Source organism: Sideroxydans sp. CL21, from assembly GCF_902459525.1.
Lineage (GTDB): Bacteria > Pseudomonadota > Gammaproteobacteria > Burkholderiales > Gallionellaceae > Sideroxyarcus.
This window is the reverse complement of record NZ_LR699166.1, coordinates 55540-170882: the sequence shown is the minus strand read 5'-3', so window position 1 is coordinate 170882 and position 115343 is coordinate 55540. Positions and strand designations below refer to the sequence as shown.

General features: G+C 55.9%; 106 protein-coding genes, 2 tRNA genes and 3 riboswitches (1 of these 111 running past the window's edge). Of the genes, 54 read left to right on the top strand and 54 right to left on the bottom strand.

Annotation, left to right across the window (positions count from 1 at the left end):
- Positions 1–47: 47 nt before the first annotated feature.
- The 4 genes from QOY30_RS00845 to QOY30_RS00830 form a co-directional block, all read right to left on the bottom strand.
- Positions 48–1310, bottom strand: a complete 1263-nt coding sequence (locus tag QOY30_RS00845) for a sensor histidine kinase (RefSeq protein WP_283742749.1) — start codon at positions 1308–1310, stop codon at positions 48–50.
- Positions 1294–1986 (bottom strand): response regulator transcription factor, encoded by a 693-nt coding sequence (locus QOY30_RS00840; RefSeq protein ID WP_283742748.1) that lies wholly within the window; start codon positions 1984–1986, stop codon positions 1294–1296. Before QOY30_RS00840 ends, QOY30_RS00845 begins: the two co-directional genes overlap by 17 nt.
- A gap of 3 nt (positions 1987–1989) precedes the next feature.
- The gene (locus tag QOY30_RS00835; protein WP_283742747.1) at positions 1990–2754 is read right to left on the bottom strand and encodes a LytR/AlgR family response regulator transcription factor; all 765 of its coding nucleotides are present in this window, start codon (positions 2752–2754) and stop codon (positions 1990–1992) included.
- Between the two features lie 163 nt (positions 2755–2917).
- Positions 2918–3988, bottom strand: coding sequence for a sensor histidine kinase (locus QOY30_RS00830; protein WP_283742746.1), 1071 nt, complete (start codon positions 3986–3988; stop codon positions 2918–2920).
- Between the two features lie 74 nt (positions 3989–4062).
- On the opposite strand from QOY30_RS00830, the gene argH reads away from it, so the two are divergent.
- Positions 4063–5454, top strand: a complete 1392-nt coding sequence (argH, locus tag QOY30_RS00825; RefSeq protein WP_283742745.1) for an argininosuccinate lyase — start codon at positions 4063–4065, stop codon at positions 5452–5454.
- 209 nt (positions 5455–5663) lie between these two features.
- Here argH and prmC read toward each other — a convergent pair whose 3' ends face one another.
- The 6 genes from prmC to QOY30_RS00795 form a co-directional block, all read right to left on the bottom strand.
- A complete protein-coding gene (gene prmC, locus QOY30_RS00820; protein WP_283742744.1) occupies positions 5664–6599 on the bottom strand; it encodes a peptide chain release factor N(5)-glutamine methyltransferase in 936 nt (311 codons plus the stop codon).
- A 4-nt stretch (positions 6600–6603) separates the two neighbouring features.
- A complete protein-coding gene (gene prfA, locus QOY30_RS00815; protein ID WP_283742743.1) occupies positions 6604–7686 on the bottom strand; it encodes a peptide chain release factor 1 in 1083 nt (360 codons plus the stop codon).
- Complete coding sequence (gene hemA / locus QOY30_RS00810; protein WP_283742742.1) at positions 7683–8936, bottom strand: glutamyl-tRNA reductase; 1254 nt, start codon at positions 8934–8936, stop codon at positions 7683–7685. The genes prfA and hemA overlap by 4 nt, the downstream gene beginning before the upstream one ends.
- A gap of 88 nt (positions 8937–9024) precedes the next feature.
- Entirely contained in the window at positions 9025–9417 is a 393-nt protein-coding gene (locus QOY30_RS00805) for a tol-pal system YbgF family protein (protein ID WP_283742741.1), read from the bottom strand.
- Positions 9418–9466: 49 nt separating this feature from the next.
- The gene (locus tag QOY30_RS00800; RefSeq protein WP_283742740.1) at positions 9467–13216 is read right to left on the bottom strand and encodes a tetratricopeptide repeat protein; all 3750 of its coding nucleotides are present in this window, start codon (positions 13214–13216) and stop codon (positions 9467–9469) included.
- A gap of 70 nt (positions 13217–13286) precedes the next feature.
- Positions 13287–15329, bottom strand: a complete 2043-nt coding sequence (locus QOY30_RS00795; RefSeq protein ID WP_283742739.1) for a CHASE2 domain-containing protein — start codon at positions 15327–15329, stop codon at positions 13287–13289.
- A 251-nt stretch (positions 15330–15580) separates the two neighbouring features.
- On the opposite strand from QOY30_RS00795, the gene QOY30_RS00790 reads away from it, so the two are divergent.
- Positions 15581–16006, top strand: coding sequence for a hypothetical protein (locus QOY30_RS00790; RefSeq protein ID WP_283742738.1), 426 nt, complete (start codon positions 15581–15583; stop codon positions 16004–16006).
- Between the two features lie 60 nt (positions 16007–16066).
- Here the strand turns inward: QOY30_RS00790 and QOY30_RS00785 are convergent, their stop codons facing one another.
- Together QOY30_RS00785 and QOY30_RS00780 are read right to left on the bottom strand one after the other, a co-directional pair.
- Positions 16067–16462: a TssQ family T6SS-associated lipoprotein gene (locus QOY30_RS00785; RefSeq protein ID WP_283742737.1), complete on the bottom strand. Its 396-nt coding sequence runs from the start codon at positions 16460–16462 to the stop codon at positions 16067–16069.
- Between the two features lie 239 nt (positions 16463–16701).
- Positions 16702–17370: an NYN domain-containing protein gene (locus QOY30_RS00780; protein WP_283746001.1), complete on the bottom strand. Its 669-nt coding sequence runs from the start codon at positions 17368–17370 to the stop codon at positions 16702–16704.
- A 623-nt stretch (positions 17371–17993) separates the two neighbouring features.
- Here QOY30_RS00780 and QOY30_RS00775 point away from each other — a divergent pair.
- Positions 17994–18575 carry a tyrosine-type recombinase/integrase gene (locus QOY30_RS00775; RefSeq protein WP_283742736.1) on the top strand — a complete coding sequence of 194 codons (582 nt, stop codon included), beginning with the start codon at positions 17994–17996 and terminating at the stop codon, positions 18573–18575.
- A 70-nt stretch (positions 18576–18645) separates the two neighbouring features.
- Here the strand turns inward: QOY30_RS00775 and QOY30_RS00770 are convergent.
- The 4 genes from QOY30_RS00770 to QOY30_RS00755 form a co-directional block, all read right to left on the bottom strand.
- Positions 18646–18721: transfer RNA gene (locus QOY30_RS00770), tRNA-Phe, on the bottom strand.
- 138 nt (positions 18722–18859) lie between these two features.
- The gene (groL, locus tag QOY30_RS00765) at positions 18860–20506 is read right to left on the bottom strand and encodes a chaperonin GroEL (protein WP_283742735.1); all 1647 of its coding nucleotides are present in this window, start codon (positions 20504–20506) and stop codon (positions 18860–18862) included.
- Positions 20507–20612: 106 nt separating this feature from the next.
- A complete protein-coding gene (locus tag QOY30_RS00760; RefSeq protein WP_283742734.1) occupies positions 20613–20903 on the bottom strand; it encodes a co-chaperone GroES in 291 nt (96 codons plus the stop codon).
- 180 nt (positions 20904–21083) lie between these two features.
- Positions 21084–22082: a TIGR01777 family oxidoreductase gene (locus QOY30_RS00755; RefSeq protein ID WP_283742733.1), complete on the bottom strand. Its 999-nt coding sequence runs from the start codon at positions 22080–22082 to the stop codon at positions 21084–21086.
- 70 nt (positions 22083–22152) lie between these two features.
- Between QOY30_RS00755 and bioA the strand changes: the two genes are divergently transcribed.
- Positions 22153–23502 (top strand): adenosylmethionine--8-amino-7-oxononanoate transaminase, encoded by a 1350-nt coding sequence (gene bioA / locus QOY30_RS00750; RefSeq protein ID WP_502958675.1) that lies wholly within the window; start codon positions 22153–22155, stop codon positions 23500–23502.
- Complete coding sequence (dacB, locus tag QOY30_RS00745) at positions 23499–24947, top strand: D-alanyl-D-alanine carboxypeptidase/D-alanyl-D-alanine endopeptidase (protein ID WP_283742731.1); 1449 nt, start codon at positions 23499–23501, stop codon at positions 24945–24947. Before bioA ends, dacB begins: the two co-directional genes overlap by 4 nt.
- A 169-nt stretch (positions 24948–25116) precedes the next feature.
- Here the strand turns inward: dacB and ubiD are convergent, their stop codons facing one another.
- From ubiD to QOY30_RS00730, 3 genes are all read right to left on the bottom strand, one after another.
- On the bottom strand, positions 25117–26580 hold the full coding sequence (ubiD, locus tag QOY30_RS00740; RefSeq protein WP_283742730.1) for a 4-hydroxy-3-polyprenylbenzoate decarboxylase: 1464 nt from the start codon (positions 26578–26580) through the stop codon (positions 25117–25119).
- Between the two features lie 156 nt (positions 26581–26736).
- Positions 26737–27606 (bottom strand): LpxL/LpxP family acyltransferase, encoded by an 870-nt coding sequence (locus QOY30_RS00735; RefSeq protein WP_283742729.1) that lies wholly within the window; start codon positions 27604–27606, stop codon positions 26737–26739.
- Entirely contained in the window at positions 27606–28469 is an 864-nt protein-coding gene (locus tag QOY30_RS00730; RefSeq protein ID WP_283742728.1) for a lysophospholipid acyltransferase family protein, read from the bottom strand. The genes QOY30_RS00735 and QOY30_RS00730 overlap by 1 nt, the downstream gene beginning before the upstream one ends.
- A gap of 85 nt (positions 28470–28554) precedes the next feature.
- On the opposite strand from QOY30_RS00730, the gene metK reads away from it, so the two are divergent.
- From metK to QOY30_RS00700, 6 genes are all read left to right on the top strand, one after another.
- The gene (gene metK, locus QOY30_RS00725; RefSeq protein ID WP_283742727.1) at positions 28555–29718 is read left to right on the top strand and encodes a methionine adenosyltransferase; all 1164 of its coding nucleotides are present in this window, start codon (positions 28555–28557) and stop codon (positions 29716–29718) included.
- A gap of 13 nt (positions 29719–29731) precedes the next feature.
- A riboswitch (S-adenosyl-L-homocysteine riboswitch) is annotated at positions 29732–29823 on the top strand.
- A gap of 25 nt (positions 29824–29848) precedes the next feature.
- Entirely contained in the window at positions 29849–31261 is a 1413-nt protein-coding gene (gene ahcY / locus QOY30_RS00720) for an adenosylhomocysteinase (protein ID WP_283742726.1), read from the top strand.
- Between the two features lie 76 nt (positions 31262–31337).
- Positions 31338–31721 (top strand): phage holin family protein, encoded by a 384-nt coding sequence (locus tag QOY30_RS00715; RefSeq protein ID WP_283746000.1) that lies wholly within the window; start codon positions 31338–31340, stop codon positions 31719–31721.
- Complete coding sequence (metF, locus tag QOY30_RS00710; RefSeq protein WP_283742725.1) at positions 31690–32529, top strand: methylenetetrahydrofolate reductase [NAD(P)H]; 840 nt, start codon at positions 31690–31692, stop codon at positions 32527–32529. Before QOY30_RS00715 ends, metF begins: the two co-directional genes overlap by 32 nt.
- Entirely contained in the window at positions 32526–33872 is a 1347-nt protein-coding gene (gene trhP, locus QOY30_RS00705; protein ID WP_349496668.1) for a prephenate-dependent tRNA uridine(34) hydroxylase TrhP, read from the top strand. The genes metF and trhP overlap by 4 nt, the downstream gene beginning before the upstream one ends.
- A 21-nt stretch (positions 33873–33893) precedes the next feature.
- On the top strand, positions 33894–34355 hold the full coding sequence (locus QOY30_RS00700; protein WP_283742724.1) for a NanQ anomerase/TabA/YiaL family protein: 462 nt from the start codon (positions 33894–33896) through the stop codon (positions 34353–34355).
- A 38-nt stretch (positions 34356–34393) separates the two neighbouring features.
- On the opposite strand, the gene QOY30_RS00695 is transcribed toward QOY30_RS00700, so the two are convergent.
- Genes QOY30_RS00695 through QOY30_RS00685 form a run of 3 tightly spaced genes read right to left on the bottom strand, consistent with a single transcriptional unit; the run spans position 34394 to position 37337 of the window.
- Positions 34394–35674, bottom strand: a complete 1281-nt coding sequence (locus tag QOY30_RS00695) for a hypothetical protein (RefSeq protein WP_283742723.1) — start codon at positions 35672–35674, stop codon at positions 34394–34396.
- Between the two features lie 60 nt (positions 35675–35734).
- The gene (gene ttcA / locus QOY30_RS00690) at positions 35735–36589 is read right to left on the bottom strand and encodes a tRNA 2-thiocytidine(32) synthetase TtcA (RefSeq protein ID WP_283742722.1); all 855 of its coding nucleotides are present in this window, start codon (positions 36587–36589) and stop codon (positions 35735–35737) included.
- A 7-nt stretch (positions 36590–36596) separates the two neighbouring features.
- Complete coding sequence (locus QOY30_RS00685) at positions 36597–37337, bottom strand: pteridine reductase (protein ID WP_283742721.1); 741 nt, start codon at positions 37335–37337, stop codon at positions 36597–36599.
- 45 nt (positions 37338–37382) lie between these two features.
- Between QOY30_RS00685 and QOY30_RS00680 the strand changes: the two genes are divergently transcribed.
- Positions 37383–38537, top strand: coding sequence for a class I SAM-dependent methyltransferase (locus QOY30_RS00680; RefSeq protein ID WP_283742720.1), 1155 nt, complete (start codon positions 37383–37385; stop codon positions 38535–38537).
- Between the two features lie 29 nt (positions 38538–38566).
- The gene (locus tag QOY30_RS00675) at positions 38567–39067 is read left to right on the top strand and encodes a DNA-deoxyinosine glycosylase (RefSeq protein ID WP_283742719.1); all 501 of its coding nucleotides are present in this window, start codon (positions 38567–38569) and stop codon (positions 39065–39067) included.
- 125 nt (positions 39068–39192) lie between these two features.
- On the opposite strand, the gene QOY30_RS00670 is transcribed toward QOY30_RS00675, so the two are convergent.
- The 4 genes from QOY30_RS00670 to QOY30_RS00655 all read right to left on the bottom strand — a co-directional run bounded on the left by QOY30_RS00670 (position 39193) and on the right by QOY30_RS00655 (position 43281).
- Entirely contained in the window at positions 39193–39732 is a 540-nt protein-coding gene (locus QOY30_RS00670; RefSeq protein ID WP_283742718.1) for a C40 family peptidase, read from the bottom strand.
- Between the two features lie 41 nt (positions 39733–39773).
- On the bottom strand, positions 39774–40988 hold the full coding sequence (locus QOY30_RS00665) for a multifunctional CCA addition/repair protein (RefSeq protein ID WP_283745998.1): 1215 nt from the start codon (positions 40986–40988) through the stop codon (positions 39774–39776).
- 4 nt (positions 40989–40992) lie between these two features.
- Positions 40993–42921 carry a lytic transglycosylase domain-containing protein gene (locus QOY30_RS00660; protein ID WP_283742717.1) on the bottom strand — a complete coding sequence of 643 codons (1929 nt, stop codon included), beginning with the start codon at positions 42919–42921 and terminating at the stop codon, positions 40993–40995.
- A 138-nt stretch (positions 42922–43059) separates the two neighbouring features.
- Positions 43060–43281: a hypothetical protein gene (locus tag QOY30_RS00655; protein ID WP_283742716.1), complete on the bottom strand. Its 222-nt coding sequence runs from the start codon at positions 43279–43281 to the stop codon at positions 43060–43062.
- A 353-nt stretch (positions 43282–43634) separates the two neighbouring features.
- Here QOY30_RS00655 and QOY30_RS00650 point away from each other — a divergent pair, with 353 nt between their 5' ends.
- The 3 genes from QOY30_RS00650 (at position 43635) to QOY30_RS00640 (ending at position 48111) form a co-directional block, all read left to right on the top strand.
- Positions 43635–44636 carry a cytochrome-c peroxidase gene (locus QOY30_RS00650; RefSeq protein ID WP_502958700.1) on the top strand — a complete coding sequence of 334 codons (1002 nt, stop codon included), beginning with the start codon at positions 43635–43637 and terminating at the stop codon, positions 44634–44636.
- A 267-nt stretch (positions 44637–44903) separates the two neighbouring features.
- Entirely contained in the window at positions 44904–45626 is a 723-nt protein-coding gene (locus tag QOY30_RS00645; protein ID WP_283742714.1) for a class I SAM-dependent methyltransferase, read from the top strand.
- 157 nt (positions 45627–45783) lie between these two features.
- Positions 45784–48111 carry a plasma-membrane proton-efflux P-type ATPase gene (locus tag QOY30_RS00640; RefSeq protein WP_283742713.1) on the top strand — a complete coding sequence of 776 codons (2328 nt, stop codon included), beginning with the start codon at positions 45784–45786 and terminating at the stop codon, positions 48109–48111.
- 144 nt (positions 48112–48255) lie between these two features.
- On the opposite strand, the gene QOY30_RS00635 is transcribed toward QOY30_RS00640, so the two are convergent.
- Positions 48256–48332 (bottom strand) — tRNA-Arg (locus QOY30_RS00635).
- 80 nt (positions 48333–48412) lie between these two features.
- Between QOY30_RS00635 and QOY30_RS00630 the strand changes: the two genes are divergently transcribed.
- From QOY30_RS00630 to QOY30_RS00605, 6 genes are read left to right on the top strand one after another with little or no spacing between them, the layout of a single operon-like run.
- Positions 48413–48838: a CoA-binding protein gene (locus tag QOY30_RS00630; RefSeq protein WP_283742712.1), complete on the top strand. Its 426-nt coding sequence runs from the start codon at positions 48413–48415 to the stop codon at positions 48836–48838.
- Positions 48835–49404 (top strand): DNA-3-methyladenine glycosylase I, encoded by a 570-nt coding sequence (locus QOY30_RS00625; protein ID WP_283742711.1) that lies wholly within the window; start codon positions 48835–48837, stop codon positions 49402–49404. The genes QOY30_RS00630 and QOY30_RS00625 overlap by 4 nt, the downstream gene beginning before the upstream one ends.
- Positions 49401–50231, top strand: coding sequence for a diaminopimelate epimerase (gene dapF, locus QOY30_RS00620; RefSeq protein WP_283742710.1), 831 nt, complete (start codon positions 49401–49403; stop codon positions 50229–50231). The genes QOY30_RS00625 and dapF overlap by 4 nt, the downstream gene beginning before the upstream one ends.
- A gap of 10 nt (positions 50232–50241) precedes the next feature.
- Positions 50242–50862, top strand: coding sequence for a DUF484 family protein (locus QOY30_RS00615; protein ID WP_283742709.1), 621 nt, complete (start codon positions 50242–50244; stop codon positions 50860–50862).
- The gene (xerC, locus tag QOY30_RS00610) at positions 50862–51761 is read left to right on the top strand and encodes a tyrosine recombinase XerC (protein ID WP_283742708.1); all 900 of its coding nucleotides are present in this window, start codon (positions 50862–50864) and stop codon (positions 51759–51761) included. The genes QOY30_RS00615 and xerC overlap by 1 nt, the downstream gene beginning before the upstream one ends.
- Complete coding sequence (locus QOY30_RS00605) at positions 51758–53095, top strand: class I SAM-dependent rRNA methyltransferase (protein WP_283742707.1); 1338 nt, start codon at positions 51758–51760, stop codon at positions 53093–53095. The genes xerC and QOY30_RS00605 overlap by 4 nt, the downstream gene beginning before the upstream one ends.
- Positions 53096–53584: 489 nt before the next feature.
- Here the strand turns inward: QOY30_RS00605 and QOY30_RS00600 are convergent, their stop codons facing one another.
- The 3 genes from QOY30_RS00600 to polA form a co-directional block, all read right to left on the bottom strand.
- On the bottom strand, positions 53585–54235 hold the full coding sequence (locus tag QOY30_RS00600; RefSeq protein ID WP_283742706.1) for an AbiU2 domain-containing protein: 651 nt from the start codon (positions 54233–54235) through the stop codon (positions 53585–53587).
- Between the two features lie 11 nt (positions 54236–54246).
- A complete protein-coding gene (locus QOY30_RS00595; RefSeq protein WP_283742705.1) occupies positions 54247–54669 on the bottom strand; it encodes a hypothetical protein in 423 nt (140 codons plus the stop codon).
- Between the two features lie 502 nt (positions 54670–55171).
- Complete coding sequence (polA, locus tag QOY30_RS00590) at positions 55172–57955, bottom strand: DNA polymerase I (RefSeq protein ID WP_283742704.1); 2784 nt, start codon at positions 57953–57955, stop codon at positions 55172–55174.
- A gap of 166 nt (positions 57956–58121) precedes the next feature.
- Between polA and QOY30_RS00585 the strand changes: the two genes are divergently transcribed.
- Genes QOY30_RS00585 through QOY30_RS00565 form a run of 5 tightly spaced genes read left to right on the top strand, consistent with a single transcriptional unit; the run spans position 58122 to position 61454 of the window.
- Positions 58122–58838, top strand: coding sequence for an LOG family protein (locus QOY30_RS00585; RefSeq protein WP_283742703.1), 717 nt, complete (start codon positions 58122–58124; stop codon positions 58836–58838).
- Positions 58839–58884: 46 nt separating this feature from the next.
- Positions 58885–59214, top strand: a complete 330-nt coding sequence (locus QOY30_RS00580) for a DUF2782 domain-containing protein (protein ID WP_283742702.1) — start codon at positions 58885–58887, stop codon at positions 59212–59214.
- Between the two features lie 15 nt (positions 59215–59229).
- Positions 59230–60171: a homoserine kinase gene (locus QOY30_RS00575; protein WP_283742701.1), complete on the top strand. Its 942-nt coding sequence runs from the start codon at positions 59230–59232 to the stop codon at positions 60169–60171.
- Positions 60172–60183: 12 nt separating this feature from the next.
- Positions 60184–60957, top strand: a complete 774-nt coding sequence (locus QOY30_RS00570; RefSeq protein ID WP_283742700.1) for a BPSS1780 family membrane protein — start codon at positions 60184–60186, stop codon at positions 60955–60957.
- 2 nt (positions 60958–60959) lie between these two features.
- The gene (locus QOY30_RS00565) at positions 60960–61454 is read left to right on the top strand and encodes a hypothetical protein (RefSeq protein WP_283742699.1); all 495 of its coding nucleotides are present in this window, start codon (positions 60960–60962) and stop codon (positions 61452–61454) included.
- A gap of 11 nt (positions 61455–61465) precedes the next feature.
- Here QOY30_RS00565 and QOY30_RS00560 read toward each other — a convergent pair whose 3' ends face one another.
- The 5 genes from QOY30_RS00560 to QOY30_RS00540 form a co-directional block, all read right to left on the bottom strand.
- Complete coding sequence (locus tag QOY30_RS00560; protein ID WP_283742698.1) at positions 61466–61810, bottom strand: carboxymuconolactone decarboxylase family protein; 345 nt, start codon at positions 61808–61810, stop codon at positions 61466–61468.
- Between the two features lie 324 nt (positions 61811–62134).
- Complete coding sequence (locus QOY30_RS00555; protein WP_283742697.1) at positions 62135–64372, bottom strand: UvrD-helicase domain-containing protein; 2238 nt, start codon at positions 64370–64372, stop codon at positions 62135–62137.
- A 33-nt stretch (positions 64373–64405) separates the two neighbouring features.
- Complete coding sequence (locus QOY30_RS00550) at positions 64406–64771, bottom strand: nucleotide pyrophosphohydrolase (RefSeq protein WP_283742696.1); 366 nt, start codon at positions 64769–64771, stop codon at positions 64406–64408.
- Positions 64772–64901: 130 nt separating this feature from the next.
- A complete protein-coding gene (locus QOY30_RS00545) occupies positions 64902–65795 on the bottom strand; it encodes a phosphoribulokinase (RefSeq protein ID WP_283742695.1) in 894 nt (297 codons plus the stop codon).
- A 66-nt stretch (positions 65796–65861) separates the two neighbouring features.
- A complete protein-coding gene (locus QOY30_RS00540; RefSeq protein ID WP_283742694.1) occupies positions 65862–66722 on the bottom strand; it encodes a FecR domain-containing protein in 861 nt (286 codons plus the stop codon).
- Between the two features lie 86 nt (positions 66723–66808).
- Here QOY30_RS00540 and leuS point away from each other — a divergent pair, with 86 nt between their 5' ends.
- The 19 genes from leuS (at position 66809) to infA (ending at position 86088) form a co-directional block, all read left to right on the top strand.
- Positions 66809–69412: a leucine--tRNA ligase gene (gene leuS / locus QOY30_RS00535; protein ID WP_283742693.1), complete on the top strand. Its 2604-nt coding sequence runs from the start codon at positions 66809–66811 to the stop codon at positions 69410–69412.
- Between the two features lie 8 nt (positions 69413–69420).
- Positions 69421–69924 (top strand): LPS-assembly lipoprotein LptE, encoded by a 504-nt coding sequence (locus tag QOY30_RS00530; RefSeq protein ID WP_283742692.1) that lies wholly within the window; start codon positions 69421–69423, stop codon positions 69922–69924.
- A 10-nt stretch (positions 69925–69934) separates the two neighbouring features.
- On the top strand, positions 69935–70948 hold the full coding sequence (gene holA / locus QOY30_RS00525; protein ID WP_283742691.1) for a DNA polymerase III subunit delta: 1014 nt from the start codon (positions 69935–69937) through the stop codon (positions 70946–70948).
- Complete coding sequence (gene cutA / locus QOY30_RS00520) at positions 70945–71277, top strand: divalent-cation tolerance protein CutA (protein WP_283742690.1); 333 nt, start codon at positions 70945–70947, stop codon at positions 71275–71277. Before holA ends, cutA begins: the two co-directional genes overlap by 4 nt.
- Positions 71274–73061 carry a protein-disulfide reductase DsbD gene (dsbD, locus tag QOY30_RS00515; RefSeq protein ID WP_283742689.1) on the top strand — a complete coding sequence of 596 codons (1788 nt, stop codon included), beginning with the start codon at positions 71274–71276 and terminating at the stop codon, positions 73059–73061. Before cutA ends, dsbD begins: the two co-directional genes overlap by 4 nt.
- A gap of 239 nt (positions 73062–73300) precedes the next feature.
- Positions 73301–73744, top strand: coding sequence for a type II 3-dehydroquinate dehydratase (aroQ, locus tag QOY30_RS00510; RefSeq protein WP_283742688.1), 444 nt, complete (start codon positions 73301–73303; stop codon positions 73742–73744).
- Positions 73745–73746: 2 nt separating this feature from the next.
- Entirely contained in the window at positions 73747–74196 is a 450-nt protein-coding gene (accB, locus tag QOY30_RS00505) for an acetyl-CoA carboxylase biotin carboxyl carrier protein (RefSeq protein WP_283742687.1), read from the top strand.
- 60 nt (positions 74197–74256) lie between these two features.
- On the top strand, positions 74257–75612 hold the full coding sequence (accC, locus tag QOY30_RS00500) for an acetyl-CoA carboxylase biotin carboxylase subunit (protein WP_283742686.1): 1356 nt from the start codon (positions 74257–74259) through the stop codon (positions 75610–75612).
- A 2-nt stretch (positions 75613–75614) separates the two neighbouring features.
- The gene (gene prmA / locus QOY30_RS00495; RefSeq protein WP_283742685.1) at positions 75615–76505 is read left to right on the top strand and encodes a 50S ribosomal protein L11 methyltransferase; all 891 of its coding nucleotides are present in this window, start codon (positions 75615–75617) and stop codon (positions 76503–76505) included.
- Positions 76502–77314: a DUF3426 domain-containing protein gene (locus tag QOY30_RS00490; protein ID WP_283742684.1), complete on the top strand. Its 813-nt coding sequence runs from the start codon at positions 76502–76504 to the stop codon at positions 77312–77314. Before prmA ends, QOY30_RS00490 begins: the two co-directional genes overlap by 4 nt.
- Positions 77315–77340: 26 nt before the next feature.
- Positions 77341–77429, top strand: a riboswitch (glycine riboswitch).
- A gap of 55 nt (positions 77430–77484) precedes the next feature.
- A riboswitch (glycine riboswitch) is annotated at positions 77485–77589 on the top strand.
- A gap of 129 nt (positions 77590–77718) precedes the next feature.
- Positions 77719–78804 (top strand): glycine cleavage system aminomethyltransferase GcvT, encoded by a 1086-nt coding sequence (gcvT, locus tag QOY30_RS00485; protein WP_283745997.1) that lies wholly within the window; start codon positions 77719–77721, stop codon positions 78802–78804.
- A 117-nt stretch (positions 78805–78921) separates the two neighbouring features.
- Positions 78922–79311 (top strand): glycine cleavage system protein GcvH, encoded by a 390-nt coding sequence (gcvH, locus tag QOY30_RS00480; RefSeq protein WP_283742683.1) that lies wholly within the window; start codon positions 78922–78924, stop codon positions 79309–79311.
- A gap of 121 nt (positions 79312–79432) precedes the next feature.
- Positions 79433–82282 carry an aminomethyl-transferring glycine dehydrogenase gene (gene gcvP, locus QOY30_RS00475; protein ID WP_283742682.1) on the top strand — a complete coding sequence of 950 codons (2850 nt, stop codon included), beginning with the start codon at positions 79433–79435 and terminating at the stop codon, positions 82280–82282.
- Between the two features lie 54 nt (positions 82283–82336).
- On the top strand, positions 82337–82882 hold the full coding sequence (tpx, locus tag QOY30_RS00470; RefSeq protein WP_283742681.1) for a thiol peroxidase: 546 nt from the start codon (positions 82337–82339) through the stop codon (positions 82880–82882).
- Positions 82883–83026: 144 nt separating this feature from the next.
- Positions 83027–83965: a carbohydrate kinase family protein gene (locus QOY30_RS00465; RefSeq protein WP_283742680.1), complete on the top strand. Its 939-nt coding sequence runs from the start codon at positions 83027–83029 to the stop codon at positions 83963–83965.
- Positions 83966–84017: 52 nt separating this feature from the next.
- Positions 84018–84455 carry a VOC family protein gene (locus QOY30_RS00460; protein ID WP_283742679.1) on the top strand — a complete coding sequence of 146 codons (438 nt, stop codon included), beginning with the start codon at positions 84018–84020 and terminating at the stop codon, positions 84453–84455.
- A complete protein-coding gene (locus QOY30_RS00455; protein ID WP_283742678.1) occupies positions 84452–85339 on the top strand; it encodes a fructosamine kinase family protein in 888 nt (295 codons plus the stop codon). The genes QOY30_RS00460 and QOY30_RS00455 overlap by 4 nt, the downstream gene beginning before the upstream one ends.
- A 183-nt stretch (positions 85340–85522) precedes the next feature.
- Positions 85523–85729: a cold-shock protein gene (locus QOY30_RS00450; protein WP_013030990.1), complete on the top strand. Its 207-nt coding sequence runs from the start codon at positions 85523–85525 to the stop codon at positions 85727–85729.
- A gap of 98 nt (positions 85730–85827) precedes the next feature.
- A complete protein-coding gene (infA, locus tag QOY30_RS00445; RefSeq protein WP_283742677.1) occupies positions 85828–86088 on the top strand; it encodes a translation initiation factor IF-1 in 261 nt (86 codons plus the stop codon).
- A gap of 7 nt (positions 86089–86095) precedes the next feature.
- On the opposite strand, the gene QOY30_RS00440 is transcribed toward infA, so the two are convergent.
- Positions 86096–86917, bottom strand: coding sequence for a symmetrical bis(5'-nucleosyl)-tetraphosphatase (locus QOY30_RS00440; protein ID WP_283742676.1), 822 nt, complete (start codon positions 86915–86917; stop codon positions 86096–86098).
- Between the two features lie 422 nt (positions 86918–87339).
- Between QOY30_RS00440 and msbA the strand changes: the two genes are divergently transcribed.
- From msbA to QOY30_RS00425, 3 genes are all read left to right on the top strand, one after another.
- A complete protein-coding gene (gene msbA / locus QOY30_RS00435; protein ID WP_283742675.1) occupies positions 87340–89088 on the top strand; it encodes a lipid A export permease/ATP-binding protein MsbA in 1749 nt (582 codons plus the stop codon).
- Between the two features lie 100 nt (positions 89089–89188).
- A complete protein-coding gene (locus QOY30_RS00430) occupies positions 89189–90676 on the top strand; it encodes an MBOAT family O-acyltransferase (protein WP_283742674.1) in 1488 nt (495 codons plus the stop codon).
- A gap of 1 nt (position 90677) precedes the next feature.
- Positions 90678–91673 (top strand): alginate O-acetyltransferase AlgX-related protein, encoded by a 996-nt coding sequence (locus QOY30_RS00425; RefSeq protein ID WP_283742673.1) that lies wholly within the window; start codon positions 90678–90680, stop codon positions 91671–91673.
- Between the two features lie 9 nt (positions 91674–91682).
- Here QOY30_RS00425 and QOY30_RS00420 read toward each other — a convergent pair whose 3' ends face one another.
- The 3 genes from QOY30_RS00420 to QOY30_RS00410 all read right to left on the bottom strand — a co-directional run bounded on the left by QOY30_RS00420 (position 91683) and on the right by QOY30_RS00410 (position 95172).
- Positions 91683–92597 (bottom strand): glycosyltransferase family 2 protein, encoded by a 915-nt coding sequence (locus QOY30_RS00420; RefSeq protein ID WP_283742672.1) that lies wholly within the window; start codon positions 92595–92597, stop codon positions 91683–91685.
- Complete coding sequence (locus QOY30_RS00415) at positions 92590–93885, bottom strand: O-antigen ligase family protein (protein WP_283742671.1); 1296 nt, start codon at positions 93883–93885, stop codon at positions 92590–92592. Before QOY30_RS00415 ends, QOY30_RS00420 begins: the two co-directional genes overlap by 8 nt.
- A gap of 108 nt (positions 93886–93993) precedes the next feature.
- On the bottom strand, positions 93994–95172 hold the full coding sequence (locus QOY30_RS00410; RefSeq protein WP_283742670.1) for a glycosyltransferase family 9 protein: 1179 nt from the start codon (positions 95170–95172) through the stop codon (positions 93994–93996).
- 183 nt (positions 95173–95355) lie between these two features.
- Here QOY30_RS00410 and QOY30_RS00405 point away from each other — a divergent pair, with 183 nt between their 5' ends.
- Positions 95356–96195: a glycosyltransferase family 2 protein gene (locus QOY30_RS00405; protein WP_283742669.1), complete on the top strand. Its 840-nt coding sequence runs from the start codon at positions 95356–95358 to the stop codon at positions 96193–96195.
- A gap of 215 nt (positions 96196–96410) precedes the next feature.
- Here the strand turns inward: QOY30_RS00405 and QOY30_RS00400 are convergent, their stop codons facing one another.
- From QOY30_RS00400 to QOY30_RS00330, 15 genes are read right to left on the bottom strand one after another with little or no spacing between them, the layout of a single operon-like run.
- On the bottom strand, positions 96411–97169 hold the full coding sequence (locus QOY30_RS00400; RefSeq protein WP_283742668.1) for a glycosyltransferase family 2 protein: 759 nt from the start codon (positions 97167–97169) through the stop codon (positions 96411–96413).
- Between the two features lie 2 nt (positions 97170–97171).
- Positions 97172–99007: a polysaccharide biosynthesis protein gene (locus QOY30_RS00395; protein ID WP_283742667.1), complete on the bottom strand. Its 1836-nt coding sequence runs from the start codon at positions 99005–99007 to the stop codon at positions 97172–97174.
- Positions 99000–99977: an MraY family glycosyltransferase gene (locus QOY30_RS00390; RefSeq protein ID WP_283742666.1), complete on the bottom strand. Its 978-nt coding sequence runs from the start codon at positions 99975–99977 to the stop codon at positions 99000–99002. Before QOY30_RS00390 ends, QOY30_RS00395 begins: the two co-directional genes overlap by 8 nt.
- A complete protein-coding gene (locus QOY30_RS00385) occupies positions 99974–100957 on the bottom strand; it encodes a UDP-glucose 4-epimerase family protein (protein ID WP_283742665.1) in 984 nt (327 codons plus the stop codon). Before QOY30_RS00385 ends, QOY30_RS00390 begins: the two co-directional genes overlap by 4 nt.
- A 7-nt stretch (positions 100958–100964) precedes the next feature.
- Positions 100965–102098, bottom strand: a complete 1134-nt coding sequence (locus tag QOY30_RS00380; protein ID WP_283742664.1) for a glycosyltransferase family 4 protein — start codon at positions 102096–102098, stop codon at positions 100965–100967.
- A complete protein-coding gene (locus QOY30_RS00375) occupies positions 102095–102991 on the bottom strand; it encodes a glycosyltransferase family 2 protein (RefSeq protein ID WP_283742663.1) in 897 nt (298 codons plus the stop codon). The genes QOY30_RS00380 and QOY30_RS00375 overlap by 4 nt, the downstream gene beginning before the upstream one ends.
- Before the next feature lie 16 nt (positions 102992–103007).
- Positions 103008–103892 carry an alpha-1,2-fucosyltransferase gene (locus tag QOY30_RS00370; protein ID WP_283742662.1) on the bottom strand — a complete coding sequence of 295 codons (885 nt, stop codon included), beginning with the start codon at positions 103890–103892 and terminating at the stop codon, positions 103008–103010.
- Positions 103893–104564, bottom strand: coding sequence for a class I SAM-dependent methyltransferase (locus QOY30_RS00365; protein ID WP_283742661.1), 672 nt, complete (start codon positions 104562–104564; stop codon positions 103893–103895).
- A 1-nt stretch (position 104565) separates the two neighbouring features.
- Entirely contained in the window at positions 104566–105285 is a 720-nt protein-coding gene (locus tag QOY30_RS00360; protein WP_283742660.1) for a class I SAM-dependent methyltransferase, read from the bottom strand.
- 10 nt (positions 105286–105295) lie between these two features.
- Entirely contained in the window at positions 105296–106072 is a 777-nt protein-coding gene (locus tag QOY30_RS00355) for a DUF268 domain-containing protein (protein ID WP_283742659.1), read from the bottom strand.
- Positions 106065–107339 carry a lipopolysaccharide biosynthesis protein gene (locus tag QOY30_RS00350; RefSeq protein ID WP_283742658.1) on the bottom strand — a complete coding sequence of 425 codons (1275 nt, stop codon included), beginning with the start codon at positions 107337–107339 and terminating at the stop codon, positions 106065–106067. The genes QOY30_RS00355 and QOY30_RS00350 overlap by 8 nt, the downstream gene beginning before the upstream one ends.
- Before the next feature lie 13 nt (positions 107340–107352).
- Positions 107353–108312 carry a GDP-L-fucose synthase family protein gene (locus QOY30_RS00345; protein ID WP_283742657.1) on the bottom strand — a complete coding sequence of 320 codons (960 nt, stop codon included), beginning with the start codon at positions 108310–108312 and terminating at the stop codon, positions 107353–107355.
- Between the two features lie 3 nt (positions 108313–108315).
- Entirely contained in the window at positions 108316–109410 is a 1095-nt protein-coding gene (gene gmd / locus QOY30_RS00340) for a GDP-mannose 4,6-dehydratase (protein WP_283742656.1), read from the bottom strand.
- A gap of 21 nt (positions 109411–109431) precedes the next feature.
- Positions 109432–110838 carry a mannose-1-phosphate guanylyltransferase/mannose-6-phosphate isomerase gene (locus QOY30_RS00335; protein WP_283742655.1) on the bottom strand — a complete coding sequence of 469 codons (1407 nt, stop codon included), beginning with the start codon at positions 110836–110838 and terminating at the stop codon, positions 109432–109434.
- Positions 110831–111178, bottom strand: a complete 348-nt coding sequence (locus QOY30_RS00330) for a MarR family EPS-associated transcriptional regulator (RefSeq protein WP_283742654.1) — start codon at positions 111176–111178, stop codon at positions 110831–110833. Before QOY30_RS00330 ends, QOY30_RS00335 begins: the two co-directional genes overlap by 8 nt.
- Positions 111179–111294: 116 nt before the next feature.
- Here QOY30_RS00330 and QOY30_RS00325 point away from each other — a divergent pair, with 116 nt between their 5' ends.
- The 4 genes in view from QOY30_RS00325 to rfbA are tightly spaced (at most 10 nt apart) and all read left to right on the top strand, a layout consistent with a single transcriptional unit that may run on beyond the window.
- The gene (locus QOY30_RS00325) at positions 111295–112347 is read left to right on the top strand and encodes a glycosyltransferase family 9 protein (RefSeq protein WP_283742653.1); all 1053 of its coding nucleotides are present in this window, start codon (positions 111295–111297) and stop codon (positions 112345–112347) included.
- Positions 112344–113642, top strand: a complete 1299-nt coding sequence (gene waaA / locus QOY30_RS00320) for a lipid IV(A) 3-deoxy-D-manno-octulosonic acid transferase (protein ID WP_283742652.1) — start codon at positions 112344–112346, stop codon at positions 113640–113642. Before QOY30_RS00325 ends, waaA begins: the two co-directional genes overlap by 4 nt.
- 10 nt (positions 113643–113652) lie before the next feature.
- Positions 113653–114720, top strand: a complete 1068-nt coding sequence (rfbB, locus tag QOY30_RS00315; RefSeq protein ID WP_283742651.1) for a dTDP-glucose 4,6-dehydratase — start codon at positions 113653–113655, stop codon at positions 114718–114720.
- Positions 114717–115343 carry the 5' portion of a glucose-1-phosphate thymidylyltransferase RfbA gene (gene rfbA, locus QOY30_RS00310; RefSeq protein WP_283742650.1) on the top strand. It continues 249 nt past the right edge of the window, so 627 of the gene's 876 nt are visible here — the first part of the coding sequence; the start codon lies at positions 114717–114719; the stop codon falls past the right edge of the window. The genes rfbB and rfbA overlap by 4 nt, the downstream gene beginning before the upstream one ends.

Here is a 115343-nt window from a genome sequence, read left to right as displayed (position 1 = left end):
AACAGAACTTTATTTGGGAAGCAGATTGCTGGAGAAGCTCATCAATACTAGCTGGCAGAGTAATCGATCACCGCTGAAGTACCTACACCTTCTTTGCTGTCGAGGGTTATGCGCCAACCGTAACGATCGCATATGCGTTTCACAAGCGACAAGCCGACGCCGGCGCCGGCGCTCGATGCCCCCTTGTAATAGCGCTCCATGGCACGTTCCAATTCTTCCGGGCGCATTCCGACGCCGGTGTCCGTTACTGTCAGCTTTTCCGCTTCGACCTTCAGCAAAACAGAACCGGATTTGGTATGGAACAAGGCATTGCGGATGAGGTTGCCGATCACGATCTCCAGCAGCGGGCGTTCGACGATCAGAGTGGCTTTGGCAATTGTTTCCACGTCAAGGCGTATCGGCCGTTCGCCGACCAGGTGCCGGTGCTTCTCGACGCAGGCAAGCGCCACGTCAGACACATCGCAAGGCTGTTCATCTGCCGCCCCCAGGTGTTCGCGCGCCATCAGGAGCAAGGCCGAGGTCAGGTCTATCATGTCCTGGGTGGCGCGATGGATGCGTGTGATGCGTTCCTTCTGTTTTGGCGAAAGCGACGCATCCTGCTCCAGCACTTCGACGGCGCCCAGCATGATGGCGAGCGGCGTGCGCAATTCATGGCTCACATCCGCGGTAAAGAAATTTTCCCGCTCGATGAATTCCCGCAAACGGCGCAGATAGCGGTCAAAGGCCCGCGCCAATTCCCCCACTTCGTCGTTGCTGGTCTCCTTGATCCAGGACAGGGACAGATCGGTATCGCCCGGCTCGGCCTGCCCGACCTGTCTGGCCAATCGGGTAACCGATGAGGTGACGCGGCTCGCCAGCCAATATCCTCCGGCGGCAGAACTGAAGATCATGAACAAGGCAAAGGTTTCCACATAACGGAAATACACCGCTTCGTGGAAGTGCTGCAGCTGCGTATCGAACATCATGATGTAACGCGCGCCATATTTGTCGACAACCAGAACGCGGTAGTCGATATTGCCGACCGTCATGTTGTATTTGCCCGGCGTCAGCGCTTCAACCTCGTAGGGGATGTTTGGGCTGCGCTTGGTGTCCGAAATAACGTAGCCCTTGATGGATACGGTATTCGGCTCGATGAATATCGATTCGCTGGCGTGCTTGTTCAGCTCCTCCAGCAATGCCTCGTCCATGAGCTGATGCCCGATATGCTCGACGGTCAGGTAGGCACCGGCGGCAAGCAGGATGCTGAGACCCGCCCCGAAGATCGCATAAAAAAATGCGACCCTGAAGCGCAGACTATTGGTCTGGAACATCCGGGCTGACCAACTGGTAACCAAAACCGCGCATCGTGCGCAGCAGCTTTTTCTCGAAAGGCTTGTCTATCAGTTCCCTGAGCAAATGCACATGCGCCCGCAGCGAATCGCTATCGGGGCGCCCTTCTCCCCATACGATATGCTCGATGTCTTCGCGATTGACCACCTGTGGAGAGCGCGACATCAGGATCTCAAGAATGCGGTAAGGGATAGGCGGCAGTTCGATCGCTTTGGTGCCGCGTTTCACGGAGCATGTGAAGGGATCAAGGGTGAGATCTTCCACTGTCAATTTCTTCTGTTTCTGGGTGTGGTCTCCGCCGCGCCTGAACAGCACGCGCAATCTCAATTCCACTTCGCGCAGCTCGGCCGGCTTGACCAGATAATCGTCCGCACCGGCTTCCAGGCCGGCGATCTTGTCTTCCAGCGAATCGCGCGCCGTGATCATGAGGACCGGCGTGTCCTTGCCGCCTTCTTCTCGCAGCTTGCGGCAGAGTGTGATGCCATCCATGCCGGGCAACATCAGGTCGAGCACGATCGCATCGTATTCATTGACCAGCGCCAGGTGCATGCCGGTGATGCCATCCCCGGCCGCATCCACGACATGACCTTTCGTTTCCAGAAAGTCGAACATGTTGGAAGCCAGGTCCCGGTTGTCTTCGATAATTAGTACGCGCATAGTTTATTTCCCGTATTCCTTCACAATTCCCATTTGTCGACGGCTGATTGGCAATTTCTCTTCCAGCCCCTTTACGTTCATCAGCCAGCCACTTTCGCCCTCATCGCCGCCTTTTTCAAACCCCATGACAGCGTCTCTTGCCACGAGACAGTTACGATGGATGCGCACAAAGCGTGTGGCGTATTCTTTTTCCAGCGCCGTGAGCGACTCTTCGATGAGATATTCGCGCTCGGCAGTGCGCACTGTAACGTATTTCAGTTCCGCCCGCAGGTAGAGTACCTGGTCGATGGGGATCAGCAGCACTTTGCCGCGCTCGTGGGCAGACAGATTGCTGCGCGCTTCCGGGGTGAGTTCACGCAGCACTTCGGTGCGTATCGGAACCAGATCGCGTGCCCTGGACAGCGCATCGAACAGGCGCCCCAGCCGGATCGGTTTGAGCAGGTAGTCTATGGCGCGCTGTTCGAATGCCTGTATGGCATAGGCGTCGTAAGCCGTCGTGAAGATGATCAGCGGAGGCTGTGCGAGTTTGTTCAGATGGCCTGCCAGCTCGATCCCGTCCATTTGCGGCATGCGTATGTCCATCAGCACAACTTCGGCGGGCGTCTCGGCAAGCTTGTCCAGGGCCTCTTGCCCGTTCGCTGCTTCGCCCACCAGTTGCAGAGGAAACTGGGCGGCGCAGTCGGCAAGCTTCTCCTTGAGCCGGTTGCGCGCGGGCGTTTCGTCATCCACGATGAAGACGGTGAGCGGCAAGGTGATCGTGTCGGTCATGCTGTCTGCCCCAGAGAAATGGATATTTCGCGTAGCGTCTCCCGGTACCCCTCTCCCCGCGGGATAACCAACGACTTGCCCGCTTTCGGGCTTAGTCGGATGGCTAGTAGTTCCACCAGAGGGGGCACGGAGGTGAGGGAACGATCATGGCGCATACGATTAATCATATTTCAGATTGCGCCTTGATTGTCACGTAAGGGATAAGGATATGAACAATATATCGATCCGCATCGGTCTCGACCTGGTATTTCGCTTCGACGTCAAACAGCAGGTCCAGACGTTCACGGATGTTGGAGAGCGCCATCTTGTTGCCCGAGGTGCGTGTCGCAGCCTGATTTTTAGCGGGGTTGCTCACTTCCATATGCAATTCGTCGCTCTCCCGATACACCCTGACATCAATGATTCCTCCTTCTGCCAGGGGTTCAATTCCGTGGTAAACAGCATTTTCCAGCAGTGGTTGCAGGATCAGCGGCGGAATGAGCGCGTCTGGCGGCATTTTTTGTGTATCCCAACGCACCTGAAGGCGTTCGCCCAAACGCAATTCTTCTATAGCCAGGTATTGCCGTGCAAGCTCCACTTCCTTGCTTAACAAGACCAGTTCTTTCTGATCCGTCATCGCCATACGGAACAGATCCGCCATGTCTTCCAGCGCAATTTCTGCACGCTTGGGATCGTCCCGCATGATGCTCAGCACGGTGTTGATGGTGTTGAACAGGAAATGCGGCCGGATGCGCGCCTGCAAGGCCTGCAGCCTCGCTTCATGCCGCGCCGGAGAGAGCGCCTCTGCCCGCAATCGGAAGTAATAGAGCAATATCAATGCAAAGGCGATGCTTATCAACGCATGGCGTATGTAGCGAAATGCCCCGAGTTCCGCTCCGGAAAACAGATCCCCGCCCAGCATATCGATCAATACGGTAACCGTCGCCACGATGGCTGATACGGCCAGCATGCCCTGCCAATAGGGCATCCGGCTTAACACAGGATTGAATGCATACAGCAACAGCAGGTTGGTAAGCAACACGGGTTGCAGCAGCGCAGAACCCCGAAGCAGGCTGTTCAGCAGATTGCCGAGTGAGATGGACTGCAACGCCAGACCGAACAGCGCAATGCCGTTGGCCAGCAACACGATGCGCAGAACCGTGCCCAGGTTTACGAAGCTGGGCAACAGCTTGGGGGGAATGTTTTGATTTATACTGCGCGTCTCACTCATAAGTATGCAAACTTTAAGGTTCATTCCCCCTTCCTAACCTTCCCCCGCAAGCGGGAGAGGAATGGATAGAAGGTTTGGCCGCTCATTCTGGACAAGACATGGCAACGATGCAAGACAATCAGACATGGTCGGGGCGCTTCAATGAACCCGTGGCGGAATTGGTGAAACGCTATACCGCTTCGGTGGATTTCGACAAGCGCCTGGCGCTGTTCGACATCCAGGGTTCCCTGGCGCATGCTCAGATGCTCGCCGGCTGCGGCATCATCTCCGCGCAGGACCTGAAAGATATCCAGCGCGGCCTTGGGCAGATCGAGAGCGAGGTCGTCAGCGGCGATTTCGTCTGGCAACTTGACCTGGAAGACGTGCACCTGAATATTGAAAAGCGCTTGACCACGTTGGTCGGAGATGCGGGCAAACGCCTGCACACCGGGCGTTCGCGCAATGACCAGGTGGCGACCGACATCCGTTTGTATCTGCGCAGCGCGATCGACGATATCACGCTGTTGCTCAAAGGTTTACAGACCGCTTTGCTGGATCTGGCGCAACACCACACGCACACCATCATGCCCGGATTCACGCATCTGCAGGTTGCCCAACCGGTGAGCTTTGCGCATCACCTGATGGCGTATTTCGAGATGTGCCAGCGCGATGTGGAACGTTTCGGCGATGCGCGTCATCGCGTCAACCGCCTGCCGCTCGGCGCGGCGGCGCTGGCCGGAACCAGTTACCCGATCAAGCGCGAGCTGGTGGCCGAACTGCTGGGTTTCGAGGCGGTGTGCCAGAACTCGCTGGATGCCGTGTCCGACCGCGATTTCGCCATCGAATTCACCGCCGCCGCCGCGCTGACCATGACGCACCTGTCCCGCCTGTCGGAAGAGTTGATCCTGTGGATGAACCCGCGTTTCGGCTTCATCGACATCGCCGACCGCTTCTGTACCGGCTCTTCCATCATGCCGCAGAAAAAGAACCCGGACGTGCCGGAACTGGTACGTGGCAAGACCGGCCGCGTGAACGGGAATCTGGTCGCGCTGCTCACTTTGATGAAAGGCCAGCCGTTGGCCTACAACAAGGACAACCAGGAAGACAAGGAGCCGCTGTTCGACACGGTGGATACGCTCACCCAGACCTTGCGCATCTACGCCGACATGATGGGCGGCATTACCGTCAAGCCGGAAGCCATGCGTCGTGCGGCGTTGCAAGGGTATGCCACGGCAACCGACCTGGCCGATTATCTGGTGAAGAAAGGTTTGCCGTTCCGCGATGCACATGAAACCGTGGCCCTGGCAGTGCGCTTTGCCGAGCAACGCGGAGTGGATCTGGCAGAACTCAAGCTGGAAGAATTGCAGGAATTTTCCAACCAGATCACTGACGACGTCTTTGGTGTGCTGACACTGGAAGGCTCGCTCGCCGCGCGCAATCACACCGGAGGCACCGCTCCCAAGCAAGTGGAAGCCGCCATCGGACGCGCTCGCAAGCTGCTATCCGCCTGAACTCCGGGCAAAAAAACGGGCCACCTTGCGATGGCCCAGAATAGGAGGAGAGTATGAAAGATTGAGTTGGTTGCAACTCAAGGCTCTAACAACTCAAGTCGCATTCTAGGGACACGTTACCATGTTGCATATATGCCAAACGGTCTATATACCGGCCTATACCTTTCGCCCAACCGTGCCCCACCCTTCAAAGTGATTGAATCACTGCGCTATTTACTCCGTTTCCCGCCGCTGACCCGCTCTATCCCGGCAATATCTTTTGCCGACATCACTCCGGCAAACCCGTGCTGCTGCAATATTGATCGCACCTTGTCGGCCTGGTCATAACCATGCTCCAACAATAGCCATGCATCGTGCCCAAGGAAATCTTCCGCCTGTGCCACGATGCGGCGGATGTCGTCCAGTCCGTCCGCGCCTGAAGCCAGTGCAGTGATCGGCTCGAAGCGCACATCGCCTTGGGAGAGATGCGCATCGTCTGCCGCAATATAGGGTGGATTGGAGACAATGAGGTTGAAGTGCTGCCCGGCCAGCTCGGAGAACCAGTCGCTCTTCAGGAATCTTGTATTTGCAATGCCCAGTCGCCGGGCATTCCCGGTTGCCACCTGCAACGCTGCTTCCGAAGCATCCACTGCCACCACGTCGGCATCGGGTCTTCTTTGCGCTATGGAGAGCGCGATCGCGCCGCTACCCGTACCCATATCCAGCACGCGAACTCTCCCTCTCCCACCGGGGTAACCAGCGACTTGGCTGGCGTAGTTTGGCAGCCTAGTCGAATGGCTAGTAGTTCCATCAGGATGTTGGAGAGGGGGCATGTGTTGTAACGCCAATTCGACCAGCAATTCGGTTTCCGGACGAGGAATAAGTGTGTCCGGAGTCACCTTGAAGCTCAATCCATAGAACTCCCGCTCGCCCAAAATGTGTGCGACAGGCTCACCCTGTAAGCGACGTTGCAACAAGGAGTCGTAGGCTGCTTGCTGGGTTGCATGCAACACCAGTTCGGAATGCGCCAGCAAATAGGAGCGCGGAACTTGCAGGACGTGCTGCAGCAGGCATTGCACTTCGATGCGGGCAGTCGCCGCGCCGAGATCGAGCGCTGTGTTCAGCCGCGCCGCATCGGCCTGCAGGATGTCCTGAATGGATCGCAAGGCATCAGCTTTCTTCTGCCAATGCCGACAATAGTTCGGCCTGGTGCTCGGCCATCAGGGCATTGGTCAGTTCGCTGATGTCGCCGTCCATGATCTGGTCCATCTTGTAAAGCGTGAGGTTGATGCGATGGTCGGTGACGCGCCCCTGAGGGAAGTTGTATGTACGGATGCGTTCTGACCTGTCGCCGCTGCCCACCAGCGATTTACGCTCGGCGGCAATCTTGCTGTGCGCGGCCTGTTCCTGTTTATCCTTGATGCGAGCCGCCAACACGCGCAGAGCCTGCGCCTTGTTCTGGTGCTGCGAGCGTCCATCCTGGCATTCGACCACTGTCCCTGTGGGAAGGTGCGTGATGCGCACGGCGGAATCAGTCTTGTTGATGTGCTGACCGCCCGCGCCGCTGGCGCGGAAAGTATCGATGCGCAAGTCGGCGGGGTTGAGTTCCACTTCACCCACTTCGTCGGCTTCCGGCAGGATGGCGACAGTGCAGGCAGAGGTGTGGATACGCCCTTGCGTTTCGGTTGCCGGCACGCGCTGCACGCGATGGGCTCCCGACTCGAACTTCAGCACGGAATAAGCACCCTGGCCGATGATGCGGGCGATAACTTCCTTGTACCCGCCCATTTCACCCAGGCTTTCGGAAATGATCTCGACCTGCCAGCGGCGGCGTTCGGCAAAGCGTACATACATGCGAAAAATATCGCCTGCAAATATCGCCGCCTCGTCGCCGCCCGTCCCGGCGCGCACTTCGAGGAATACGTTGCGCTCATCGTTGGGGTCTTTGGGCAGCAACTGCTTTTGCAATTCAACTTCCAATTGTTCCAGACGCTCGCGACCGGCCTTGATCTCGGCATCGGCAAATTCGCGCATGTCCGGATCGCCCGCCATCTCCTGTGCGGTGGCGATGTCCGCCTCGCAGGCTTGGTAGGCGTGGTAAAGCCCAACCACCGGTTCGATTTCGGAACGTTCACGATTGAGCTTGCGGAATGTGCCCATGTCACGCGTGGCCTCTTCGCTGCTCAGCAGGCGGGTGACCTCGTCCAACCGCTCACTCAGTTGGGCGAGTTTGGATGCGATGCTCGGTTTCATTCGGGGGAGTGCAGGTGGTAGATGCGGTGTACCGCTTCCAGAATCGCTTCGCGTTCGCTCGCCTGTGCCTGGTTCAAAGCCTGGGTGGGAGCGTGGAGGAATTTATTGGTCAGGGATGCGCTCAGCAAATCCAGCACCTTTTCAGGACTCTCGCCTTTCGCCAGCAGACGCAAGGCTTTCTCCATTTCGGCGCGGCGCTGGCGTTCAGCATGATCGCGCAAGGCGCGGATGGTGGGCACCATTTCGCGCGATTGCATCCAGTGCATGAAATCATTGACGCCGGAATCGATGATGACTTCGGCTTCTTTCACCGCTCCCTGGCGCGCATCCAGGCCGTCGCGCACCACATCGGACAAGTCGTCCACCGTGTAGAGGAAGACATCGTTCAATTCCGCGACTTCCTTTTCCACGTCGCGCGGCACCGCAAGGTCCACAATGAACAACGGGCGATGCTTGCGTGCCTTGAGTGCGCGCTCGACCATGCCTTTGCCCAGGATCGGCAAGGGGCTGGCGGTGCAGGTAATGATGATGTCGTGATGTGCCAGTTGTTCCGGCAACTCGTTCAGTGTGATGGCATGGCCATTGATGCGCCGCGCCAGGACTTGCGCACGCTCCAGCGTGCGGTTGGCGACGGTGATGTGTTTCGGGTTGCGTGCGGCGAAATGCACGGCATTGAGTTCTATCATCTCGCCCGCGCCGATGAACAGGATGCTCTGCTCGGAAATGCTGGGGTAAATGCGTTCCGCAAGTTTGACGGCAGCCGCTGCCATGGAAACCAGATTGGCGCCGATCTCGGTCTGGGTTCGCACGTCCTTGGCAACCGAGAAGGTGCGCTGGAACAGCTTGTGCAGCAAAAATCCCAGTGTACCGGCTTGCTCGGCCTGGCGCACCGCCTGTTTCATCTGCCCCAGTATCTGCGGCTCGCCCAGCACCATGGAGTCCAGCCCGCTCGCCACGCGGAAAGCATGCTTTATGGCTTCTTCCTGCGGCAGACGGTAGATGTACGGTTCGATCTCGTTGGCAGGCAAATGGTGGTAGGCCGCCAGCCAATCGACCGCCTGGGTTGGCGCGCTGGTGCTGCAATAGATCTCGGTACGGTTGCAGGTGGAAAGGATCGTTGCCTCTTTGGCGGCACCGTTATCCACCAGGTCGCGCAGAGCGCTATCCAGCGTCTCGACATTGAACGCGATCTGCTCGCGCACGGCGAGCGGCGCGGTCTGATGGTTTATGCCGAAAGTGAATAACTGCATGGAATGAACGACTATCCGGGTTCGCAAGGATGCCGATTATAGTTGCTGGGCGGGCCGAATACCAGCCAACCGTCCGGCGTATGCCTTGTTACTTCTTGGGCTGCAGCTGGGCCAGGGCCATTTCGGCATCGGGGCGCAAACGGCTGTCGGGATGCTTCTTCAGGAAGTCGGAGAATCCGGCCTGGGCTCCCGTCATATCGCCCGTGTCAGCCAATGAAACGGCTTTCTTGAAATCCGCCAATTCGTCGGCATCGATCTGGGGGTTGGCTTCGCCCTTCCAGTAGACCTCTTCACCATCGGCCTGTGACCCGCGCACCCCCCCCACAGCGGTCGTCGTACTAATTTTCTTCTTGGGGGTAAGCATTTCGATCTTTCTGCGCAGGCGCTCCCAGAACGAAAGTCCCTGATTATCGTCTGCGCTGTATGCCGGGGCGGCGCACACAGCGCTCAACAACACCAGCAACGCGATCACTCTTTTCATGTAAATCTCCTTGGTTTAGGCTGCCTCATATCATTACGGTACATCCGAATCAAAGCGTATTCAATAGCTCCAATTCCAGTGCCCGGTGTCCTTCCTTGACCGCGGGATCAATCGACTGCGCCTTGACGAAGGCAGCCTTGGCTTTCTTGACGTCTTTGGTCGCCTTATAGGCACGCGCCAGATTTACCCATATATTGGCATCACCGGGAGATATCTGAGTCGCCGCCAGATATGCCTTTTGTGCGTCCTGATATTTATCCTCGATCATGAAAATATTGCCGCGATTGTTCATTGCTGCAGAACTCTTGGGTTCCAAAGTGAGTACCTTGTCAAAATACTTCATCGCTTCGTCGCGATCTCCGGCCTTGGCCAGGATGATGCCCATCTGCAAGTGCGCATCCACATCGGACGGGTTCGTTTTGATCGCATTGAGATAACGCCGCGTCTTGGTCTGGGAACTGATCTTCAAAACAGACATGTAGTCGGACGGAAATTTCTTTTCGATCTCGGCACGAGATATCTCACTTTGCTTCAAGCTAGAGTCCGGCAGGCTCGCCGGTTTATATTTATCCCAGGAAACATGGGCATCGAGCACCGTGAGGCCTTTGTCCTTCCACTTGTAATAGGTTGCTGCGCCTTTTTCCCAGGCAGGAACGAAGGCGCTGCCCAGTAGCGTGGTTTCCACCGGAATCCACAAGCGCCCCTCGTAGATCACGTACATATTGTCCATGGTATAGCCGTCATCGTCCGCCAAGATGCCGGCGGAGAACATCATGAACATATGACCCGGCACCTCCAGCACGCGTGTATCAATCCCCATGCTTTCCAGCGCTGCTGAATAAAGTGCCACCAAGTCGTCGCAATCGCCGGACTTGCGCTCCAGGGTTTCGCGCGGGAACTGGACATAATCGACGGTATCCACCTTGCCCGAAGTGATCTGGTAGGGATTGGTTGGGTCCGGAATGTAAGTCATGCCGTAAACACCCAGCATGTCAAACACGACAGCGGCCAGCTGCGTCTGATCCTTGGTTTCCTTGAATTGAGTTACCACCGAACGGACAAGACTCATCACCGGAGGATCCTTGGGGGTGATAAAGGCTGCATAACGATCCTGATCGTCCCATGTCAGCCGATGCTTCTCATAGACATTTACCGTCGGATTCTTGTTGAATGCCACGCGTTTGCCGTCATCGAAATAGCTCGCTTCGATCATTGCCTGCACGGAACTGTCCTCGGTAATCGTCAGGATGCTGTTGTTGAAAACGGCCTTGAGCGCAACTTCCGCACTTTCCCCCGGCAACAGCTTGTCCAGTTTGGTTTCGGTCGGGAAGTCCATGAAATCGCGCAGCTGGAACGTCACCTTGAGCCGCTCCATGGTTTTGTTGGTATTGTTGGTCAGCTTGATCTGGCCGATCCCGTCGCGTTCGTAGATCTTGTAGGAGTTGGAAAATACGTCGCGCAACTGAACGACTTCGATCTCAAGCGGCGGGCGGTTGAAAATCTGCGTGGTCGCTTCTACCGGGACTTTTTCCGACTCAGTTCCGTCGCTGCTCAATATCGAAACGTAATAGGTATATTTGGTCTCGGGAGTCAGTGCTTCCTTGATGAATTCAGGCTGCGTCACTTCACCGATCTTGGTGAATTTTTCGCCGTCTTTTTGATAAATCCGGTAAGCCCCGAAATATTTGCTGTCGACCGCCGCCCAGTTCATTTTCACCTGCCACGGCGTGGTCTGCACTTGTACGGCCGCAAGGGCCGACGGTACAAATTTGGTCGGCACTCCACCGACTACCGCGCTGGTCGCACCTTCATAGCCGAAATAGGTTTCCCCGCTGATGCGGTAGTAGTAATGAACATCCGCATCCAGATCCGGATCCACGAACTGATTGTTCGCACTGGTACCAATCTGCACAAAATTCTCGTCCTCGTTCCTGGAGCGGTAGATACGATACTGCTTGATATAGGGCGAGGATGCCTGCGACCAGTGCAGCTCGACGGAATGTACCTTGCCCTGTGCCGTCAGCTGTTGCGGTGCTTCCGGTTTCAGCAAAGTGCTGAACGCCTGCATGCGCTTATTCTCAATATCCGAAATCATGAAATTGGTGCCGCCGCCATACGCGATGGCAACCGGGTCGTCGAACGCACCCACGCCATTCCCCTTGGCTCCGAAACTGCGTACCAACTGCCCCTTGGGCGAAAACACCTTGACCTGATTTCCGTCCAGCACCAGCACTTCGTCGTTCGCCGCAATCAGGGAAACGGGGGAAGACAACAGACTTCCGTCCTTGGTCTTGCCAAATTCACCGAGCGATTTCCCGGATGCAGCATAAGCCAATACGCTCTTACGCGAGGAATCGAGAATGTACAAATTGTCGTTCTGGTCGAACGCCATGGCGACAGGCGAGCTCATTTTGGCCGAATTGTCACCGTTCAGAGCGTTCAGGAACACGCCGTCTTCCCGGAAAATCTGCACGTTGCGATTGGACCGGTCAGCCACAAACACCATCCCCGAATTCGATATTGCGATCGCCGACGGATTATCGAATTGCCCGGCTCCGCCGCCTTCCTTGCCAAGGCTGGAAAGTACCTTGCCGCTCTCGTCCAGTTTTGCCGCGCGATAATTCTTCTTGTCCACAACCCAGACCGCACCTGACTTGTCGACCGTCACTGCGGCCAGTTGCATATCGTTCAGCTTGATCGCTCCGGCGACCGCACCGTTACGGATAATCACCAGGCTCTTCTTGTCCTTGCCTATGGCATAAAAGGTTTCCTTGCCATCCCAGGCCAACTGGCCCACTTCTGCCGGAATGTTCTCCAGCCATTTTACCGACGCTCTTCCCGCGACTTTGGGCAACTGTTCTTGTACTTTTCCGGCTTCAACAACGAAAGCCTCGATCAACGATTTCTTTGAATCGCCGACATACACTTGCTGTGCCTTGTCTACTGCCAAGCCGGACAAGTTCTTGAACTGCGCCTTGCCTTCCCCTTTGGAGCCAAAGCTGTATTCGGGATTGGCGTCAAAATCATATTTCAGGATGCTGGAACTGGTCTCATCCGCAACATAGATTCCGTCTTCCGCCACGCACATCGCAACGGGCTTGCCGTTTTTCGGCAGCGAACGCAGATACAGACCTTTCGCATCGTATATCTTGACCGATTTCGCATCCGCATCACGCACGTATATCCGACCCAGCGCATCCAGTGCGATATCGGTCGGCTCGCCCAGTTTGTAGGTTTTTTCCTTTTCCGCGGCGCTGCCAGGAGTTGCGCTCAATGCCAGCGTGGACAGGAAGACACCGTTAATACCGTACATCTGTATCCGCCCATTGCCGCTATCCGCGACATACACCACGCCTTCATTGACCGCGACGCCCTGCGGCTCGTCGAGCGCAAAATCGCTCGCGAGATTGCCGCCCGATTTGCTGCCGAAACGGCCCGTATACTTGCCCGAGGACAAGTCGTACATGACGATCTGGTTTGTCTTGCTGTCGGCCACATAGACGGTTGCATTGGCAACCGAGACGGCCTCGGGCTTCCTGAGCAATTCCGTATCCCCGTTTTTCGCAGCCAGGGTCATTACAGTCTTGCCTGCCTGGTCAACAACATTCACCGAGCCGTCCTGGCCGGTGATGTAGAGATTGCCGCCATACACTCCAAGCAATTTGCGCAATTTTGGCGCAGGAATTTCACTTCGGAAGTCGGCTTTGGAAAAGCCGTTGGTCGCGCCGGTTCCGGCATCAGCCGCCCATACACTGGAAGAAAAAAGCAGTAACGAAATTACGATGAATATATTTCTCATATCCCTAGCCTATTCAAGTAGTAATTGTATTGTCCGACCCAAGTCCGCTTGGGTTATTGTTCTTGCCGCGTTATTTTTCTTCGCGGTTGAACACGCCGTCCCAATCTTCAGGCGGCGGGTTCTGCATGAAATACCCACACCGTTCAAAGTATATTCTACTGGGTTTATCCTCAAGTGCGGCATCGAGCACAGTTGAAAATGCTGCTTGTGCTTTTTCCCATTCCCCGGCCCGGTACAAGGCCAGCGCAGCTTCAAAACGGGCCGCCATCGGGAAATCCAGCGCAGACATACCTTCCAGAGGCTCATAGATGGTAACGGGGAGTTGTTTACCCACAACGCGTATCTTGTCCAACTCCCTGTATCGGCACATTTCACGTGTCATTTGATAGGTTTCTTCGCCAACCAGGTAGGTAACGCCGTAATATTTTGCCGATCCTTCAAGACGTGCGGCCTGATTCACTGTATCGCCGATGACGGTGTATTCCATTTTCTTGCCCGCAAGGCCGACGTTGCCCGCCACCACCTCTCCGGACTGGATTCCGCCGCGGATACTGAACGGTTCAACTCCTCTTTCCTTCCATTGGGTACGTAACGCTTCCATCCGCACATGGATCGCCCTGATGCAATCGATAGCCAGCTTCGCATGGTCGGGTTGCGCCAGCGGCGCCCCCCAATAGGCCATGATGCCGTCACCGATGAATTTGTCTATGGTGCCGTCATGCTGTTCGATCACTTGCACCATCGCCCCCAGATATTCGTTGAGGCGTGACACCACCTCCTGTGGCGGATGCGCTTCGCTGAAGGAAGTGAATCCCTTGATGTCGGTAAACAGTACTGTCACTTCCTTGTTATCCCCGCCTATCCTGGCCGCCTCGGGATCCTTCTCCAGTCGCGCAACAAGCTTGGGGGACAGATAGCTGGAAAACATCGAGCGCATTTCACGCGCACTTCGTTCCAATACCAGATAGCGGAAGCCCCCTCCGACCAGTACGGCAATGACCGCCGAAATGACCGGATAGATCATGTTGATCCATTGACCCGCGTTGAACATGTAATAAGTGAACCAGACGTACCCGGCTATCAATACGGCTGTTGCCGGAATCGCTCCATACAGGCGCAGGCGGGTGGTCAGGAAAAATGCAACCGCCCCCATCGCAACGATGAAGAACATATCGATCAGCGCCTCCATGCCCCCTTGGCGAATGTAACGCCCGCTGATGATGTCGTCGGCGATGGTGGCGTGCAACTCCACCCCCGGAGTATTGCCGCTGAATGGCGTAACGCGCATGTCGTAGATGCCCAATGCGGTCGCACCGATGAATAATATTTTGCCTTTCAATTTCTCTGCGGGAATGCGCCCATTCATCACGTCCACAAAGGAATACCGCGGATAAATGCCCGGGCCGCCTACGTAGTTGATCCACATTCGATTTTCGGCATCCACCGGAATGTCATGGTTTCCCAGCGCGATATCGAAGTCCTCGGTGGCGAACTTCGTTTCCCCCAGCGCCAGCATCGCCGCCATCAATCCCAACGAGGGAACCTGCTTGCCATCCGCTTCGATCAACAGCGGATTGCGGCGAATCACACCATCGTCGTCCGGCAACTGATTGATATGCCCGATCCCGATCGCGCCGCGCTCGATCTCCGGCAAGCTGCGGGTAACAGTGGCTACACGGCCATTCTTGTCGAAATCGAAAGTCGTCCCCAGCACAACATTTCCCGCGCGCCTGATGGCCGCAGCAAAGTTCTTGTCATTCGCGGCGGTATCATGCTCGGGGAAAAATGCGTCAAACATCACGGCCTTCACTTTTGCGGCGGCCAGCCTGTCCAAAAGCGGCGCATAGCGGTCGCGGCTCCAGGGATAGCGCCCCAGTTCGGCGATGCTCTTCTCGTCGATGGCGATAATCCCGATGTCCGGATTGGGCTGGATCGGACCGCGCAGGTCCCTGAAGCGAAGATCGTATGTCCTAGCCTCAAAAGCTTCAAGGAAGGGATTCTGCGTGTAGTAAAGCAACAAAACACTGAAGATGGAAAGCGTCGCCAGCAAGAGGGATAGCACGGTGGTATTCCCGAGCATCAACATCTTTTTCCAGAACGGTGTGCTGCCCATGCTTGATTTATCCCCCACGCTTCGAAACTGCGATCGCCACCCCTGGCTTCTGCTTTGTCATAATGCCATAGCCTGTCTATGCAGGTCATAGAAATGCAAAGACCGTCTTTTTCAGTTCCACTTTTACGCACCAATGGGCCTGGATGTGCCAACTGCCGGGCGTTGTCTTAAAGCGTGGTGGGCGCCGGAGTTTATTGCGCAAACGATAGTATTTAAGTTATTGTTGCCGAAATTACTGGGGGGCTCGGAAAATGCGATTCAAGATCACTTCAATTGTCGGACTTATTGTTCCGGTGTTGGCGGCGTCGCTCTTGGCAGGATGCCTTGCTGGCGGTGGCGGTGGCCCCACATACGATGGCACATGGACAGTGGGTTATGTCGATTCGAGCTTCACACAACCTGCCGCCGCAAGTGGTGTGACCGTGATTTGCACTGTACAAAACCCGCTTCCCACGGTAACGCTGGTAAATGGAACTGGATCAACCAGCCAGACAAATACCTGCTTGAATACTGTTTCGGGAACTCAGCATTTTATTTATCTGATTAGTGTTGCCATTACCACTTCAACCAGCACAGTAAATGCCATCGTGAATGGCGTTCCGCTTACTGGCCAGTGTATTAGTGCATACGGGTGTGCGGCACAATCCGGAACCAAATCGCTCAGTCTGACACGCTAGCTCACAAATTATTTGCTTGTATCTGCCGCCGGTGCTAGAGATAGCCCCGCGGTTTTTATTTTAGTTACCTTGCTGCAAGATGAAAGCGGCATGCGCTTCGCGAAACGCCGGACCCCATTCGGGATGTCCCGCCTCTTCCGGTTTCAGTTTGAAATGCGGATTGATCTCCAGCGCCTTTTTGAATTCGCTCCGGCACTGCGCGACTTCGTCATTGATGCAATGTATAAACGCCAGATATTTGTGCGCTGTTACCTGGTCTCCCTTTGCGGCCAATCCGTCATAGAGAGAGTGATTCAATAGATGATTCAGTACCAGCGTTGCGGTCGCCATGTCACCTTCTTGAAAACTCTTCACCCCGACCTCCAAATCCTGGCGTGAATCGCTATTCCACGAAGCAATGGCACAGGCACTTAGCAGTAGGGGCGCCAGCGAAATAATCCACGTCGCACTTTTCACTTCAATCCCAAGCACCACGATGACAATCGTAGAAATTAAATTAAAAGGGCTCGCACCTTTGCGAGCCCTTCAGATATTGGTGGCCCGGGGCGGAATCGAACCACCGACACAAGGATTTTCAAGCCCGTGCGACATTCTTGCGGTTCAACCGCTTAGCCTACTGACTTTCTACAATTCTTGTTTTTTCCCAGTCACGCAGACCAGCATTTTAAATGTCTTTAACAGAATTGTAGAAAGTATTATTTGGGTGGCGTGTATTTCGTTGGGCGATTAATGACCGTCCCGCTTTGCAAAGCGACCTGCGCAGGAAATAGGTTTCGTTCAAAGTGCTGCTCAGTCACACGAATTCTTCCCGTAGCTGCATTCTCAAGCGCTTTGGATCGATTTAGACGACGCTCTGGAATAGCCACATGCACTTCCTTGTGTGGGAATTTCTCTCTCACTAGACGGATCGCTGGAGCTAGATCAGTATCCGCTGTGAAAATGATTGCTTTGTCGAAAATATTTTCATGAGCACCCTGCAATAAGTACAGCGCAATATTGACGTCACTTTCCTTTTCCTCATGAGTATCCCACTCATGTTTGCAACTGGGGCATTTACGTGGTTTCTTCTTAAATGTCCCCATCACCGGAACGACGCCTGTTGATTTCAACACGGCCACATAGTCGCGGTGTCTATCTTGTACATCTACTGGCACCCAGCCAGCATAAGCCGAGAAATAATATGTACCCACCAATACATCATTTTGGGGGTGAATGAGCGCTTGGCTAAGTGAAGTGATATTCAACCACTTGAGGTGATGCTTGTGGTTGGTGAGCCGCTTTGTAGCGGGATTCCAGTTTAGATCGTTGATGGCATGATAAAGATTGAACCCATCAACAAAAACGAATACTCGATTTTGACCCACCAAGTTCGCCCCCCAGAAACAAAGCCGGCCGCGCTAGCGGCCGGGACCTCGGGGAAACCCCTCGGGATGTTATGCCGACACCGCAGGGCATCGGGGCCAACAGCAGTGCTGCTGGGATGATTAACCCCGGCAACGCTGGTCACCGGGACTCTACGGCATGCCGTAGAGGATGTTTCGGCGCGGAATATAACAATATTTACCAAAAAGTAAACATTTTGTTTAGCGCGCCTAAACCATGCTTTTCCTGTCTTACAGCTTACTTTCCGCCACTTTGCTCCTTTTCAAGCCATTTGGCGACATTTTCCATTCTTTTCTCTTGTTTTGTCTGACAGCCCTATTTTCCCAATGTTCCGCCTGATTGCGTCTTTTCCGCAACTTTTGATGGGTGGCACGCTGGGCGGCACGGTGCGAGGGAGTGCCTATGTATCCGGTACCGTCGGAAATAGCGATGCTGGCCAGCGCGCGCCGATATCCGGGGCGGGGAACCTAGATGCACAGGGTGGCGAGCGCCTCATGCCATCCAACACCTACCTGTCAGCCCCTACCACATCAAGCGCTATCTGGATGAACGCGGCAAGACCGCCAAGGTACGCGCGAACCGAGAGCGGGCCTTATTCAGCCATGTGTTCAACTTCGCCAGGCAGTACGGCTACACCGACGCGCCGAACCCCTGCGCAGGCGTCAAAGGGCACAAGGAAACTGGAAGGGACAGATACGTTGAAGACTCTGAATATCTGGCCGTGTGGGGGAACGCGCACTACACCGTGCAGGACGCAATGGACCTGGCACACCTCACCGGTCAGCGCCCCGCCGATCTGCTCAAGTTCAACCGCAGCCATATACGTGATGAACTGCTGGGACTCACTCAAAACAAAACAGGGAAGAAACTGCGCATTGAGATCACTGGCGAACTGCAAAGCCTGATAGAGCGCATTTTAGGCCACGTGAATTACTCAATGACCTGCGATGCCCTGCTGCAGGATGGGAACGGCCAGCGCCTCACCTACGGTGCTTTGCGCGCGCGTTTCGACAAGGCGCGTGAAGCGGCCGGCGTCAGCTTCCAATTCAGGGACATTCGCGCCAAGACAGCGACCGACACTGAGAATCTGGCGCATGCCCAAAAACTGCTAGGACACAAGACACGAGCCATGACAGAGCACTACACACGCCATCGGAAAGGCGATAAGGTCAGCCCTTTGAAATGAAGAATTGTAGAAATTCAGGCCGAATTGTAGAAATGAAAAAGGCCTGCATCTCTGCAGGCCCTAGTGATACTGGTGGCCCGGGGCGGAATCGAACCACCGACACAAGGATTTTCAATCCTCTGCTCTACCGACTGAGCTACCAGGCCGTTTTTGCGCCCTTCCCTTTACGGGTTGGGTAAAACGAAGGCGCGCATTGTAGCGGCAAGCCGCATTACGGGCAATATAAAAAACGAACCCCGCTCAAGGCGGGGTTCGTCAGGTGCAACTCAGTGCCTTGGGGGCAATTACATCATGCCGCCCATACCACCCATACCGCCCATATCTCCACCACCCATACCACCGGCTGGCTTGTCTTCCGGCAATTCAGCCACCATGCAAGCGGTCGTCAGCATCAGACCGGCGATGGAGGCAGCGTTCTGCAAAGCAACGCGTGTTACCTTGGTCGGATCGACCACGCCCATGACCAGCATGTCGCCATACTCGCTGGTGGACGCGTTGTAACCGAAGCTGCCCTTGCCTTCCAATACCTTGTTCACCACAACGCTGGGCTCATCACCTGCGTTCTGAACGATGGCGCGGATAGGCGATTCCATGGCGCGCAGGACGATGGTGATACCGGCGTCCTGGTCGTGGTTCACGCCCTTGAGTCCGGCAACCGCTGCCTTGGCACGCAGCAATGCAACTCCGCCTCCAGGAACAATGCCTTCTTCAACCGCGGCGCGGGTTGCGTGCAATGCATCTTCCACGCGCGCCTTCTTTTCCTTCATTTCGACTTCGGTCGCAGCGCCGACCTTGATCACTGCAACGCCACCAGCCAGCTTGGCTTTGCGCTCTTGCAGTTTTTCCTTGTCGTAGTCGCTGGTGGACTCTTCAACTTGCTTGTTGATCTGGCCGATACGCGACTTGATCGCATCTTCCTTGCCTGCGCCGTCGATGATCGTGGTGTTTTCCTTGCCCACTTCGATGCGCTTGGCTTGGCCCATGTCGGCCAGAGTCGCTTTTTCCAGGGTCAGGCCGACTTCTTCGGCGATCACGGTGCCGCCGGTCAGGATAGCGATGTCTTCCAGCATGGCCTTGCGACGATCGCCGAAGCCGGGTGCCTTGACCGCAACAGTCTTCAGGATGCCGCGGATGTTGTTCACAACCAGGGTTGCCAGCGCTTCGCCGTCTACATCTTCGGCGACGATCAGCAGCGGACGACCAGCCTTGGCGACTTGTTCCAGTACGGGCAGCAGGTCGCGGATGTTGGAGATTTTCTTGTCGTGCAACAGGATGAAGGGATTCTCCATCGCAGCAATTTGCTTGTCGGCATTGTTGATGAAGTAGGGCGACAGGTAACCGCGGTCGAATTGCATGCCTTCCACGATGTCCAGTTCGTCTTCCAGGCCCTGGCCGTCTTCAATGGTGATGACGCCTTCCTTGCCCACTTTTTCCATCGCAGCAGCAATCTTCTCGCCGATCACGGTGTCGGAGTTGGCAGAGATGCTGCCCACTTGCGCGATTTCCTTGCTGGTGGTGCAAGGCTTGGAGATCTTCTTCAGTTCTGCAACGGCGGCGATCACAGCCTGATCGATACCGCGCTTCAGGTCCATCGGGTTCATGCCGGCGGCAACAAACTTCATGCCTTCCTGCACAATGGATTGAGCCAGCACGGTTGCGGTGGTTGTTCCGTCACCGGCCACGTCGGAAGTCTTGGAAGCAACTTCCTTGACCATTTGCGCGCCCATGTTTTCGAACTTGTCCTTCAGTTCAATTTCCTTGGCGACGGATACACCGTCCTTGGTGATGGTGGGAGAACCGTATGAACGGTCCAGCACCACGTTACGACCCTTTGGGCCCAGCGTTACTTTGACCGCATCGGCCAGAATGTTGACACCCACGACCATCTTGGCACGTGCTGCATCATGGAATTTCACGTCTTTAGCTGCCATGTTCTTATCTCCTGAAATTTATTTGGAACTTTTAGTTCCGGCATAACATCCGGGCTGCGCCCCGATGTGAGCCTGCACTGAAAATACTGCTTCGCCAGGCGAAGAATTATTTTTCGACTACGCCGATGATGTCGTCTTCACGCATGGTCAGCAGTTCAACTCCATCGATCTTGAAGGCCTGACCGGAATATTTGCCGAACAGAACGCGGTCACCGACCTTGACGTTCATAGCTTGCAGCTTGCCGTCATCACCCATCTTGCCGTTGCCTACGGCGACGATTTCGCCTTGGTCAGGCTTCTCGGTGGCCGCATCGGGAATAACAATACCGGACGCTGTCTTGCGCTCTTCTTCCATGCGCTTGACGATTACACGGTCGTGCAAAGGACGGATCTTCATGCTTTATCTCCTAAAAAACAGTGAGTTGATTAAAAACGTGGGCGGGATGTTAGCGTTGATAGCTATTCGGGTTGACCAACCAGACTACCTGTTAGCACTCCCCACCTGCGACTGCCAATAATAGGGGCTGTACTACCAAAATTCAAGGGTGACGAAGAAATTTATATAAAAAGCTTGATGTTACCGACGTAACAATTCATCCAATGCGTCGGCAAGATTGGGATATTTGAATTGTCCGCCTGCCGCAACCAGCTTTGCAGGAAGCACACGTTGCCCCTCCAGCAACAGTGCGGCACGTTCCCCTATGGCCAGCTTTAAAACCGGCTCCGGAGCAAACAGGAAAGCGGGCCGGTGCAATGATTTGGCCAATGTTCGGGTAAATTCGGCGTTCGTCACCGGCTGCGGCGCTGTCATATTGAACGGGCCGCGCATCTGGTCGTCGTCAAGCAAACGCAGCACCGACGCGACATAATCCGCGATATGGATCCAGCTCATCCATTGTCTGCCATTGCCCAGGCGCGCGCCCAGACCCAGCCTGAACGGCAACACCATCCGTCCCAGTAATCCGCCGCTTTTGCTCAATACCAGTCCGGTACGCAGCAGGCACACGCGCACGTCATGTTGTTCAGCGAGGAGCGCCGCCGCCTCCCAGTCAACGCAGAGTTGCGCCGCAAAATCTGTTCCGGCCGGCGCAGCTTCATCCAGTTCCATATCACTACGATCGCCGTAATAACCGATAGCCGAGCCGCTCAGCAGCACCTTGGGTTTCTGTTTGGCCGCAGCGATGCGTTGCACCAGTTTTTCGGTCAGTGTGATCCTGCTTTCACGCAACACCTGCTTGCGTTGCTGCGACCAGTACGCGTCCACAATGGGCTCACCCGCCAGATTGATGACTGCGTCGAAAGCCCGGTCCGGCAGCCATTCGTTGAGTGACGCCATGGCCCGCACCTCCGACACGTTACTGGCGAAGCCAGCCGTTTGCGGGAGGAGGTGCGATGCGGCCACTCCCGCACCTGAGGGCTCCGCCCCACCGCGTCGTGGCCGCACCGTTGCGCCGCATTTCACCGCGACTGTTGCAGCGCGCCGGCTCAGTACGGTCAGATGATGCCCTTCAGACAGCAGGGCCTTGCACAGGTGCCTCCCGATCAGTCCTGTCCCGCCTGTGATCAAAATGCGCATTGCAAACTCCCGAGAACGATTTCAACACGCCCATCTTACGCCACGATCAAACTCCGTTATGATTCTGCGTATGTCAGCCAACTCCAGCCTCCTCGAACGCAGCCTTTCCGCCGTATGGCATCCCTGCACCCAGATGAAACGACACGAAACGCTGCCATTGGTTCCGATCGCGCGCGGCGAGGGCGTGTGGCTATACGATCTGGACGGCAAGCGCTATCTGGACACGGTGAGCTCCTGGTGGGTGAATCTGTTTGGCCATTGCAATCCCCGCACCAATGCCGCTGTTGCCGACCAGCTCGGCAAACTGGAACATGTGATGCTGGCCGGTTTTACCCACGAGCCGGTGGTGCAACTGTCGGAAAGATTGCGCGCACTCGCCCCTTCCGGATTGGGGCATTGCTTCTACGGTTCGGACGGCGCCTCTGCAACCGAGATCGCCCTGAAGATGAGTGCCCATTACTGGCGCAATACCGGCCGCCCGCAGAAGACGGAATTCATCAGCTTGCAGAACAGTTACCACGGCGAGACGCTGGGCGCACTGTCGGTCACCGATGTCGCATTGTTTCGCGACGCTTACGGCGCGCTGATCAGACAGAATGCCACCGTCCCTTGCCCGGACTGGCGCAATGCGGAAGCGGGCGTAAGCCCGGAGGATTACGCACTGCGCTGCGCCACTGCACTCGAAGCCCACTTGCAGGAACATCACGACAACATCGCCGCCTTCATCGTCGAGCCGCTGATCCAGGGGGCGGCAGGCATGGCGATGTACCACCCAGTCTATTTGAGCAAAGCGCGAGAACTCTGTGACCGATTCGACGTGCATCTGATCGCCGACGAGATCGCAGTAGGCATGGGAAGAACCGGCACCCTGTTCGCCTGCGAACAGGCACCTCGGCCCCATACCAAACACCGGCAAGAGAGAGGGATTTCACCGGACTTCCTGCTGCTCTCCAAAGGCATCACCGGCGGTTACCTGCCGCTGTCGGTGGTCATGACGACAGAAGATATCTACCGCGCCTTCTACGCCGACGAGACCGCACGCGGTTTCCTGCATTCGCATTCCTATACCGGCAACCCGCTCGCCTGCCGTGCCGCGCTCGCCACGCTGGATATCTTTGCCGAAGACGACGTGCTCAACGTCAACCGAACCAAGGCAGCGTTTTTCAACCGCATCGCGCAGCCGTTGCGCGACCATCCCAAGGTGAAAAATTTCCGTAACACCGGCATGGTCTGGGCCTTCGAGGTGGATACGCCGCATGCCGACTTCGCCCAGCGTTGCTTCAGCCTCGGACTGCAACATGAGTTGCTGTTGCGCCCGATGGGCAACACGGTATATTTCATGCCGCCCTATGTCATTCGCGAAGACGAGATGCAATTTCTCGTCACACATACGCTGAAAGTGATCGATCGTCTGATATGAAACACCTGTACGTTTTGCTCCTGCTTTGCCTTGCAACCAGTGTTCAAGCCGTTTCGCTCCCGGCGACAGTCTCCCAGAAGCTGAAGGAAGCACAGATCCCGCAATCCGGCATCGCCGTCGTCGTACGGCAAGTCGGCAAGCGTGCCCCGCTCATCAGTATCAATGCGCAGCGCCCGATGAGCCCGGCCTCGACCATGAAACTGCTCACCACTTTTGCCGCACTCGACCTGCTCGGCCCTGCCTATACCTGGAAGACCGAGGCTTATATCGACGGTGATTTAAAGGATGGCGTGCTGAACGGCAACCTGATCCTCAAAGGTTATGGCGATCCGAAATTCACGATCGAGCAGTTCTGGCTGTGGCTGGGCGAACTACGGGCACGAGGCCTGCGCGAGATACGTGGCGACCTGATCCTGGACCGCAGTTATTTCGATCTGCCACCGTACGACCCTGGCGACTTCGACGCCGATCCGATGCGCGCCTACAACGTGGGGCCCGACGCGCTATTGATCAATTTCAACACGCTCCGGTTGCGCTACATGCCGGACGGTGCCGGCCTGAAAGTCGTCACCGAACCACCTTTGGACGGCATGACTCTGGACAACCAACTGACGCCCAATGACAGCAAGGTGAATTGCGACAATTGGGATGATTCATTCCTCGTACAACCGAAAGGTGACAGTGTCGTGCTGCAAGGCGACTATCCCATGGGCTGCGGCGAACGCGAACAGAACCTCAGCGTGATGCCGCACACCCGCTATGTGGGTGCCTTATTCAGCGCGGTATGGAAAGAGCTAGGCGCCACCCTGCAAGGCACAGAACGCGAAGGAGTGGTGGGCAGCAATGCAAAACTTTTTTCCGTGCACCGGTCCGAACCCCTGAGCGCGGTCATTCGCGACATCAACAAGTTCAGCAACAACGTGATGGCCCGTCAATTGTTCCTGACCCTGGGCCAGGCCGGACCGGCGCTGGACGAACCGCCAGCATCGACAACCGCGGATGCAAATGAAAGCTTCAACGCGCACCCGCTCAGTATCGAACGCAGTTTGTTCGTCATGCAGACATGGCTGGCGCGCAACCGGCTCGATTTCAAGGAAGTCGTACTGGAGAACGGCGCCGGTCTCTCGCGCAAGGAACGCATCAGCGCCGCTCACATGGCGCAGCTATTGCAGCACGCCTTTGATGATCCGCTGAGTGCCGAACTGCAAGCCTCGCTGCCCATCCTCGGCGTGGACGGCTCGGTAAAAAGACGCCTCAAGGATAGTCCCGCGGCCAGCCATGCCCACCTCAAGACCGGCACGCTGGAAGGAGTGAAGACCGTCGCGGGTTATGTGAAATCCCAAAGCGGCAAGGAATGGATCGTCGTGTTCTTCATCAATCATCCTTACGCCAAAGCAGGACAGAGCGCGCAGGATGCGTTGCTGGAGTGGGTGCAGAAAAAGTAGGTCGGGTTAGCGTAGCGTAACCCGACGTTTTGATGATCCTGATAACACTTGTCGGGTTACGCTGTCGCCAACCCGACCTACCTGAAGATGCCCGTCAATAGGCGTTCTTCACGCGATGGTTTTAGCAGATCGCCTATGACGGGATTGCGAAGCAATACGAAGTTTGCATTCACAGGCCCAATTCTCCCCACATCGCATCCACTTTCGCTTTCACCGCCGCATCCATCACGATGGGCGTGCCCCATTCGCGTTGCGTCTCGCCCGGCCATTTGTTGGTGGCATCCAGCCCCATCTTGCCGCCCAGGCCTGACACCGGGCTGGCAAAATCGAGGTAGTCGATCGGGGTATTCTCCACCAGCAGCGTATCGCGCACCGGGTCCATGCGCGTGGTAACCGCCCAGATGACTTCTTTCCAGTCGCGCACGTCGATATCGTCGTCCACCACGATGATGAACTTGGTATACATGAACTGGCGCAGGAAACTCCAGATACCGAACATCACGCGCTTGGCGTGGCCGGCATATTGTTTCTTGATGCTCACCACCGCCATGCGATACGAACAACCTTCCGGCGGCAGGTAAAAATCCGCAATCTCGGGAAACTGTTTTTGGAGCAGCGGCACGAACACTTCGTTCAGCGCCACGCCGAGCATGGCCGGCTCATCGGGCGGCTTGCCGGTATATGTTGAGTGATAGATCGGGTCGCGGCGCATGGTGATGCGTTCTATCGTGAACACAGGGAATTTGTCCTGTTCATTGTAATAGCCGGTATGGTCGCCATACGGGCCTTCCAGCGCGGTTTCGCCCGGATGGATCACGCCTTCCAGCACGATCTCGGCGGAAGCAGGCACTTGCAGATCGGAGCCTATGCACTTCACCAACTCGGTTTTGCTGCCGCGCAGCAAGCCGGCGAACTGGTATTCGGATAAAGAATCCGGCACGGGAGTGACCGCACCGAGGATGGTGGCCGGATCGGCGCCGATCACCACCGCGACCGGGAACGGTTGCCCCGGGTTCTTCTCGCAATGATCGCGGAAATCCAGCGCCCCGCCGCGATGCGTCAGCCAGCGCATGATGACCTTGTTCGGTGCGATGACCTGCTGGCGATAGATGCCGAGATTCTGGCGCGGCTTGTTCGGTCCGCGCGTAACGACCAGACCCCAGGTGATGAGCGGCGCGACGTCGCCCGGCCAGCAATGCTGGACCGGCAACTTGGAGAGATCGACGTCCTTGCCTTCCCACACGATCTCCTGGCACGGTGCGGAAGACAGCACCTTGGGCGACATGGTCAGGACTTGTTTGAGTATCGGCCATTTCTCCCAGGCATCCTTCAGTCCTTTGGGGGGTTCCGGTTCCTTAAGGTAAGCCAGCAACTTGCCGACTTCGCGCAATGCGCTGACATTTTCCTCGCCCATACCCAATGCCACGCGGCGCGGCGTGCCGAACAGGTTGGCCAGCACCGGCATCTTATGTCCGACCACATTCTCGAACAACACCGCCGGACCCTGCGCTCGCAGCACTCGGTCGCAGATCTCGGTCATTTCCAGATGCGTGGAGACGGGCGCAGTCACGCGCTTGAGTTCGCCGATCTTTTCCAGTTGCGCTATGAAGTCGCGCAGGTCGTGGTATTTCATATGAGCCGTCCCTTCCACAGATATTTCATGCACCATCCCGCCAAGCCAATATAGACGGCAATTTTCAGGCGATAGCCATGATAATCACCGTCATTCGGCCATCTTCACGCTTGCATCCTGAAGGTGGCCGTCCCCATTGGTCTGGCGACAAGGCCTTTAATAGAATCTCGCCTCGCCTTCCGGGCGCGTCTTGAACCGTTTATGCAACCAGAAATATTGTTCCGGCATCTCGCGTATGCGGTCTTCGATAAAGGCGTTCATGCGGCGCGCATCGGCGACGTCGTCGCCACTCGGGTAGCTCTCCCATGCCGGGTAGAACGTCAGCACGTACCCTTTGCCGCCGGGCAACAGGCGCGTGATACTGGGCACGACTTTCGCACCGGTCATCTGCGCGATGCGCGGCAGCGAAGTCATGGTCGCGGCAGGCACGCCGAAGAAAGGGATGAACGCACCGTCTTTGATCCCCTGATCCTGGTCCGGCGGATAGACGAAGGGCATGCCTTTGCGCATCCCCTTCAGAATGGGGCGCAATCCCTCCTGCCGCGAATAGAGGTGCTGGTTGCGAAAACGGGCGCGCTTCTTGAGCAACAGTTCAGTCAGGTAGCGGTTCTTCTGGTTCGCATACATGCACACCGTGTCGGTGCGCTGTGCTATCCATTGCCCGCCCGCATCCATGCCGACAAAATGCGGCGTGAGCAAAATGGAAGGCTTGTCCTTGATTGCCTCAAAATGTTCGACACCCTCGACGCGAATCAGGCTGTTGATCCTCTCGGCGCTAGACCACCACAGGATGCTGCGTTCGATCAGGCCGCGCATAAACATTTTGAAATGGGCACGCACAAGTTTTTTGCGCGCGTCGTCCGACATCTCGGGGAAGCACAGTTTCAGATTGATCATGCCCACCCGGCGACGTTCAACGGCGAAAGGATAGGCCAGTATCCCCAATCCGTTACCGATGGCAACGATGACGGGAAATGGAAGAAAATGAATCAGCCAGAAAATGAAAACACCAAGGCGAGCCAGCATCACTTGTCCCCAGTGGCGTCCGGCGGCAGCGCGCCACGCGGTACTTTGTAACGGTTATAACTCCACAGGTATTGTTCGGGACAATTGCGTATCACCGTTTCCAAAGCCGCGTTGATCTGCACCGGGACGGAATTGGCCATATCGATAGTCAGGGGCGCGAAATGCAAGGCGTAGCCTGCGCCATGTGGCAAACGCTCGCTGCTGCACATCACCACCGCTGCGTTGCTGGACTTGATCAACTTCCCTATCAGCGTCATGGTGTATGCGGGACGCCCGAAGAAAGGTGCCCACTCGCCCTCGCCATTACCAGGCACCTGGTCGGGCAGTACGCCGATGATCCCGCCGTGCTTGAGCGTCTTGAGCATCTGTCGTACGCCGCCCAGATCGGTCGGTGCCAGTTTTGTCTGGCCGCGTGCGCGACCTTCGTGCATCAGCTTGTCCAGAAACGCCCAGCGCGGGGGACGATACATGGTGGTGATCGACAAACGCGAAGCGATAAACAGGCTGATGATTTCAAAACAACCGAGATGCGGTGTCAGCGCAATCACGCCCTTGCCCTGCGCTAGTGCCGCTTCCATATGTTCCCAGCCGTGACATTGCTTGACGCCGGTGAGCACGTTCTCCAGCGGACGGCGCCACACCCAGGGCAGCTCCATGACGCCCTTGCCTGCTTCTTTTACGTTTGCATGCAACAAGTTGCGGAATTCTTCTTCAGAATGCGTGAGGCCTGCTTTGTGCAGATTTTCGCGCAAACGTGCCGCATAACGCCTTGACGACAGATACGTTACCCAGCCGAACAGCATGCCGATCCGGTGCAATACCGACAAAGGCAGACGCGCTAAGACATCAAACAGAATAATCATTCAAGAAAAATCCATTAATTCGATAAAGGCGGGGATTTGGTATACTGCGCGCCCATTTAACTACAGAAGAAACAATCGGAGAGCCATGAGCGAATACTTTTTTACATCCGAATCCGTGTCCGAGGGCCATCCGGACAAGGTTGCAGACCAAATTTCCGACGCCATCGTGGATGCGATTCTAGCGCAGGACAAACATTCACGCATCGCAGCCGAGACATTGGTCACCACGGGTTTGGTCATTCTGGCCGGAGAGATCACCACCAATGCCCAAGTGAATTTCGCCAAAGTTGCACGCGACACCATACGCCGCATTGGGTATGACGACCCGAACCTTCGCTTTGATGCTGACGGTTGTTCCGTTCATATCTGCTATGGCACGCAAAGCCCGGACATCGCACAGGGCGTGGACAAAGCCTACGACGACACGCTCGATCAGGGCGCCGGCGACCAGGGCCTGATGTTCGGTTATGCCTGCCGCGAGACCGACACCCTGATGCCCCTTCCTATCTATCTTTCGCACCGCCTGGTTGAGCGTCAGGCACAGATGCGCCGCGACGGCCGCTTGAGCTGGCTGCGCCCGGACGCAAAATCGCAAGTCACCATCAAATATGTGGACGACAAACCATTCAGCATCGACACCGTGGTGCTTTCCACCCAGCACTCTCCGGAAATGACGCTGGAACAGATCCGCGAAGCCGTCATTGAAGAAGTCATCAAGCCCGTATTGCCCAAGGAACTCATCAAGGGCGACATCAAATATCTGGTCAACCCGACCGGACGTTTCGTCATCGGCGGCCCGCACGGCGATGCCGGTTTGACCGGACGCAAGATCATCGTCGACACCTACGGCGGCGCGGCCCCGCACGGCGGCGGTGCGTTCTCCGGCAAGGATCCGTCCAAGGTTGACCGCTCTGCCGCCTACGCCGGTCGTTATGTGGCGAAGAACATCGTCGCTGCCGGTCTGGCCGACAAATGCCTGGTACAGATCAGCTACGCCATCGGCGTGGCGCAACCGACGAGCATCATGGTCACCACCTATGGCACGGGCAAGATCTCCGACGAGAAGATCACCGCACTGGTCAAGAAGCATTTCGACCTGCGTCCCAAAGGCATCGTGCTGATGCTCGACTTGTTGCGTCCGATCTACCAAAAGACTGCTGCCTACGGCCACTTCGGTCGCGAAGAGCCGGAGTTCAAGTGGGAGGCCACCGACAAGGCAGCCGCTCTGAGGGCTGACGCAGGACTGTAATTCGCATTACCCACCCTCCGAGGGGTGCTGCAGCGGGTCTGGACAACCAGTCCCCCGTCAGGCTCGGAGCCAGTGGTTCACCCGATTCAACCGCACCCATTCATTAACTTTTTAGATGAATGGAGCAATCATGAACGCTGCCGTAAACGGTTTCACCGACTATATCGTCGCCGACATGTCCCTCGCTGACTGGGGACGCAAAGAACTGGCCATCGCCGAAATCGAAATGCCCGGCCTGATGGCCATCCGCAAGGAATTCGCCAAGACTCAACCGCTGAAGGGCGCACGCATCACCGGTTCGCTGCACATGACCATCCAGACCGGCGTGCTGATCGAAACGCTGAAGGCACTGGGTGCAGAAGTGCGCTGGGCTTCCTGCAACATCTACTCCACCCAGGACCATGCAGCCGCCGCCATCGCCGCGACCGGCACACCGGTGTTTGCCGTCAAAGGCGAAACACTGGCCGAATACTGGGACTACACGCATCGCATCTTCGAATGGGCGGACGGCGGTTTGTCCAACATGATCCTGGACGACGGTGGTGATGCCACGCTGTTGCTGCATCTGGGTGCACGCGCTGAAAAGGACGCATCGCTGATCAGCAAGCCAAGTTCCGAAGAAGAGACTTGTTTGTTCGCTTCGATCAAGGCCAAGCTGGCTATCGACAAGACCTGGTATTCCACCCGTCTCGCTGCCATCAAGGGCGTGACCGAAGAGACCACGACCGGCGTGCACCGCCTGTATCAGATGCATGAACGCGGCGACCTGAAATTCCCCGCCATCAACGTCAACGATTCCGTCACCAAGTCCAAGTTCGACAACCTGTACGGTTGCCGCGAATCGCTGGTGGACGGCATCAAGCGCGCAACCGATGTGATGATCGCCGGCAAGATCGCCGTCATCGCCGGCTATGGCGACGTGGGCAAGGGTTCTGCGCAAGCCATGCGTGCCTTGTCCGCACAGGTCTGGGTGACAGAGATCGACCCGATCTGCGCGCTGCAGGCCGCGATGGAAGGCTACCGCGTGGTGACCATGGATTACGCCTGCGAACACGGCGACATCTTCGTGACCACCACTGGCAACTTCCACGTGATCACGCATGACCACATGAAGAAGATGAAGAACCAGGCCATCGTGTGCAACATCGGCCACTTCGACAACGAGATCGATGTTGCCTCGCTCAAGCAGTACAAGTGGGAAAACATCAAGCCGCAAGTCGACCACGTGATTTTCCCCGACGGCAAACGCATCCTGTTGCTGGCCGAAGGTCGTCTGGTGAATCTGGGTTGCGGAACCGGCCATCCGTCTTATGTGATGTCGTCTTCGTTCGCGAACCAGACCATTGCCCAGATCGAGCTGTATACCCGCACCAAGGAATATCCGGTCGGCGTGTATACCCTGCCCAAACATCTGGATGAGAAGGTCGCGCGTTTGCAATTGACCACACTGAACGCACAGTTGACCACCCTGACCGACCAGCAGGCGGCTTACATCAACGTACCCAAGGAAGGCCCTTACAAAGCCAACCACTACCGCTACTAATCTGTTTGTGCGGGTATGATACTCAGGGGCGGACGTCAGGTTCGCCCCTCTTAACTTGTTAAATGAAAAGATGCTGATACGACTGCTGCTTATCTGGACATTGAACGCCCTCGCCCTGGTGGCGGTGGCGAACTTCGTGCCGGGCATACACGTCGACGGGTTCACGGAGGCGTTCATCGCGGCTTTTGTGCTGGGTCTCGTCAACACGTTAATCCGTCCGATCTTTCTGGTGCTGACGCTGCCGGTCACCATGCTCACGCTGGGGCTGTTCATCTTCGTCATCAACGGCTTGATGTTCTGGTTCGCGGGTTCCATCCTGCGCGGCTTCGTGGTCGACAGTTTCTGGTCCGGCGTATTCGGCGCAGTCCTGTACAGCATCTTTTCCTGGGCGCTGAGTTCAGCCGCCGCACAACTACTTGTGAGAAAAAATGGAAAGCCCAACAACACCGATCAGTTTTGAATTTTATCCGCCGCAGACACCGGAGGGCGTCGAAAAGCTGACTGCAGCTCGCCAACGCCTGGCTGCAATGAAGCCGGAATTCTTTTCAGTCACTTTCGGCGCGGGTGGCTCCACGCAGGATCGCACGCTGGAAACGATCAGGCAGATACACGCCGAAGGCCATAACGCCACCCCGCACCTGTCCTGCGTCGGCTCCACGCGCGACAACGTCCGCGCACTGCTGTTCGCCTACAAGGACATGGGCATCAAACGCATCGTCGCGCTGCGCGGCGACCTGCCTTCCGGCATGGCCAGCATCGGCGAGTTTCAATATGCCAACGAGCTGGTGTCGTTCATCCGCGCGCAGACCGGCGAGCATTTCCATATCGAGGTCGCCGCCTATCCGGAATTTCATCCGCAGGCGAATTCTGCACGCGAGGACATGCTCAACTTCAAGCGCAAGGTCAATGCAGGCGCGAATTCGGCCATTACGCAATATTTCTACAACACGGACGGCTATTTCCGTTTCGTCGATGAATGCCGCAAGCTCGGCGTCACGGCCCCCGTCGTGCCCGGCATCATGCCCATCATGCGCTTCTCGCAACTCGCACGCTTTTCCGATGCTTGCGGCGCCGAGATCCCGCGCTGGATGCGCAAGACGATGGAAGGTTACGGCGATGATGTGGAATCGGTGCAGAGCTTCGGGCTGGATGTCGTCACGCAGCTATGCGAAAAGCTCATTGCGGGGGGAGTGCCCGGTCTGCATTTCTACACACTGAACCAGGCCAACGCTTCGCTGGAAATCCTGAAACGTCTGGGCTACCGATGAACACCTTGCGCGCACCCGAACTGCTATTGCCTGCCGGTACGCTAGACAAGATGCGTACCGCCTATGCCTTCGGTGCGGATGCGGTGTATGCCGGCCAACCGCGCTACTCTCTGAGAGCGCGCAATAACGAATTCAGGCTGGAAGAATTGCAAATCGGCATACAGGAAGCGCACGCGCTGGGCAAGAAACTGTTCGTCGCCAGCAACCTGATGCCGCATAACGCCAAGGTGAAGACCTACATGGCGGACATGGAACCGGTTATTGCGATGCGGCCGGACGCCCTGATCATGGCCGACCCCGGGCTGATCGCCATGGTGCGCGAGCGCTGGCCCGAGATGCCGATCCACCTGTCGGTGCAAGCCAACACCGTAAATTACGCGGCCGTGAAATTCTGGAAATCGCTCGGCCTAACTCGCGTGATCCTCTCGCGCGAACTTTCACTGGACGAGATCGAAGAGATCCGCCAGGAATGTCCCGACATGGAACTGGAAGTGTTCGTGCATGGCGCGCTGTGCATCGCCTATTCCGGTCGCTGCCTGCTCTCCGGTTATTTCAACCACCGCGATGCGAACCAGGGCACCTGCACCAACTCGTGCCGCTGGGACTATAAGGTGGACAATGCCGCCGAAGACGGCACGGGCGACATCCAGAAGATCGACTTCGATTTCGACAAGGCGCTCAGCGACAGCCCGCTATCCGATTGCGGTTCTCAACCGCGCCATCCAGAAGCTGACAAGGTGTACGTCATCTCGCGCAAGGATCATCCGGGCGAGCTGATGCCGGTGCTGGAAGACGAGCACGGCACTTACATCATGAACTCCAAGGACCTGCGCGCGGTTGAACATGTCGAACGCCTGGCAAAGATCGGCATCGACTCGCTCAAGGTGGAAGGCCGCACCAAATCCATCTACTACGTGGCCCGCACCGCACAAGTGTATCGCCAGGCCATCGACGACGCCGTCAAAGGCCGTACTTTCAACCTGGAACTGCTGGGCGCGCTGGATGCACTGGCCAGCCGCGGCTACACCGACGGCTTCTACGAGCGTCACCACACGCACGAACAGCAGAACTACATGCGCGGCCACTCCGAAAGCTTCCGCCAGCAATATGTCGGCGATATCGTGGCCTGTGCAAATGGCGTGGCCGAGATCGACGTGAAGAATAAATTTTCAGTTGGCGACAAACTCGAGATCATCCATCCTTCCGGCAACCACACCATCCAGCTCACCGAAATGCACAACCTTGAAGGCAATGCAGTCACTGTCGCACCCGGCAGCGGGCATCGCGTGCAGATACCGTTGCAGGGTGAAATGACAAAAGGAATGGTGGCGCGCTTCATCTAAGCTGACATAAGGAATCCATCCATGATCTTCTCCAGCCTCTCGCAGTCCGACCGTTACACCGCGCTGCATCCCCTGTTTCCTCGTGCGTTCGACTATATCCGCGACACCGACCTGTTCAATCTCGCGCCTGGCCGTTACCACATTCTTGGCGAGGACCTGATCGCGATCGTGGAGCATCTGCCGGGCAAGACGCGCGAAACGGCCAAGCTGGAGGCGCACCGGCGTTACATCGATATCCAGATGGTGCTGGACGGGTCAGAGGAGATGGGTTGGAAACCGCTGGCGGATTGCCACAATCCGGTGAGCGAGCACAGCATCGAGAGGGACATCCGTTTCTTCCACGATGCGGCTGTGTCGTGGATCGCCGTGCCACCCGAACATTTCTGCATCTTCTTTCCGGAGGATGCGCATGCGCCGCTGGTAGGCGACGGCCTGATACGCAAGGTAATCTTCAAGATTGCCGTGAATCCGGTACAACCCTGATTAACCCGGTAAAGTCCGCTTACATTAAATTCCGGGATTCACAGCAGCTTCATGGTTTGCAGTTTTTTCTTCAGCATTTTGATCTGCGAATCTTTGTCAGTCAGCTGTTTGTCTTTGTCAGTCAGCTGTTTGTCTTTATCGGCCAATTGTTTCTCTTTCTTGGACAGCTGATCATCCTTCTCGACCAGTTGTTTGTCTTTCTGTTCCAGTTCGGCCACTCCCTGCTGGATCCCATTGTTGGCCGCTGTCAGGCGTGCTTCATAATCCTGTATGGTTGCCTCGCCATTGGGCTGATTTACGGCATCCGTGGCTGCGCGCTTGATTTCCTCAACCTGCTTTTCCAGCGGCAAATCGCGCAGGTCTCTGAGTTTCAACGCAGCGGAGATGCTCCGCAACCGGTCTTCTTCCTGCAGAACAATTTTTTCAAGGGTGACCCGGTCAGTACCTGATGCCTTGCCTTCGGGTTGCACATTCTCCTGAGCTCCGACGTCGCTCGTCACACCGCCCACCGAAGCAACACTGGCCGCGCTAATCTTCAGCTGGATTTGCAACAGGGCAACGCGCTCATTGATCTGTTGTGCGTGGCGCGCGGCAAACGTGGCTTCCGCGCCCAAGCGCTGCACCAGTTCCTTGTCGTCATGCGCGGCGGCGATCCGGCTCTTGGCGTCCTGGTACACGCGCAGTGCCTGGCTATAAGTCAACGGTGCCTGCTTGTCGGCGTTCTTCATCCTGCTGTCTGCGTTGATGAGTTCGCTTTCATGCAGCGCACCTTCCTGGATGGCCTTGATCACCAGATCCAGCATCGACTGGAGCAAAGCCGCCTTTTCCCTGTCAATGCTCTCCGGCTGCTCGCGCTCCACTTTTCCAATCAAACCGGAAAGATCGCCCATTACTTTTTCATATTCCCTGGGCAACAGTTTGGGCGCGCCGTGTTCTTCCAGTTGCGCCTTGTACTCCAGCTCCTTGGCAAAACGGTATTGCACGATGGCCATTACGGCTCTGCCTTTTTCCAGAATGGCATCGCCCTTGGCCGCGTTGCTTACCAGCACCTCCCTGGATTTATTGCCCAGCGCACTCTGGCTTTCGCTCAGGACTTGCGAAGCTTCGCGGAAATAACTCGGCGCCAGGAATGGCATGTTGGCATTCCTGGCATCGTTCACGTTCTTTTCCAGGGTGGCCACTACGTCAAGATCGGACAGGTCGTTGTATTTGGCGACATGCTCCGCAGAAGGCTTGATATTGGTGCTGACCGGGGTGGTACATCCGGCCAGAAATAAGGCGCACAAGACACACAGGATACGAATTTGCCCGGAATACATTATTTGCTCCAATTCAACGTTTGCATGGAAAGGCTTGTTCACGAATATACAAATTCTATGTCAGATTTCCTGATCGAAGGCAACATCGCCTTCATCCACCGCCGTTCCCAACTGGATATTTTTGAAGTCGAACAAATTCGCGTCGAGCAGGTGTGAAGGTTTGACGCTTTGCATGGCGGAAAAAATGGTCTGGGAACGCCCCGGATACTGGCGTTCCCACTGTGTGAGCATCTCTTTAATGTTCTGGCGTTGCAGGTTCTCCTGCGAGCCGCACAGGTTGCACGGGATGATGGGGAATTCCATGCCGCGCGCATAACGGGCGATGTCCTTCTCGGCGCAATAGGCCAGCGGACGGATGACGATGTGGTCGCCCTTGTCGGTGACCAGCTTGGGCGGCATGGCTTTGAGTTTGCCGCCGAAGAACATGTTCAGGAACAGCGTCTCCACCATATCGTCGCGGTGGTGTCCCAGCGCGATCTTGTTCGCACCCAATTCTCCCGCCACTTTGTAGATGATGCCGCGACGCAGCCGCGAACAGAGGGAACAGGTGGTCTTGCCCTCGGGGATCTTGGCCTTGACGATGGAGTAGGTATCCTGTGTCTCGATGTGAAAGTCCACGCCGAGATTCTTCAGATAATTCGGCAACACATCGGCCGGGAAGCCCGGCTGCTTCTGGTCGAGGTTCATCGCCACGATCCTGAAATCGATGGGCGCGCGTTTGCGCAAGGTGAGCAGGATATCCAGCAGGGTATAGGAATCCTTGCCCCCGCTCAGGCACACCATCACGGTATCGCCCTCTTCGATCATGTTGAAATCGCCGATGGCTTTGCCGACCATGTGCTCCAGCCGTCCCTTAAGGCGATTGAAGTTGGTGGAATGGTGCTCGAAATGGATGGGTTGAGTGATGTCGTTCATTTTAGTTTCAAAGGTTGATACTGCGCCCCCCGTCGACCGCCAATATCTGGCCCGTGATATAGGGTGCGTCGGCGATCAGGAATTGCACGGTCCTGGCGATGTCGTCCGGCTCGCCCTCGCGTTTGAGCGGAGTATGTGCAACGAGTCTGCGGCGCTGTTCCACATCTTGCCACGCTGCGCTTTCCGGCCAGAGATTGATGCCCGGCGCGACCCCGTTAACACGTATCTGCGGCGCAAGTTCCTGCGCCAACGCGCGGGTGAGCCCAGCCAGGCCCGTCTTGGCCACGTTATACAGCAAGTGTCCGTGCATCGGAAAATCGGCGTGGATATCGACGATATTGACGATGCATCCGTGGCTGCGGCGCAACTCGCTTGCAGCTGCCTGAGCCAGGAACAATGGCGCCTTCAGGTTGGTGCCGAGCAGGTCGTTCCATTGCTGCTCGTTCATTTGATCCAGCGGCGTGGGATAAAAACTGGAGGCGTTGTTGACCAGCGCATGGAGATGACCGAATTGCCCGATGGCCTCCTCTATCACGCGCGGCAAGGCGGAGATATCCAGCAGGTCCGCCTGCACGGTGCAGGCCGAATCGGGACGCTGCTCGTTCAATTCGGCACGCAGAGCCTGCGCATCCTGCAACGAGACATGACAATGGATTGCGACGTTCGCGCCTGCCGCATGCAAACGGCGCACGATAGCCGCGCCGACGCGCTTTGCCCCGCCTGTCACCAATACTGTTTTGCCTTGCATCGTATTCCCCACTAAACTCTCGCAACTGTTGAATTATACCCGACCATGCCCATCACCTTGCCTGTCCCCGGACCCGACGCTCTTGTTCACAGCGCCAAATTGTGCGACCTCATCCGCAACGACATTGCCGCACAGGGCGGATGGATTCCCTTTTCACGTTTCATGGAATTGGCGCTATATGCGCCCGGTCTGGGTTACTACACCGCCGGATCCAGAAAATTTGGCGGGGAGGGCGATTTCATCACTGCGCCGGAACTCTCCACCCTGTTCGGCAGGACCGTCGCAAAGCAATTGATCGAAGTGATGCAGGCCAGCTCGCCGCACATCCTGGAACTCGGAGCGGGCAGCGGAAAACTCGCGCTCGATATTCTCGGCGAACTCGAACGGCGTGACGAACTGCCGGAAAGTTATTCGATACTGGAGGTAAGCGCCGATCTGCGCGAGCGCCAGCAGGCACTGCTGCGCGAAAAACTGCCGCATCTCGCGGATCGCGTGCACTGGCTGGATGCCTTGCCGGAAAAAATCTCCGGTGCAGTCATCGGCAATGAGGTGCTGGATGCGTTTCCGGTCCATCTGATGTACTGGACGAATCAGCGCATCTTGGAACGCGGTGTGACAACCGTAGCCAACCATTTCAACTGGCAGGACAGACTGCCGGAATCACCAGTGCTGCTCGACATCGCAATGAAAATCAAGGTGCCCGACGATTACCTTAGCGAAATCTCGCTCACCGCGCGCGGTCTGATCGCCAGCCTGTGCGAGCGCATTGAAACAGGAGCCATGCTGTTCATCGACTACGGTTTCGGTGCAGGCGAGTATTACCATCCGCAACGGACACGCGGCACCCTGATGTGTCATTACCGTCACCACACGCACGATGATCCGTTCTATCTGCCGGGCCTGCAGGACATTACTGCGCATGTGGACTTCACCGCTATCGCTGAAACCGCAATCGATCACGGTGCACACTTTCTGGGCTACACCTCGCAGGCGCATTTTCTGATCAATAATGGTGTGACGGATTTTCTCGGTGAGGTCTCACCGGAAAATGTAAAAGCATATGCACCGCTTTCCGCGCAATTGCAAAAACTCACCAGCCCTGCCGAAATGGGCGAGCTGTTCAAAGTCATCGCCCTGGGCAAGGGATTGGATCAGCCTTTGTCGGGATTCCTGCGCGGTGACTTATCGCGCGGTTTGTAACCACATTTGGATTCTGATTGAGGAATAGCATGTCTCACAGGCACAGTTTCGCGCCAATAAGCAATTCCGATGCAAGGGTGTTGATTCTGGGTAGCATGCCTGGCAATGTATCGCTGGAAAAAAACGAGTACTACGCCCTGCCGCAGAATGCCTTCTGGAAAATCATGGGTGAGTTGGTGGGTGCCGGCTTGTCTCGCCCATATGAAGAACGAGTTTCCATTCTGAAGTCTTCCCGCATCGCCTTATGGGATGTACTGGCATCATGTGAACGCAAATCCAGTCTGGACGCTGATATCAGAAAAGGCACCGAGATCGGAAATGATTTCGAAACTTTCTTCAAGCAACATCTGCATATCAAGCATGTATTCTTCAACGGAGCGAAGGCAGAACAAAGTTTCAAAAAGTTCGTAATCGGGAAACAGAAACTACCGCCACTGACATTTCACCGTCTGCCTTCGACCAGCCCGGCACATGCCGGAAAGAGCTATACAGACAAACTGCTGGCATGGCGGGCAGTCATAAGCGGTTGATCCGGAATTTTGCAGCTCAGGACCGCTGCAATCGCATTGCACTCTTTGTGTCTGGAATGAGCGGCACAAAAAGTGCGAAGCAGATAAGCTCTTGCCTGTTTAATATCTGCTACGACACCCGGACTTTATTCCGGGTTTTTGGAGGATTGTTCAGAAGGCAAATCAAAGCGGCGCGCCATCTTGAAATGCCCGGCCCAATAGCCTTCCAAGTTTGAGATTCTGACGCCGCCCGTACGATTGCTTGCGTCATGGATGAACTGATTATTGCCAAGATAAATCCCGACATGGGAAACGGCTCGGCGCTTGAGGCGAAAAAACAGCAAATCGCCCGGGTGCAATTCTGCCAACTGGATGCTTGTCCCAATCAGACTGATGGCCCTTGCACTGTGTGGCAGCTCTATTCCTGCGGCTTGATCGAAAATGTAACGCACAAAGCCGCTGCAATCAAAACCGGTTTCAGGGCTTACGCCGCCCCTGTGGTACGAAACTCCAATCTGATTGAGGGCCAGCTGCAACATACTCTGGATAGCATCCGGCAGGCTTTCCAATTTGGGCTGATCCGCACCATTGACACCGGGTTGTTGCATGGGGCCGGTTTGTTCAGCCGCCAGGATGCCCCTGCTCAGAAACAGTACACATACGAATAGAATAATTCTCACAGTCATTTGGTGTATCCGCATTTCTTCAAAATATCTCGGGTGATCCGTTATATGGCCTTGGTAATGGCTTCCACCGCCATGATGCGCGCCTCGCGTACCCTGTCGGCGATCAGATTCTTGTCCGGGCATGCGCGCGCGATCTCTCCGGCATTCACTGCCTGTGCAGCTTGCGCACAGCGCAGCAGATAGGCTGACTGCGGATAGGCATCCTGCTCGTGTCCGGTACGCCCGTGTGCATCTGATTCGCATGCCTGCAATAGCTGCGTGAAACGTTCCGGCTTGCGCCACAGATCGCAGCTATCGAACAGTTTCACAATTGTGTCGGCACGCAGTTCCCTGGCGCGATGCACATTGCCGTGGTGTCTCGCCACGAGCATAGCCAGATCGCGGCATTCGCCGGGTACACGCAGCCGTTCGCACACATCCTTCAGGTGTTCGACGCTGCGCATCTCATGGCCGATGTGGCGCGGCAGGGCATTCGCGGGCGTGCTGCCTTTGCCCAGATCGTGCCCCAGTGCGGCAAAGCGAACTTCGAGGGGATAGCCGTGCTGCGCAGTATCGTCCAGCACCAGCATGGCATGAATGCCGCAGTCTATCTCGGGGTGGTACTGGGGCGGTTGAGGCACGCCAAACAGCGCATCCAGTTCCGGCAATATCTTTTTCAGTGCACCGCACTCGCGCAGCGTGGTGAAGAAACGCGACGGATGTTTTTCCATCAGGCCGCGCGCCAGTTCCTGCCATACGCGCTCGGCCACCAGTGCATCGACTTCGCCGTTTTCCACCATCGTGCGCATCAGCCTCAATGTCTCCGGCGCGAAGGTGAATCCGAAGCGCGCCGCAAAGCGCGCGCCGCGCAGGATGCGCACCGGGTCCTCGGCAAATGCGGCACTCACATGGCGCAACACGCCCGCCCTCAGGTCGGCCTGTCCGCCGTAGGGATCGATGAGTTTGCCGTCTGCATCCTGTGCAATGGCGTTGACGGTGAAGTCGCGGCGCAGCAGGTCCTGCTCCAGCGTCACTTCAGGTGTGGCATACACGGTGAACCCTTTGTAACCCTGAGCCACCTTGCGTTCGGTGCGTGCCAGCGCATATTCCTCATGGGTTTCGGGATGCAGAAACACCGGAAAGTCGCTGCCCACCGGTTTGAAGCCGCGCGCAACCATCTCATCCGGCGTGCTGCCCACCACCACCCAATCGTGATCCTGCACGGGCAAGCCGAGCAACCGGTCGCGAACTGCACCGCCGACGCAATAGATTGTCAGATCGTTAACGTTCATCGCGATAGGATTTCTGGTTCTTCGCGTTTTGCGCCTCGATGGTGCCGAGCCGCTGCTTGAGCGATTGCGAAGTCTGTCCGAACAGCTTGGAGTAATACATGGTGTTGCTCATGACCTTCTTCACATAATCGCGCGTCTCGTCGAACGGAATGGTCTCGACGTAGATCGCTCCTTCCATCGGCTGTGTGCCGCGCCATTGCCGCGCCCTGGTCGGGCCCGCGTTGTATGCGGCGGATGCCAGCACCGGGTTGTCGTCAAATTGATGCGAGACCGTTTTCATGTAATACGTGCCGAGCTGGATGTTCACATCCAGCCGATGGATCAGCCCCTTGCGGTAGCCCTTCATGCCGATCTGCCTTGCCACCCAGCGCGCCGTATCCGGCATGATCTGCATCAATCCGGCTGCGCCGACATCGGATTTTGCCATGGTCGCAAAACGGCTTTCCTGCCGCATCAGACCGTACACCCATGCCTCCTCCAGACCGTGCTTGTGCAGGTCTTCCTGCATGCTTTCACGGTACGGTGCGGGATAGCGCAAGTTGAAATCGTGCAGCTGCACCGTGCGATCCGCCGCATTGATCGAACGGTCGTACATCTCGTTGCGGCGTGCCACTTCGGCTGCCACCAGCAATTGCCGGTCACTGAAGTTCCGCGTTGCCCAGGCCCATTCCTTTGCGGCTTCGGTACGCATGTCCATGCGATACAACAGCAGGGTGCGCTGTATCGCAGGCATGGCCTGTATGGTTTCGATCTCGGTATCGCTCGGCTGGTAATGCACCGAACCCATGCCCGCACCCGGCGCGCCCCCCAATTCTTCGGAGGCTAGCTGTCCGTAGAAATTATATTCGCGACTCAGATCGGCAAATAACATCTCGGCTTCTACAGGCCGTCCCAGTGCCATAAGTGCGCGGCCTTTCCAGTATCGCCACGCCCCTTCGCTTTGCTGTTGCTGCGACATCGCACTGATGCTTTCCCACACTTCGTGCCAGTTGTTCGCACGCAATGCCGCGCGGGTGCGCCATGCCAGTTGTTTTGGATTCAACGCCGCATCGCCTGCCACCGAATACCAGAGCAATGCCCGTTCGTCATGGGCTTGTGCACCGGCGTAGCCCTGCCAGCCGAAGAAATAGCGCTGTTCGTCCTCGGAAAAATAATTGGCCATATGTTCCCAGCGCGTATAGGCGATCTGCGGCGACTGTCTGGCCAGGCGTTGCAGGGCGAACAAGGCCGCCATTCGCCGTCCCATGCCTGCGTTCTCGAATTTGGTCCTTTCCAGATAGCGCCTCGGATTTCCCGCTGCAACACTCAACTCGGCAGCCGGAAAGACTTGCGCCTTGGGCAGCTTTTTGATCAGTTCTCTGGCCAGCGTAGTGTTGTTGTTCTCCAGCGCCAGACGCATGCGCTGCCATACATCGGCCTCGCTTATGACGCCTTGCTTGATCGCTTCCGTGAACAATGGGGTACAACTATCCGGCATTTCTTCGCTGTTGAACCACAGCTTGCGTGCTTCGGCCAGCGCACCGGCAGCATCGGTTTGTCGACGCAGTTGCAGGGCATAACACGTCAGTTCGTCATCCGTGCTCACCAGATGCGGGTATTCTTCCGCAAATTCGTCCCAGCTTTCGTGCTCACCGAGATATTTGAGCCACTCTCCGCGAAACTGATCGACCACCGGGGATTCGTCGGTACGTGCAAGAAATGCCTTGATCGCGGGTGTCGCTTTCGTGCCCCAGTGCATGTGCAACTGGTAATAAGTCACGTAGGGCTCCAGCGGGGTTGTACTGAGTTTCTCCGCCACTTTGTCCAGGCGTGAGGAATTGCCAGCGCGTAACGCGTCACGTGCGATGCGAAAATCACTTTCTTGGTCGGCCAGCGCACACGCAGGCAGCACCAGCAGCAGGAACAATACAAATCTCATGGAAGTACTCAGGATCAACTGGGTACAGAATACCACATGCGCCTTGCGCCGCGTTACCGAAAGTGCCCGGAAACGGCGCCAAATAAGGGATACAGAGAGGGTGGCCTCAGCAGTGAGGCCGCCCGGGAAGACACATCATCAACACTGATACTTATACATTTTATGCAGGAACGCATCGACATCCACAGTCGCCAATTCGCCGGGAAGTACCGAATGTTTATCCATTTCGCTGACCGGTTGATCGCCGACCAACGCAAGTTGCGGATTCCATTCCGCATACATCACTTCGTCGCCATATCCTTCATCCGCAACTGTTTCGCGCTCGATCTCGTATCCGCTCATGTTCATCGTGGTAGCCATATCACACCTCCGCATCCGGGGCGATTTAAAATCTGTCGACCCTGCCAATAATGTATCGGCCCGGACGCGGAAAAGCTTAGCTCAACTTGCAGCCAACTTCGATGCGTAAGCCGTATCACAATCGATGGCTGAATTTTGCGCTTAAGCAATCCTTAAGAATGGCGGCTTAATCTCAAATGCCTTATTGCAAATTATTACGACATAAGAGTTTGTTTATTGTCAGGTAAACGCGCAGTCTGACCTGTTACCGCGGGCGGAGCCTGAATTGATGTTTGATTAGCTCCAGATTTCATTCAAGCCGAAGTTCTGTCTCTCAATTTTCATTATTTTAATCAAGGAGAAGTACCATGAAAATGAAGCGTACCTTTCTCGCCGTCGTTGCGACGGCATCAATTGCCGGTACCGGCCTCGCCAATGCCGCCAATAGCTCCGAGCCGATTCAACCCATCGAAGCGGTCAAAACCAGCAATCCGGCCCTGGTCGAACTGGGCAAGAAGCTGTTCTTCGATCCACGCCTTTCCAAGTCAGGTTTTATTTCTTGCAACTCCTGCCACAATTTGTCCATGGGCGGCACCGATAACATCAAGACGTCTATCGGTCACAACTGGCATCAGGGTCCGATCAATGCGCCTACCGTCCTTAATTCCAGCATGAGTTTGGCCCAGTTCTGGGACGGGCGTGCGGCAGACCTCAAAGCCCAGGCCAGCGGCCCTATCGCCAATCCCGGCGAAATGGGTTTCACCCACGAACTTGCTGTCGGGGTTCTGCAATCCATCCCTGCTTATGTCGCCGAGTTCAAGACCAACTTCGGGTCAGACAAGGTGACCATAGGCGAGGTAACCCAGGCTATCGCTGCTTTCGAGGAAACCCTGGTGACGCCAAACTCGCGTTTCGACAAATGGCTAAAGGGTGACAAGCATGCTTTGAACGCCAACGAAATTGCCGGTTACAAGCTGTTCAAGGATAGCGGTTGCGTGGCCTGCCATAATGGCCCCGCAGTGGGCGGCAATTCCTATCAGAAGATGGGCGTTGTCGAGCCCTACAAGACCACCAACCCGGCGGAAGGCCGTTCGGCGGTCACCGGCAAAAATGAGGATCGTTTCAACTTCAAGGTTCCGACCCTGCGCAACGTTGAATTGACCTATCCCTACTTCCATGACGGCGGAGCCGCTACGCTTAAAGATGCCGTCAATACCATGGGCAAGATACAACTTGGCAAGAAATTCACTGATGGAGAAAACGCCCAAATTGTGGCTTTCCTGAAGACGCTGACCGGAGATCAGCCTTCATTCAATTTGCCTATCCTGCCGCCTTCATCCGACAGCACTCCGAGGCCGCAACCGTTCGACAACTAAACCAGGTAACCGGGGGCGCAAGTCCCCCGGTCTTGCTCATCCACAGCCTTGCGCACTTTCCGTCACGGTCCGTTCCAAACCCACCCGCGCAACAATGGAGATGCAATCCGGCATTCCCTGTATGAAGTATGGATACTTTGCGGAAATATTGCCGCCATATGCATCAGGCTGTTAAATTCTTGCGGAACGCGACAGCATACAGTTCAGCATGCCCATTCTAAACATGCTGCCAATCGCAGTAACGGATGGAAAACATAAGGATCAGACATGACAATCATCCAAATGAGTATCGACGCCCCACAGGTCACCCTTGTTGCCAACGAGCGGGAAATCATGGACCAACTTCTGCACCTGGAAGGTTCGAGGGTACTCGAACTCGGCTGCGGCAAAGCGGAGAAAACTCGTCTGGTCAGTGAAAAAGCCGCTTCGGTACTTGCCCTGGAAGTGGACGAACTTCAGCTCGCAAAGAACAAGATGATCGGGGATCTGCCCAACGTCCGTTTCGAGTACGGCGGCGCCGAAAATATTCCTGCCGCCGATTCGAATTTCGATATCGTGTTGATGTTCAAGTCCCTGCACCACGTACCGTCCGAATCCCTCGACAACGCTTTTTCCGAAATCTGCCGTGTATTGAAGCCGGGTGGCATGGCTTATATCTCCGAGCCAGTCTATGCCGGAGAATTCAACGAAATACTCCGGCTATTCCACGACGAAAAGAAGGTACGCGAAGCCGCTTTCGCCGCCGAAGTGCGTGCAGTCTCAACTCGGCAGCTAACACTGGTCCAGCAGAAATTTTTCTTGCAACCTTCGCATTTTGAAAGTTTCAGTCAATTCGAAAACCAGGTTCTCAAAGTGACCCATACCGATCACCAACTATCACCTGCCCTGCTTGAAGAGGTCCGCTCAAAATTCAACCGGCACATGTCCCCGACTGGAGCGGCATTCCTCACCCCCATCCGAATCGACCTTTTCGCAAAACCGGCTCCGTGAAAATTAATTAATAATTCGCAGTACCGGGGGCGGTAGCATTCGGCGGGGCGGCAGAAAACATACAAGTGCCTGTCGGACGATCATCTTGCCGATCTGTGTCCGGCATCCGAAACTGCACTCTACACTTCTGCCGACAACTTCTGACAAGGTGGGAAACATGCCTGAAGCCGCCGCACTGCAAGGACTCACCAGCACCGAAGCCCTGCAACGGCAGTCAACGTACGGGCCCAATGCGGTGGCGGAAGACCGCCCTCATGTCTGGCTTGTTTTCCTGCGCAAATTCTGGGCACCGGTGCCCTGGATGCTGGAAGCGACGATCGCCTTGCAATTCGCGCTGGGCAAGCCGGACGAAGCCGCCATCATTGCCGCCCTGCTGGCATTCAATGCCGTACTGGGGTTTGCGCATGAAAATCGCGCCAACAACGCATTGGCAATGCTGAAGAGCCGCCTGGAGATTCAGGTCCGCGTCTTGCGTGACAATATCTGGCAAAAATTACCGGCTCAACAACTCGTACCGGGCGACGTGGTGTACCTGCGCATGGGCGACCTTGCCACAGCGGATATTCGTTTGCTTGACGGCAAATTGCTTCTGGATCAATCCGCACTTACCGGCGAATCGTTGCCGGTTGAAGCAGGTTCCGGATCTTTTGTGCATGCCGGCGCCATTGTGAAGCGCGGCGAAGCACCGGGCGAGGTCACCGCAACCGGAGTCCATACGTTTTTTGGCAAGACGGCCGAACTTGTGCGTAGCGCCAAGTCCGTAAGCCACCTGGAAACGCTCATCGTTACGATCGTCAAATATCTGGTGACACTGGACGCGATCCTGGTTGCCGCCTTGTTGACATACAGCGCGTTGTACGGAATCCCCCTGACCGAAGTGCTTCCTTTTGCGTTGATCCTGCTGGTTGCTTCCGTGCCCATCGCACTGCCGGCTACCTATACTCTCGCAACGGCGCTCGGTGCGCTGGAACTGGCCAAAAACGGCGTTCTGGTGACGCGTTTGTCGGCCATCGAGGAAGCCGCCGCAATGGATGTGCTGGCAAGCGACAAGACCGGCACCATCACTCAAAACCGGCTGGCGCTCACCGCGCTCCGTTCATACGCACCCTATAACGACAAAGATCTGCTGTATTGGGCTGCGCTCGCCTGCGACCATTCGACACAAGACCCGATAGATCTGGCCATTCTGGATGCCGCGCAGGTACGCGGCTTGCTGTCCCAACTGCCTCGGCGCCTGGGCTTTATTCCGTTCGACCCGGAGACCAAACGTTCCGAAGCGCAGTATGACCAGAGCGACAATAAATTGCGCGTGCTTAAGGGAGCACCGCGCGTGATTGGCGGGCTGGTCGTGAATGGAATCGACATCGGCTCTGACGTGGAAAAATTGGGGGCGGACGGTTCGCGCGTCCTGGCCGTTGCCATCGAAACCGGCAGCAACGGTTTGCAACTTGCGGGGTTGGTGGCACTGCAAGATCCGCCAAGGGAAGACTCCCGAATGTTGATCCAGGATCTGCACAATCTGGGAGTGCGGGTGTTGATGGTTTCCGGCGATGGTCCATCCACGGCACGCGCGGTGGCTGAAAAAGTGGGTATCGGCGCACGCGTGTGCGCGCCGGAAAAGCTGCAGGAAGCCATCGAACAAGGCGCTTTGGACTACGATGTATTTGCCCGCGTGTTGCCTGAAGACAAGTTTCGTCTGGTGCTGGCGTTGCAGCAAAGCGGACATGTAGTCGGCATGAGCGGCGACGGCGTCAACGATTCGCCAGCACTCAAGCAGGCCGAGGTTGGCATAGCCATGGCCAATGCCACGGATGTCGCCAAGGCCGCCGCCAGCCTGGTGCTGACCAACCCCGGACTGGGAGACATCAAGGCTGCGATAGAAACCAGCAGGCGCATCAACCAGCGCATGCTTACCTACACCATGAACAAGATCATCAAGACACTGGAGATCGCCATCTTCCTCAGTGTCGGTGTCATGCTGACGGGCGTGTTCGTGATCACCCCGCTGCTGATGGTGCTGCTGCTGTTCACCAACGATTTCGTCACGATGTCCATCGCCACGGACCATGTTTCTTTCTCGCGCAAACCCGAACGCTGGAACATTCCCAACCTGATGCTGACGTCGGGCATTCTCGCCGGCTTCGTGCTGATCCTGTCGTTCGCCGTGTTTTTTGCCGGGCGCGACTGGCTGCATCTGCCGTTGAACCAGTTACAGACGCTGATCTTCGTGATGCTGGTCTTTACCGGTCAGGGTAACGTTTATCTGGTACGCGAGCGCCGCCATTTCTGGCAATCGCTGCCGAGCCAATGGATGCTGATTGCTTCCTTGCTCGATATCGTCGTTGTCTTTATTTTCGCCACAAAGGGCATACTCATGACTGCCATACCCGTTGAACTGGTCGCCGGGCTGGTGGCACTGGTGATGGTTTATCTGATCGCGGTGGATTTCATCAAGATACGCGTGTTCAAGCATTTCGGCTTCTAGATAGCCATCTGAACATTCTGGTGGATAAGATCGTGGTAGAGGATAAAACCGCCACCATCAGGAATAAGTTATGGGGCTTTAGCGGAGACAATGCTGAAAATAAAAATGGGCGACTTGGATCAAGTGCCCACTTTTAACCCGAATTGGTGCGCTCGGCGGGAGTCGAACCCACGACCCTTGGCTTCGGAAACCAATACTCTATCCAGCTGAGCTACGAGCGCTTTGAAACGGCGCGCAGTATAGCGTTTTTTTGCATGCCCCGCCCGCGCCGGATAGCGCAAAAAATGCTATCGTACACAACATGAGCTTCTCCAATCCCACCCCTCAGGATATTTGCAAATTGTTGCGCGAAGTTCGCAGCGTGGCCGTGGTCGGCCTTTCATCCAACCCGAACCGCCCCAGTTTCCACGTGGCGCAGGCCTTGCAAAGCTTCGGTTACCGCATCATCCCGGTGCGCCCGTTGGTGACGGAGGTGTTGGGCGAGAAGGCCTATCCCGACTTGGAAAGCCTGCCCGAACTGCCCGACATCGTGGATGTATTTCGCGCTCCCGAGCATGTGCCCGCTATCGTTGATAGCTGCATCAAGCTGGGCGTCAAGAATCTGTGGTTGCAGGATGGCGTGGTGCATGAGGAAGCTGCGCTACGGGCAAAACAGGCGGGCATCAACGTGGTGATGGATCGCTGCATGTTCCGCGACCACACACAATTGTGCGGAACCGGCTCTTGAATAAGGCGCGTTGCGTCTGGTGCGGTGACGATCCCCTATATCGGGCGTACCACGATACCGAATGGGGGGTGCCTTTGCACGACGACCATTTGCTTTTCGAGTTCCTGATCCTGGAGGGCGCGCAGGCCGGATTAAGCTGGATCACCATCCTGAAAAAACGCGAAAACTACCGTGCCGCGTTTGATGGTTTCGACGCAACACGGATTGCCCGTTATGATGCGAATAAAATAGAATCGTTGTTGCAGAATCCGGGGATTGTCCGCAACCGGCTGAAGGTGGCTGCAGCCGTGACCAACGCCCAAAAGTTTCTCGACGTGCAGTCCGAATTCGGCAGCTTCGATAAATTCATCTGGCAGTATGTCGACGGCAAACCAAAGCAGAACGCAAGGCGCAGCATCGACAAAATCCCTGCCAGCACGCCGGAATCGGATGCGATGAGCAAGGAGCTAAAACGGCGCGGATTCAAATTCGTCGGCAGCACCATCTGCTACGCTCACATGCAGGCAACCGGCATGGTGAACGACCATACGACAGACTGTTTCAGATATAAAGAACTACTGAGATGACCCTTAAATTCACCAAAATGCACGGCGCAGGCAACGACTTTGTGGTGCTCGACGGAGTGCGCCAATCGATCGCATTGTCGCCCGAGCAGATCCGCTTCATCGCCGACCGCCATTTCGGCATCGGCTGCGACCAGGTATTGCTGGTGGAAAAAACGCACCGCGAAGATGCGGATTTCCGCTATCGCATCTTCAATGCCGACGGCGGCGAAGTGGAGCAATGCGGCAACGGCGCGCGTTGCTTCGTGCGTTTTGTGCACGAACACAAGCTCACCGGCAAGCGCGAGATCGTGGTGGAGACCAAGAGCGGACTGATCTCGCCGCGCCTGGAAGATGACGGGCGCGTTACCGTGAATATGGGTGCGCCGATCTTTGATCCGTCGCAGATCCCTTTTGTAAGCGATAGCCATGAAGTGATCCAGCCCTTGCAAATTGGCACAGAGGTTCTGCACATTACCGCCGTATCCATGGGTAACCCGCACGCCGTACAAGTGGTTGAGAATATCGAAGCCGCTCCCGTGACCACGCAAGGGCCTCTGGTCGAACATCACCCGCGGTTCCCCAAGCGCGTGAACGCCGGTTACATGCAGGTCGTGAACAGGACTCATATCAGGCTGCGCGTGTTTGAGCGCGGTGCAGGCGAAACCCTGTCCTGCGGCACCGGCGCTTGCGCTGCCGTCGTTGCCGGCATCCGGCGCAAGCTGCTGGACAACACCGTAAATGTCGCCACACGCGGCGGTTCACTCAGCATCACCTGGGCCGGCGAACATTCGCCGGTACTGATGACCGGCCCGGCCATCACGGTGTTCGAGGGCGAGATCAACTTGTAGAAAGTAAACAATGAGAGCAGAAGACGTAGCACAATACTTGCTGGACAATCCGCAGTTCTTCGAAGACCACGCGGAAATGCTGTCGCAGATCAACCTGCCCCACCCGCACGGCGGGCGCACCATCTCGTTGAGCGAACGCCAGTTGCTCACCCTGCGCGAACGCGTGAAAGACCTGGAAAAAAAACTGCACGACTTGCTGGAATACGCCAAAGAGAACGATGCGTTGCAGCTCAAAGTGCATCAGTTCAATAGCGCGCTGTTCGGTCCGCATGACCGCTCCACGCTGCAGAGCCTGATCGTGCACAACCTGCGCGACATCTTCGCCGTTCCGCATGTCGCCTTGCATCTCTGGAAGGACGAGCCGCCCAGCGCCGAGGTGCTGGCCTTCGCCGACGAACACAAACAACCGGTCTGCACCCATCACGCGATCCATGACACTTTGCCCTGGTTTGGCGAAGCCGGCGAACACCTGCGCTCTTTTGCCTACCTGCCGTTGCGCGCGCACGGCCAGACCATCGGCCTGCTCATCCTCGCCAGCGAAGACAAGGAGCGTTTCTATCCGGAAATGGGCACGCTGTTCCTGCAACGCATCGCGGAGACTCTGGGCAGTGCGTTCCATCTGCATGTCTGATGCCCGCCACTGAACAAGTCCCCGTCACACTGCAAGGCTACCTCGCCTACCTGCACAACGAGCGCAACTATTCCCCGCTGACTGCCGAGAACTACGCACGCGACATCCGGCGCTTGCTGGCGCTTGCCGGAACGACCCCGCTGCCCGACCTCAAGAGCCACCACATCCGCCGCTTTATCGCGCAGTTGCACGGCAGCGGCCTGGGCGGGCGTTCTCTGGCGCGTGTGCTTTCAGCCTGGCGCGGTTTCTATGGCTACCTGATGCGCGACCACGGCTGCAAGAGCAACCCCTGTGTCGGCCTGCGTGCGCCGAAGGCACCCAAGACCCTGCCGCATGCGCTCTCACCCGACGAGGCGGTGAAACTGGTCGAGATGCCCGTTGAAACGCCGATGGATGCGCGCGACAAGGCGATGTTCGAATTGCTCTATTCCTCGGGTTTGCGTTTGGCAGAACTGGTGAGCCTCGATCCCATCGACATGGATTTTGCCGACGCCTCGGTGCGCGTCACCGGCAAAGGCAACAAGACGCGCATCGTGCCGCTGGGCAGCCATGCCATCGACGCCTTGAAAGCGTGGCTGGCGGTGCGCGAACCGATCGCCAAACCGGGCGAGACGGCCCTGTTCGTCGGCAAGAACGGCGCCCGCATCAGCCCGCGCACCGTGCAACTGCACCTGCGCCAGCGCGGCATCACCCAGGGCATTGCCAGCGGCGTGCATCCGCACCTGCTACGCCATTCCTTCGCCACGCATGTGCTGCAATCCTCGGGCGACCTGCGTGCGGTACAAGAAATGTTGGGTCACGCCAGCATTTCCACCACACAGGTCTATACTCACCTCGATTTCCAATACCTCGCCAAAATTTACGACAGTGCGCATCCGCGTGCCAAAAAGAAAACATGAACACTCCAAAGACCAAATCACATTCAACACCGCACCGCCCATCGCAAGGCGGCATCGATTTTCGCAACCGTGTGAAGCGCGACAAACAGAAGACGGAAACACATGCGCCGAAACCCGCCGCACCGGTTCGCACCGGAAATGCAATGGGACGCCCTGGCCTCATCCTCAAGGCGGACCGAGACAAATCGCTGCTGCGCCGCCACCCGTGGATATTCTCCGGCGCGATCGAATGCATCGACGGTGCGCCTGCCAGCGGTGATACCGTAGCGGTGCGCGATGCCTCGGGGAAATTTCTGGCGTGGGCCGCATACAACGCCGAATCGCAGATCACCGCACGCGTATGGTCGTGGCGCGAAACCGATGTCATCGACAAGGAATTCTTCCGCAACCGCATCGCCCTCGCTCTGAAAGCACGGCGCGCACTCGGCCTTGGTCGCGACAGCAACGGCATGCGCCTTGTCCACGGCGAATCGGACGGTTTGCCCGGTCTCATCGTGGATAAATACGGCGACGTATTGGTCATGCAGTTGGGCAGCGCGGGGCCGGAACATTGGCGCGACACACTGGCCGACATCCTGCAGGAACTGTGTTCGCCCGTTTGCATCTACGAACGCTCGGATTCCGACGGACGCGAACTGGAAGGCCTCCCCGTGCGCAGCGGCGTGCTACGGGGCGCATTGCCGGATAAAGTCGAAGTAACCGAACACGGGATCCGCTTCGCGGTGGATGTCGCCGCCGGACAGAAGACGGGCTTCTACCTGGACCAGCGCGACAACCGCGCCCTGACCGGCACGCTGGCAGCCGATTGCGACGTGCTTAACTGTTTCTGTTACACCGGCGGCTTCTCGCTCTATGCATTGCACGGCGATGCGAAGTCGGTGCTTTCCATCGATTCTTCGCAGGAGGCGCTGCAACTGGCGCAGTCCAATGCGGAATTGAACGGATTCGATCCATCACGTGCCGAGTGGCAATGCGCCGACGTGTTCGAAGCCCTGCGCAAACTGCGCGACCAGAACCGCAAGTTCGACCTCATCGTGCTCGACCCGCCCAAGTTCGCACCCACTGCGGCTTTTGCCGAGAAGGCCTCGCGCGCCTACAAGGACATCAACCTGCTGGGCTTCAAGCTGTTGCGGCCGGGTGGTTTGCTGTTTACTTACTCGTGTTCCGGCGGCATCAGTGATGATCTGTTTCAGAAGATCATTGCGGGGGCGGCGCTGGATGCAGGGGTGGATGCGCAGATCGTGAAGAAGCTGCATGCGGCAGCGGATCATCCGGTGTTGTTGAGTTTTCCGGAGGGGGCGTATTTGAAGGGGTTGGTGTTGAGGGTGGCTTAGTCGGAAGTCGCCTGACGGCTCAAGCTCCTCGGGTCTGATCCCCTCTCCCTCTGGGAGATAACCAGCGACTTGGCTGACGTTGTTTGGCAGCCTAGTCGAATGGCTAGTAGTTCCATCAGGGCTAGGGTGAGGGAACACTCGTTGTATTTCCTCTAATCTCAAACCCAACACCGTCGGGGGTAGCCCGACAGCTAGTCACTTTTCTCGTCTTGCCGAGAAAAGTAACCAAAAGAGGGCGCCCCCGGTTTGCCGCCCCTTCGGGGTTCCCTCGATATTTCGCCAACAAGCGGGGCTGCGCAACTCGCCCTGGCGGGGCACACAAACCGTGCCCCACTGCGGAGCTCAAACAGTGCTCGCCTAAACCTCCGCTTGCTGGCGAAATATCGAGGCGGCGCTCAGGGGAGGGGAAATCGAAAATCAAAACCACAGTGTGGGCACTTCGTGCCCACACTACTTGATTTAGCTGCCATCATTTCTGCTTTTCAATAGTTAGTCCAGATGATATGTGCTTTGAACTATATCTTCATGCGGGATGGTGCCAAGTGATTGTAGCTGTTCATAGCGAAGAGATTCCTTTAGCCTGAACAGTAAAGTATTTCCGTCCGTACTAAGCGAAAAATGCTCATACGCCATTTGGGTGTTTTGAAAGAAATCAAGAAAAAGATTCATGAATTTTCTAAGCTCCAACAATGCCAGCTCAATCTCCTGACGTGACGGACTGGGAAGTACCTCAGCTTTGTTTCCCAGTTGAACTGAAAGATCAAAGTGGGCGATATCCTTGTGCCTTCGTTGCCTGATTTTTTCACAGCACTGACGAAAATTGACTAGCGACTGGCGCATGGTAGTTGATAGTTCACCAGTCGATATTCTTTCAACCTCAGTTACCAAGGTTTCTAGGGTTAAATTCTCCCGCCCACAAGTTGTTGATGGGTCTGCAAGCTTAACTAGCGTTAGCTGCACATCATTCATTAACGACTGCTCGATCATCCAAAAAAATGTTGGCGCAGCTTCGTTAATCAAATCTATTCGTTTCGGATTGGTACCGTATATCTGTCGATATACAATCCAGCGGCCATGAAGCCAAACTACCTGTGAATTCAGGAACTCCCAGATGTCAGAAAGTTCTACAGGAATGGACATATGAGGTCTAACTATTTTCCGGTAATCGCATCTTTAAGTTCTCGAATTCTACGAAGCAAGAAATACCATACATATGGTGCGCCGAAGAGAAGGAAGACAAATAGCGCAATGTTAATTGTATTTTTGAAAGCATGGCCCGATGTTGACTGCAACTCATCGAGTTGCTTTTGAATTTCATCCCCACCTAACTTGGTAAAGACTTGGGAATCACAAAAAGCTGGAATTTTCTGATATTTTGTCCAAGGTCCTTCTGGCGCCCGCGCCCATAGGGGCATTCCTGCTGTCTCTGTTTTGCATTTCTCGGCTAACGTGTTTAACTCACCATTTAGCGACGCCACATGATATCTGTCATAAATCGACGTCAAATACCCTCCAATCAAAATTAGCACAGCTAACGTTGCGCCCAACAAGAGATACTTCTTTTGTTTATCCATTTGAAATCCCAATCTTACAGTTATCAACTTGATATCCAACAATCTCGTCGGTCTGCTAGAACCCAATGTACCGGAGTCGAATTGTTTTGACTATGGTGGGCAACTTGTTGCCCACCATTCAGTTTTGATTTTCGCCTTACCTCCCCTGAGCGCCGCCTCGATATTTCGTCAACAAGCGGAGGTTTAGGCGAGCACTGTTTGAGCTCCGCAGTGGGGCACGGTTTGTGTGCCCCGCCAGGGCGAGTTGCGCAGCCCCGCTTGTTGGCGAAATATCGAGGGAACCCGAAGGGCGGCAAACCGGGGGCGCCCTCTTTTGGTTACTTTTCTCGGCAAGACGAGAAAAGTGACTAGCTGTCGGGCTACCCCCGACGGTGTTGGGTTTGAGATTAGAGGAAATACAACGAGTATTCCCTCACCCTAGCCCTCTCCCAGAGGGAGAGGGAACAAAAACCAGCGGGCTTCGCCCATCCTTCGACAGGCTCAGCACGAACGGAAATACTAATTAATGCGCCTCATCCCAATTCCCCCCCTCACCCAATCCCACCTCCAACGGCACCCTCAACTCCGCCACCCCGCACATCAACTCCCGCACCTTCTCCTTCACAAGAGCCAATTCCGCCTGCGGCACTTCCAGCACCAATTCATCGTGCACCTGCATAATGAGTTTCGTCGCCAACTTCTCTTTCTCCAACCAATCCTGCACGGCGATCATCGCCAGCTTGATCAAGTCGGCAGCCGTACCCTGCATCGGAGCGTTGATGGCGGCGCGTTCTGCTGCCTGGCGACGCATGCCGTTGGCGCCGTTGATCTCGGGCAGCCACAATCTGCGTCCGAACCAGGTCTCCACAAACCCCTGTGCCTTGGCCTGTTCGCGCGTGCTGTCCATGTAGCGCTTCACGCCGGGATAGCGTGCGAAGTAGAGGTCGATGTATTGCTGGGCCGCACCGCGTTCGATGTTGAGTTGCGAGGCAAGGCCGAAGGCGGACATGCCGTAGATAAGGCCGAAGTTGGTGACCTTGGCGAAGCGGCGCTGTTCGCTACTCACCGCATCCAGCGGCACGCCGAACACTTCGGCGGCGGTAGCGCGGTGGATGTCCTCGCCCGCTGCGAAAGCCTTGAGCAGGCCTTCGTCGCCGGACAGGTGCGCCATGATGCGCAGCTCGATCTGCGAATAGTCTGCCGACACGATGCGCGAACCGGCAGGCGCGATGAACGCTTCGCGGATGCGGCGGCCTTCGGGTGTGCGGATCGGGATGTTCTGCAAATTGGGATCGCTGGAGGCCAGACGCCCGGTCACTGCTACCGCTTGCGAATAGCTGGTGTGTACGCGCCCGGTGTTGCGATTCACCATCAACGGCAGTTTGTCAGTGTAGGTGGATTTGAGTTTCGCCATGCCGCGATGCTCAAGCAGGATCTTGGGCAGCGGGTAATCGAGCGCAAGTTCCTGCAGCACTTCCTCGTCGGTCGAGCGCGAGCCGGTGGCGGTCTTTTTCTTCGAGGGGATGCCCAGCTTGTCGAAAAGGATCTCCTGCAACTGCTTGGGCGAGGCCAGATTGAAGGGCTGGCCTGCCAGCTCGAACGCCTGCTTCTCGATGGTCATCAGCTTCTCGCCCAGTTCGTGGCTTTGTCTGCCCAGCATGGTGCTGTCGATCAGCACGCCGTTGCGTTCCATCTTGAACAGCACCTCGCGCGCGGGCAACTCGATTTGCCTGTAGACCGCATCCAGACGGCCTTGCAGCTGTGGCGACAGTGTCTGGTGCAGTTGCAAAGTAATGTCGGCATCCTCTGCCGCGTAACGCGTGGCAGTCTCGAGATCGACCTGGTCGAAACCGATCTGCTTCGCGCCCTTGCCCACCACGTCGGTGTAGCTGACTGTGGACAGCCCCAGATGGCGCAACGCGAGATTGCCCATCTCGTGCGGTTTGTGCGATTCCAGCACGTAGGATTCCAATAGCGTGTCTTCGGCAATACCCGCCAGCGCGATGCCGTGATTGGCAAAGATGTGCTGGTCGTATTTGAGGTTTTGTCCCAGCTTTTTGTGCGACGGGCTTTCCAGCCAGTGCTTGAGTTTATGCAGCGCATGCTCGCGGTTGAGCTGATCCGGCGCGCCGGGATAATGGTGCGCCAGCGGCAGATAGGCAGCGTGATGCGTTTCAATGCTGAACGAGATGCCGACCAGTTGCGCTGTCATTTCGTCGAGGCCGGTGGTCTCGGTATCGATGCTGACCAGCTTCGCTTCCATCAGCTTATGCAGCCAGGCATCAAGCTGGGCCTCGGTGAGGATGGCTTCGTAGTTGGAGGTGTCGTTGACCGTCGATGGTAACGGCGCCTGCTCGAATTGGCGTTGCTCTTGCTCCCTCGCCCCCCGGGAGAGGGTTGGGGTGAGGGCTGGTTTTTGACCGAGTGTTCCCTCACCCCCGGCCCCTCTCCCGGAGGGCGAGGGGAGTGAAACTTCGCGCAGCCAGGACTTGAACCCGAAGCGTTCGAACAGCTCGCGCATCTTCTCCGCGTCCGCTGCCGGAGCGGCCAGTTCGTCGAACTTCTTGTCCAGCGCCACGTCGCATTTCACGGTAACCAGTCGGCGGCCCTGCGGCAGCCAGTCGCGCGCGGCACGCAGGTTCTCGCCAACAGCGCCACCCACTTCATCCGCGTGTGCCAGCAGGTTGTCCAGCGTGCCGTATTGGGTCAACCATTTCACTGCGGTCTTGGGGCCGCACTTGGCCACGCCTGGCACGTTGTCCACGGCGTCGCCCACCAGCGACAGGTAATCCACGATGCGCTCCGGAGGCACGCCGAACTTGGCCAGCACGCCCGCCTCGTCCAGCACTTCGTTGCTCATGGTGTTGACCAGCGTGACATGCGGATTGACCAGCTGGGTGAGGTCTTTGTCTCCGGTGGAGACGATGCAGCGCGTGCCATTCCGCGAGGCTTCATGCGTCAATGTACCAATGACATCATCCGCCTCGACACCGTCGATCATCAGGATGTTCCAGCCTGCCGCCGCGACGACTTCATGCAGCGGTTCGATCTGCAAACGCAGGTCGTCGGGCATCGGGGGACGGTGCGCTTTGTATTCCGGGTACCAGTCGTCGCGGAACGTTTTGCCCTTCGCATCGAACACGCAAGCGCTATAATCTGCCGGGTAGTCGGCACGCAAACGGCGCAGCATATTGAGCACGCCGTAGATCGCACCGGTCGGTTCGCCCCGCGGGCTGCGCAAGTCCGGCATGGCATGGAAAGCGCGATACAGATAGGACGAGCCATCCACCAACAACAATGTCTTCATGCGTATGCCTTTATAAATTAGTTTTTTGGGCGCATCGCTGCGTTGCTCGGTACTCGCAACCTCGCCTATCTACATGATATGTTTCGGTTGCTGCGTTCCGTGCGCCTTGCGCGGCATCCCAAAAAATCAGATTTCTAAAAGCATCCATTGTTAGCCGAGGTCCAAGATGAACAACGATATGAAACTCCCACCCATGCAATCGCCCGAGCTGATGCAATCGAAGGAATCCTGGCGGGTGTTCGGCATTATGTCAGAATTCGTGTCGGCGACCGAACGCCTGCGCGACATCCATCCGGCCGTCAGCATCTTCGGCAGTGCGCGAACGCCGCACGACCATCCTTATTACAAGCTCACCGAGGAAATCGCGCGCCTGTTGTCGGATGCCGGCTTCTCGGTCATCTCCGGCGGCGGCCCCGGCATCATGGAGGCAGCCAACAAGGGCGCCTTTTACGGCAAATCGTCCAGCGTCGGCCTCAACATCCAGCTGCCGCACGAACAGCACAACAACCCCTACCAGAACATCAGCCAGACCTTCCATCATTTTTTCACGCGCAAGGTGATGTTCGTCAAGTTCGCCAGCGCCTATGTGGTGATGCCCGGCGGCTTCGGTACGCTGGACGAGCTGATGGAGGCGCTGACGCTGGTGCAGACCGGCAAGACCCGCCGCATGCCCATCATCCTGGTCGGCAGCAAGTTCTGGGGCGGCATGGTGGAATGGTTCAGGACCAGCCTGCTGGAAGAACACATGATCGCGGCCGGCGACATGGACCTGATACAGGTCATCGACGAACCCGAGCAGATTGTCGCTGCCATCTTCAAGCACTACGAGACTCGCGGCTTCGAGCCTTCCGTGGCAGAGCTCGAGATGCAACTCAATCTTTGACCTGTATCGGATAGAATCCGACCATTCATTCCAACCGGAAAATATCATGCGCCCCATTTATCTTGCCGCAATCGCCTGCCTGAGCCTGAGCGCCTATGCGGCTCAGCCGGAAGCTCCCGCCAAGGTCGAACCCCCTCCGCCTCCGCCGATGAATGCGGACGACTCCATCGAGGAGCCGCAGGTAACTATCATCAAGAAAACCGAGCAGACCATAGAGGAATATCGTGTCGGAGGCAGGCTGTACATGATCAAGGTCACGCCCAAGTACGGCCCTCCTTATTACCTGGTCGACGATCAGGGAGACGGCAAGTTCGCGCGCCAGGAAGGCCTGGACACAGGCTTCCGCGTTCCGCGCTGGATCATCAAACGCTTCTGAATCGAGACCCTCCGTATGGCTGTATTTACCCGCGTTTCCGAAGCTGACATTGCTGCCTGGCTTTCCAATTATTCCCTGGGAACCTTGATCGAATTGCAGGGCATTCCCGCCGGGATCGAGAATACCAATTATTTCGTCACCACCAGCAACGGACGTTTCGTGCTGACTCTGTTCGAAAAACTCACGTCCGACGATCTGCCGTTTTTTCTGAACCTGATGGCCCATCTCGCGCGGCACGGCATACCTTGCCCCAGCCCGGTTGCCGATCGGAAAAATCGTTTCCTCGGCGAACTGCATTACAAGCCCGCTTGTATCGTCAGCCGCCTGAGCGGCAAGTCCGTAATGCAACCCAACACGGCCCACTGCGCCGCGGTCGGTGCGATGCTGGGGCAAATGCACAGTGCCGGCTTGAGCTTCGGCGAACAGATGCCCAATCCGCGGGGCGCCGTATGGCGTGCCGAGGCATCGCGGCAGGTTAGAAAATTCCTCTCACCCCAGGACGCCGCCCTGCTGGACAGCGAAGTCGAGCTGCACGCGAAACACCCGCTGGCCGATATTCCGCGCGGCACGATACATGCCGACCTGTTTCGCGACAACGTGCTGATGGAAGGCGAGCGCGTCGGGGGGCTCATCGATTTCTATTTCGCCTGCACCGGCAAGCTGCTGTATGACGTCGCCATCACCGTCAACGACTGGTGCATGAGTGCCGACGGCAAGCTGGACAGGGGACATACGCGCGCCATGCTGAATGCCTACCATGCCGCGCGTCCGTTCACCGCCAAGGAAGCGGAACTATGGCCGATGGCGTTGCGCGTGGCGGCCCTGCGTTTCTGGATATCGCGTCTGTACGACCTGCATTTGCCCCGCGAAGGCGAGATCGTGAATGCGCACAACCCGGATCAGTTCAAACGTATCCTGCAAAACCACATTGCCACGGTGCAAACCGTCTGGCTTTGAATTGAGGCTCAAATGGAAATCATGAAACTTGCTCCCGCACGCGGTTGGACCTGGGTCAAACAGGGTTACCAGCTCATCATGCTCAACCCGCTGATGTCCATCTCCCTTGCCCTGGTCGGTGCCTTGGCGATGTTCGCCGCACTCAAGGTGCCTGTGCTCGGCCCCCTGCTGGCTATACTGTTGATGCCGATTGTGATGGCCGGTTACATGCGGGTCTGCCGCGCACTGGAGGAGGAAGAAGAAGTCGAGTTGACCCACCTGTTCGCCGGCTTCAGGAAACATACGGCGCGTCTGGTCGCGCTGGGAGGCATCTCCGTGCTGGGCATGATAGGCGCTTCCGCCGTCATGGTGTTCATCGGCGGCGATGCGCTATCCACTCTGCTGGACAGCTTCAAATCTTCCACCGATCCGCAGATGCTGATCGATGCGATGTGGGCTTCTGGATCGGGCGTGGCATTCAGCCTGCTGGTCGGTTTCACGCTGGTATGCGTGCTGATGCTGGCGCTGCAATATGCCCCCATGCTGATATTTTTCAACGACGTCGCTCCGCTCGCCGCCCTGAGTGCCAGCCTGTCCGGGTCTTTTCGCAACATCATCCCGTACACGCTGTACAGCATCATCATGCAAGTCATCGCGCTGGTACTCAGCCTGCTGCCGTTCAATATCGGCCTTATCCTGCTGCTGCCGCTCGGCTTCACTTCGCTCTACGTCAGCTACCGCAACATCTTTCCGTTCGCGCATGAACTTGCCGCGATCAAACCAGTTTCACATCATCCGGAGACCTGACCATGCAATATGCCAACGCTACCGATGCCGAAGTCAAACAGGCTCAATTTCCGCATAACCTGTTCGTCGCCGGATTGTTCATGTTTGACCTGCTGATGACCCCGGCGGTGCTTGCGCTGAAGGTCGGCATGATGGGCCTGCTCATCCCGCTGATCTGTTCCGGCTCTCTCATCGCCTTCATCTACCTGCGCGGCAAAAAGACCACCACCTGGTTCGTCGACGTTCACTGGAAAATCGCCTTTGCCCGTGCGCAGTGGCTGCTGATGGGTTACGCGATTTCTGCGGCACTGGTCTTTGTCGGCTGGCTGATCAGCATTTCCTCGAGTGACCACAACATGCAACACATCCTGTGGACGGCGCTTACGCGTATCGCGCTGATGCCCACATTGATCCTGGTGCTGGTCACTGCCGTGCTGGAAGCCAGCGCGATACCGATGGCCGGCAAGCGCGAAGTGCCGGACAAAATGGCGGCCAGTTTCCCGCCTCCGGCAGCCTGATCAATACGCTGTCAAGCCGTCTGAAATTCCTCGAAGGCATGCAGCACTTCCGCCGCGTACATCAGCGACGGGCCACCGCCCATATACACAGACACCGCGAGCATCTCGTTGACCTGCTCGCGCGTTGCACCCATGCGCACCAGCGAGCGCACGTGGTAGCCGATGCAGCCATCGCAGCGTGTCGCCACCGCAATGGCTGTCGCAATCAACTCCTTGTTCAGCGCCGATAGCACGCCTTCCGCCATCGCGGATTTGGCCATCGAGTCGAAACCCGCCATCGGCACGGCAACCTCTTTGCGAAACCGGGAGAGCTCCTTGCTGATGTCCTGCGTGAGTGCTTTGTATGATGTGCTCATGAATGTCTCCTGTTGAACGTTGTAAGGATAAGAATACTATTTCTGTGCGAGGAACACGGCAGCCCGTCTTTTAATGAGGCGCTGATTTAGTCGGTTTTGCCCCCTCCCCCACTGGGGGAGGGTTGGGGTGAGGGCTGCTATTCAATGAATTATTCCCTCACCCTGGCCCTCTCACCGAGGGAGAGGGGATTAAATCAGCGCTTCCTTAAGTACTCCGGTTTCGTCGACGAGGTTTCACACCGTGGCATCACGATCATGAAAAGCTTGCCGGTCAGTCGCCGGTAACTTGCAACAATGAGCCGCAGTCTCTTATCCAGCCTCGCGTCAGATGGCGGTGAGCTTTGCATATTCCAGCGCCAGCCACTTGCTGCCCGCGCGCTTGAAGTTGACCTGCACGCGTCCTTCATTTCCCCCACCTTCGGTGTCCGTCACCACGCCCTCGCCGAACTTCTGGTGAAACACGCGCTGGCCGATGCGCCACATCGAATCGGGTGAAGCGTGCGGCCTGGGTGCAGCCGGACTTGCTGCAAAAGCGCTGACGTAGCTGTTCGTCTCGAAACTACTGCTTGCGAATGCTTTGCGTGCGCTCACTCTTGGTGTGATCCAGTGCAGCAAGGCCTCAGGTAACTCGCGCAGGAAGCTCGACACCATGCCGTAATTGGTCTGGCCGTGCAGCATGCGGCTCTGCGCAAAGGTCAGGTACAGGCGGCGCCGGGCGCGGGTGATCGCCACATACATCAGACGGCGCTCTTCATCCAGCCCGCCATCCACGTTCTGGCTGTTCTGGTGCGGGAACAACCCTTCTTCCAGCCCGGTGATGAACACGGTGTGGAACTCCAGCCCTTTTGCGGCATGCACCGTCATCAGGTGCAGCGCATCTTCGCTATCGCCTGCCTGGTGTTCGCCCGACTCCAGCGAAGCATGGGTGAGGAATGCGGTGAGGCTGTCGTCCTCGTTCTCGTGCACGAACAATGTTGCTGCGTTGATGAGTTCGTTCAGGTTCTCGAGACGCTCTTCCGCTTCGCGCTTTTTGGCGCCTGTCTCGTTCTGATAATGCGCAACCAGGCCGCTTTGCTGCAGCACGTGATCCATGATTTCCGGCAGGGGCAGGCCGCTCGTCGCGCTGCGCAACGATTCAATGAGGCCGACGAAGGTCGTGACCTTGCCACCTGCCCGTGCTGCGGCATCCCACAGCGTGGTGTTATTGATTCGCGCGGCTTCCTGCAACTGCTCGATGCTGCGTGCGCCGATACCGCGCGTGGGAAAGTTGATGATGCGCAGCAGCGCATTGTCATCGTCGGTGTTTTCCATCAGGCGCAGGTAGGCCAGCGCGTGCTTGACCTCCTGCCGCTCGAAGAAGCGCAGACCACCATAAACGCGGTACGACAAACCTGCGGAAACCAGCGCATGTTCCAGCACACGCGACTGCGCGTTGGAGCGGTAGAGCAGCGCCACCTCGGATAGCCTCACGCCCTCGCGATTGAGTTGCTGGATCTCGTCAACAATGAATCTGGCCTCGTCTACATCTGTCGCCGCTTCATACACGCGCAGCTGTTCGCCGCCGCTCTCCGCCGTCCACAGATTCTTGCCGAGGCGGTTGCGGTTGTTGCTGATGAGCGCGTTGGCGGCATCAAGGATGTTGCCGTGCGAGCGATAGTTTTGCTCCAGTTTGATCACGTTTTCGACATGGAAGTCGCGCAACAGCTCCTGCATGTTGCCGACGTTGGCGCCGCGGAAGGCATAGATGGACTGGTCGTCGTCCCCAACAGCAAAAAGAGCCGCAGGCGCGGCGTTCGCTCCCTCCCCCCCCGGGGGAGGGTTGGGGTGAGGGAACCGTCTGCGAGTCTCACCAACTCCAGCCAGCAGTTTCAGCCAGCGGTATTGCAACGGGTTGGTATCCTGGAACTCGTCCACCAGGATGTGCTTGAAGCGTTCCTGGTAATGTTCGCGCAACGGGGTGTTCCTCGACAGCAGCTCGTAGCAGCGCAGCAGCAATTCGGAGAAGTCCACCACTCCCTCGCGCTGACACTGCGCGTCATATTCGGCAAATACCTCCACCTTGCGCCGCGTGTAGGGATCGTAGGCTTCCACCTCGTGCGCGCGCAGTCCCTGCTCCTTGCTGCCGCTGATGAAGTTCTGCATCTCGCGCGGCGGGTACTTCTCGTCGTCGACGCCCATCGCCTTCATCAGACGCTTGATGGCAGAGAGCTGGTCGCCGGAATCGAGGATCTGGAAGGTCTGCGGCAGGTTTGCTTCGCGGTAATGCGCCCGCAGCATGCGGTTGCACAGGCCGTGGAAAGTGCCTATCCACATGCCGCGCGTGTTGATTGGCAGCATCGCCGACAATCGCGTCACCATCTCCTTGGCCGCCTTGTTGGTGAAGGTCACCGCGAGAATACCGTGCGGGCTGACCTGCCCGGTGCTGATGAGATAGGCGATGCGCGTGGTCAGCACGCGCGTCTTGCCGCTGCCCGCGCCCGCCAGGATCAGCGCGGATTGGGCGGGAAGTTCGACGGCGGCACGTTGTTCGGGATTGAGACCGGAAAGCAGGGTGGAATTCATGGGCGGATTATCCCACACGACTGCGCTATCCCTTCAGCTTCGGTTTTTGTATTCCGTGTATTTTTTGGAACTCCCCCGAACTTGCTCGGCGGGGTATTTTCGGGCGTTCAGTACCAGCTTTTTGTCTACCGCAGCGATCAGATCCAGTTGCAGCTTTTCAGCCAGGCTGATGAGGTAGATCTGGATATCAGCCAGTTCCAGCTCGACTTCGGCGAGTTTCTCCGGTGACAAGCTGCAGCTTTGCTCTTCGCTCATCCACTGAAAATGCTCCACCATCTCGGCGGCCTCGACGATGAGTGCCATGGACAGGTTCTTGGGTGTATGGAACTGGTCCCAGTCGCGCTCGACCACGAACTGGCGCACCTGTTTCCTTATTCTATCGAAATCCGTTTCGGCCACAATCGTCTCCTGCTTCGTTATTGGTAAATTCATTGTGGCGCAGCAGCCCGACTTAATCAATTTTACGGCAAAGCAAACGGGGAAGCGTCTCCGCTTCCCCGTCCTGTTGCCTGCTGCTTCTTGTTGTTGCTTATTGCTTCTTCTTGTTCTGGATCATGTCGTGCATGATCGGCGCGAGAATGATTTCCATCGCGTGGCTCATCTTGCCGCCGGGCGTCACCAGGGTGTTGGCGCGGGACATGAAGGAGTTCGGGATCATGTTGAGCATATAGGGGAAATCCACACCTTTGGGATCGCGGAAACGGATGACCACAAAGCTTTCGTCCGGGGTCGGAATATCGCGTGCGATGAAAGGATTGGAGGTATCGACCGTGGCCACGCGCTGGAAGTTGATATGGGTGCGCGAGAATTGCGGGGTGATGTACTTGATGTAATCGGGCATGCGGCGCAGGATGGTATCCACGGTCGCTTCGGCGGAATAGCCACGCTCCGCTTTGTCGCGATGGATCTTCTGGATCCACTCGAGGTTGACCACCGGCACCACGCCGATACCCAGATCGACATACTGGCCTGCGTCGTATTTCTCACTCTTGGCCAAACCGTGCAGACCTTCGTAGAACAGCAGGTCGGTGCCGGATTCAATGTCTTCCCAGGGTGTGAACACGCCGGCCTTGAGATCGGTCAGGTTGAAATGCTTGTTGTGATCCGCCGCTTCAATGTCGCTGTGTACATAGTAACGGCGCTTGCACATGCCGGATTCACCGTAGTTCTTGAACATTTCTTCGATCTTGTCGAAGCTGTTGGCTTCCGGACCGAAGTGGCTGAACGAATGGTTGCCGGCCTTGGCAGCTTCGGCTGCGGCGGCACGGAACGCCATGCGATCCAGGCTGTGCAGGCTGTCGCCTTCGACAACTGCAGCCTTGATACCCTCGCGGCGGAAGATGTTCTCAAACGCGCGCTTGACGGTGGTGGTGCCTGCGCCGGACGAACCGGTGACGGCAATAACGGGATGCTTACGGGACATATTCCACTCTCCTGAACGATAATAAATAAATTTTTATGGTTATTGATTTTAACCCAGTTTTCCCGCCTAGCGCGAGACGCTCGGATTTTCGGCCCCCAGCGTTCCCTTCAGTTGCTCTGCCAGCTTTTGCGCTTCGGCACGGCTGGTTAACTGCACGATACGCAGTTTATATGCCCAGCCGTCTTGGTTCGTGACGGGGAGCAGGCGCACGTCGTAGCCCGCCGCCCGCCATTGATCATAGGCAGCCAAAGCACTTGATTGGTTTGGTAGGGTAAGCAAGTCGACTTTCCAGACGCCGCCTAGCTGCGATGCCGGTTGTGCAATTTCGGTTTCTGCCGCCCATTTTTTGAGCTGTTCTGGGTCGACAGAAGCGACCGGCAATGGCGCTGCATCCTTGGGCATTTTATATACAGACAAAGGCTGGTCCATGACGAAGTCATTGATTTCCGAACCGGTCACGGAAATTTTGCCTTCGATCAGGCACACTACCCCCTGATCGCTGCCATCCTTGCCCCACACGTCAGTTCCGCGTATGCCGATGGTTGCGCCTGCGACCTTGACGGTCACCTCACGCGCCCGCAGCTTGGCTAGGCTGGCAGTGGTAAACCGGAATGCGCCTTTGGCGACATTCAGCACGGCACTGAACAAAGATTCTTCCGCGCGCTGTTGCGACAGGCCTTCCAGCTTCAAGGTGGCATTCTCGCCCAGCTTAACCGTGCTGCCATCGGCGGTATGCACATAGATACGCGCGTTTGCCCCGGTGATGAGCGTATCGCCATTGCGCAGCTCCGAGCCGACTCGCATTGGCACCCTGCTTTCTCCGCGTTGCAACCAGGCAGGCATCTGCACGGCCTGCACCTGCGCATCCGGCTCTGCCTGTACCGATAACACAACCAGCATCAACATCAATCCGAGCAGCTTGTTCATTTCGTTCCCTTTCCTTCCGTACGCGGGGGTGTCATGTTGCCGTTATAATGCCGAACCCGCAAATTTGCGCACCCGATCACTGGAACATGCAATCTACCTATTCACCAAAAGACATCGAAGCCGCCGCCCAGCAACAGTGGGAGGCAGCGCAAGTATTCCGTGCCAAGGAAGACAGTCCCAAGCCGAAATACTATTGCCTGTCGATGTTCCCCTACCCTTCGGGCAAATTGCACATGGGCCATGTGCGCAACTACACCATCGGCGATGTGCTGAGCCGTTACCACCACATGAAGGGCTACAACGTGATGCAGCCCATGGGCTGGGACGCGTTCGGCCTGCCCGCCGAGAACGCCGCGATGGCCAACAACGTGCCGCCCGCTGCATGGACCTATTCCAACATCGAGTACATGAAGCAGCAACTGAAGTCGCTGGGCCTGGGTGTGGACTGGTCGCGCGAAGTCACTACTTGCAAGCCTGATTACTACCGCTGGGAACAATGGCTGTTCACGCGCCTGTTCAAGAAAGGCATCATTTACAAGAAGACTGCCGTCGTGAACTGGGACCCGGTGGACAACACCGTACTGGCCAACGAGCAAGTCATCGACGGTCGAGGCTGGCGCTCCGGCGCGCTGGTGGAAAAGCGCGACATCCCGATGTACTTCTTCCGCATCACGCAGTACGCAGACGAGTTGCTCAAAGACCTCGACACTCTTTCGGGCTGGCCGGAGCAGGTGAAGACCATGCAGGCCAACTGGATCGGCAAGAGCTACGGTGTGCGCTTCGCCTTCCCGTATGAACTAGACGGCAAGCAGGACAAGTTGTGGGTGTACACCACCCGTGCCGACACCATCATGGGCGTGACCTTCGTTGCTGTGGCAGCCGAACACCCGCTGGCGACCCGGGCAGCGCAGGGTAACCCCAGGCTTGCCGCGTTCATCGAGGAATGTAAACAGGGTGGCGTGGCCGAGGCCGACATCGCCACCATGGAAAAGAAGGGCATGGACACGGGTATCAAAGTCACCCATCCGCTGACTGGCGAGCAAGTGCCGGTGTGGGTCGGCAACTATGTGCTGATGGGCTACGGCGAAGGTGCCGTGATGGCCGTGCCGGCGCACGACGAGCGCGACTTCGGCTTCGCCAAGAAATATAACTTGCCAATCAAACAATCCATCGCAGTGAAGGATCAGACCTTCAGCGATGCCGCTTGGCAAGAGTGGTATGCCGACAAAGAGAATGGTGTGTGCGTGAATTCCGGCAAGTACGATGGCCTGAATCTCGAGAAAGCTGTTGATGCGATCGCCGCCGACCTCGCCGCCAAAGGTCTGGGCGAAAAGAAAGTGCAGTTCCGCCTGCGCGATTGGGGCATTTCGCGCCAGCGCTACTGGGGTTGCCCTATCCCCATCATCCATTGCCCGGCTTGCGGCGACGTGCCGGTGCCGGACGACCAGTTGCCGGTGAAACTGCCGGAGGATGTGGTGCCTGACGGCGCCGGCTCGCCGCTGGCCAAGATGCCGGAATTTTACGAATGCTCCTGCCCAAAGTGCGGAGGCAAGGCACGGCGCGAGACGGACACCATGGATACTTTCGTGGAATCGTCCTGGTACTACGCGCGCTACGCCAGCCCGCAATGCGATACCGGCATGGTAGATAAAGTGGCCGCGCAAAAATGGTTGCCGGTAGACCAATATATCGGCGGCATCGAACACGCGATCCTGCACTTGCTGTATGCGCGCTTCTTCCACAAGCTGATGCGCGACGAGGGACTGGTTCAGGGTGACGAACCTTTTAAAAATCTTCTCACGCAGGGCATGGTGGTCGCGCCGACCTTCTACCGCGAAGGCAGTGACGGCAAGAAACTATGGATCAATCCCGCGGACGTGGAAGTGGCGATGGACGCCAAAGCGCGCCCAATCGGCGCCAAGCTGATCGCCGACGGCCAGCCCGTCGTCATCGGCGGTACCGAGAAGATGTCGAAGTCAAAGAACAACGGCGTCGATCCGCAAGCCATCATAGACGCCTACGGAGCGGACACGGCTCGCGTGTTCATGATGTTCGCCGCCCCGCCCGACCAGCAACTGGAATGGTCGGATACCGGTGTGGAAGGTTCGTTTCGTTTCCTGAAACGTGTATGGAAGGCGGTCCACGATCATGTCGAGCAGGGTGTGGTTACGGCATACAGCGGCGGCGAACTGGGTGCGAACGCCAAGGCACTGCGCCTGCAATTGCATCAGGCTATCCAGAAGATCGACGACGACTACGGCCGCCGCAAAACTTTCAACACCGCCATCGCGGCGATCATGGAATTGCTCAATGCGTTGGGCAAATTTGACGAGAGTTCGTCTGTTGCACGCAATGTGGCGCAGGAAGTCCTGGAAAATGCAGTATTGCTGCTCTCGCCCATTGCTCCGCATATCGCGGAATCGCTGTGGAGCGAATTGCGTCCCGGCAGCAAGCTCACCGATCAAGCCTTCCCGCAAGCCGATCCCGGCGCGCTGGTGCAGAACGAGATCGAGCTGGTGATTCAGGTGAACGGCAAGCTGCGCGGGAGCTTGCGCGTAGCCAAGGATGCCGACAAAGCAACCATCGAACAACTTGCACTCGCACACGAAGCAGTTCAAAAGCAACTCGCGGGCGGCACGGTGAAGAAAGTCATCGTCGTGCCGGGTCGCCTGATCAATGTGGTGATCTGATGACCAACATGACGCGTCTCCTGATACTTGCCGCCGTTCTGTCACTTGCCGCTTGCGGCTTTCACGTGCGCGGCAGCAACCTCAAGGACATCACGTTCGCCTTCAAGTCGCTGTACCTGAAAGCGCCCGGCGAATCGCCTTTCGTCAAAGACTTGAGGCATGCATTGAAAGCCAACAAGATCAACATGGTCAGCTCCCCCGACAAGGCTGAACTGGTGCTGGAAGTCGTCTCCGAGCAATCCATTAGGCAGATCCTTTCACTGACAGGCGCGGGTCGCGTGCAGGAATATCAATTGTTCTACCGCGTTTCCTTGCGCGCTTACGACAGCGAACAAAACGACTGGCTGCCCACGGATGAAATTTCGCTTTCGCGCATCCTGGCCTGGGACGATACCCAGGTACTTTCCAAAGAGCAGGAAGCTGCGGGACTTTACAAAGACATGCGTAGCGATGCCGTAGGCCAGGCCATGCGACGCTTGAATCGTGCCAAACCCCCTACAGCTACGCCATGAGAATGATGTAATGAAAATCTCCTGCGAGGACCTGCCGCATCATTTGAGCAAAGGCCTGGGATCGCTGTATGTCATCCACGGCGAGGCGTTGCTGCTCTCTATTGAAGCGGCCGATGCCATCCGTTCTGTTGCGCGCGAAGCGGGCTATAGCGAACGCGAAACGCTGATCGCGGAACAGGGCTTCAAGTGGGCCGAGTTGCGCAACAGTGCGCAGAGCATGTCGCTGTTTTCTTCGCGCAAGGTGATCGACCTGCGCATCCCGTCCGGCAAGCCAGGCGTGGAAGGCGCCCAGGCGTTGCAGGATCATTGCCAGAACCTGAATCCGGACACGCTCACGCTGATCTCGCTGCCGCGCCTTGACGGTACCGCGATGAAAAGCAAATGGTTCACCGCGCTGGAACAGCACGGAACGGCGATCAGCGCAGACGAAGTATCGCTCGCCGCGCTGCCTGCATGGATATCCGCGCGCATGAAGCGGCAAGGGCAGTCCGCCGATGCCGACACGCTGGCATTCCTGGCACAGCGCGTGGAAGGCAATCTGCTCGCGGCATTCCAGGAGATCCAGAAACTCGCCCTGTTGTTCCCGACCGGGCCGCTTTCCTTCGATCAGGTAAAAGACTCGGTGATGGATGTCGCGCGCTACGATGTATTCAAATTGTCCGAGGCGATGCTTGCGGGCGATGCCGAGCGCTATGTTCGTATTCTGGACGGCTTGCGTGCGGAAGGTACTGCCACAGTGTTGATCCTGTGGGCTGTTGCGGAAGACATCCGAACGCTGGCGAAAGTCTCGCGTGCCCTGCAACAGAACGGCAACCTTTCCGGTGCGTTGCGGGATGCACGGGTCTGGGGCGTGCGGCAAAAGCTGGTGGAACGCGCGGTACGCCGGTTCACGCCGACCTTTGCCGAGCGCGCCTTGCGCCAGGCCGCGCAGGTCGACAAACTGGTAAAGGGCTTGCGTCAGGGCGATGTATGGGACGAACTGTTGCAACTCGGCGTGCGTTGCGCGCGTGCAGGCCAGCGATGAGCGAAGTTCTGCTGGTCATCACCAATTTGCCGGATCGCGCCTCCGCGGAACGCGTTGCCGAAGCGCTGGTCATACAGCGCGTTGCGGCTTGCGTTAATGTTCTGGCCGAATGTGCTTCCATATATCGATGGGAGGGCAAGCTCGAACACGCCAGCGAAGTACCGTTGCTCATCAAGACCACGCGAGCAGCCTATCCGAAGCTGGAAGATGCACTGCGAAAACTGCATCCATATGAACTTCCGGAAATCATTGCGTTGCCCGTCGACACGGGCTTGCCGGAATATTTGAACTGGGTCGTACAGGAAACTCAAACAGGGAACCAAGCATGATGCGCCGTTTATTATTGATCTTGTTGCTGTGTGCCGTGCCGATGGCCCATGCAGACTTCCTCTCGTTCGGCAGCAAGAAACCCAGTTTCCTGCCAGCCGACAAGGCATTTACACTGGAAGTGCATGCGACAGACCAGCATACGCTGATCGCCAGCTTCAACGTCACACCGAGCTACTACCTTTATCGTAACAAGACCGAATTCAGCATCCCCGGCAGCAAGACCAGGATAGTTCGCGTCGACATGCCCAAAGGTGAAATCAAGCACGACCCCAATTTCGGTATGCTCGAGGTCTATCACCAGTCCTTCCAGGCGGAGATCGCGCTGGAGAATGCGGATATCACAAAACCGCTGGTATTGAACGCGATCTATCAGGGGTGCAGCGACAACGGCTTGTGTTATCCGCCCATCGAAAAAACAATCAGTGTCGACCTGGCGCAAACGGTCAGCACAGCAGCTGCACCTTTGACACCCTTGTCGGTCGCTTCGGGCAACGAAACCTCTCAAATTGCCAAGCTGTTCAAGAACGGCAGCTTCTGGCTGATCGTGTCTTTCTTCTTCGGCGCAGGCCTGCTGCTCTCCCTCACGCCCTGTGTATTCCCGATGATCCCTATCCTGTCCGGCATCATCGTCGGCCGCGGACACAAGATCACCCATGTACATGCCTTCATCCTGTCCCTGGCTTATGTGCTGGGCATGGCGATCACCTATGCCATCGCGGGGGTGGCGGCAGGTTATTCCGGGAACCTGATCTCCAGCGCGCTGCAGACGCCCTGGGTGCTGGGCGGTTTCGCTGCAATATTCGTGCTGCTGTCGCTGGCCATGTTCGGCCTCTATGAATTGCAGTTGCCAACCGCGCTTCAAAGCAAACTATCCGACACCAGCAACAAGCTGCACGGCGGCCATCTCTCCGGCGTATTTGCGATGGGCGCGCTGTCGGCCGTCATCATGGGTCCCTGTGTTGCCGCTCCCCTGGCTGGCGCGTTGCTATATATAAGTCAGACCCACGATGCCGTTCTGGGTGGAACGGCCTTGTTCGTGCTGGCGTTGGGCATGGGTGCGCCGCTGCTGCTCATCGGCACTTCGGCCGGAGCATTGCTGCCCAAGGCAGGTGCGTGGATGGAAGCCGTGAAACGTTTCTTTGGCGTGATGATGCTGGCAATGGCGATCTGGATCGTTTCGTCCGTCATTCCGCTCAGCGTGCAAATGCTGTTATGGGCTGCGCTGCTGATCTTCTCGGCCATCTTCCTGCATGCGCTCGATCCATTGCCGCATACCGCGCTTGGCTGGCACAAGTTCGGCAAAGGCGTTGGTATTTTTGCCCTGTTGCTCGGTGTGGCCTTTCTGATCGGGGCATTGTCCGGGGCCCGCGATATCCTGCGCCCGCTCGGCAACATAGGCCGTGCTACTGCCGAAGCACCCGCCAACCTGCAATTCGACCGCATCAAGACCGGCGCGGACCTGGACGCCCGTATTGCACAAGCCAAGGGCAGGACGGTAATGCTGGATTTCTATGCCGACTGGTGCGTCTCGTGCAAGGAAATGGAGCGCCTGACCTTCAGCGACGCAGGTGTGCAATCCAAACTGAAGAATGCCGTACTGCTGCAAGCCGATGTCACCGCCAACGATGCCGCCGACAAGGCCCTGCTGCAACGATTCCAGATCTTTGGCCCACCCGCAACCTTGTTTTTTGCCGCGGATGGCAAGGAACAGGCCGATTTTCGTGTGACCGGCTATCAGGATGCACCGCAATTCCTGCAATCGCTGAAGGGGGCAGGTCTATAAACAAGCAGAGTTCAAGTTTAATATTCGGCTGGCAGTCTTTTTGCAGCAGCTTGTCTTTTGGAACCAAGCCGTGGCATTCGACTTTGTTTTGAACTCTACGGTCTGTTCTTGACCATTTCAGCTATCGCTCGGATGTCTACTTCTCCGATAACGTTTAATTCCCTGCCTACAGGCTGATTTTTCTCAATTCCCCCGAAAAGGTAGACAAACTCACCCATTTTCGGCAAACTTCGCTCCCCATGAAGAACATCCTGGTACTACACGGCCCCAATTTGAACCTGCTCGGCATGCGCGAGCCGGAGGTATATGGCCGTGTCACGTTGGACGAAATTAACGCCAAGTTGTCGGCACTAGCGCTGGCAAAGAGCGCAAAACTGTCCCATTTCCAGAGCAACGCAGAGTCGGCACTGGTGGACCGGGTGCAATTGGCGCGCACGGACGGTACGGACTTCATTATCATCAATCCGGCGGCGTACACACATACCAGCGTGGCAATACGCGATGCATTGGCAGCAGTTGCTATCCCGTTCGTCGAGGTGCATCTGTCCAACGTGTTTGCCCGCGAGGCGTTCCGTAAAGAATCTTATTTCTCCGACATCGCGGTCGGGGTTATCAGCGGTTTAGGGGCAACAGGCTATGAACTCGCATTGCAATTCGCACTACAACATTCTGTAAGGAGCTAAAAATGGATCTGCGCAAGCTGAAAACACTGATCGAACTGGTCGAAAACTCAGGCATCGCCGAGCTGGAACTGACAGAAGGTGAAGAACACGTGCGCATTTCGCGCTCCAGTTCCGTTGCAGCGCCCATGCAGCAATACTATGCTGCAGCTCCTCAGGCCGCTCCCGCTCCCGCCGCGGCACCCATCGCCGCAGCACCTGCCGCCCCGGCCGTACCGGAAGGCCATATAGTCAAATCGCCGATGGTTGGCAGCTTTTATCGTTCCCCGTCCCCCGGCGCCAATTCTTTCGTCGACATCGGCCAGAGCGTGAACGAAGGCGACACACTGTGCATCATCGAAGCGATGAAGCTGTTGAACGAGATCGAAGCCGACAAGGCTGGCGTGATCAAGGCCATCCTCGTGGAGAACGGCCAGGCCGTCGAGTTCGGTCAACCTCTGTTCATCATCGGTTAAAGCGCCATGGCCGTATTCGAACGCAAACCCCGAACTCCGGCACCACCGGAGAAGCCCGTCATGTTTGAGAAGATCCTCATTGCCAATCGCGGCGAGATCGCGCTACGCATCCAGCGCGCGTGCCGCGAGATGGGCATCAAGACCGTCGCCGTGCATTCCGAAGCGGATGCCGAAGCCAAGTATGTGAAACTGGCCGACGAATCCGTCTGTATCGGCCCCGCGCCCTCCAGCCAGAGCTATTTGCATGTCCCCGCCATCATCAGTGCGGCGGAAGTAACAGACGCTCAAGCCATCCACCCCGGATACGGCTTCTTGTCCGAGAACGCCGATTTTTCCGAGCGCGTTGAAAAATCAGGCTTCGTCTTCATCGGCCCGCGCGCCGAGACCATCCGCCTGATGGGCGACAAGATCTCCGCCAAGAATGCGATGAAGAAGGCGGGCGTACCTGTCGTGCCCGGCGTGGACGGTGCCCTGCCGGACGATCCGGCCGAAATCATGCGTATCGCCAGGTTCATCGGTTACCCGGTCATCATCAAGGCATCGGGCGGTGGCGGCGGGCGCGGCATGCGCGTGGTGCATACCGAAGCTGCACTGCTCAACGCGGTGACCATGACCAAGACCGAAGCGCAGGCTGCCTTCAACAATCCCATGGTTTACATGGAGAAGTTCCTGGAAAACCCGCGCCATATCGAGATCCAGATCCTGGCCGACCAGCACGGTAATGCCGTATATCTGGGCGAGCGCGACTGTTCAATGCAGCGCCGCCACCAGAAGATCATCGAGGAAGCACCGGCTCCGTTTCTCAACGCAAAATTACGCGACAAGATTGGCGAACGCTGTGCCGAGGCCTGCCGCAAGATCAATTATCGCGGCGCGGGCACGTTCGAATTCCTGTACGAAAACGATGAGTTCTATTTCATCGAGATGAACACCCGCGTGCAGGTGGAACATCCGGTCACCGAAATGATCACCGGCATCGACATTGTTCAGCAGCAGATTCGCATCGCCGCAGGCGAAAAGCTGCCGTTCCGCCAGAAAGACATCCAGTTCCGCGGCCATGCCGTGGAATGTCGCGTAAATGCCGAACATCCTTACACTTTCGTGCCCTCACCCGGACGCATCACCAACTGGCACGTGCCCGGCGGCCCCGGTATCCGCGTTGACTCGCATGTGTACAACAATTATTTCATCCCGCCGTATTACGATTCCATGATTGGCAAGATCATCGCTTACGGCGACACGCGCGACCAAGCCATCGCCCGTATGCGCACCGCCTTGTCCGAGATGGTGGTGGAAGGTATCAACACCAACATTCCGCTGCATCAGGAACTGATGAACGACGCGGCATTCGTGCGCGGCGCAACCAGCATCCACTACCTGGAACACAAGCTGGCAGAAAAAACGAAGGGCAAGTAAACGTGTCCTGGCTCACGCTGGCAGTGCGCGCCAAAGCCGATTACGCCGAAGCGCTGAGCGAGGCGCTGCTGGCACATGGCGCACTGTCGGTGGACATGCTGGATGCGGACGCCGACACACCGGATGAGCAGGCCATCTTCGGCGAACCTGGCGAACCCACTTCCGCGGTCTGGCAGCACAATCTGATCAACGCCCTGTTCGAGAACGATGCCGATGTCGCTGGCATCCTGCAAGCCTGTTGCACCGAACTCGGCATCGATGCTCTTCCCGAACATCACATCGAAACATTGGAAGAAAGCGACTGGGTGCGCTTGACCCAGGCGCAGTTCGATCCGATCCGCATTTCGCAACGTCTGTGGATCGTACCGACCTGGCACACGCCGACCGACCCCACAGCCATCAACATCGCGCTCGATCCCGGTCTCGCCTTCGGCACCGGCAGCCATCCCACCACAAGGCTATGTTTGCGCTGGCTGGACGAGAACATCAGGGGCGGCGAATCGGTTCTCGATTACGGCTGCGGTTCCGGCATCCTCGCCATCGCCGCCATGAAGCTGGGTGCAGGCAAGGCAATCGGCGTGGACGTGGACGAACAAGCCGTGCAGGCCAGCCGCGACAATGCACTGGCCAACCGGGTGCAGGCAAATTTCCAATTGCCGGATGGAGCAGCACTTTCCCAATACGACGTCGTCGTTGCAAATATCCTGACCAATCCGCTGCGCGCCCTGGCTCCGTTGCTGGCGGCAGCTACCAGGTCGGGCGGACGCATCGTTCTCTCCGGCATCCTCGCCGAACAGGCCGAAGGTGTGATGAGCATCTACGCACAATGGTTTGACCTTGTGCCCGCTGTGCTGGAAGATGGATGGTGTTGTTTGTCAGGTGTAAAGAAATGACAGAGATCACGCAATGTCCCCAATGCGGCACCCGTTTCAAAGTGACCGGGGCTCAACTCGATGCGCATGACGGGCTGGTACGTTGCGGACGTTGCCATGAAGTGTTCGATGCAAGCAAGCATCTCCACGACGACGAACCCAATCCCCAGCAGCTCAGCTTGCCCATCGAACCCGAGATTCCGGCGGTTGAGGCCGAAATTCCGACCATCGAGACCGATCTCGCACCCATTTTCGACGTGCCGGAACCGAAAGAAGAGCCAACCACCCTGGCGCAGCAAGTACAGTTCGTTGAAGAACTGACCGATGAAATACTGGAGATGCCGCCAAAAAAAACAAGCTGGACAGCCATCTTTGCGGGCTTTCTGCTGGCGTTGATCCTGCTGGCACAAGCGACCTATTACTTCCGCATCGAGATCGGCTCCAGCCTGCCCGGCCTAAAACCGCTGCTTGAGGACTACTGTGCACTGCTTCAATGCACGGTCGCTTTGCCCCAAAAGGCAGACCTGGTCAGTATCGAATCGTCCGAACTGGAGTCCGATCCCAACCTGAACAATATCGTCACGCTGCATGCCCTGATCCACAACCGCGCTCCGTATGCGCAAGCCTATCCCAGCCTGGAACTTACGCTTACCAGCGTGCAGGACCAGCCCATCGCCCGCCGTGTGTTTCATGCGGCGGATTACCTGAAAGCGGGCGACAACGAGAAGCAGGGGCTCCCTGCCAACCGTGACCTGGATATCAAACTGCACTTGGATACCACCGATCTTCAACCCTCCGGATATCGCTTGTTCCTTTTCTACCCGAAGTAAGACTTCCGGTATAATCCACCCGCCGTTCAAACCGACTGGGAGAGAGTGCCGATGCATGGCACCGCCGAAGGCGCAACACCCGTAACCGCTCAGGCTCATGAACCAATCGGAACAGGCAAATCTGGAGAGCGTCGTCGCATCAAGTTCGCTTAGCGAATCTTTTGCCCCCTCGCCCGCTTGCGGGAGAGGGTTGGGGTGAGGGAATGCAGTCGGCCACCGAAGGGGCACACGACGAAAGTTGTAATCTCTCAGGTAACAAGGACAGATGGGGCGAAGCAGCATATGCTGCTTCGCCTTTTTATTTTAGTTACGACTAACCTGAAGGTAAGTCTGCACTGAAGTAATTTAAGCAGGTATTTGCCGAAAGGCGGAAACTCGCAAACCTTGTTTTCTGAAAGCGAATGATGACCACACTTAAACAAACTCCTCTCAATGCAGCTCACCGTGCCATGGGCGCCAAGATGGTGGATTTCGGCGGCTGGGACATGCCGGTCAATTACGGCTCGCAGATCGACGAACACCACCTGGTACGCAACGACTGCGGCATGTTCGACGTCTCGCACATGCGCGTGGTCGACATGAAGGGCGCCGGGGTACGCACATTCCTGCGTTACTTGCTGGCCAACAACGTGGATAAATTGACCATGCCGGGCAAGGCGCTGTATTCGGCCATGTTGCGCCCGGACGGCCATGTGATCGACGACCTGATCGTCTACTTCATGACGGAAGAATGGTTCCGCATCGTGGTCAACGCAGGTACCGCCGACAAGGACATCGCGTGGATGAAGGCGCAAGCCGCTGCTCATGCGCCCACACTGGACATCGCCGACCATCCCGAACTGGCGATGATCGCCGTGCAAGGGCCGAATGCCCGCGCGAAAGTATGGGAAGCGCTACCCGGCAGCAAGGAATTGAGCTCACATCTTGTTCCTTTCAGCGCAGTGGAAATGGGCACGATGTTCATCGCGCGCACCGGTTACACCGGCGAAGACGGTTTCGAGATCATGCTTCCTGCCAAGGCTGCGCCTTTCTTCTGGAAGACGCTTGCGGAAAAAGGCGTCAAACCCATCGGCCTCGGTGCGCGCGACACGCTGCGCCTCGAAGCAGGCATGAATCTCTACGGCCAGGACATGGACGAGACGGTCGGCCCGCTGGAATCGGGTCTGGCATGGACGGTGGACCTGAAGAGCGAGCGCGATTTCATCGGCAAGGCTGCGTTGCAGGCAAATCCCCCGGGCAACAAACTGGTCGGACTGCTACTCCTGGATCGCGGCGTGTTGCGTGGTCACCAAAAGGTAAAGACTGTACACGGCGAAGGCGAGATCACCAGCGGCAGTTTCTCGCCCACACTGGAAAAGTCCATCGCCCTGGCGCGCGTGCCGAACGGTGTGCAGGTCGGCGATACCGTACAAGTCGAAATACGCGACAAGTTGTTGAACGCAAAAGTTGTGAAGTACCCGTTTGCCCGCAACGGCAAGGGTTTGATTTAAAGAGGTAGAGATAGGTCGGGTTAGCGGTTTCTTTGCGTAACCCGACAGTGCAATGTCGGGTTACGGCTTCGCCTAACCCGACCTACGAATTAACTGTTAATCATCTGGAGAACAAGAATGAGCAATCCATCCAACCTGAAATACACCGCTTCCCACGAGTGGGTCAAAACCGAAGCCGACGGTACCATCACGGTCGGCATTACCGAACACGCTCAGGAACTGCTGGGCGACATGGTATTCGTTGAAGCGCCGGTCGCCGGCCGCAAGCTGAAAGCCAAGGAAGAGTGCGCCGTGGTTGAATCGGTGAAGGCGGCGGCCGACGTGTATGCACCCGTATCCGGCACGGTGACTGCCGCAAACGGCGATCTGGATGGAGCACCCGAGAACATCAACAGCGACCCGTACGGTGCATGGATCTTCAAGATGAAGCCCGATAACGCGGCGGATGTCGCAGCCTTGCTCGACGCTGCCGCTTATCAGGCTGTCGTCGATAGCGAAGCGCATTAAGGCAGGATTTAGGAACTGGGATTTTGGATTTGGAAAACCAATTCTTCGATCCTCGTTCCGAATTCTCGCCATCCTTGCCAAATCCTAAATCCCAGATCCCAGATCCCAGATCCTAAATCCTATGTCAGATCAATTTGTAAATCGCCACAACGGCCCAAGCGCGCAAGACGTTCAGTCCATGCTGAACAAGATCAATGCGCCCTCACTCGACGCGCTGATCGACCAGACCGTGCCTGCCGCCATCCGCCTGAAGAAGCCGCTGAACCTGCCGGAAGGCATGAGCGAGTACGCTTTCCTGCAGCATCTGCGCGGCATCGCGTCGAAAAACAAGTTGTACAAAAGTTACATCGGCCTGGGTTATCACGACACCGTCGTGCCGCCGGTGATCCAGCGCAATGTGCTGGAAAATCCCGGCTGGTACACCGCCTACACGCCTTACCAGGCAGAAATCGCGCAAGGTCGTCTGGAAGCGCTGTTGAATTTCCAGACCATGATTGTAGATCTGACCGGTATGGAGATCGCAAATGCATCTCTGCTGGACGAAGCAACCGCAGCTGCCGAAGCGATGACCATGCTGCACGGCCTGCGCTCGCGCGAAGCCGCCGAGCAGGGCAAGAACAGTTTCTTCGTGTCGAACGAGTGCTATCCGCAAACTATTGAGTTATTGAAAACTCGCGCCAAGCCGCTCGGTATCGATCTGGTGATCGGCGATTTCAGGAGCGTGACGCTGAACGACAAGCTGTACGGCGCATTGCTGCAATACCCGACAGCCGATGGTACGGTGCACGACTATTCCGATTTCGTGAAGCGCGCCAAGGAACACGGCATGACCGTCGCCGTTGCTGCCGATATCCTGAGTCTGGTGCTGCTCACGCCGCCGGGTGAATGGGGCGCCGATGTCGTGCTGGGTTCGACACAGCGTTTCGGTGTGCCTATGGGCTACGGCGGACCACACGCCGCTTATTTCGCTTGCCATGATGCACACAGGCGCTCGATGCCGGGTCGTATCATCGGCGTGTCGGTGGATGCCGACGGCAACCCAGCCCTGCGCATGGCGCTGCAGACTCGCGAACAGCATATCCGCCGCGAGAAGGCCACTTCGAACATCTGCACCGCACAGGCATTGCTGGCGATCATGGCCAGCATGTACGCGGTGTATCACGGTGCAGACGGCCTGCGCGGCATCGCCGCACAAGTGCATCGCTCCGCCGCGGCACTGGCAGATGAGTTGAAGAAGCTGGGTTATACATTGTCTGAGGGCATATTCTTCGACACGCTGAAGCTCATGCATACCGACAATGTGAAGGTGCATGCATTAGCCGACGCGGCACAGATCAACTTCCGTTATACCGGCGACGGGCTGAGCATCTCGCTCGACCAGACCACCTCGGTCGAAGATATCAATGCCATCCTCGCCGTGTTCGCACAAGCGGCTGGCAAGACTGCACCGGCGCTCACTGCTGCACAGGTCAACGCACAGGCACTGCTCGTGAAGCCCCGACTATCGGCCATCCTGAGCCATCCGGTGTTCAGCAGCTATCACTCCGAAACCGAGATGATGCGCTACATCAAGCGGCTGGAGAACAAGGATCTGTCGCTCACTTATTCGATGATCTCGCTGGGTTCCTGCACCATGAAACTGAACGCGGCATCCGAGATGCTGGCGCTGACCTGGCCCGCGTTCGCCAACCTGCACCCCTTCGTGCCGCTGGAGCAGGCAGAAGGCTATCAGGAAGTGATTGCCGGCCTGGATGCGGCATTGTCCGAGATCACCGGCTTCGCGCAGATGAGCTTCCAGCCCAACTCCGGCGCGGCGGGCGAATATACTGGCCTGCTGGTGATCCAGGCTTATCACCGTTCGCGCGGCGAAGACCGGCGCAACGTGGTGCTGATCCCCTCCTCGGCGCACGGCACCAACCCGGCGAGCGCGGCGATGTGCGGTCTGCACATCGTGGTGGTCAAGTGCGACAGCAAGGGCAACATCGATGTGGACGACCTGCGCGCCAAGGCGGAAGAGCACAAGGCCGACTTGTCCTGCCTGATGGTGACCTACCCCAGCACGCACGGCGTGTATGAGGAAAGCATCAAGGACATCACCGCGATCATCCACGCCAACGGCGGTCAGGTGTACATGGACGGTGCCAACATGAATGCCCAGGTCGGCCTCACCAGCCCCGGCAACATCGGCGCGGACGTGTGCCACCTCAACCTGCACAAGACCTTCGCGATCCCGCACGGCGGCGGCGGACCGGGCGCGGGCCCCATCGGCGTGGCGGAACATCTCACTCCGTTCCTGCCGTCGCACCCGGTGGTCAAGGTCGGTGGCGCGCAGGGCATCCATGCGGTATCCGCTGCGCCCTACGGCAGCGCGCTGATCCTGCTGATCTCCTACGGCTACATCAAGATGATGGGCGGTTCGGGCCTCACCGAGGCAACCCGGATGGCAATCCTCAATGCCAACTACATCAAGGAGTCGCTGAAAGATCATTACGCCACGCTATACAGCGGCGCGAACGGCCGCTGCGCGCACGAGATGATCCTCGACTGCCGCGAATGGAAGAAGGAAGGCGTGGAGGTGACGGACATTGCCAAACGCTTGATGGATTTTGGCTTCCACGCACCGACCACGTCCTTCCCGGTAGTCGACACACTGATGGTCGAACCGACCGAGAGCGAATCGAAGGCCGAGCTGGACCGTTTCTGTGCGGCGATGATCGCCATTCGCGGCGAGATCGATGAAGTGCTTTCCGGCAAGGCAGACAAAAAGGACAATGTACTCAAGCATGCGCCGCATACCGCGAAAGCCGTGGTGGCGAATGAGTGGAAGCGTCCCTATTCGCGCGAACAGGCGGCATTCCCCCTGCCATGGGTGCGGGATAACAAATTTTGGCCGAGCGTGGCGCGGGTGGATAATGTCTACGGCGACAAGAATCTGGTTTGCGCTTGCCCGCCGATATCTAGCTACATCTGATTGCCCCGTCATTCCGGCCTTCGCCGGAATGACGGAAACTCTAGGAGACACATCATGGCCAAAGAAAAAAATGAAAAGCCCGCCACCACCCTCGGCGGTGCGCCCGTCACTCTGTTCGGCACCTTCCCGCTCGTCGGGCAGACAGCGCCCGACTTCACCCTCGTCGACAAGGACCTGAAGGATGTCTCGCTGCAAAGCTTCGCGGGCAAGCGCAAGGTGCTCAACATCGTGCCGAGCCTGGACACCGCGGTATGCGCCACCTCCACGCGCAAGTTCAACGAAGCCGCCGGCAAGCTGAACAACACCGTGGTGCTGGTGATCTCCGCCGACCTGCCCTTCGCGATGAGCCGTTTCTGCGTCGCGGAAGGTTTGCAGAACGTTGTCACTTTGTCACTGATGCGCGGACGCGATTTCATGCGCAACTACGGCGTGAAAATCGCCGATACGGCTTTGTCAGGCGTGACTGCACGTGCCGTGCTGGTGCTGGATGACAAGGACCACATCATCCACGCCGAACTGGTGGACGACATCACCCACGAACCGGATTACGACGCGGCGCTGGCTGCGCTGGACAAGAGCAATCCGGTTGTGGCTCCCTGACTTTTCCGCCATCCGACAAAACGCCATGGGTCGTTCCATGGCGTTTGTCTTTCAAGTCTGCCGACGGGAGAATCCGCGCAGCGTGATGCCACCCGATATGGCCCTGTTATAATCCGTGCCTCCCAACCAATTTTATGTAACGACATGAAGACTCTGATCTGCGGTTCGATGGCATACGACACCATCATGGTGTTCAAGGACCATTTCAAGAAACATATCCTTCCCGAGCAGATTCACATCCTTAACGTCGCATTCCTGGTGCCGGAGATGCGCCGCGAGTACGGCGGCTGCGCCGGCAACATCGCCTACAACCTGCAACTGCTGGGCGGGCACCCGCTGATCATGGCGACGGTGGGCGACGACTTTGCACCCTACACGCAGCGCCTGGAAAACCTCGGCCTGGCGCAGACGCATATCCGCCACGTGCCCGGCAATTTCACCGGGCAGGCTTTCATCACCACGGACCTCGACGACAACCAGATCACCGCGTTCCATCCGGGCGCGATGAGCATGTCGCACCTCAACCACGTCAACGATGCGAGGGAAGTCACGCTGGGTATCGTCTCGCCGGACGGCCGCGACGGCATGATCAACCATGCGCGCGAATTCGCCGAAGCCGGCATCCCCTTCGTGTTCGATCCCGGACAGGGCATGCCGATGTTCTCGGGGAATGAATTGCTGGATTTCATCGAGCAGGCCAACTACGTCACCGTGAACGATTACGAAGCCAAGATGCTGCAGGACAAGACCGGCAAGACGCTGGCCGATATCGCGCAACGTGTCACCGCATTGATCGTCACGCTTGGCGCCGACGGCTCGCTGATCTATGCCGACGGCAAACAGATCGCCATCCCCACGCCGAAGCCGAAAGCCGTCGTCGACCCGACCGGCTGCGGCGATGCCTATCGCGCCGGCCTGCTGCACGGCATCCAGCAAGGCTGGGATTGGGAAACCACGGGGCGCCTGGCGTCGCTGATGGGTTCGCTCAAGATCGCCAGCCGCGGCGGCCAGAACCACAAATACACCCGCGCAGAGCTGGCGGAACTGTACAAGCAGCATTTCGGATCCCGCATCAAGTTGTAAGCCCGTTGACAGTCATGCCTGTCGGCCGGGCATGACAAGAAAAGGAGGCAACATGAAGATCCCACGCATGACCGTCATCACCCTGGGCGTGTCGGACCTCCCCCGTTCCACTGCTTTCTATCGCGATATCTTCTCCACCCCGCCCATCACGCAGTATGAAGGCGTCACTTTCATTCCGCTGCCAGGCGTTTGGCTCTCGCTCTACCCGCTGGATAAACTCGCCGAAGACATTGGAGAAGAAGTGAAGCTCCCTGCGCCCGGCTCGTTCCGCGGCTTTACACTTGCCTATAACGCACGCAGCAAGGAAGAGATCGCCCGCATCTTCGGCCTTGCAGCGACAGCCGGTGCACACATCTCCAAAGTGCCGCAGGATACTTTCTGGGGCGGTTACAGCGGTTACTTTACCGATCCTGACGGGCATTACTGGGAAATCGCCTGGGGATCGATGTTCGACTTTGACGAGCACGGTGACCTGCGATTCAAACCGTGATCCAGAAACTGGCCTCCCATATCGCGGCTTCCATCCGCGATGCCACGCACCTTTCATTTGAATTGAGAAATGCCACGCCGGTTGGCGGAGGCAGTATCAATCAATCCTTCCGGCTGGAAGGTACGGACGGGAGGCGATACTTTCTCAAGGTCAACGATGCGCGGCATCACCCGATGTTCGTCGCGGAAGCGGCCGGCCTCGATGCCATCGCCGCAACCGGCATGCTGCGCGTGCCGCGAACCATCGCGCATGGCATTGCCGACGACCAGAGCTACCTCGCGCTCGAATACCTGGAATTGTGCTCGCGCGGCAACGCACATTTGCTCGGCGAGCGCCTCGCCGCCTTGCATCGCTGCACGGTTGATCAGTTTGGCTTTGACGGGGACAATTTCATCGGTACCATATTGCAGCCGAATGCCCGGACGAATGACTGGATCGGGTTCTGGCGCCAGCACCGCCTCGGCTTTCAATTACGGCTTGCGGCCAGGAATGGTTACGGCGACCGATTGCAGAATCTGGGCGAGAAACTGATGGACGCTCTGCCCGCCTTCTTCGCGGGCTACACGCCGCAACCTTCGCTGCTGCACGGTGACTTGTGGGGCGGCAACCACGCGTTCCTTGCCGACGGTGCGCCGGCGATCTTTGACCCGGCTACCTATTACGGCGACCGCGAATGCGACATCGCAATGACGGAACTCTTCGGCGGCTACCCCGCGAACTTCTACGCTGCTTATCGCAGCGCCTGGCCGCTGGATCCGGGCTATGCAACGCGCCGCGACCTGTACAACCTTTACCATATTCTCAACCACGCCAATCTGTTCGGCGGTGGTTATGCAACGCAGGCGGCGCAAATGATGCAAAGGTTGCTGGATGAGCATGGCTAATAATATCGTTTGCTATTCTCGCCGATATGCCCCATAGTGCGGGCCAGCGATTTTCAAGTCTGTCGTTGTTGTCTGGTTCTTTACCCGCTTTACTTCGGTATTTCTCCCTTCATCATTTTGCCGTCTTGACCATCGCCTAAGTTCGGGGCAAGTCCCCTTTGTTTGTTTTTCAGGAGATTCAAAATGGCAACAGGTACAGTAAAGTGGTTTAACGATTCCAAGGGCTTCGGCTTCATCACCCCATCCAATGGCGGCGATGATCTTTTCGCCCACTTTTCCGCGATCCAGAGTTCGGGTTTCAAGACCCTGACCGAAGGTCAGCAAGTAAGCTTCGACATCACTGCCGGCCCCAAAGGTCAGCAAGCATCGAACATCCGCGCAGCGGAATAAATGGTCGGGCATGCATGGCGCAGCCATGCTGTCAGTCCTGACTATGAGCCCGGCAACTGCCGGGCTTTTTGTTTCTGAATTCCCTGAGAGGATTGGTCATGGCCAAAGAAGAACTGCTGGAAATGAACGGCGTGGTGGACGAGATTCTGCCGGACTCGCGCTTTCGTGTGACATTGGATAACGGGCACAAGCTCATCGCTTACAGCGCAGGCAAGATGCAAAAGAACCATATCCGCATCGTAGCCGGCGACAAGGTTTCGCTGGAGCTTTCACCCTACGATCTGAGCAAGGGACGCATCACGTTCCGTCACATCGAGGGTCGCGGCCCTGTTGTTCCTCAGCAAAAGCGCAGGTATTGATCGAGCCCTACCAGTTTTGCGCTACGGGATTTTTGCAGTTCACCTGGAATAACTGGCGGTCTTCCAATCGGATGGCCGTCATCGGCCCTCCCCACAAACATCCGGTATCGAGGGCGATGACATTGGGCGTGACCTTCAGCCCCAGCGCCGACCAATGGCCGAAAATGACGGTGGCTTTGCGGCTCTTGCGCTCCGGCACCTCGAACCAGGGCACGTAGCCTTCCGGTATCTTTTCGACTTCCCCCTTGAATTTGAATTCCATTTCGCCTTGCAGGGTGCATATGCGCAAGCGGGTGAAAGCATTGGTGATGACGCGCAAGCGTTTGTAGCCGTCCAGTTCGTCGTTCCAATTGTGCGGCGCGTTGCCGTACATGCGGGCAAAGAAGGTGGCGTAGTCATCACCGCGCAACGCTTGCTCCACTTCACTTGCCAATCCGACCGCTTGTTTGACGCTCCATTGCGGCAGCAACCCAGCGTGCACTAGGACATAATCTCCTTCCGTATGCAACAAGCGCTGCTGACGCAACCAGGTCAGCAGTTCATCCCGGTCGGGGGCGCCCAGCACTTCGTCCAGCGTGTCGGTGCGATGAAGTTCCGCTGCGCCTTCGGCAACGGCCAGCAAGTGCAGGTCGTGATTACCAAGAACGGTGACGGCATTGTCGCCCAGCGATTTGACCAAGCGCAGCACACGCAAGGAATCCGGCCCGCGATTGACCAGATCGCCCACCAGCCAGAGTTTGTCCTGCGCGGGGTCGAAACGTATCTGCTCCAGCAATTGCTGGAGTTCGGTGTAACAGCCCTGAATGTCGCCTAATGCATAGATCGCCATTAATGAACCTCTGTTAAAATAAGGACACTTCCAAAAATCCAAATTTCGTCGCAATACTGCGTTACTCACAAAAAATTACTCCTTACATATCATGCATATGCTGCGTCGCAATTTTTTGTTCGCGTCTTGTCTTGCTTAGAACTTTGAATTTTTTAAAGTGCCCATGAGCCCTGAGGTCGGTAGATTTTTATTTTATATGCCATTTTTTGCATTATCACACCTTCTCTTCCGCATGTACTTCAGCGCTACGAAATCTCGCGTATTCGCCTAACAGGGCGCATTGTATTGGAGCGCCGATTTGCCAACCATAAATCCGGCCCCGTCAGGTAAACTGACCGTTGCCAACCTGATCGACGAATCGTCTGCAAGCACGCCCTGCGGACAACAATAGAAATATATACAGACATGTTTACAATTATCCGATGACCAGCACCCAACTCTACTTGCGCCTGATGACCTATGTTCGCCCCTATTGGCGCGTATTTGGCATTTCGATATTGGGCATGATGGTCTCCGCCGCGACCGAACCCTTGTTGCCCGCCCTGCTCAAGCCTTTTCTTGACGGCACATTTGTACAGAAGGACGATCTGGTGATGCGCTGGGCGCCGATCCTGATCCTGGTGATCTTCTTCGTGCGCGGCCTTGCAGGCTTCTTCGGCTCCTATGCGATTCACTGGATCGGAAACAAGTTGGTCATGGATCTTCGGGCGGAGATGTTCGGCAAGCTGCTCGCATTGCCCACCCGCTTTTATGACGACCACGCCACCGGAACGCTGATCTCCAAGCTGACCTTCGATGTAACTCAAGTCACGGCTGCCGCTACCAGCGTCGTTACGATCACCGTGCGCGATACCATCATCATCGTCGGCCTGCTCGGCTGGCTGTTCTATCTGGACTGGAAATTGACGTTGCTGTCGCTGGTGGTCGCCCCCCTCGTTGCCTGGGTGATCAGCACGATCAACCGTCGTTTGCGGTCGTCGAGTCGCGATTCGCAACGCGCGATGGGCAACATCACCCAGGTGATAGAGGAGAGCGTGACTGCGCACAAGGTGGTCAAGCTGTTCGGCGGTCAACGCTATGAATCGGAACGCTTTGCCACGGAAATAAACGGGGTGCGGCGACACATGATGAAGCAGGCTGCCGCCGCGCTGGCAAACGTACCCATCGTGCAGATGATCGCGGCAATTGCGCTCGCAATCATCGTTTATCTGGCCACCATGCAAGCCAGGAGCGATGTGACGACAGTGGGCAGCTTTCTCTCCTTTGTTACTGCCATGCTGATGCTGACTGCCCCCCTCAAGCGGCTCACCAGCGTGAGTGAATTCACGCAACGCGGACTGGCCGCTGCGGAAAGCATTTTCGAGTTGCTCGACAGCCCGAGCGAAGTGGATGATGGCAAGGCCCACATCGGACGCGCGAGCGGCCATCTTGTGTTAGATCATCTTGATTTCTCCTACCATGCAGATGGCCGCCTGGCGTTGCACGACATCTGCCTCGATGTTCCTGCAGGACAGTCTGTGGCGCTGGTCGGCGCATCCGGCAGCGGCAAGAGTACGCTGGCAAATCTGGTGCCGCGTTTTTACACCCCGACGGGTGGCCGTATCCTGCTGGATGGGCATGACATCCACGATCTTTCGCTGACCGGCTTGCGCTCCAACATCGCTCTGGTGAGCCAGGAGGTGGTGCTGTTCAACGATACCGTCGCCGCCAATATCGGCTACGGGCAGATGCGCGAAGTGCCGGAGGCAGAGATCGTCGCAGCAGCAACCGCGGCACATGCCATGGAATTCATTCGCGAGATGCCGCAAGGTTTGGAAACGCTGGTGGGGGAAAAGGGCGTACGCCTCTCCGGTGGACAACGCCAGCGAATCGCAATTGCTCGAGCCATCCTCAAAAATGCACCGATACTGATTCTGGACGAAGCCACTTCGGCATTGGACAGCGAATCCGAACGCTATGTGCAGGCCGCACTGGAAACCCTGATGCAGGGGCGTACCACGCTGGTCATTGCTCACCGCCTTTCCACCATCGAAAAAGCAGATCGCATCGTTGTGCTGCAAAAGGGCCGCATCGTCGAAGTCGGTACGCACGCCGAACTGCTGGCCAAGAGCGGTGTATATGCGCAACTGCATCGCATTCAATTCGGATTGGCCGATGAAATAACCCCTTAGCCGGACTTATAAACCACAGTCACAAGATCCTGTTTTCACGTTGATGAAACCGATTCCAATCAAACTGCCGGCCTCCGGCTGCATGGCTGATCGCTGATTCATGTTATTCAATTCCTACGGCTTCATTTTCCTGTTCCTGCCCATCGTATTGCTGGGCTTTTATCAATTGGCACGCATTCACCATGCTTATGCCGCCGCGTGGCTGGCCATATCGTCGCTGTTCTTTTACGGCTACTGGAATCCGGCCTATATTGGCCTGCTGCTTGGCTCTATCGTGTGCAATTACGCTTTTGGAATGTGGATCGCAAAGGCCGGTGTGCAACAAGCTGCTGCGCGCAAGAAACAGGTATTGGTATTCGCCCTTGTTGCCAATTTGTTGTTGCTGGGCTATTTCAAGTACACCAACTTCTTTCTTTCCAGCATAAATAGCCTGAGCGGATCAAGCCTTACACTGGGCGACATCATCCTGCCGCTCGGGATCTCGTTCTTCACTTTCACCCAGATCGCCTTCCTGGTGGACACTTATCAGGGCAAGGTGAAGGAATACAACTTCGTGCATTACGTGTTGTTTGTAACCTACTTCCCTCACCTGATCGCAGGGCCGGTGCTGCATCACAAGGACATGATGCCGCAGTTCGCCCACAACGCGACCTACCGCATCAATTGGGACCATGTCGCCACCGGGCTGTTGCTGTTCACGCTGGGCCTGTGCAAAAAGGTGCTGTGGGCCGACGCGATCGCACCGTTCGCCACGGCCATCTTCGACGGCGCCCAGCACGGCATGGCAACCGGCACGTTGCCCACGATCTACGAGGCGTGGTCGGGGGCACTGGCTTATACGCTGCAGATCTATTTCGATTTTTCCGGCTATACCGACATGGCGTTGGGCATCGCCTTGATGTTCAATATCCGTCTTCCCATTAACTTCAATTCGCCGTACAAAGCCACCAGCATCATCGAGTTCTGGCGGCGCTGGCACATCACGCTCTCCACCTTTCTGCGCGATTACCTTTATATCCCCCTGGGAGGCAATCGTCACGGCAAGCTGCGCCGCTATGCCAATCTGATGGCGACCATGCTATTGGGCGGACTGTGGCACGGTGCCGGATGGACTTTCGTGATCTGGGGCGCGCTGCACGGCGCCTATCTCGTCATCAACAATCTGTGGCGCGACCTCGTGGCCGAGAGATACCTGCGCTGGATCCCGGATTGGCTGGGGGCGATTACAGGCGGCATGCTCACTTTCATCGCGGTCGTGGCCGCATGGGTGGTGTTTCGCGCGGGCAACATGGCGCAGGCACTGGTCATTCTGAAAGCAATGTTCGGAATCGCCGCCCGCCCCATCTCCTTCGATGCTGTGCGGCACGGTAACCTGCTGTTGCTGACCAGTATGTCCGGGCGCGATCTGTTGCGCTTGCTTGTTCCAGGATTGATTTGGGTTTGGTTGTTGCCGAATTCGACTCGAATTCGTTTTCTCAAGGGTGGCGCATTGGCCGTAGCCTTGCAGGCTGCCGTCGTGCTTGCCATGTTGTATATGGCAATAGATCAGTTCGGCAGTTACAGCCCCTTCCTTTACTTCCAGTTCTGACATGAAAACAGCCAAGTATTTTTCCATCATCGTATTCGTCGCCGTATTGGGTTACGGCGCGGTGGCATTTTACTTTTTGCCTTTGGCGACTTTTCAGGGTGAACTGACTCGCATGGGACTCCTGCCCGAATCTCTATTTGGCTGGACTAAACCGCAGCCTCTGCTCGACGTGAAATGGATGCAACAGGCCTCGATGAAAGAGGCCGACGTGCTGGTCATCGGCGATAGCTTTTCCGATAGCCGCGTCTGGCAATCTGTATTGACGCAACACGGCTTGAAAGTACGCACCGAATCCTGGGACAGCATGCGCGGGGTATGTACGGACTTCATACCCTGGTTGCGCACACAAGGCTTTGCAGGAAAGTATGTGGTATTTGAATCCATCGAACGCAATCTGGTAGACGACCTGGGCAAATCTGTTGCCTGCCAGCAGATGCAATATCATCCGAACCCAAGTACAGATGCGCCGCGCTTTCCACCCGTCGTTTCGTTCGACGTAAAGCAGGGCAACTATGCCGGTAAACTCTCGACCGGCATCAAGACGCAGTTGAATGTCCTGAAGTATGAACGATTGAGCCTCTCTCCCGACTTCAAGAGCTTGCTGTTGCCCAACGATGTGAAGATGGCCCGCGTACCCAACGGTTGCAAATTATTCAGTCATGCGCGCTGCAACGATGCGTTGTTTCTGAGTTATGACAAGCCGGAAGAAATAGATGCAGGCGCGCTTGAAAACATCGAAAAACTCAACACGCGTCTGGTCGGAATTACGCCGATCTGGGTGTTCGTGCCGAACAAGTCGACGGCCTACCTTTATCCGGACAAGCAGTTCTGGAACGAAGCTGAACTTCGTTTTCATGCACCCAACCTGCTGCGCATGACACAGCTAGCCATCCAGGCGAAGACCGTCGATCTTTATCTCGGTAACAACACGCATTTCTCCACCACAGGATACCTTCTGATGGGGGAAGAGATTTTCAAGGCTATGCAGCTGCACTAGCATTAACTGCTAGTTCCCTTCATTCCACTTCGCACGCCCCGGGAGTGCATCCCATGCTTCGATATCCTGCAGCGGATAATTACTTTTTAGCGTGTAGCGTAATCGTCTAATTTTGCCCAACAAGGATCCCCGAACAAAATTATGCGGATTCCCCGGCGAGTTACCGCCATCGGGCTTTCGAAGTGAAGGCAAATAAAGACGGTGGAACTCGAGATGAGTGACGCCCCACTTCATGACAAATACCCGGCCGCCCAGATTGTGTTTGATGCGCCCGGTACTTTTGCAGCCAAAATGGTAAAAGCGACTACCGCCGACGATACGGAAGTTGCGACATCCTGCCACCCAGAATTTCATCATCAGGTCGTCGTCGCTGCTCATGCCCGGGCTGAATTCAATGCTGTAGCCGCCGACCATCGCCCACCACTTTTTGTGTACCAGAGTGGGCTGGGATGCCCCCCCCTCCTTGTCACCACGGCCATCATCCAGATAGGACTTCAGAAATTTCGCCTCATCGAAATCAGCGGGCGAGCCGCCGAAGTCCTGTTTGATGATGACATCATTACCGCCGTTTTCCGGTTGGATCAAAGTTCCAAAAAACATAGCGAGGTCTGTATTTACCGATTCGGTCGCGGCTATGAAGGCCGTATCCCAACCCGGTGCGGCCACCATGTCGTCATTCATGTAGAGCAGCCATTCATGTTTGGCCTGAGCCATCAGATGGTTCACCGACAAACAGATCCCGACGTTCTTGTCGGTCTGCGTATACTTTATTCCCTGAGATTTCACCCACTCCAGCGAACCATCCGAACCATCGTTCAGATGAACCAATATCTCATGCTCGAATCTGGAATGTTTTCTGATGCTCTCAACACACAGCTTCAAATAAGCGAGGTTGTTCCAACTGGGGATGACAATGCTAAACATGGTGTATGTCCTTGTTCGAACCAGCTCTCGACGAGCCAATTTTGTGATGAATGTTGTAACAAAACGCCAGCAACACGGCGACCGTAAAACTGTAGAAGGCAATTGCCATGGTCAGGTTCAGGATTTCGACCGTCAAACCGGAAACGAAGAATCCGCTTACAAAAACAATCCCGAGAACGCCGCCACGCTTAACTTGTGCTGATACTGACCGGGTAGCTTTCCAAAAAAGCCAAATTGGCACGAGATAGACTGCAATTATCGCAGCCAAACCGAAAAGTCCCATTCCGACGGCTTTATTCAAGATATCGTTATGTACTTCGCCGCGTCCAAGCTGGGCGGCTACCGGCGTGATCTTGCCCTCCTCCATCATCGGTGTCATCTCTTGCGCAAATCCATCCGGCCCCACACCAAAAACTGGGTGGCGCGAAAATATTTCCACCGCTGCCTTATATAACTGCCAACGTATACCTGTGGAAGTATCCTGGTTGCCGTGACTGAGTGCTGCCACCTCACTTGTTAACTCGTTAACGCGTTGGTGGAAGGTCGAGTTGAGGGAATAAAATAATAGCGTGCTCAATGTTCCTATGGTTGCGATAGATATGATTAGCTTTAGAGATTTTGCAGTATAAAAATATATAAAGATTGCTACAAATATCGGTATTGCCAGCCAGCCTCCCCGCGAACCCGAGGCGAATGACGCAGCGACGCCTGCAATGAAACCCGATATTTTGATTATTTTTAACGCGAGTCCATCGCGCCCCATCCAATTGATGCCAAGAAGGGACAGCATCGCCAGAATTAATTCAAAATCACCAAAATGAATCAAATCCAATGTCTCTATTCCAGATCGAATTTCCGGGCCCTCGCTCAATTTTTTCGCCAGCACGAAACCCAGAATTGCTGCGGCGGGAAATGCGACTTGCAGCATTTCAAAAATTTTCAAGTTTAGTCGCCGCAACAGCAGGAATACCGGGATTGCCAGCCAGTAGCGCGATGCTCCATCATATGAGTGTGCTGAATAGTTGTGGTGGTAGCTTTGACTGATGAGTATCGCAGCTGACATAGCCACCATTGATATGCCATAAATGGTCCATTCGCTTCTCCATACCGTTTTATCCATGCCGGCGGGACGTGTTATTCGCACAGCCAAGGCGAGCAGCAACATAAGCAGGAACGCGCCGTTCATTCCTCCCTTTACGGCAAGCATGAGGGTTGGATACGCCAGCAGCAGCAAACTCGCCACCTTTTCGACTAGCAACAGATAGCGTGAATGATCTGTTTCCCTCATGCTGCACCCTTATAAATCATCATATGAAGTGACTGATGATTCCAGTATTGCCTGTGCAGGCTCGACCAGAAATGCATCGGCGGCTCAGAAAACATTTGGGTTTTGCATTTATTTGTCTGCCACATTTTTCTCAGAATCCACCAGGAATCCCGCCAATGACTTATCAACCAAGGCCAAGCCCAACTCGCCCAGCGCTGCAATCACCTTTTCAACCGGCAAGCCCTGCAAACAGGCGCTCAGGCTGGTGATCCGCCGATCACAGCCTTCTTCCATGCAAGGCACGCAATCACCTTCGCCTTGCAGCAGGACCACGTTGCTCACGTGTTGGGTACCGCGCATCTGGTAAGGGTTGATGTCCTTGTTGTACCCCTTGGGCCATGGCCCCCATTTCACCGGATTGGACGGCCCAAATAATGCAACCGTTGGTGTACCCAGTGCCGCAGCGACATGGGTGAGGGCCGTATCCGGCCCAACATAACATTTGGCGCGGCTGATAAGAAAGGCGCTTTCTGCCAGACTAAGTTTGCCGGCCATATTCACTGTGCTTGCCGGCATGGAACGGAAGATCTGCCCGACATATTCCATCTCATCCGAAGCGCCGCTTCCAGTGAGTACGGCGCGAATGCCGTTTGCTTCAAACCGACGTGCCAGTTGGATCCAGCCGTCGCGATGCCACATCTTGTAGGAAAATTTCGGGGACATATGCAACACTGCGTAAGGTTGCAGCCCAATATCAAATGGCAGCAACTCTCTTACAGATTTTTCGTCGCTGGTGTCCCATGCAACGACTACTTCGTGGCTGCGCTTGATGCCAAGCAAGTCAACCAGCCCGAGATTCGTCAGCACCGTATGGGTATTTACTCGATCAAAGAATGCCCAATGCGTGAGCAGGTGTTGCTTCCAGTGTTCCTTGCTGCTGCCATCCTGCATTCCAATCCTGATCTTCCCGGCGATCCAGGTGTAGAGAGTCGGGCGATCGCCCAGCTGAGTTGTCAATGCAAGATCATAGCGACGCAGCAGACCTAAGATCAGGCTCAAATGTTCCCGGAACCCGGGACGCGCCGGAACGGTAATCACGCGCCGGATGTCCGGATTGCGCAGCAATACACCTTCCGTGTTTTCAAATACCAGTACGTCGATTTCAGCGTCGGGCCATGCCTGTCGCATCGATCTTATGACGGGGGTGGAAAGCAGTACATCCCCTATGCGTAAGGGAATAACGACCAGAATTTTGCGCGGTACCTTCATGCTCTTGCCGGATTTTTCGTATTGCTTGAGAGTTTCCATCTACACAATGATGCGGAATGTTAGCGGTACAGAAATTGAAGTGCGAACTCAATGAGCGACCGCCGGGAATGTTAACATGTAACACTTTAGACGCGTGCTGCAGTTCCTTGGGATATCGTCCTGAATACGCAGCCAGGTTGGCAGCTTCAATGTCGTTAATTTACTAATCAAAGGAATCGCTGCATGTTTTCCATCATCATCCCGACCTGGAACAACCTTGCGTTACTGCAGCTGTGCATACGCAGTATCCGGCAGAACTCCGCCTATCCTCACCAAATCATCGTGCATGTGAATGACGGTAGCGATGGCTCGCTGGAATGGGTACGCCAGCAAGGCATTGCATACACGGCGTCACCCCAAAACGTCGGCATTTGTCTGGCGGTAAATGAGGCAGCCATGCATGCCACTCAGGACTACATCCTTTATCTTAACGACGATATGTATTGCTGCCCCGGCTGGGATACCGCCCTGGTCGACAAACTCAAACAGCTGGATACCGACCTGTTCATGCTTTCCGGTACCATGATCGAGCCGCGCGACACCAACAACCCCTGCGTAATTGTGCGCGACTACGGCAGCGATGCCGACAATTTCGACGAGGCGCGATTGCTTGCGGAATTGCCGCAGCAAAGCAAGCAAGACTGGTATGGAGCAACCTGGCCGCCAACATTGGTGAGCAAGCGCTGGTGGTTCAAGGTGGGCGGCTACAGCAGCGAGTTCTCGCCCGGCATGAGCAGCGACAACGATTTTTCGATGAAGCTTTGGCACGCGGGGTGTCGCATCTTCCTTGGCGTAGGCGACTCTTTGGTTTATCACTTCCAGTGCAAATCGACCGGCAAGGTGAAAAAGAATGATGGCGGAAAGCAATTCCTGCACAAGTGGGGAATGCGCCAATCGGTGTTTGATCGTTATTATTTGCGGCGCGGATTTACTGCACAGGGGCTGTTGCTGGAAGAACCGGAAGACTCGCGCGAGTTGCACTGGCAATTGTTGCGCAGCCGGTTGAAGCGTGCGCTGGGCTAAGGAAGCGCTGATTTATTCCGTTCGCCCTGAGCCTGTCGAAGGGCTTGTTGGTTAACTCCTTGATTGATTTATTCCTCCATTCATGATTCGACAAGCTCACCACGAACGGAGGAATAAATCAGCGCCTCCCAATATTTCAGAATTCGTCACAGCGGCAAAAGCTGGTGACCAGCCTGATGATAAAACCGGATTCCGGCTTTCGCCGGAATGACAAATTATTGGAGGTTCCCATATACATTCAACGCTTCCAGCTTGCGGTACTTGAGAAAAGTCGTGCGGGCATTCATGCGGGCAATGTTCCACCCTGCACCACCATCCAGCAAGCCCAGTCGCACGATATAAGTTCTCACAAAGGCCCAGCCCGCACTCAGCATCGCCCTCAACCAGCTGGAGCGCTTGCCGGACTGAAACATCTGTTGAGCCGCAGCCGAGGAATAATGCTCGACCTTGCGCTCCACATCGTTAAGCGTGAGATAGCTGTAGTGCAGCAGAGGATTCTTGAGCTTGCTTGTATTGCCTGTCAGCAAAACACTTTCGTGTACCAGGCTGTCCGAAAATCGGCCTGCGCCTCGCTTGAACAGACGCAAGACATAATCCGGATACCAGCCGGAATGATGCACAAACTGGCCGCAGAACTGCGACAGGCGCGGGCAATAGTAACCGTCTGCCGATGCCTTGTGCATCGCCTGTTCAAGCTCGGCGCGCAATTCGGGTGTCACCCGCTCGTCCGCATCAATGGAAAATACCCAGTCTTTGCCGGCATAGCCCAGTGCCCGGTTCTTTTGCGGCCCGAAGCCCGGCCAGTCCGGATGCACATATACCTGTGCGCCCATTTCGCGGGCGATAGAGGCAGTGTCATCCGTGCTGCCGGAATCAACCACGATGATCTCGTCAGCCCAGGACACCGACTGTAAACAATCTCGGATGTTGGCAGCTTCGTTTTTAGTAATGAGTATGACGGACAGCGAGGGCATGCTCAGTGCGCGTTCGGTGTTGGTACGTACTCCGGCACCCAGTGCTGCAGGCGTTCCCGTACCGCTTCGTCACTGTTTGCGGTATCGATTTGCACCCAATCCAGCATCGCCTGCAGTTCGTCAGCGGCAACCTGGCGCGCCTGGGCGATACGCAACTTGGGGTGCGGGGTAGGCAAGGTATGTTCGCTATCTGCCAGTACTTCTTCGTACAGCTTCTCACCCGGGCGCAGGCCCGTATACTCGATCCTGATGTCCTCTTCGCCCAAGCCCGAAAGACGGATCAGCTCTTTTGCCAGATCGACTATCTTCACCGGCTCACCCATGTCGAGCACGAATATTTCGCCGCCCTTGCCCATGTAACCCGCCTGCATCACCAATTGCGCGGCTTCTGGAATGGACATGAAGAAGCGGGTGATCTCCGGATGGGTCACGGTGATCGGCCCGCCTTTGGCGATCTGTTCGCGGAATTTTGGAATCACGCTGCCGTTGCTACCGAGTACATTGCCGAAGCGCACGATGACAAAACGCGTACCTTCCGACCGCTGCAGCCCTTGGCACACGATCTCCGCCATGCGCTTGGTGGTGCCCATCACGTTGGTCGGGTTGACCGCCTTGTCGGTGGAGATCAGCACGAATTTTTCCACGCCATGCCTCTGTGCGCAGCTTGCCGCACGCCAGGTACCGAACACATTGTTGCGTACCGCCTGCCAGGCATTGTGGCGTTCCATCAATGGTACATGCTTGTAGGCTGCAGCATGGAACACCGCATTGGGCTTGTATTCCCCGAATACCTGGTCCAGCCGAACATCGTCGCGCACATCGCCCGCCAGATAGGCGATATCAAGTTGCGGGAATGCTTTATTCAATTCCTGCTCCATGTTGTACAGTGCCAACTCGCCGGCCTCATACAACACCAGTTTTCTGGGTGCAAAGCGTGCAATTTGACGACACAGCTCGGAACCGATGGAACCCCCCGCGCCGGTAACCAGCACGACTTTATCCGTAAGTTGCTCATGCAGCCCAGCGCCATCCAGCTGCACCGGATCGCGCCCGAGCAGGTCGTCCAGCTCTACAGCCCGCAGTTGCGACACGGATACGCGGCCGCTCAGCAGGTCGTCGAATGCCGGAACTGTCAATGCCTTGATGCCATTGCTGTTTGCCAGATCGATTGCATGCTTGCGCTGCTGGTGCGTGGATGACGGCATGGCGATGATGGCCTGGGTAACGCCGAACCGCTGCGCCCAATAGGGCAGACTTTCCAGTTTGCCCAGCACCTTGATGCCGTTGAGGATACGGCCTTGCTTATCCGCATCGTCATCAAGAAACCCGACCTGATGCCATTCGCGGCTCCTGGCCAGATCCTTTGACAAGCCTATGCCAGCCTCCCCGGCACCCATTACCAGTACCGGCTCACCCTGAAGTTTGATGTCGCCGAACAACCCTTGTTCTTTCCACAAACGGTAGAGCAGACGACCGCCGCCCATTGCCAGCAAAAGAATGATGGGATCGATGATCAGTACCGAACGCGGAACGACGGCATGAATACGGAACATCCAGAGTCCCAGAGGAATTAACATAGCGGCCAGCAGCACGGCCATAAAAATGCGTCGCAGATCTACCAGACTGGCGTAGCGCCAAATACCGCGGTACAGGCCCATGTACCAGAATATCAGTGATTGCAACGGCGCGACCCAAAGCAAGGTACGCCACATTTCGCTTTGAAAATTCTGCGGCAGGTCAAAATTAAAACGCAGCAAATATGCACCAGCCCATGCTATTGCTGCTACAAATATATCGTGCAACACAGCCATCGCGGTATAGCGATTGACTTTAAGCATGTTGCGCCCGCTTGAATTTTCTCCATGCGGCATCAATCACCAACATCAACACGGCATATATCCCGCCCCAAGCCAGAATTACCGTCCACGGAAAAGCTTGCTGTATAACCGATACAGCCGTTACACCGGTTCCCAGCATCAGTCCATATTCGGCCAGTGCCACTTTGCTATGGCTCCAGCCCATTTGAACGAGGCGTTGGTAATAGTGTTCGCGATGCGCTTCGGTGACCTTCACACCACGCAGGGTACGCTTTACCAGTGTGACGCTTGCATCCACAATGAACGGAGAAAATACCATGATCGGAAACCATGCCGCCCAGTAGCCTTGCTGCCACCCCCAGAGCCCCATGCTTGCAGCAAGAAAGCCCAAGGGAATGGAACCGGCATCACCCAGGAAAATTTTGGCGGGATGGAAATTGTTATAGAGAAAACCCAATGCTGCCGCGCCGATGGTGAAGTTCAGCATCGCCTGCGTGTCGTCGTGCGAGATCAACGCGGCAACGCCGTATATGCTGAAGCCGATCAGTGCCATGCCCCCCGCCAGTCCGTCGGAACCGTCCATGAAATTGTAGAGGTTCGTCATCCACACTGTGAGCAGCAGCACAATCAGGGCAATCAGCATCCCTTGTTGGGTGAGCAAGCCAGCACCGACAACCAGGATCGCCGCCGCCGCCAGATGTGCCATTAAACGCTTCCTGACCGGCAGATTGTGCATGTCGTCCAGCAGGGAGACGATGAATAGCCCGATCAGCGGCAGCACTATCCACCATTTCAGCGACGTCAACATCAACATCCAGCCGGTCAATAAGCCGGCCATCATCGCAACTCCGCCAATGCGCGGAACCGGAGTTTCATGCAAAGAGCGTTCGTTGGGAATATCTTGTATCTCTTTACCGAATTTGCTGATCAGGATAATGATGGTCAGCAACATGGTGACCAAAGCTGCGACGACGGGAGAGTAATGACTCATAGATGGGTATTTCGATACCACTCCGCGGTAGCTTGCAGCCCCTGCTGCAAGCTGTAGGGCGGAATCCAGTTAAGTTCGCGGCGGATTTTACCACTATCGACCTGCAGCGAACCCAGCAAACGCTCGATCTGACTGGATTTTCCGGTCAAGCGACCTGCCAGTTTCAGCAGCGGGAGCGGACAAGAAAACACTCGTGCCGCGTGCCCCATAGCCTCTCCCAATCGGTGCAGCAAATCTGGTGTTGAGATATCTTCGCCATCGCTTACCAGATAGGTGTTCCCGGCAGCGGTTGGATGCGTCGCGCATACGACCAGCGCATCCACCAGGTTGCCTACATAAACAAGATCGCGCTTGTTTCTGACCGAGGCCAGCGGTAGCGGCAGCCCGCTTGCAACTACCCGCATCATTTGTGCAAAATTACCCTTTACCCCTGCGCCGTAAACCAGCGGTGGCCGTACGATCACAATCTCCAGGCCAGTTTCTTGCGCCACGCGTTGCAGAACTTGTTCCGCTTCCCACTTGGAAATGCCATATGGATCCTGCGGCGCAGGAATATCATTCTCCGAGTAAATACGTCCATCGGACGTTTCCTCGCCGTTCACCTTGATCGAACTGACATACACCAGCCGCCTAACCCCGTTTGCTGCCGCGCTACGGGCCAGATGTTCCGTCCCTGTGGTATTGGTACGGCGAAATTCCGCTAACGGATCGTCCGAATTGTCGTGCATGACATGCACTCGCGCAGCCAGGTGAATCACTGCGTCAATGCCGCTGAGCGCCTCCGCCCATCTCGTTTCGCCATCAATTTCGCCTACCACGGACACAGCGGAATTTTCTGCCGATGTTCCAGCATTACGCACTGCCGCCCGGACCATGTATCCTCGTGCGAGCAGCTCGGCACTAAGGGGACGACCAACAAAGCCACTGGCGCCGGTAATGAGCAAATTGCATTTATCGTGTTTGAAACCGATTTCTTTCATTCCTGTTTCACCGCGTCCCGGACAATCTATCGTACAAGGCCACCAACTCGCGGGTTATCTTTTCGCTGGAGAATAAATTCAACGCACGCTTGCGAGCTTCATTGCCCATCTGTTGTCGCAACTCGTTCTCCGTAATCAATTTTGACAAGGCCCGTGTCAGCGCATTCACATCTCCCGCAGGGAACAACAAGCCGGTTTCGCCATCTGCCACGGCATCCGTAATCCCATATATACGCGAAGCCACGGCGGGCACGCCACAGGCTGCTGCCTCAATGATGGTCATGCCAAATCCTTCACGGTAACTTGGCAAGCAAAGAATATCTGCCGCAGTCATGTAATGTTCAGGTTTGGAAGAAAAGCTTATGTAGCGCAGGCGTTCGCTTTCTGCGTGGCAGATTTCCTGAATGCGGCTGAAGGGCACATCTTCTTCAGCACCCACCAGCAGGAGTTCCACATCCGGGTACTGTTTGGCAATAGTATCGAATGCGGCAGCCAAGTCCAGCATCCCCTTGTCGCGATTGAGCCGTCCGACAAATAGAACCACCTTCGAATCCCGCGCAATTCCCAAGCCTTGGCGTACTGTTTGTCTTTTCTCAGCATCCGGATGGAAACGCAGGGGATCTACACCGCAGATTGATCCTGCGCCAATCACCTTTGCTTTTCCCGGTGGCAGGACTCCCTCGTTAACCAAAAAGTCTCGCTGCGACGGACTCACCGCAAAAATATCTGTCGCAAGCAATCCAATCAATTGGTCGAATAATTTGAGTGTCTTCCGTCGCCAGCCGCTTCGTGTTGCCCATACCTCGCCATGAAATGTGTTGATGCGTATTGGTACCCTTGCCAACCATGCAGCCAACATTCCGAGCAGTCCTGTCTTGGGCATGTGGGAATGCACAATATCGAATCGCTCACGGCGAAACAGACTGTATAGTTGAAACAAGACTCGCAAGTCATTCCAAGGTGAGGGCCGACGGTCAATTGGGAGCAGAACGAGACGCGCATTAAGACCGTCAAGCAAGTACTTATCCGTGGAATTGCATATGACTGTTACTTCATATTTTTTTGCAGCCTCCTGAATATGGGCGCGTAAAAAAGCATGAACGACGGCCGGAATGGTTGCAACGTAGCAGAGTTTTTTCATGGTACTTTCAGGTCCAGTGCTATACCGTCCCGAATCCTATTCCACTTGGATACAACGGCATCATCTACGCTCACACGCTTACATTCATTATTCCCTGAACACAGCCTTTTAAATACATCACTACCTATCTTCAACAAATAGGCCGTTATTGCCAGCGACACAAAATACCATTGGTTTATTCTTGCAAAGTGACGGAATTGAACTTTTAAAACTGCCCAGCGTGTTTTTGCCAATTTTTGCCAGTTGATTTTCCTTCGAACCCTATAAGCAAAGAGTATTTCATCAACGGTTGAAAATCTGCTGTTGCGATAGCTACGCAACAGCAGCTCCTGATCCTCGCAAAAATAAGGAGCAGGATTCGCATAGCGATATTTGCGAAACCATTCCACTTTCCCCATCCAGGTTGGATGGGGAAAGTGGAATCCTCGCCACGGGTAGGAAGAAATTTCTTCATGCGTGATAGCACTAGGAAAAATGCTCGTCGCCTTATTGTTTTCATCAATCGTGATTGCACATACGGCCACCAAATCCAGTTGCGGGTCCTTTTTAAAGGCATCGATTTGGAACTCAAATCGCGTTGGATATGACACATCATCCGCATCCATCCGAGCAAAGTATTTGCCTCGTGCCAATTCGATGCACTCATTCAGTCTGACGGCCAATCCTTTATTTATGCCATCTCTCAAAATCTGAATTCGCGCATCCTTGATGTCCACAATGCTCTGCAGGGCATTGTCCGTTGAACCATCATCAATGATCAACAACTCCCAGTCTGTAAAGGTTTGCTTGACTATCGAGAGCACAGCCAATCGCAAGTACTTGCCTGCGTTGTATACGGGCATGGCGACTGTTACCAAGGGCGGTTGGGCGGTTTCCTGGTCCGAATCAAACACTACCATTCCTTAAGTCTCACAGTCTAATCCAGTCTTGCGGGATCAAATCCCGCGTATTTGTTTCTTTGGCAAACCACTTTTGTGGCGCAATAACGATTTTGTCAGGACTTGGATTCAGCCACGCACCCCACCAACTGAAAGAGCTATTGGCAATGATGTGATGTTTGCACATACTCATCAGCCGCATGTCATTGTAACTTTCCTCGCCCTTGTTATGATCCACATAATGGGAAGGGAAATCTATTTCTATGTTTTCTCTTACCCATGTCGGATCGTCTGAAAATATATAAAAGCACGGCTGATCAACTTTATTGATCACATATTGAATTGCCGACTTGTAGTACTCCAGCGAACATAAGCCATGGGCAGCGGTCGTTTTTGGATTGTTCGCATAGTCACCGCGCCGAACATGGAGGCTGATCGCATTTCCCTGTTGGATTTTCTCTGCAAAATCAGCATTTCGTAAATTCATCAATTTCCTGAATGCAAAGTCGATACGAATTTGTGCGGCTACATCAGCAAAATATTTTTCGGATTGCCAATAGCCTGACAAATAGCAATCTGTTTTCAGATCGTCCATTTTGGGCCAATAATAAAAATGCGGTTCTACGGCAAACGCATCTCGACGAAATTTGGCAAATCGTTGACGTGTCATTAGCCGACGAATAATGGGTTTGGACTGCCAGCCCAATACCCGGTTGATGTCCGAATCACTGGCAATCACTGCTGGACACGTAAATACGCGTTGCAACTCAAATCCTTGATGTAAACCGTACGATGCAAAGCCGGAAATATCCAACCGGAGTTCCGTATTTTTTCTTAATGACAGAGCGCGACCGGCTGCATATTGAAACATCTGATTGCCCAAGCCGCCGATAATATGAGTTATCACCACGATCACTTACAATCCAAGTTTATTTAAGATTTGACCGATAAATTTGCGCACCGTCCTTTTCGGAACAATCAAAGAACTGGATGGCAGCAGTTTTTCCAGCTCGCTGGTTTTTTGAACAGTAAAGGGTTGTGTGAATTCAAAACCTTCAAAAAACAGGCTTTTATTTGCTGCACATAAATCATCCCAACCGCAACTAAGTGTTTGATAGAACAATGAGCTTACTGCTGCAAACTCAGGAAAAACGGTATCACGCTTTGGTAGATATCTCAGTAGGCTCTGTTCGAAATCAAATTTTACGAAATGGAGATGAACATCGAAGTTATACAAATATTCATAAGTAATGAGCGGGTATTCTAAATAACCTCTTCCTCCTGCTACCCTGAATACTTCGCTTAGGAACGACTTGGGATCAGGAACATGTTCTATTACATGCGAACAGATTACATAATCAAACTGACCATCCTCGAATGGAAACCTTGCACCGTTGTAATAGTGAACCGGCTTGCTGCCGAAGTCTGCGTCCTTGAGCTCCCCGCCACGCTGAGCAATCTTGTCCTGAGCGCCATCAAAACTTAGTTCGAGAAAAACATCGCTTCTAGGATGTGGGGTTGAGCCAGGCCCAATCTCCAACACCTTGTCTTTTGGACGAATCGCCGTTATTTTTTCTGGAAAGAACATCTCAAATTATTTGCTGTTTGACAGCAACGCAGTGCCACCCAAAACATGCAACCTCATCGGCCATCCGAGATTTTCCGCGTAGCGAGAAATAAATCAAACCGGCTCCCGCTACCAGATAGCTTAAAGGCCAGCACCAATCACCGTAGCGGCGTGCCATGCCGGGCAGCCGCAACATTTCCTGTTTTGCGTAGGAGAACCAATCACCATTAGGTATCAGCTCCTGGATTTCAAAATTTCGCGGCGGCAAGTGATATTCATACCAGTAGCGGCTATATCCAGTGGCGTAATGGTATGGCGCAAAGTGCACGAATGAAGCAAACGGTGCAGTGATGATCAGTTTGCCGCCCGGTTTTAGCAAACGCGCAAACTCATCCAATGCCTTGATTGCGTCGGGTAAATGCTCAAATACCTCGCTGCACAGAATCACATCAAACGAGGCATTTGGTTCTGGAATATTTATGATGTCACAGACAAGATCAATCCTGCTGGTATCCCATGTGCCAGTTTGCAGCCCTTTTTCGTCTCCCTTTCCTTCATACTGGCAAGCATCCTGCGACACATAATTCAAGTGAGAACATAACGGCTTGTTGCGTAATTCACCCGCTCCGGCATCGAGCAAGCGCAAACCTGGCGGGATGGCCGACAACGTCTCAGCCAGCCACCGATTCCGCCCTTCTTCGTTGGCGTCAATCCCGATTATGCCTTTTAATAATTTCTTCACTTTCCAGTCCTTATTGCTTGACGAACGTAAATATACCTAATGAATAGCGAAGCTTGCTCAACTCGGCCATATCCAGCTGCATGTCGGAAGACAAGATAACCGCCCGGCTCTGCCCTATCCATGCGAATTCTCTGAGCAACAATCCGCTTTCTGCAGCGAGACGAACCAGTGAGTTCGGATCAAATATCCGATGCGCATTAAACTCCACGCGTTCCTGTCCGATGGGAACGGAAAGATAAAACAAGCCGCCAGACTGCAGTATCCTTGCCATGTTACCCAGTCCCGACGCATATCCATGTGGATCAATCGGATCACCGTAGCGGCCAAGGCCAAAATGCTCCAGCGCGTGTAAACATGAAAGTGAGTCGCAATATTCAATGAGCGATTCGGACGGATGCATCAAATCTGCCTGCCTGAAACTAACTCCTGGAATCATTGAAGTGACAGGGCGAATATCGAACACTTCGATATCCCTGAAACTGGCCACATGTGCAACAAAGCCATCAATGCGCGAACCAATATCCACATGCCTTGTCGGATTGGCAAGATGAATTAGCCGTGCCACATGCAAATCCTGCCAAAAGTATTCGTCCTTGGTGGAACCACCCTCTTCAAACCAGTCATACAAACAAGGGAGAAAGTCGAGCCTGCCTTTGTATTCTTTTCGAAAATGAAACCAGCCTGCGACATATCGAGGAATTCCCCTGCACGAGCGAAACAATCGTCTTGGGTCGAAGCCAAACTGCGCACTGAGTAACCAGTAAGATTTACGAATAAGCTCATTCATTCTGTTTCCGCTTTAACCATTCTAGACTGAGCATCAGCCCTATAAAATTAATCATCAGCCAGCCAAATGCCGCACCAATTGTACCTTGCCAGATAACAAGGGGCGGGATTAGCACTACAGAGAGTACCAACGCCAGCGCATTCACCTGAAACATTCGGTAGAATTTTTTATGAACTATCCAGTTTATATAGCCAACATTATAAAATGCGTTCATGCCTGTCCCCACAAGTAAGACGGCTAATAGCGGATAGACTGTTGAAGCCACATCGGGGTTTCTCAACCAGATACCCAACAACCATTGACCTGCTGCAATGAAAATCAGGGCAATTACTCCAGTCAGCAGTCCAATCAGCACAGCCAGCTTGATGCCGAGTTTGCGCAAAGCCGCAGGTTCTTCACGCAACTGTACCGCACGTGGCAACACTGCCTGAACCAAGGGATAGACCAGTTGCAGCATGCCAACCGCGACCGTGGCTGCAACCGTGTAATAACCGAACTGTTCAATGGTGGCCATCCGGCTGAGTACTATTTTATCCATCTGAACGGTTAAGGCGCCCAGCCAAACAGCTGCAGACATACCGGCGACCTGCCGCCAGACCGGGCGTAATTCTTTTATTTCCCATTTAAGCTGATTTTTTTTTACGTTCAGTGTGTTCCATGCCAACCTGCTCCGCAGTAAAGTTTCCAGCAGTGCTATCGAAGCCTGCCAAATCAGATAAGCAGACAACGTTGGCCAGACAAGAACGACTATTACTCCACCAACATGGCGTAACAGCGCACCGACCAACATAACACCGTTAAGAACCACCTGCGCTTGCGCACCCACAAGCAGACTACGATAAATTGATCCGGGAAACTGGGCTGCAAAGATAGCCGATGCGCCGTAAATAGCCACCCGCCCCGATACATCTGGCAATCCCCCCAAGTTCAGCCAATGCCTGGCAATCGTATCTGCCAGCAGCAGCGTGACACCTCCGGTGCAAAAGGCAAATATCCAATATATGCGTTCGAATCCGAACAGCAGCAATGCTGTGCTGCGCCGCCCCCCGTCCGCCAAATTCAGTCGTACCGAAAATTCGCGCACTAGCGCTTGGCTCATGCCTGCGTCCAGCAGGCCGAGTATTGCCTGGAGCATAGTTATGAAACCGATTAATCCAAACTGCTTCGGCCCAAGTGCCGCCAGATACCAAGGCAACGCAAGAATCGGTGCCAGCGCCACCACGCCCATTCCTACGTAGTTGGATAGGATGTTTTTTCTTAGCGTCATGGGATTCGTCCGACTATGGACAGCGGGCAATAAAATCGCCGTATGCTAACTTAATACCCTCTGCCAAGCTGACGACGGGCTTCCAACCAAAACCCCGAATTCTGGAAACATCCATCACTTTTCGCATGGTGCCATCCGGCTTGCTGGTGTCGAAGGTAAGGCTGCCTTTGAAACCGACTACTTCCGCTACAAGCTCAGCCAGTTCCTTGATGGTCAGGTCTTCACCACAACCGATATTGACCAATGGCGGCTGTTCATTGTTAAACAATCCCGCAAGTTTGTCCTCGGGTTGTTCCAGCAAATATAGACACGCATCGGCCATATCTTCGCTATAAAGAAATTCGCGTCTGGGCGTACCCGTACCCCATACCACCACTTCTTTATCACCATGCAGTTTCGCTTCATGCATCTTGCGAATCAACGCGGGCAGAACGTGAGAGTTGTTTAGGTCGTAGTTATCGTTAGGCCCATACAGGTTAGTAGGCATGGCGGCCATGAATTTGGTGCCGTACTGCCGATTGTACGACCAGCACATTTCGATCCCGGCAATCTTGGCCACCGCATATGGTCGGTTAGTCGGTTCGAGCGGGCCTGTCAGCAGACATTCTTCACTCATCGGTTGCGGGGCATTCTTAGGGTAGATGCAGCTCGAGCCCAAGAACAACAGGCGCTCGACATTGCTCTGCCATGCGCTATGAATAATGTTGGATTGGATAACGAGATTGTCGTGGATGAATTCTGCCGGGTAGGTATTGTTGGCATGGATTCCCCCTACTTTGGCAGCGGCAAGAATGACGTATTCTGGCTTCTCTTTGGCAAAAAATGCTTGCACAGCTGCCTGGTCGCGCAGTTCCAATTCATCATGGGTGCGCAAGATGAGATTGTGATAACCCTTGGCATTCAGGCTCCGCAAAAGGGCCGAGCCAACTAATCCGCGATGCCCGGCTACATATATCTTTGAGTCTTTATTCATTGCCTACTCATGACTATTAAACATTGCGTAGCCGTGCTTCTTCACCAGCTCATCACGTTCCGCACCTTTTAGGTCTTCGCGCACCATTTCGCTAACCAAGTCGTCGAAAGTGATCCTTGGCGACCAGCCTAGCTTGTTTTTTGCTTTGCTGGCATCGCCCAGCAAGGTTTCGACTTCAGTAGGACGGAAATATCGCGGATCGACCGCCACGATGCATTTACCGGAAGCGTCGTAGCCTTTTTCTTCAACGCCGTCACCCTTCCATGTGATGGACATACCAAGTTCCTTGGCTGCAGCGTTCACGAAATCGCGCACGCTGTATTGCACGCCTGTAGCAATCACAAAGTCTTCCGGTTTTTCCTGCTGCAGCATCAGCCACTGCATCTCAACGTAGTCTTTGGCATGGCCCCAGTCGCGCAACGAATTCAGGTTGCCCAGGTACAGGCAGTCCTGCAGGCCGAGTTTGATGCGCGCCAAGGCACGGGTTATCTTGCGCGTGACGAAGGTTTCGCCGCGTATAGGCGATTCATGATTGAACAGGATGCCGTTGCAGGCGTATATGCCGTAGGCTTCGCGGTAATTGACGGTGATCCAGTAGGCATAGAGCTTGGCTACCGCATACGGGCTGCGGGGATAGAACGGGGTCGTTTCTTTTTGCGGCGTCTCTTGCACCAGACCATACAGTTCGGAGGTGGAGGCTTGATAGAAACGCGTTTTCTTGGCCAGGCCGAGGATGCGAATTGCTTCCAGGATGCGCAATGAACCGAGTGCATCGGAATTGGCCGTATATTCCGGCTCCTCGAACGACACCGCGACGTGGCTTTGTGCAGCCAGGTTATATATTTCGTCAGGCTGCACTTTCTGGATGATGTGCGTCAGGCTGGACGAGTCGGTCATATCTCCGTGATGCAGGAAGAATGGCTTGCCCTTTTCGTGCAGGTCATGGAACAGGTGGTCGATGCGCGCTGTGTTGAAGAGCGAGCTGCGGCGCTTGATGCCGTGAACCTCATAACCCTTATTCAGCAGCAATTCAGAGAGGTAAGCCCCGTCTTGTCCTGTGACGCCAGTAATCAGTGCGACCTTTTTGGTTTTGCTCATATCACTTTCCTGTTTGAGCTGCTATCTGCCGTAGTTGTCTTCATAACGTTGAATATCGTCTTCGCCCAGATAATCGCCGACCTGTATTTCGACGATATGCAGCGGTTCCTTGCCAAGATTTTCCAGGCGGTGCTTCGTCCCTATCGGTATGTAGGTGCTTTGGTTCTTGTAAACGGTGATGACTTCTTCACCGTTGGTAACGGTTGCCGTTCCTGACACAACCACCCAGTGCTCGGATCGCTGGCGATGGCTTTGCAGACTCAGCCGCGCGCCCGGTGCAACCTCGATGCGTTTTAGCTTGAAACCTTGCGGGTCTTCTTCCAGCACGGTATAGCTGCCCCAAGGGCGGTTCACTTTGGTATGGTAGACATGCTCGGTCGCACCCTTTTCCTGCAGTGCGTCAACCACTTCGCGTACCCGCTGTGTCTGATCGCTCTTCGAGATCAACACCGCATCAGCGGTCTCGATCACGCACAGATCTTCCACACCGATGGCGGCCACCAGGCGTTTTTCGGCTCGAATCAGGCTGTTCTTGCAATCTACCGCGATGACATTGCCTTGCAGCGCATTACCGTTTTCGTCCTTGTTCGAGATCTCGTGTACCGCTTGCCAGCTGCCGACATCGTTCCAGCCGATGTCGCAGGGAATGAGGGAAACCTTGTCAGATTTTTCCAGTACGCCGTAATCGATGGAAATCGACGGCATCGCAGCGAAATGTTTTTCCAGGGACTTTTGGAAGGATGTGCCAGCATGGGTTTCGGCAAGTATGGCTTGCACGATCTGATAGACCGCGGGCAAGTACCGTTGTATCTCGGCAAGGATCACCGACGCACGCCAGACGAACATGCCGGAGTTCCAATAGTAACCGCCTTCTTTCAGGAATGCCTGGGCGGTAGTCAGGTTGGGTTTTTCAGTAAACCGTTCTACCTGATGCACCTGCGCATCATCGACTTGATGCGCCTTGATATAGCCGAAGCCGGTGTCGGGCCGGGTCGGCTGAATGCCAAAGGTTACCAGCTTGCCGCTTTGTGCAGCCTGGATAGCAGTGTCCAGATGCTTGCGGAAGCCCGCTTCGTCTTTGATGACGTGGTCGGCAGGCAACACCACCATGACCGGGTCTTTTCCTTCAGCCATGAGATATGCCGCCGCTATGGCGATAGCCGGTGCAGTGTTACGGCCGATGGGTTCGTAAAGCGATTGATAGGGCAGCAGCGCGTGGTATGCCTCACCCTTGGCCAGTGCTTCCTGGGTGACGATCAATACATTCTTTTCCCCTATCGTCGGCATCAGACGATTGATCGTTGTTTTCAACAATGAGAATTCCCCATCCAGCGCCAGAAATTGCTTGGGCAGGTTTTGCCTGGATAACGGCCACAAGCGGCTTCCGCTGCCGCCCGCAAGAATGATGGCATAAACCTGGTTATTCATGTGTATTCTCCAGCAAACCTTTTTGTTTGGCTTCACGCTTCAGTTCGGCGATTTCCGCACGCAAGCGCTCATATTCCTGGACTTTGACTTGCAGAAATTCCACTGTCATTCGCGCCTTTTGTTCAACACCGCTGGGCGTAAGCAGATAGGCATAAGCCAATTTGTTGTCGCTGTTACGGAAGTTGTTGATCTTGACGCTGCCTTTTGCGACAAGGGCATTGAGACAAAAATTGATTTTTCCAAGGCTGACGCCCAGCCTTTTCGCCAAGTCCCTTTGCGAAAGTCCGGGATTCTCTTCCAGGGTTTTGAGCAGACCGTAATGTGTGGTTTCGTCTAGCATAGGTAGTGCGTTCAGTCGGTGAACGGCGCGCATTACAGCAGTCCATATATATAGTGTCAAGTTATCTGTCGGCTGGTTTCGTTACAATAGCGGAGTCTTCCATACGTTTACCGCCCGTGACTGACACCATTAAACCCGATTTGCATATCGCCATCGTCCGTTTTTCTGCATTGGGCGATGTGGTCTTGGTGTCCGCTGCGGTGCGTGCATTACAGCATTGCCTGCCTGACGCAAGAATTACCTGGATCACCAGTCGGTTAACTTACGCTTTGTTAAAAGGTATGGAAGGCGTGACCTTTGAGGTATTTGATAAACCGCGCACTCTGGCAGATTACTTTGCTTTTTATGGGGCGTTCCGCGAACGCCGGTTCGATGTAGTTTTGGCGATGCAGGCCAATCTGCGCATCAATTTGCTCTATACGGCTTTGCACGCCCCGATCAAGATCGGTTTTGACCGTACTCGCGCCCGTGAAGGTCAATGGTTGTTCTGTAATCGCCACATTCCTTTCAATGATTCGCACCTTGAGGATAGTTTTTTGTCCTTTGTTGAAACATTGACCGGTAAACCAGCTTCGGCGATCTGGAATTTGCCGGTCGATTCAAGTGACCTTGAATGGGCGCGAGTACGGTTGACGAATTTGCCAAAGCCTTGGGTGGCGATCCATCCGCATTCAAGCAAAACTGAACGTAATTGGTTGCCGGAACGCTACGAGGAAATCGTGAAACAAGCTGTTGCCCGCTGGAAATGTGGCGTGGTCCTTTCCGGCGGAAGCTCCGCGGCGGAACTGGCATTGTGCGAACGACTCGCACAACTGGCTCCCGACCACACGATCAATCTTTGCGGCAAATCCACGCCAAAGCAGCTTGCTGCACTGCTAAGTCTTGCCGACGTACTGATCGCTCCGGATACGGGTTCGGTTCACATTGCCAGAGCGATGAACACGCCAGTCATCGGCCTTTACGCCGTTGCGTCGCCGAAATTGAGCGGACCGTATCGGCAACTGGAGTACTGTGTGGATCGTTATCCTCAAGCAGTCAATGTGTATCTTGGTAAGGACGCCGATCATCTCCCGTGGAACACAAGGGTGCATGACCCAAGGGCAATGTCCCTGATAGCGGTTGACGATGTCGTGTCACAACTGGAAAGAGTATTGGGTAGACACGCATGAAGAAGCTGATTGATTCGAAGTTTGCCTACACCGCTTTGCTCTGGCTTTTGCTGCCTTATGCGTTTTTTCATTTGTATTGGCGTTCGCGCAAGCAGCCGGAATATCTGGATCATATCGGCGAGCGCTTTGGACGTTATGCTGTGAGTTGCGACAAGCCTGTCATATGGCTGCACACAGTGTCGGTCGGTGAAACCCGCGCCGCGGTCACGCTGGTTCAGAGTTTGCGCAGTCGTTATCCCGATCACCAGATACTGCTCAGCCACACCACACCCACCGGACGTGCTGCCAGCGAGCAACTCTTTGGCGATGACGTGATTCGCGTATACCTGCCCTACGATTATCCATTTGCCGTTAGGCGCTTCCTGCAACATTTCCGTCCCCGCGTCGGTGCATTGCTGGAGACAGAGATATGGTTCAACCTTATCCATGCCTGCCATGCCGAGGCTATTCCTGTTTTGTTGCTCAATGCACGGCTTTCGGAAAAGTCTGCGCGCAGTTATGCGCGTTTTCCCAAACTCGCCCGCACGAGTTTGCATGAGTTGTACCTGATTTCGGCGCAGACCGAAGAGGATGCAACTCGTCTCGCCAGCCTGGCGAATAAAGCGGTACCGGTAATGGGCAATCTGAAATTCGACATCGCGCCCCCTGCCGAGATGCTGCAACTGGGCAAACACTTCCGTACCTTGTTCGGCGAACGCCCAGTCCTGCTTCTTGCCAGCACGCGCGAGGGTGAAGAAGAGTTGTTGCTGAATGCCTTGCAACATGAACAGATCGAACAACTGCTCATCGTGATCGTGCCGCGGCATCCGCAACGGTTCGATGAAGTCGCCAGTCTGGTTGAAAAGCATGGTTTGCACATGCAACGCCGCAGTTCAAATGAGGCCGTTTCAACGCACACTCAGGTGGTGCTGGGCGACAGCATGGGAGAGATGTTCGCTTACTACGCCTCTTGCGATCTCGCCTTCATCGGCGGCAGCCTGCTCCCTTTTGGCGGGCAAAACCTGATCGAAGCGTGTGCCGTCGGTACACCCCTGTTGATCGGACCGCACACTTACAACTTTGAGCAGGCTGCAGAACTTGCCGTTGCCAATGGCGCAGCGATGCGGATCTTCCATGCCGATGACCTCGTGAAACAGCTTGATATTCTGATGCACGACTCCAACCGGTTGAATAATATGGGTGAGGCCGGTAAGCGGTTCGTCAGTAACAATCGGGGGGCCACTAAACATGCAATGGCGCACATTGATTTAGCGCTCGATCATGCGCTGTATAACAAAATCGTTTCCATGAGGTAAAATCTTCTCCATGAAAAAAATCCTAGTTACCGGCGGTGCCGGATTCATTGGCTCTGCCGTCATTCGGCAGTTCATTAACGATACCGATTCCAGCGTTGTCAATGTCGACAAGCTGACCTATGCGGGCAATCTGCAATCACTGGCCACAGTGTCGGACAATCCACGCTACCGTTTCGAACAGGTGGATATTTGCGATGCTGCCGAAGTTGCGCGGGTGTTCCGCGAACATCAACCGGATGCCGTAATGCATTTGGCCGCTGAATCACATGTCGACCGTTCCATCAGCGGTCCGGCAGATTTCATTCAGACCAATATCGTCGGCACTTATATTCTGCTTGAATCTGCCCGCAACTACTGGAACGGCCTGGATACGCAGCGTAAAAAGGGTTTCAGATTCCACCATATTTCAACGGATGAGGTGTACGGCAGCCTGGGAGAGACCGGTTTCTTTACAGAAGAGACTGCCTACGAACCCAACTCCCCCTACTCCGCCAGCAAGGCATCCTCCGATCATCTGGTGCGTGCATGGCATCACACTTACGGTTTTCCGGTGGTGACTACCAATTGTTCCAACAACTACGGACCGTATCATTTTCCAGAGAAGCTTATCCCGCTCGTGATCTTGAATGCAGTCAATGGAAAGCCGCTGCCCATTTACGGCAAGGGTGACAACATCCGCGACTGGCTGTATGTGGACGACCATGCGCGGGCTTTGCGTCTGGTTCTTGAACGCGGCAAGTTGGGCGAGACCTACAACATCGGCGGCTGGAACGAAAAGACCAATCTGGAAGTGGTACAAGCCATCTGCAAAACTCTGGATGAACTGCACCCCCAAGGAGCGCCGCACAACAAACTCATCACCTATGTTGCCGACCGCCCCGGTCACGACAAACGTTATGCGATTGATGCCACCAAAATCTCGCAGGATCTTGGATGGAAACCCCGGGAGACTTTCGAGAGCGGACTGCGCAAGACCGTTGAATGGTATTTGCATAACACCGATTGGGTCAGCGGTGTGACCAGCGGCGAATACCAGAAGTGGGTACAGAAGAATTATGCAGACAGGAGTGTGGCATGAAAGGCATCATTCTCGCCGGTGGTTCCGGCACCAGGCTTTATCCGGTAACGCAAACGATTTCCAAACAGCTCCTGCCGGTCTACGACAAGCCGATGATCTATCATCCGCTCACGACGCTGATGCTTGCCGGGATACGCGATGTTCTGGTCATTTCTACGCCGCAGGATACTCCCCGTTTTGAACAGTTGCTGGGTGACGGCTCGCAGTGGGGCATGAGTATTTCTTACGCTGTGCAGCCATCTCCCGATGGCCTGGCCCAGGCTTTCATCATCGGCGAATCTTTCATCGGTAACGATGCCTGTTCGCTGGTGTTGGGCGACAATATTTTTTATGGTCATGCCTTTGATACCTTGCTGACTCCGGCAGCCAGTAAATCTGACGGCGGCACTGTATTTGCCTACCACGTGCTTGATCCGGAACGGTACGGCGTCGTCGATTTCGATGCTTCTGGCCGCGCGCTCAGTATCGAGGAAAAGCCCCTCAAGCCCAAATCGAATTACGCTGTGACGGGGTTATATTTTTATGACAACGATGTGGTGCAGATTGCTAAATCCATCAAGCCGTCTGCCCGCGGCGAACTTGAAATCACCACCGTGAACCAGATTTATCTGGAGCGCGGCAAG

Coding starts and splice junctions, on each gene's coding strand:
- QOY30_RS00845 (WP_283742749.1), bottom strand. CDS start 1,310: ATGTTCCAGACCAATAGTCTGCGCTTCAGGGTCGCATTTTTTTATGCG.
- QOY30_RS00840 (WP_283742748.1), bottom strand. CDS start 1,986: ATGCGCGTACTAATTATCGAAGACAACCGGGACCTGGCTTCCAACATG.
- QOY30_RS00835 (WP_283742747.1), bottom strand. CDS start 2,754: ATGACCGACACGATCACCTTGCCGCTCACCGTCTTCATCGTGGATGAC.
- QOY30_RS00830 (WP_283742746.1), bottom strand. CDS start 3,988: ATGAACCTTAAAGTTTGCATACTTATGAGTGAGACGCGCAGTATAAAT.
- argH (WP_283742745.1), top strand. CDS start 4,063: ATGGCAACGATGCAAGACAATCAGACATGGTCGGGGCGCTTCAATGAA.
- prfA (WP_283742743.1), bottom strand. CDS start 7,686: ATGAAACCGAGCATCGCATCCAAACTCGCCCAACTGAGTGAGCGGTTG.
- hemA (WP_283742742.1), bottom strand. CDS start 8,936: ATGCAGTTATTCACTTTCGGCATAAACCATCAGACCGCGCCGCTCGCC.
- QOY30_RS00805 (WP_283742741.1), bottom strand. CDS start 9,417: ATGAAAAGAGTGATCGCGTTGCTGGTGTTGTTGAGCGCTGTGTGCGCC.
- QOY30_RS00800 (WP_283742740.1), bottom strand. CDS start 13,216: ATGAGAAATATATTCATCGTAATTTCGTTACTGCTTTTTTCTTCCAGT.
- QOY30_RS00795 (WP_283742739.1), bottom strand. CDS start 15,329: ATGGGCAGCACACCGTTCTGGAAAAAGATGTTGATGCTCGGGAATACC.
- QOY30_RS00790 (WP_283742738.1), top strand. CDS start 15,581: ATGCGATTCAAGATCACTTCAATTGTCGGACTTATTGTTCCGGTGTTG.
- groL (WP_283742735.1), bottom strand. CDS start 20,506: ATGGCAGCTAAAGACGTGAAATTCCATGATGCAGCACGTGCCAAGATG.
- QOY30_RS00760 (WP_283742734.1), bottom strand. CDS start 20,903: ATGAAGATCCGTCCTTTGCACGACCGTGTAATCGTCAAGCGCATGGAA.
- QOY30_RS00755 (WP_283742733.1), bottom strand. CDS start 22,082: ATGCGCATTTTGATCACAGGCGGGACAGGACTGATCGGGAGGCACCTG.
- bioA (WP_502958675.1), top strand. CDS start 22,153: ATGTCAGCCAACTCCAGCCTCCTCGAACGCAGCCTTTCCGCCGTATGG.
- dacB (WP_283742731.1), top strand. CDS start 23,499: ATGAAACACCTGTACGTTTTGCTCCTGCTTTGCCTTGCAACCAGTGTT.
- ubiD (WP_283742730.1), bottom strand. CDS start 26,580: ATGAAATACCACGACCTGCGCGACTTCATAGCGCAACTGGAAAAGATC.
- QOY30_RS00735 (WP_283742729.1), bottom strand. CDS start 27,606: ATGCTGGCTCGCCTTGGTGTTTTCATTTTCTGGCTGATTCATTTTCTT.
- QOY30_RS00730 (WP_283742728.1), bottom strand. CDS start 28,469: ATGATTATTCTGTTTGATGTCTTAGCGCGTCTGCCTTTGTCGGTATTG.
- metK (WP_283742727.1), top strand. CDS start 28,555: ATGAGCGAATACTTTTTTACATCCGAATCCGTGTCCGAGGGCCATCCG.
- ahcY (WP_283742726.1), top strand. CDS start 29,849: ATGAACGCTGCCGTAAACGGTTTCACCGACTATATCGTCGCCGACATG.
- metF (WP_283742725.1), top strand. CDS start 31,690: ATGGAAAGCCCAACAACACCGATCAGTTTTGAATTTTATCCGCCGCAG.
- trhP (WP_349496668.1), top strand. CDS start 32,526: ATGAACACCTTGCGCGCACCCGAACTGCTATTGCCTGCCGGTACGCTA.
- QOY30_RS00700 (WP_283742724.1), top strand. CDS start 33,894: ATGATCTTCTCCAGCCTCTCGCAGTCCGACCGTTACACCGCGCTGCAT.
- QOY30_RS00695 (WP_283742723.1), bottom strand. CDS start 35,674: ATGTATTCCGGGCAAATTCGTATCCTGTGTGTCTTGTGCGCCTTATTT.
- ttcA (WP_283742722.1), bottom strand. CDS start 36,589: ATGAACGACATCACTCAACCCATCCATTTCGAGCACCATTCCACCAAC.
- QOY30_RS00685 (WP_283742721.1), bottom strand. CDS start 37,337: ATGCAAGGCAAAACAGTATTGGTGACAGGCGGGGCAAAGCGCGTCGGC.
- QOY30_RS00680 (WP_283742720.1), top strand. CDS start 37,383: ATGCCCATCACCTTGCCTGTCCCCGGACCCGACGCTCTTGTTCACAGC.
- QOY30_RS00675 (WP_283742719.1), top strand. CDS start 38,567: ATGTCTCACAGGCACAGTTTCGCGCCAATAAGCAATTCCGATGCAAGG.
- QOY30_RS00670 (WP_283742718.1), bottom strand. CDS start 39,732: ATGACTGTGAGAATTATTCTATTCGTATGTGTACTGTTTCTGAGCAGG.
- QOY30_RS00660 (WP_283742717.1), bottom strand. CDS start 42,921: ATGAGATTTGTATTGTTCCTGCTGCTGGTGCTGCCTGCGTGTGCGCTG.
- QOY30_RS00655 (WP_283742716.1), bottom strand. CDS start 43,281: ATGGCTACCACGATGAACATGAGCGGATACGAGATCGAGCGCGAAACA.
- QOY30_RS00650 (WP_502958700.1), top strand. CDS start 43,635: ATGAAGCGTACCTTTCTCGCCGTCGTTGCGACGGCATCAATTGCCGGT.
- QOY30_RS00645 (WP_283742714.1), top strand. CDS start 44,904: ATGACAATCATCCAAATGAGTATCGACGCCCCACAGGTCACCCTTGTT.
- QOY30_RS00640 (WP_283742713.1), top strand. CDS start 45,784: ATGCCTGAAGCCGCCGCACTGCAAGGACTCACCAGCACCGAAGCCCTG.
- QOY30_RS00630 (WP_283742712.1), top strand. CDS start 48,413: ATGAGCTTCTCCAATCCCACCCCTCAGGATATTTGCAAATTGTTGCGC.
- dapF (WP_283742710.1), top strand. CDS start 49,401: ATGACCCTTAAATTCACCAAAATGCACGGCGCAGGCAACGACTTTGTG.
- QOY30_RS00615 (WP_283742709.1), top strand. CDS start 50,242: ATGAGAGCAGAAGACGTAGCACAATACTTGCTGGACAATCCGCAGTTC.
- xerC (WP_283742708.1), top strand. CDS start 50,862: ATGCCCGCCACTGAACAAGTCCCCGTCACACTGCAAGGCTACCTCGCC.
- QOY30_RS00605 (WP_283742707.1), top strand. CDS start 51,758: ATGAACACTCCAAAGACCAAATCACATTCAACACCGCACCGCCCATCG.
- QOY30_RS00600 (WP_283742706.1), bottom strand. CDS start 54,235: ATGTCCATTCCTGTAGAACTTTCTGACATCTGGGAGTTCCTGAATTCA.
- QOY30_RS00595 (WP_283742705.1), bottom strand. CDS start 54,669: ATGGATAAACAAAAGAAGTATCTCTTGTTGGGCGCAACGTTAGCTGTG.
- polA (WP_283742704.1), bottom strand. CDS start 57,955: ATGAAGACATTGTTGTTGGTGGATGGCTCGTCCTATCTGTATCGCGCT.
- QOY30_RS00585 (WP_283742703.1), top strand. CDS start 58,122: ATGAACAACGATATGAAACTCCCACCCATGCAATCGCCCGAGCTGATG.
- QOY30_RS00580 (WP_283742702.1), top strand. CDS start 58,885: ATGCGCCCCATTTATCTTGCCGCAATCGCCTGCCTGAGCCTGAGCGCC.
- QOY30_RS00575 (WP_283742701.1), top strand. CDS start 59,230: ATGGCTGTATTTACCCGCGTTTCCGAAGCTGACATTGCTGCCTGGCTT.
- QOY30_RS00570 (WP_283742700.1), top strand. CDS start 60,184: ATGGAAATCATGAAACTTGCTCCCGCACGCGGTTGGACCTGGGTCAAA.
- QOY30_RS00565 (WP_283742699.1), top strand. CDS start 60,960: ATGCAATATGCCAACGCTACCGATGCCGAAGTCAAACAGGCTCAATTT.
- QOY30_RS00560 (WP_283742698.1), bottom strand. CDS start 61,810: ATGAGCACATCATACAAAGCACTCACGCAGGACATCAGCAAGGAGCTC.
- QOY30_RS00555 (WP_283742697.1), bottom strand. CDS start 64,372: ATGAATTCCACCCTGCTTTCCGGTCTCAATCCCGAACAACGTGCCGCC.
- QOY30_RS00545 (WP_283742695.1), bottom strand. CDS start 65,795: ATGTCCCGTAAGCATCCCGTTATTGCCGTCACCGGTTCGTCCGGCGCA.
- QOY30_RS00540 (WP_283742694.1), bottom strand. CDS start 66,722: ATGAACAAGCTGCTCGGATTGATGTTGATGCTGGTTGTGTTATCGGTA.
- leuS (WP_283742693.1), top strand. CDS start 66,809: ATGCAATCTACCTATTCACCAAAAGACATCGAAGCCGCCGCCCAGCAA.
- QOY30_RS00530 (WP_283742692.1), top strand. CDS start 69,421: ATGACGCGTCTCCTGATACTTGCCGCCGTTCTGTCACTTGCCGCTTGC.
- holA (WP_283742691.1), top strand. CDS start 69,935: ATGAAAATCTCCTGCGAGGACCTGCCGCATCATTTGAGCAAAGGCCTG.
- cutA (WP_283742690.1), top strand. CDS start 70,945: ATGAGCGAAGTTCTGCTGGTCATCACCAATTTGCCGGATCGCGCCTCC.
- dsbD (WP_283742689.1), top strand. CDS start 71,274: ATGATGCGCCGTTTATTATTGATCTTGTTGCTGTGTGCCGTGCCGATG.
- aroQ (WP_283742688.1), top strand. CDS start 73,301: ATGAAGAACATCCTGGTACTACACGGCCCCAATTTGAACCTGCTCGGC.
- accB (WP_283742687.1), top strand. CDS start 73,747: ATGGATCTGCGCAAGCTGAAAACACTGATCGAACTGGTCGAAAACTCA.
- accC (WP_283742686.1), top strand. CDS start 74,257: ATGTTTGAGAAGATCCTCATTGCCAATCGCGGCGAGATCGCGCTACGC.
- QOY30_RS00490 (WP_283742684.1), top strand. CDS start 76,502: ATGACAGAGATCACGCAATGTCCCCAATGCGGCACCCGTTTCAAAGTG.
- gcvT (WP_283745997.1), top strand. CDS start 77,719: ATGACCACACTTAAACAAACTCCTCTCAATGCAGCTCACCGTGCCATG.
- gcvH (WP_283742683.1), top strand. CDS start 78,922: ATGAGCAATCCATCCAACCTGAAATACACCGCTTCCCACGAGTGGGTC.
- gcvP (WP_283742682.1), top strand. CDS start 79,433: ATGTCAGATCAATTTGTAAATCGCCACAACGGCCCAAGCGCGCAAGAC.
- tpx (WP_283742681.1), top strand. CDS start 82,337: ATGGCCAAAGAAAAAAATGAAAAGCCCGCCACCACCCTCGGCGGTGCG.
- QOY30_RS00465 (WP_283742680.1), top strand. CDS start 83,027: ATGAAGACTCTGATCTGCGGTTCGATGGCATACGACACCATCATGGTG.
- QOY30_RS00460 (WP_283742679.1), top strand. CDS start 84,018: ATGAAGATCCCACGCATGACCGTCATCACCCTGGGCGTGTCGGACCTC.
- QOY30_RS00450 (WP_013030990.1), top strand. CDS start 85,523: ATGGCAACAGGTACAGTAAAGTGGTTTAACGATTCCAAGGGCTTCGGC.
- infA (WP_283742677.1), top strand. CDS start 85,828: ATGGCCAAAGAAGAACTGCTGGAAATGAACGGCGTGGTGGACGAGATT.
- QOY30_RS00440 (WP_283742676.1), bottom strand. CDS start 86,917: ATGGCGATCTATGCATTAGGCGACATTCAGGGCTGTTACACCGAACTC.
- msbA (WP_283742675.1), top strand. CDS start 87,340: ATGACCAGCACCCAACTCTACTTGCGCCTGATGACCTATGTTCGCCCC.
- QOY30_RS00430 (WP_283742674.1), top strand. CDS start 89,189: ATGTTATTCAATTCCTACGGCTTCATTTTCCTGTTCCTGCCCATCGTA.
- QOY30_RS00425 (WP_283742673.1), top strand. CDS start 90,678: ATGAAAACAGCCAAGTATTTTTCCATCATCGTATTCGTCGCCGTATTG.
- QOY30_RS00420 (WP_283742672.1), bottom strand. CDS start 92,597: ATGTTTAGCATTGTCATCCCCAGTTGGAACAACCTCGCTTATTTGAAG.
- QOY30_RS00415 (WP_283742671.1), bottom strand. CDS start 93,885: ATGAGGGAAACAGATCATTCACGCTATCTGTTGCTAGTCGAAAAGGTG.
- QOY30_RS00410 (WP_283742670.1), bottom strand. CDS start 95,172: ATGGAAACTCTCAAGCAATACGAAAAATCCGGCAAGAGCATGAAGGTA.
- QOY30_RS00405 (WP_283742669.1), top strand. CDS start 95,356: ATGTTTTCCATCATCATCCCGACCTGGAACAACCTTGCGTTACTGCAG.
- QOY30_RS00400 (WP_283742668.1), bottom strand. CDS start 97,169: ATGCCCTCGCTGTCCGTCATACTCATTACTAAAAACGAAGCTGCCAAC.
- QOY30_RS00395 (WP_283742667.1), bottom strand. CDS start 99,007: ATGCTTAAAGTCAATCGCTATACCGCGATGGCTGTGTTGCACGATATA.
- QOY30_RS00390 (WP_283742666.1), bottom strand. CDS start 99,977: ATGAGTCATTACTCTCCCGTCGTCGCAGCTTTGGTCACCATGTTGCTG.
- QOY30_RS00385 (WP_283742665.1), bottom strand. CDS start 100,957: ATGAAAGAAATCGGTTTCAAACACGATAAATGCAATTTGCTCATTACC.
- QOY30_RS00380 (WP_283742664.1), bottom strand. CDS start 102,098: ATGAAAAAACTCTGCTACGTTGCAACCATTCCGGCCGTCGTTCATGCT.
- QOY30_RS00365 (WP_283742661.1), bottom strand. CDS start 104,564: ATGTTCTTTCCAGAAAAAATAACGGCGATTCGTCCAAAAGACAAGGTG.
- QOY30_RS00355 (WP_283742659.1), bottom strand. CDS start 106,072: ATGAATGAGCTTATTCGTAAATCTTACTGGTTACTCAGTGCGCAGTTT.
- QOY30_RS00350 (WP_283742658.1), bottom strand. CDS start 107,339: ATGACGCTAAGAAAAAACATCCTATCCAACTACGTAGGAATGGGCGTG.
- QOY30_RS00345 (WP_283742657.1), bottom strand. CDS start 108,312: ATGAATAAAGACTCAAAGATATATGTAGCCGGGCATCGCGGATTAGTT.
- gmd (WP_283742656.1), bottom strand. CDS start 109,410: ATGAGCAAAACCAAAAAGGTCGCACTGATTACTGGCGTCACAGGACAA.
- QOY30_RS00335 (WP_283742655.1), bottom strand. CDS start 110,838: ATGAATAACCAGGTTTATGCCATCATTCTTGCGGGCGGCAGCGGAAGC.
- QOY30_RS00330 (WP_283742654.1), bottom strand. CDS start 111,178: ATGCTAGACGAAACCACACATTACGGTCTGCTCAAAACCCTGGAAGAG.
- waaA (WP_283742652.1), top strand. CDS start 112,344: ATGAAGAAGCTGATTGATTCGAAGTTTGCCTACACCGCTTTGCTCTGG.
- rfbB (WP_283742651.1), top strand. CDS start 113,653: ATGAAAAAAATCCTAGTTACCGGCGGTGCCGGATTCATTGGCTCTGCC.